Source organism: Paenirhizobium cremeum (assembly GCF_047553425.1).
Classification (GTDB): domain Bacteria; phylum Pseudomonadota; class Alphaproteobacteria; order Rhizobiales; family Rhizobiaceae; genus Allorhizobium; species Allorhizobium cremeum.
Window position 1 is genome coordinate 2910711 of sequence record NZ_CP180217.1, and the last position, 112534, is coordinate 3023244.

A 112534-nucleotide genomic window follows, 5' to 3' on the forward strand; every position below is an offset into this window, starting at 1 on the left:
TCGGCCAGGGTTTCGCTTCCGGCACCATCGCGGTCAATCTCGACTGGCCTGGCTGGGCATCCTTCTTCAACGACCCGAAGTCGTCCAAGGTCGCCGGCAATGTCGGCGTGAAGGTGCAGCCGGCGGGCTCTTCCGGCAAGCGCACCGGCTGGTCCGGCCACCATGGTTTCTCGGTCACCGAGAGTTGCGCCAACAAGGAAGCCGCCGCTTCGCTCGTCTGGTTCCTCACCAACGAGGACAGCCAGAAGCTCGAGGCCGCCGCAGGCCCGCTGCCGACGCGCACCGCCGTCTGGGATTGGGACATCAAACAGGCCGAGAGCGACCCATACAAGAAGGAGGTTCTGAGCGCCTTCCAGGAAGCGGCCAAGCATGCCTTCGCCGTTCCGCAGACGCCGTCCTGGATCGAGATCTCCAACGCCGTCTATCCGGAACTGCAGGCCGCCATCCTCGGCGACAAGTCCTCCAAGGACGCCCTCGACGCAGCCGCGAAGAAGGCGACCGAAATCCTTGAGGACGCCGGCGCGCTGTAAGGCTCGCACGCGGGATGGAATTGCCCCTCGCCCTGCCCCTCTCCCCGCAAGCGGGGAGAGGAAACGGACAGGTCGCAGCCTGTTCCTTCTCCCCGCCTGCGGGGGAGAAGGTGCTGGCAGGCGGATGAGGGGCAAGGCCCAATCAACAGGCAGTCGGAACACAGCGGGGATCCCGCACGATGCAAAGCTCCGCCGCGCCGTCATCCGGACCACGTCTATTAAAGCATACAGGAGAGGCATTTCATGAAAGGCTGGAGACCACCGGCACCCGTCCTGCTTCTGCTGCCCGCATTCATCGTCCTGGCAGCCGTCGTCGTCATCCCTCTTCTGCTGTCGCTGTATTCGAGCTTTACCGCTTTCCGGCTCACCCAGCCGGCATCGCTCTACACGCTGGTCGGCTTCCGCAATTATCAGCGCATCCTGACCGATCTGGAGTTCTGGAGCGCCTTCGGCCGCACCGTCCTCCTGCTCACCGTCGCGCTTAACCTCGAAATGCTGCTCGGCCTCGGCCTCGCCATGCTGGTCGAGAAGGCGACGCAGGGTCAGCGCATCCTCAGAACCGTCATGATGTTTCCGATGATGTTCTCGCCGATCCTCGTCGGCTTCCAGTTCAAGTTCATGTTCAACGACAATATCGGCCTGATTAACAATGCGCTGCAGTCGCTCGGCCTCACCGATCAGGCGATCCCGTGGCTGATCGACGGACAACTCGCCTTCTGGGCGATCCTGACCGCCGAAATCTGGTCGTCCACCTCGGTCTTCGCCATCCTGATCCTCGCCGGCCTGCTCGCCATGCCGAAGGAACCGATCGAGGCCGCCCGGGTCGATGGCTGCACGCCATTCCAGACCTTCCGCTACGTCACCTGGCCCTTCATCATGCCCTTTGCCTATATCGCCATGACGATCCGCTCGCTGGACGTCGCCCGTGCCTACGATATCGTCAAGATCATGACCGATGGCGGCCCGGCCAAGCGCACGGAACTGCTCTGGACGCTCGTCGCCCGCACCGCCTATTCCGACGCCCGCATGGGGCTCGCCAATGCCATGGCCTATTTCGCCATCCTGCTGTCGATCCTCTTCACCGTCTATTTTTACCGGAAGCTGGCGGCGGCCCGCACCCAGATCGCTGCGGAGTGGTGAGATGAACGAGAACGCACAACACCGTTTCAAGGCCACGCTGCTTTCCATCGCCCACAAGGTCACCCTGTTTGTGGCGATGACCATCATCTGCCTTCCCGGCCTCTGGATCGTGCTCGCCTCTTTCCGCCCGACGGTGGAAATCATGGCGAAGCCCCCGGTTTGGGTCCCCCAGGATCTTTCCCTCGATGCCTATATCGCCATGTTCTCCGGCATCGGCCAGGGCGGCATTCCGGTCATCGAATACTTCCGCAACTCTCTGATTGTCTCGATCACCTCGACGGTCGTCTCGCTCGCCATCGGCATGGCCGGCGGCTATGCCTTCGCGCGCTACCGCTTCAAGGGCAAGTCCGGCATCTTCCTCGGCCTGATGCTGACCCGCACAGTGCCCGGCATCGCGCTCTCCCTGCCGCTCTTCTTCGTCTATTCGAAACTCGGCATCATCGACAGCCATTTCGGCCTGATCCTCGCCTATGTCGCGCTGAACGTGCCCTTCACCATCTGGCTGATCGACGGCTTCTTCCGTCAGGTGCCGAAGGATCTCGCCGAAGCCGCACAGATCGACGGCTGCACCCGCTGGCAGGCCTTCTGGCAGGTGGAATTCCCCCTTGCCGGCCCCGGCATCGCGTCCGCCGGCATCTTCGCCTTCCTCACCTCGTGGAACGAGTTCGCGCTTGCCTCGCAGCTCACCCGTTCCGTCACCTCCAAGACCCTGCCCGTCGGCCTGCTCGACTACACCGCGGAATTCACCATCGACTGGCGCGGCATGTGCGCGCTCGCCGTCGTGATGATTATCCCGGCGCTCGTGCTGACGTTCATCGTGCAGAAACACCTCGTATCCGGCCTTACCTCCGGCGCAGTCAAAGGATAGACCATGGCAACCGTTTCCCTTGAAAAGCTGGTCAAGCGCTATGGAGCGCTCGAAGTGGTGCATGGCATCGACCTCGAAGTGGCGGACCGCGAATTCATCGCGCTCGTCGGCCCCTCCGGCTGCGGCAAGTCGACGACGCTGCGCATGATCGCCGGCCTGGAGCCGATCTCCGGCGGCAACCTCAAGATCGGCGGCCGCGTGGTCAACGACCTGCCGCCGCGCGCCCGCAATCTCGCCATGGTGTTCCAGTCCTATGCCCTCTACCCGCACATGACCGTGCGCGAAAACATGGGTTTCTCGCTGAAAATCGCCGGCATGAAGCCGGAGGAAATCGCCCCCCGTGTCGAGGAAGCGGCCCGCACCCTGGACCTGACCGCCCTTCTCGACCGTCGTCCATCGCAACTGTCCGGTGGCCAGCGCCAGCGGGTCGCCATGGGCCGCGCCATCGTGCGCGATCCGGACGTCTTCCTGTTCGACGAACCGCTGTCGAACCTCGACGCCAAGCTCAGAACCCAGATGCGCACCGAGATCAAGAAGCTGCACGCCAAGGTGCAATCGACGGTGATCTACGTCACCCATGACCAGGTCGAGGCGATGACGCTTGCCGACCGCATCGTCATCATGCGTGACGGTTATATCGAACAGGTCGGCACACCGGAGGAAGTGTTCCAGCGCCCGAATTCGAAGTTCGTTGCCGGCTTCATCGGTTCGCCGCCGATGAACCTCAAGGACGCCGAAATCGCCGACGGCCGCGTCGTCTTCGCCAATGGCGACAGCCTGCCTCTGCCGCAGCAGTTCGCCTCGCGTGTCAGCGCCGGCCGGAAGGTCACCTTCGGCCTTCGCCCCGACGACATCTATCCCACGGGTCACGGCATCCATTCCGGGGAGGAAACCGACGTCCACAGGGCGGAGCTCAAGGTGACGATCACCGAACCGCTCGGCAACGAGACGCTGGTTTTCGCCGAACTCGGCGCCAGTGAATGGGTGAGCCGCATGCTGAACCCGCGCGCGCTGAAGAGCGGCGAAAGCCTCTCCTTCTCGCTCGACCTTTCTCAGGCCCACATGTTCGACCGGGAAACCGGCAGGACCCTGAGAGGCTGACATGGCACGGATCGAACGTATAGAGTTGAAAATGGTCGACCTTCGCCCGAAGGTCGAGCGCACGGATGCGATCCAGAGTTTCGTCAGCCAGGAAACCCCGCTCGTCACCATCACCGACAGCGATGGCGCCATGGGCACCGGCTACAGCTACACCATCGGCACCGGCGGCTCCTCCGTCATGCGGCTTCTCGCCGATCATCTTAGCCCCCGCCTGATCGGCCGCGATGCCGACCGGATCGAGGCGATCTGGCATGAGCTGGAATTCGCCACCCATGCGACCACCATCGGCGCGATCACCTCGATTGCGCTTGCGGCCATCGACACGGCTCTCTGGGATCTTCGCGCCCGCAAGCAGGGGCTGCCGCTGTGGAAGCTCGCAGGCGGAGCAAAGGACCGCTGCCCGCTCTACACCACCGAAGGCGGCTGGCTGCATATTCCGACCGAGGCGCTGGTCGAGGACGCGCTGGACGCGAAATCGAGGGGTTTCAGCGGCTCCAAGGTGAAGATCGGCAAGCCCAGCGGTTCCGAAGACTTCGCCCGTTTGTCGGCCGTTCGCAAGGCCGTCGGCGATGCCTATGAGATCATGACCGATGCCAATCAGGGCTTCGCCGTCGACGAGGCGATCCGCCGCGCCGAACGGTTGAGGGAACTCGATCTCGCCTGGCTGGAGGAACCGCTCCCGGCCGACGATATCCACGGTCACGTCAGGCTCAATCGCGCGACCGCCACGCCGGTCGCGGTCGGCGAGTCTCTCTATTCGATCCGTCACTTCCGCGAATACATGCAGAAAGGGGCATGCTCCATCGTGCAGGTGGATGCCGGCCGCATTGGCGGCATCACCCCCTGGCTCAAGGTGGCGCATGCGGCCGAAGCCTTCGACATGCCGGTCTGCCCGCACTTTCTGATGGAACTGCATGTCAGCCTGACCTGCGCCGTGCCGAACGGCAAATATGTCGAATACATCCCCCAGCTCGACGACATCACCACCTCGCGCCTGAGGATCGAAGACGGCATGGCGCTTGCGCCCGAGACGCCCGGCCTCGGCATCGCGTGGGACTGGGACGCCATCGACGGCCGCCGGATCACCGAATTCGACCGCGAGATCCGATAAGGAGGAAACGACTATGCAGCGCATCGGCATGGTGATCGGCGTGAGGCCGGAAAAGCTCGAGGAATACAAGCGCCTGCACGCGGCCGTCTGGCCCGAGGTGCTGGCGATGATTTCCGCCTGCAACATCAAGAACTATTCGATCTTTCTGAAGGAGCCGGAGAACCTGCTCTTCTCCTTCTTCGAATATCACGGCACCGACTACCAAGCCGACATGGCGAAGATGGCCGCCGACCCGAAGACCCAGGAATGGTGGGCCGTCTGCATGCCCTGCCAGCAGCCCCTTGATAGCCGCAAGGATGATGAGTGGTGGGCGTCGATGGAGGAGGTATTCTTTCATGCGTAACGCTGTGCCGGCTTGGGGAAAAAGCACATGACCTTTGACCCGAAATCCCTTTCCCAGTCCTGGCCGCGGCCGGCAAAGCCGCGCCCGATCGTCACCTTCGGCGCCGGCTCCATCGTCAGCGACGCGCATTTTCCCGCCTATGCCAAGGGCGGGTTCCCCGTCGCCGGGCTCTACGATCCGGATTACGAAAAGGCGAAGGCGCTTGCCGACAAATGGGGTGTCACGGCCTATGCCTCCGTCGAGGAAGCGGCGGCAGTGGAGAACGCCATCTTCGATCTCGCCACCCCGCCGGCAGCCCATGCAAAAGTGCTGTCCGCCCTGCCGGATGGCGCACCGGTGCTGATCCAGAAGCCGATGGGTTCGGATCTTGCGGCCGCGACCGAAATCCTGAAGATCTGCCGGGCCAAAAACCTTAAGGCGGCCGTGAACTTCCAGCTCCGCTTCGCGCCGATGATGCTGGCGCTGAAGGATGCCATCGCCAAGGGATTGCTCGGCGAGGTCGTCGATTTCGACGTCTATCTGGCGCTCGATACACCATGGCAGCTCTGGGCCTTCCTCGAGGGACTGCCGCGCATCGAGATCGCCATGCACTCGATCCATTATCTCGACCTGATCCGGCAGATACTCGGCGATCCGGAGGGTGTGCATGCAAAGTCGATCGGCCACCCGAACCACAAGATGGCGCAGACCCGCACCACCGCGATCCTCGACTATGGCGACCGGGTACGCTGCGCCGTCTCGATCAACCACGACCATAAGTTCGGCCGCAGGCATCAGGCCTGCGAATTCCGTGTGTGCGGCACAGAAGGTGCAGCTTATGTCCAGCTCGGCGTCAATCTCGATTATCCGCGCGGCGAGCCTGATATCCTGGAGATTTACCCGAAGGGCGGCAGCGACTGGGTAACCGTGCCGCTGGAAGGCACTTGGTTCCCCGATGCCTTCGTCGGCCGCATGGCCAACCTGCAGCGCTACGCCTCCGGCGAGGATGCCGAACTCGTCTCGTCGGTCGAGGACGCCTGGAAGACCATGGCGCTCGTCGAGGCGCTCTACCAGTCGAACGCGGCACCTGCGACCGCGCTCGAGACACTACCGCAGTAAGGACGATCGCGATGGAACAGCTGAGATATTTTGAGGACTACGAAGTCGGCGCACAGCGCCTGACGACGGGTCGCACCATCACCGAGACGGATTTCATCGTCCATGCCGGCCATACCGGCGATTTCTTCCCGCATCACATGGATGCCGAATTCGCCAAGACCACCCCGTTCGGCCAACGCATCGCCCATGGCACGATGGTCTTTTCCATCGGCATCGGCCTGACCGCCAGCGTCATCAACCCGGCTGCCTTCTCCTATGGCTACGACCGCCTGCGGTTCATTCGCCCTGTGTTCATCGGCGACACCATCCACACCCGGGTCACCATTCATTTGAAGGAAGACGATCCGAAGCGTGCCGAAGTCGGCCGCGTCGTCGAGCGCACCGAAGTCATCAACCAGAAGGGCGAGGTCGTGCTCGCCGCCGACCATATCCACATCGTCGAGCGCCGGCCTAGGGCCGCCTGATCCGCCGACTTAAGGAAAGGAAGAAACCCCATGCCCCTCCCACTCGAAAACAAGCGCGTGCTGGTCACTGCTGCCGGCCAGGGCATCGGCCGGGCGAGCGCGCTCGCCTTCGCCCGCGCAGGTGCGACCGTCGTCGCCACCGACATCAATGCCGATGCGCTGAAGAGCCTTGCCAGTGAGATAAACATCGAAACCCGCCTGCTCGACGTGCTGAAGGACGAAGCGGTTACCGCCGTCGTCGCCGAGACCGGCCCCTTCGACGTGCTGTTCAACTGCGCCGGCTTCGTGCATTCCGGCTCGGTGCTCGAAATGGCCGACAAGGATCTCGACTTCGCCTTCGACCTCAACGTCCGCGCCATGGTGCGCACCATCCGCGCCGTGCTTCCTTCCATGCTGGAGCGTGGCGGCGGGGCGATCATCAACATGGCGTCGGTCGCTTCCTCCATCAAGGGCGTTCCGAACCGCTGTGCCTATTCCGTCACCAAGGCCGCCGTCATCGGCCTCACCAAGTCGGTCGCCGCCGATTATGTGGCACAGGGCATCCGCTGCAACGCCATCTGCCCCGGCACGGTGGAAAGCCCCTCGCTGCAGGACCGCATGAAGGCCCAGGGCGATTATGAAGCCGCCCGCGCCGCCTTCATCGCCCGCCAGCCCATGGGCCGCCTCGGCACGCCTGAGGAAATCGCCGATCTGGCGGTGCATCTCGCCACCGCGACCTATACCACTGGTCAGGCCTACGCCATCGACGGCGGCTGGACCATCTAATCTCATCTGAAAGGAATTCCCCGATGAAACTCATGCGCGTCGGCCCCCTTGGCCAGGAAAAACCTGCCCTTCTCGACAAGGACGGCAAGATCCGTGACCTTTCCGCCCATGTCGCCGATATCGGCGGCGCGGCCATCGGCCCGGAAGGCCTTGCAAAGATCGCGGCCATCGACCCCGCCTCGCTGCCGGAACTCGCGCCGGGCCGCATCGGCGCCTGCGTTGCCGGTACCGGCAAGTTCATCTGCATCGGCCTCAACTATTCCGACCACGCGGCGGAAACCGGCGCTGAGGTCCCGCCGGAACCGGTCATTTTCATGAAGGCGACCTCGGCCATTGTCGGCCCGAACGATGACGTGCTGATCCCGCGCGGTTCGGAAAAGACCGACTGGGAGGTCGAACTCGGCGTCGTCATCGGAAAGACCGCGAAATACGTCTCGGAAGCCGAAGCCATGGACTATGTCGCCGGCTACTGCGTCTCCCACGACGTTTCCGAACGCGCCTTCCAGACGGAACGGGCGGGACAGTGGACCAAGGGCAAGTCCTGCGACACCTTCGGTCCCATCGGCCCCTGGCTGGTGACGAAGGACGAGATCGCCGATCCCCAGAACCTCTCGATGTGGCTGACTGTCAACGGCGAAAAAATGCAGAACGGCTCGTCGAAGACCATGGTCTACGGCGTCGCCCATCTCGTTTCCTATCTCAGCCAGTTCATGTCGCTCCACCCCGGTGACGTCATTTCCACCGGCACGCCGCCCGGCGTCGGCCTCGGCATGAAGCCGCAGCGCTTCCTGAAGGCCGGCGATGTCGTCGAACTCGGCATCGAAAGCCTCGGCACCCAGAAGCAGACCTTCAAGGCCGACTCCTGACCCCCTCACCCTGATCCCTCCCTCAAGCCCCAGGGCCTTGACCTATGACCAAGATCACCAGCCTGCGCTCGATTGACCTGCGCTTTCCCACCTCCCGGAGCCTCGACGGCTCGGACGCGATGAATCCGGACCCGGATTACTCGGCTGCCTATGTCGTGCTGGGTACCGACCAGCCCGGCCTTGAAGGCCATGGCCTGACCTTCACGATCGGCCGCGGCAACGAGATCTGCTGCGCCGCGATCGACGCCATGAAGCATCTGGTGGTGGGGCTGGATCTCGATTGGGTCAAGGCCAATCCCGGCCGCTTCTGGCGGCATGTGACGAGCGACAGCCAGTTGCGCTGGATCGGTCCGGACAAGGGCGCCATGCATCTTGCCACCGGCGCCGTGGTCAACGCCGTCTGGGATATCCTCGCCAAGCAGGCCGGCAAGCCGGTCTGGCGCCTTGTCGCGGACATGACGCCCGAGGAAATCCTCTCCATCGTCGACTTCCGCTACCTGACGGACGCCATCACGCCGGACGAGGCGCTGGCGATCCTGAAGAAGGCCGAGGAAGGCAAGGCCGAGCGCATCGCCCTCCTCGAGAAGGAAGGCTATCCCTGCTACACCACGTCTGCCGGCTGGCTCGGCTATTCCGACGAGAAGCTGCGCCGACTCTGCCAGGAGGCCGTCGATCAGGGCTTCACCCACATCAAGATGAAGGTCGGCCGCGATCTGGAAGACGACAAGCGCCGCCTGAAGATCGCCCGCGAAGTCATCGGCGACGACCGCTACATGATGATCGACGCCAACCAGGTCTGGGAAGTCGGCGAGGCCATCGACTGGGTGAAGGAACTTTCGGTCTACAAGCCGTTCTTCATCGAGGAGCCGACCAGCCCCGACGATGTCGCCGGCCACAAGGCGATCCGTAAGGCCGTGGCGCCGGTCAAGGTCGCGACCGGCGAGATGTGCCAGAACCGCATCGTCTTCAAGCAGATGATCGCCGGCGGCGCGATCGACATCGTGCAGATCGACTCGTGCCGCATGGGCGGCCTGAACGAAGTGCTTGCCGTGCTGCTGATGGCTGCAAAGTACAATCTGCCCGTCTGGCCCCATGCCGGCGGCGTCGGACTTTGCGAATATGTCCAGCACCTCTCGATGATCGACTACATCGCCGTCTCCGGCACCAGGGAAGGCCGCGTCATCGAGTTCGTCGACCATCTGCACGAACACTTCATCGATCCCTGCCGAATCGAGAACGCGGCCTACATGCCCCCGTCGCTGCCGGGCTTCTCCATCGAGATGAAGCCGCAATCGATTGCGGACTATACGTTCAAGGGATAAGCAAGACGGCAATGGCGCGCGTCCGCAACACTGCGGACGCGCGCCATTGCGTCACGAATGTCGTCCTCAGTCGATGGTGACGACCAGCTTTCCGTCTGCCGCCCGTGTTTCGATCAGTTCGTGCGCCTCGGTCGCGGTCGAAAAATCGAACTGTCGCCGGTCCAGCCTCGGCACGATCTTTCCGGCCTCGGCAAGTCTTGTGGCTTCCCGCATGATCTCGCCGTGATGTTCGCGGCCTTCGCCGGTCAGGAGCGGCAGGAGCGTGAAGACGCCAGAATAGGTCGCGGCCTTGAAGGAAAGGGGCGCAAGGGCATGGGTGCCCCAGCCCAGACTGCTCGCCACATGGCCGAAACGCTTGACGGCCCTGAAGGCCGTGTCGAGCGAAGCGCCGCCGACCGTATCATAGACGACATCGAAGCCCTTCCCGCCGGTGTATTTCTGCACATAGGCCTCGACATCCTCGGAAGCATAGTCGATCGGCACGGCTCCAAGGCTGCGAAGGTAATCGGCCTTGCCGGCGCTATCGACACCGTAGACCTCGGCGCCGAACGCCTTGGCGATCTGCACGGCGATGTGACCGACCCCACCGCCCGCCCCCAGAACGAGCACGGTCTGGCCGGGCTTCACGCCCACGCGGTCGACGAGACCTTCCCAGGCGGTGATGAAGACTAAGGGAAGCGCCGCAGCCTCCCGCATGCTCAATGTGGCCGGCTTGATGGCAAGAAGCCTCGCATCGACAGCCGCAAATTCGGCAAGCGATCCCTGATTGCCACCCACGCCACCCGTCATCCCGTAGACCTCGTCGCCGCGCCGGAAACCGGTCACGCCGGGGCCGACCTCCTCCACCGTCCCCGCAAGGTCGATGCCGAGAATGGCGGGTAGCGACTGGCGAGCATGCGCGCCGTTGCCGGCTCGGATCTTCGTGTCGAGCGGATTCACACCGCTTGCCTTGATGCGGACAAGGACTTGTCCCTCGCCGGCAACCGGCCGGGCAATATGCGCGAGGCGGAACGGCGCGCCATAGGTTTCGAGAACAAGCGCTTTCATATTGGTCATCTCCATCACTCCTTGAGTTGCGATGGGCAGAGATTGCGCTCACGTAAATTGAATGGAAATTATAGATATCGCATGATATCCATTCATTTTTGAATGAGAGTCCATATGACGCCGGAATGGAGCGATTTTCGCATTTTCCTCGCGGTCGCCCGCGAAGGCACATTGGGCGCGGGTGCCCGACGGCTCGGCCTCACCCAGCCGACCATGGGTCGGCGGCTGAAAGCCCTGGAGGCAGCGCTCGGCACCGTGCTGTTCCAGAGAACGACCGACGGTTTTGTCCTGACCGACGAGGGCAGGTTGCTGCTGCCCCATGCCGAACGCATGGAGGAGGAGGCGATTGCCGTCGAGCGCGGCCTCGCGGGAAGCCGAAACGAACTCGACGGGCTCATCAGGATCTCCAGTTCGGACTGGTTCGGGGTGCATGTCCTGTCGCCCCTGCTTGCCGAGTTCTCCCGGCGGCATCCGAAGGTCGTGATCGAACTGCTGACGGATTCGCGGCTGCTCAACCTCTCCCGCCGCGAGGCCGATCTGGTGTTTCGCATCCGGCCCTTCACCGAGGTCGACGTCATCTCCCGCAAGTTCACGCATGTCGAGTACGGGCTTTACGTACCGGAGGGCTTCCCCGACCCGGTGATTGGCGACGGCGAGGGCTTGAGCGTGGTGACGATGGACGAGGCGTTCGGCAGCATGCCGGACGTGGCCTGGCTCCGCGAGAGCTTTCCCGGCGCATTCGTTGCCATGCGCAGCAACAACCGGGATGTCCAGGCCCGCCTATGCGCTGGCGGAGCGGGCATGGCGGTTCTCCCGGTGCCGCTCGGCAACAGGACATCGGGCATTCGCCGCGTCGAACTCCAGGCACCTCCGCCGGGACGGGACACATGGCTGGGCTACCACCGTGACATGCGCCGTCTGCCGAGGCTGCGCGCTCTCCTCGACTTCCTGATCGCCGCCATATGATGCTGAAGCGGTCATCGCCGGAGACAAAAAAGCCGGGCGTCTCCACCCGGCTTTCGATGTCGCGTAACGCCCGGTCCTACTTTATCATCGGCAGGAGTTCGGAAACCGATTTCTTGGCGTCGCCATAGAACATCCGCGTGTTCTCCTTGTAGAACAGCGGGTTCTCGATACCGGAATAGCCGGTGCCCTGACCGCGCTTGGACACGAAGACCTGCTTGGCCTTCCACACTTCGAGAACCGGCATGCCTGCGATCGGCGAGTTCGGGTCTTCCTGCGCGGCCGGATTGACGATGTCGTTCGAGCCGATGACGATGACCACGTCCGTGTTCGGGAAATCGTCGTTGATCTCGTCCATTTCCAGAACGATGTCGTAGGGCACCTTGGCCTCGGCGAGCAGCACGTTCATGTGGCCCGGCAGACGGCCGGCGACCGGATGGATGGCGAAACGCACTTCCTTGCCGGCGGCGCGCAGCTTGCGGGTCAGTTCCGAAACCGCCTGCTGCGCCTGCGCGACGGCCATGCCGTAGCCCGGCACGATGATGACCGAGTCCGCTTCGTTGAGTGCGGCGGCAACGCCCTCGGCGTCGATCGCCACCTGCTCGCCGGTGATCTCCATCGCCGGCCCCGTCGTCGTGCCGAAGCCGCCGAGAATGACGGAGACGAAGGAGCGGTTCATCGCCTTGCACATGATGTAGGAGAGGATCGCACCCGAGGAGCCGACCAGCGCGCCGGTGACGATCAGAAGATCGTTGCCGAGCGTGAAGCCGATGGCCGCCGCAGCCCAGCCGGAATAGCTGTTCAGCATCGACACCACCACCGGCATGTCGGCGCCGCCGATGCCCATGATGAGGTGGTAGCCGATGAAGAAGGCGAGCAGCGTCATCAGGATCAGCGTCCAGACGCCCGCGCCGTTGAAATACATCACCAGCATTATGAACGACAGGATCGCCGCGCCAGCGTTGAGCATGTGGCCGCCCGGCAGCTTCTTGGCCTTGCCGTCCACCTTGCCGGCAAGCTTGCCGAAGGCGATGACCGAACCGGTGAAGGTGACGGCTCCGATGAAGACGCCGAGGAAAACCTCGACCTTCATGATGGCGAGTTCGACAGGCTCCTTGTGGGCAAGGATCGCCGCAAAGCCCGTAAGCGCCGCGCGACCCGCCTCGTCCATGGTCGCCACGCGCCATGCTTCGATATGCGCGTTATAGCCGATGAAGACGGCGGCAAGACCGACGAAGGAGTGAAGTGCAGCAACGAGCTGCGGCATCTCGGTCATCTGCACGCGGCTTGCCACGTAGTGGCCGAGCACGGCGCCGCCGGCGATCATCAGCAGGATGATGAACCAGTTGCCGACACCCGGACCGAAGACCGTGGCGACGACGGCAAGCCCCATGCCGATAATGCCGTACCAGACGGCGCGCTTGGCGCTTTCCTGGCCGGAAAGACCGCCGAGGGAAAGGATGAAAAGAACGGCCGCGGCGATGTAGGCGGCGGAAACGATACCGATCGTCATGATTATATCCCCTCCCCGATCAGGACTTCTGGAACATGGCGAGCATGCGCCGGGTGACGAGGAAGCCACCGACGATGTTGATCGTGGCGATCAACACCGACAATGCGGCAAGGATCACCACCAGCCAGTTGCCCGAGCCGATCTGCAGGAGAGCGCCGAGGATGACGATACCGGAAATTGCGTTCGTCACCGCCATCAGTGGCGTGTGCAGCGAGTGGCTGACATTCCAGATGACCTGGAAGCCGATGAAGCAGGCGAGCACGAAAACGATGAAATGGCTCATGAAGCTGGCCGGCGCATAGGCGCCGACAATCAGCAGCAGCGCCGTGCCGATGGCGAGCAGACCGGCCTGGTTGCGGGTCTGCGCCTTGAAGGCGGCGACTTCCTGAGCGCGCTTTTCCTCCGGCGTCAGTTCCTTCGGCTTTTCCTTCGGCTTCTGCGCGGCGATCGCCTGCACCTTCGGCGGCGGCGGCGGGAAGGTGATCTCGCCCTGATAGGTCACGGTCGCGCCGCGGATGACGTCGTCTTCCATGTTGTGGACGAGGACGCCGTCCTTGGCGGGCGTCAGATCCGTCATCATGTGGCGGATATTGGTGGAATAAAGGGTCGAGGACTGGGCGGCCATGCGGCTCGGGAAATCCGTGTAGCCGATGACGATCACGCCGTTATCGGAAACGATCCTCTGGTCTGCGACCGTGAGGTCGCAGTTGCCGCCGCGCTCGGCCGCAAGGTCGATCACGACCGAACCCGGCTTCATCGCAGCCACCATGTCGGCCAGCCACAGCTTCGGCGCATCGCGGCCCGGAATGAGAGCCGTGGTGATGACGATATCCATGTCGGGAGCGAGTTCGCGGAACTTCTCGAGCTGCTTCTCGCGGAATTCCGGCGATGACGGCGCGGCATAGCCGCCGGTTGCGGCACCGTCCTGCTGCTGATCGGCAAAGTCGAGGAAGACGAACTCGGCGCCCATCGATTCGATCTGCTCGGCCACTTCCGGACGCACGTCGAAGGCGTAGGTGATCGCGCCAAGCGAGGTCGCCGTCCCGATCGCGGCGAGGCCTGCGACACCCGCACCTATGACCAGCACCTTGGCCGGTGGAACCTTGCCCGCTGCCGTCACCTGACCGGTGAAGAAGCGGCCGAAATTGTTGCCCGCCTCGATGACGGCGCGATAGCCCGCAATATTCGCCATGGAGGAAAGCGCGTCCATCTTCTGGGCGCGGCTGATGCGCGGCACCATGTCCATGGCGACGACGTTTGCACCCTTCTCCTTGCAGAGCTCGAGAAGGTCCTTGTTCTGGGCGGGGTAGAAGAACGAGATCAGCGTCTTGCCGGCTGTCAGCCGCTCGGCCTCGGCCGTTTCCGGCGGACGCACCTTGGCGATCACGTCGGCGCCTGCGTAAAGCGCCTCGGCTCCGTCGACCACCGTCACGCCGGCGGCGCGATAAGCCTCGTCGGAAAAGCCCGCGGACTTCCCCGCACCGGCTTCTATCAGGCATTCATAGCCGAGCTTCTGCAGTTGGACCGCGCTGTCCGGCGTCATCGCCACGCGCGCCTCGCCTGCAAAAATCTCCTTTGGCGAACCGATCTTCAAACCCATCTCCTCAATCCCTAGCCAAAAGTCGAAACTCCCAGTCGGCGGACACGAGCAGAACCGAAGCCTCATGTCCAGCCCCAATGAGCCCCAATCCGTTCGGTTTTGTCCCTCGACGATTGGGCATCACCGAATATTTGCCGCGACCCGGCCTCGACCCGTCGAATGACCCCGATCGAACCGGCCGTCCGCCATGGAACAAATCGCCTGCTCCACTGTTAACCGGCGGTTCCGCCGATGCAGGGAGACGATCATGTTGCGATGGATCCTGATTTTTCTTCTGATTGCCGCCGTTGCCAGCCTGCTCGGCTTTCGCGGCGTCGCCGGTGTGTCCGCCGGCATCGCCAAGATCCTCATATTCATCGTTCTGGTCATTCTTATCATTGCTCTTTTCACCGGCGTAATCATTGTTGCCTGACGCGGCGAAATGAAGCGGCGCCCGCCGGGGCAAAGCCCGCGGGCGAAGCAGGCTGCCGATTTCCTCCTCCACTAATCTGGGGATACCGTCAGATGAAGGGCCGGACGAGTGCATCGTCCGGCCGCCAGTTGGCGACTTCGCACAGGGCTTCGACGTCGAGCACGTCGCAGCCGCGATCCAGCCATCGGATCATGCCGCGGTCGCCCAGACGCCGCAGCGTCTTGTTGGTATGAACGATCGACAGGCCGAGCGTATCGGCGACATGCGTTTGGGTTACCGGAACATATCGCCTGGTTTCGTCGAGCAATCCGGTAAGCCGGCCGCGCTCGTGGAGAAAGGCCAGGAGATAAGCTGCCCTTTCGAGCGCGGTGCGCCGCCCGATGCTGAGCAGATGCTCATCCAGGATCGATTCCTCGCGCGCGGCAAGCCAGGTGAGGTCATAGGCGAGGCTCGCATGCTTCTCGAAAAGCGTGAACAGCCGGCTTCGTTCGAACATGCAGAGCGTCATCGGCGTAAGAGCCTCGACCGAGTGCTGCATTTCCGCCATCAGCGCGCCCTGCAGCCCCACAAGGTCGCCCGGCACCACATAGTTGAGGATCTGCCTGCGGCCATCCTCCAGGATCTTGTAGCGAAACCCCCACCCCTCGAGAACGGTGTAGAGATGCGCGCTGTTGGTGCCCTCCACCACCACGGTCGCGCCCGCATCCGTGCTCAGTTCGCCTCTTTTGAACCGGGCGACGAAATCGAGTTCGTCCTCTGAAAACCGCCTAAAATGCGACATGGAACGAAGCGGGCAGGAATAGCAGCTCAGCCGAACGGAACTCTGACGAAAGTCGTTTGCCATGCAATGTCCTCTTTTTTACCGCAAAAGGGTTCCTTCAAGAAAATGTTCCATTCGGAACCCTCGTTGCCCAGGACATGTCTTTTTTAAATGACGGGCCGGTCAGTTCACGCCAAGGTCGCGGCGAACCAGAAGGAAAAGCCATGAACAACCCGTCGCTTCGTGTTCTCGTTGTCGAGAGCCAAGGTCTGATCGCGGTGGAGATAGAAGATATCCTCACGGAAAAACTCGGATGCAGCGTAACGATCACCGCGCATGCGGAATTCGGCGACGCTCTCGCCAACGGTCGCTATGACGTGGTTCTCGTGGATGCGGCTCCTTCGAAGGCGGAAAACCTTGCCCGTGCAGAGCAGATCGAGGCGTCCGGCGCCGCCACCGTCTTTCTGTCCGCCTATGAGGATTTTTCGCCGAATGCTCGGTCCTCGCACGGCTTCCCGATCATCGACAAGCCTTTCGATCCGTTCCATCTCGTGGAAACCGTCAAGGCGGCGGCCGCTCATCGCTACGATTCCGCCCCGGACGCACAAGGCTAGCCGTTCCGGCAAAGCCGAAACCGGCGTTCCGTCTGAAGTTCCTGGAAACCGGGACGTTGCAGCATCCTTGCGCATATGGATGCGGAGCGTCTTCGATCAGAAGACGCTCCGCGACGACCTTTCGTCAATATGACCGGAGCTACCCGGCAAAGGCACGCTTGGTGACGGCGGAACTGTCGGCGTCGGGGCCGTAATCGCCCTGGCCGCTGACGGCGAGAATTTCCTGCAGCTTGGTGCGGGCGCGGTTGATACGGCTTTTGATCGTGCCGACGGCACAGCCGCAGATTTCGGCCGCTTCCTCATAAGCGAAGCCGGAGGCGCCGACGAGAATGATCGCTTCGCGCTGGTCGCTCGGAAGCTGGTCCAGCGCGCGCTTGAAATCCTGGAAGTCGAGCGCGCCGTATTGCTGCGGATGCGTCGCAAGCTGTGCCGTGAAGATGCCGTCGCTGTCGGAAACCTCGCGGCCGCGCTTGCGCATCTGCGAGTAGAACTCGTTGCGCAGAATGGTGAAGAGCCAGGCCTTCATGTTGGTGCCGGGTTCGAAGTGATCCTGCTTGGCCCAGGCTTTCATGATCGTTTCCTGGACCAGATCGTCAGCCATGTGATGGCGACCGGTCAGGGAAACGGCGAAGGCACGCAGGTTGGGTAAGGCCGCAAGCAGCTCCCGCTTGAAAGAGCGATCGTTCGTCAGGTTTTCTGCGGTCATTATGCGGTGTCCCTGATGCCGTAACTGTTATCGACCTGCTTCTCCGCCATGTCCAGTTTCTCGAGCAGGCTGAGAAAGCGATCGGGGATCCCTTCCTCCTCCACGGAGCGATAATAGGCGCGAAGCTGGGCTGAAATTCCGGCATGCACACCCGCCGGGCTTTGCCCGTTACCAGCGGCCGATGTTTGATTGGGTGACTTGGTCATTCTCGTCCAGTTGGCTGTTTGCGTTCGTGCCGGTAAACGATGAACTATTCCTAAGGTTCCATGAGTTTCCGATTTTTCCGACGGCTCCGAAATGGAACAATTGGAGAAGGCCGACGTTTTCCTGCCATCATCCAAGGAGGATCTCATGCTTTACTATGCTCTTGTTTTCCTGATCGTGGCCCTGATTGCCGGCGTGCTTGGCTTCGGTGGCATTGCCGGCGCATCGGCAGGCATCGCCAAGATTCTGTTCCTCGTCTTCATTGTTCTGTTCCTTGTCTCCCTGGCCAGCCGCCTGTTCCGCAGGGTCTGAACGATCCCGCAAACAAAACACCCGGACGTCGTCCGGGTGTTTTGCGTTTCAGGATAGGCGGAGCGCGCGGTAGGCATCGGCACGCTTTCGTCATCGACGGGAACCGTTCTTCTCGCCCGAAAGGGGAAGGTTTTATGAGCCGCCGGGCATCAGCGCGTCTTCGCCACAAGGGCAAACGGCCCTTCCGCTTTTGCCGTATTCGCCAGCGCCTGGGCCTCGACGGCAGGCAGTCCGCGCTTCGACAAGCCGGCCAGTCTCGCCGGGTCGATGGTCCGGTTTATCTGCGGCCGGCCGGCGAGAAGGGCCGGATCGACGGGAATGCAATTGCCGTAGATGATCCGGGCGAGCTTTTCCGCTTTCGCGGTTTCGCCCGGCAGGGCCAATCGACATTCCTGGGTCGAATGGTAGGACACGACAGCGATCGGCTCCTCCAGACAGCGAGCCGTATCCGGGGGGCATGCAATGAGAACCATCAGAGCTGCAAGCGTGTCCATTGGCGTTCTCCTCAAGTGGAAGATTAACGCAAAACAACGCCGGATGTTCCTTAAAGTATTAGTATAACACCAAAGTGATTTTCGCCCGCTGCCGGGGCGTCAACTCCTCGATTGTAATTAGCCCTTATGAATAAGGTCATGAATATATTGCAGCTTCGCGAACACCGGAACGGAGAGCACAAAGGGATAGAGATCCCGTTGTCCCATGCTGCGGTTGATGCTGTTGATCGCGATCGTCAGCGGTACCCACGCATCGACCAGAACCTGCGCGTTGACCGCGCGGTAACTGTCGAAGGTCGTGGTGAGCGCAAGTCCGTCGGCGTCCGTTTCGGGGCTGGTCCGCAAGCCGAAGGCATCGGCGGTGTCGAGCGCATCGACGATGTGGAAGTAATGCGCCCAGGTCTCGGCAAAATCCTCCCACGGATGGCTTGCCGCATAGGCGCTGATGAAATTCTGCTCCCAGCCCTGCGGCGGTCCTTCGGCATAGTGTCGCCGCAGCGCCTCGCCGTAATCCGCGCGCTCATCGCCGAAAACGGCACGGAAGTCGTCTGTCGCTCCGCGGTCACGCACCAGTTTTTCCCAGTAGTAATGCCCCACTTCATGGCGGAAATGGCCGATCAGCGTGCGGAAGGGTTCCCCCAGCGAAACCCGCCGCGCTTCGCGTTCGGCGTCGGACGCCTCGGCGACATTGAGCACGATCAGGCCGTCGGCATGCCCGGTCATGACCGGAGAGCCGGTGGCCCCATTGCCTCCGTCGGAAAGAAACTCGAATCCGAGACCGCCCTGAGGATCTGCCGCCCGGGTGACGAGGGGAAGACCGAAGCGCATCAGGGAATAAAACAGATAGCGCTTGGCGAGTTCGATCCTCTGCCAGTTCTCCACATTTTCAGGGATATCGAGGTCGGGGATCGTCAGGTTATGCCGGCAGGCGAGGCAGAAACCGGAAGGGTCGCCATCCTCGACCAGCCAGTTGCATCCGCCCGTCTGCGCATTGGCGCAAAGCTGAAGCGGCGTGGCGGGGGCGGCCGGGTCGACGGCACCGCCATCCCCAGGCTGAACCGCGACCATGTCGAAACGGCTCGGCCGATAGGCGAGCCCCATGCCGCAGGTCACACAGGCATTGTTGTCGAAATGCACGACATTGGCGCAGTTGCTGCAGGAAAAGAGCCGCATCGGTATCCCGTGACGTCAGGAGGAAAAAGATCGGACCCGCATCTTTCGACAACGGGAAACCCTCGGTCAATGCGGCGGAACGAGCTTGGTTCCCCTTCAGTCCTCGATCTCGAGCGGGAACCGCAGTTCATAGAGCACTTCGCCAGCCTCCATCGTGTGCACCGCACTGCCGTTGACGGATGTCGGCACGACTCGCTCCAGCACCGTGCTGCCGAACCGCGACGTCCTCAAGGCATCTTCGGCCTCGCTGTCGGCCTTGCCGAGAGGCTCCCTCCACAGGATCACGATTTCGGGACCCTTTTCGCCCTCGACCCGCATGCAGCTCACTTCGATCGGCTTTCGCCGGGCGATGAAGTCTCCGTGGCTGACGGCATTGACGATCAGTTCGTGCAGCGCCAGACCGATATGCAGCGAGGCATTCGGCGACAGCAGGATGTTTTCGCCGGTCGCGCGAACGAGGTCGACATTGTCCTGTACGTAGCGATCGACCTGCTGCTGGACGAGGTCGCGGAAATAGGCCCCGCGCCAGCTGGAATCGGTGATGAGATCCTGCGACTGGGAAAGAGCATGCAGCCTTCCGCGAAACTTCGCGAGAAACATTTCCAGCGTCCCGGAATAGCGCGCGGTCTGCGAAGCGATGCTCTGAATGATTGCCAGCAGGTTCTTCGACCGGTGGCTGACCTCCCGCAACAGGGCCCGCAGCAGGCGTTCACGGCGCCGGTCCTCGGTGCGGTCCATGACGATCGTCACGAGGTGAAGTTTTCCGTTGGACATCTCGATCAGCCGACACCGGAATTCGAAAAAGGTATCGTCTCCCGGCTCGATCTCGAGTTCGGCACGCTCCCCAGCTTTGCTCAGCCCTGCCTTGAGTTCCGCCAGTCTTGCTCCGATATCGGGGCCGAAGATCGTCTCGTCCGTCGGAACCGCCCCGGCGGGCAGAAACCAGCGGGGCGGCAGCGTCGTGATGCAGATATATTTTCCCTGGCAATCCTGCAGCGTGAGGCTGGCGCTCATATCGATCAGGGCGGTTATGAAAAACTCGCGCAATAGCTCGTCGCCGCGCTGAGGTTCAAACCATGTCAATCGATGTACCAACTTCTCACTCCGCCGCTCTGGGCAATCCGCTTCCGTCAGGGTCTCCCTCACCCGCCGCGGGGGCGGATTCCCCCCGTGGCCGCGAGCTTAAAACACGGCTGCAATCAGGCTTGTTCCGCCACCCGTTCGTTGAAGAACAGCGCCTGGCTAATCAAAGCCTTGACCATGTCGGGATTGAACGGCTTCGTGACCAGGAAGGCCGGTTCCGGGCGCTCGCCCGTCAGCAGCCGCTCCGGAAATGCCGTGATGAAGATCACCGGCACCGTATCGACCTTGAGAATATCGTTGACCGCATCGATGCCGGAACTGCCGTCGGCAAGCTGGATATCGGCGAGCACCATCTTCGGATTGGTGCGGTTGTAGAGTTCGACGGCCTCGCCATGCGTGCGCGCAATGCCGGTGACGCGGTGGCCGAGGTCTTCCACCATCTGCTCGATGTCGAGCGCGATCAGCGGCTCGTCCTCGATAATCATGACATCGGTCGCGACCTGCCTGGAAATCTCGTGGGAGGCTTCGTTGAAGAGAGCGGTGAACTCGTCTTCGCCGACCCCCAGGATTTCCGCGGCCTCGACAGGGGTGAAGCCCTCGACCGTTATCAGCAGGAAGGCGTGACGCGCCCGCGTCGGCACGGCGGCAAGATTGGCGGCGGCGCGCTTTTCCCAGGCGAATGGTGAGGTGACCTCGGGAATTTCCACATCCGTTGAATCGAAGATGGTGACGAACAGTCTATAAAGTGCGACGCGGTCGTCGCCAGACTTCGGAAAGATCGATATATCCTCGATCAGCGCCTCCAGGACCGCTGCCACATAGGCATCGCCTGATGTCTGCGATCCCGTGACCGCACGGGCATAACGTCGGAGATAGGGCAGATGGGCAGCAACGCGGGCAGTCAGCGACATTCAATTTCTCCAATAGAGATAAGGTATGGTTATGCTTCGGCAGGGAACGCGGCCTGATAAAAATAGTTCCGCGCCCGAGGAACTTTTTTTATTTGACCCGCTTAAGGCAATAATCTCATCTTCGCGACACGCTCAATCGGACTTCATGACCATGGCAGGCAAGCAATCGGACCGCAAGGACGGGCCAAAGACCGCAGAGACCAAAAGGCAGAATGCCAACGCCATGATTGCCTCCCGGCTTCGCAGCTATTACGACAGCATCATCGAGGAAGGCACGCCCCCGCAATTTCTCGATCTTCTCGAGCGGCTGGATCAGGCCGAGCGCAATAGCAAGGGATAGGCGGTCACTCCGCCGGCGGCCTTCCGAAGCCGCGGCTCTTCGCCAGCACGTAGACGAAACCTGCCACCAGCGCCGTCGTCGCAATCGGGTTTTGCCGCACCATTTCCGGCAGTTCCCGCATCAGTCCGCTGGCAAGCGGATCGACCTGGCTGCGCATGCCAAGCTGGCGGGCGATCCGCGCCTGCTCCGTTTGCCGGTTGAGGACGGCCACGACCGCAAGCGTCACCACGGCAGCGGCAAAAGCGGCGGCGGCAACCACCAGGGCGGCGGCAACAGCTCCCGCCTCCGCGGAAACCCAGAGCGCCAGCGCCGTAACCAGCGCCCCGTAGGCCGTGAGCAGGAACAGCCCGACCAGCACTCCGCCGATGGCGGAGCGTTTCGTCTCGACGATCGTCGAGCGCATGTCGACCTGGCCAAGCGCGAGGGCCAGTATCTGTGCGATCACTCCGTTCATGCTCACCGCCGCGTCAGAAGGGCGGCGACGAAACCGATACCGGCGGCAATCGCAACCGACTGCAGGGGACGGCTGCGGATATGCGCTTCCAGATCCTGTTCGGCGGCGGCAAGGCTGGTGCGGGCGGTATCGACATACTGGGCTGATGCTTCCGCGACATCGGCGCCGAGCTGGCTTGCGCGGTCTCCCGCTTCCTTCAGCTTGCCGTTACCGAAAGAGGCCAGCGTCTGGGTAAGCGCCGCGAGATCGTTTCTGAGCTTTTCCAGTTCGGCCTGAATGTCTTCGGCCGTGGCGTCGCTATTGCCTTTGCTACGACCTTCTGCGGCAAGCCCGTTTGCCTTTTCCGTGCCCGATATTGAAGCCATCTGACATCTCCTTTGATTTTCTCGTTCCGCTCCATAGAACACGCACCGGCGCGGATCGGTTCCAGAAAGATCCGCTTTTTCCGAGATGGCAAGAGACAAATGAGACGCAGGCGGGTCAGTCCATGTTTCAGGGCTGCGCTTCGTGACCGTGTCTTCTGGAGCGGAACCTCAACCGGCCTGAGGCGTTCACCACCGGAGATCGCGACCTCTGAATGTGAACAAACCTCAAGGAGATTGAAGATGAACTGGAATCAGATCGAAGGCAATTGGGAGCAGTTCAAGGGCAAGGCCCAGGCCCAGTGGGGCAAGCTCACGGGCGACGACCTCGACGTGATCGCCGGCAACCGCAAGCAGCTCGCAGGCAAGATCCAGGAGGCCTATGGCAAATCGCAGGAAGAAGCCGAACGCGAAATCGACGTCTGGATGAACAGGCACTGATCGTGATCGCGGCGTGACGGTGGCGGCCTTTCCCAAACCGGGAAGGGCCGCTTTCGTATGCAATCATTCCCGGCCCGCGACATCTCCGTCCACCCATACGGTCGTGATGTTCGCCTTCGAGGCCGTGAAGACGATTTTCTGCAGAATGCCCTCGCCGCTGTCGAACTCGCCCCAGAGGCGGATCGAACCGGCCTTCGCCCGGGTATCGATGACGATCGCGTCGAAGCGGTATCCCGGTGAAAACTGCCCGACCGGAAGATCGAGCGCCTTTGCGCCACCCGCCGTCGCGACATGGAAGGCGTGACGGAAATCGATCCGCGCCGGCTGGCCGCCCGCCCTGTCCGTCGCGCCCGCCGCCGGGTCGACACCCGTCTCCAGCATCCGCGATACCGTCACTGCGGCGCGGCAGTTCTCCAGCATGGAAGCGCTCGGCCCGCCGGAAATATCGGTTCCAAGGCCGACATGCAGCCCCTTTTCCAGCGCCGCCCGGAGCGGAAAGACCGCGCCGGCGAAATAGGCGTTCGAAAGCGGGCAATGGGCGACGGCCGCCTCTCGCACCCTGATCTTCTCCATGTCGCTTGCCGTCAGGAGATTGGAATGGGCAAGCATCGTATGCCGTCCGAGCAGGCCGAAACGGTCGAGGCTTTCCGTGTCCGTCACGCCATGCCGGGAAAGAACGTAGCCGTGTTCCCAGTCGCTCTCCGAGCAATGGGTCTGCACATGGCAGCCGCATTCCCGTGCGATCGCGCCAAGCCCTTCCAGCGCCGCATCGGTGCAGGAGGGAATGAAACGCGGCGTGACCACCGGCTTCACCCGTCCCTCGCCGTTTTCCGGATGCATCCGGACATAGTCGATCAGCGCCCGCGTGCCTTCGAGCGCCGCATCGACGGACACATCCCGGTAATAATCCGGGCAGCTCTCGGCATTGTCCATGGCGACCTTGCCGATCAGGGCGCGCTGGCCCTTTTCGAGGCAGATATCGACGAGCGCCCGTGTCGCATCCTGATGCACTGTGGCGAAATAGAGCGCTGTCGTCGTGCCGTTGGCGATCAGGTCCTCGACCAGCAGCGAATAGGCCCGCTTGGCAAAGGCGAGATCGGCATAACGCGCCTCCAGCGGAAACGTATATGTCTGCAGCCAGACCTCGAGCGGCACGTCGAGCGCGCCGCCGAGCTGCGGATATTGCGGCGCATGCACATGGCAATCGACAAAGCCCGGCAGGAGATACGACCCTTCCGGCAGCCTCTCGAGCGTGCCAGACGCGATGGCCGCCTGTTTCGCCGCCTCGTAGCCCTCCTCCGCCGGCTTCAGCACGGAACGGATCGCCCCCTCCCCGTCGACCGCGATCAGGACGTCCGTCAGCACATCGATCTCGCCCGGAACCGGGGCATGGAAGCCGGAGGCGAGCAGGGTTTTGTTGCGAAGGGTGGAGATGGACATGGTGCCTGCTTTATCTGGGTGGGAGCTCGCGACATGCGCCCTTCTCCCCGTGAACGGGGAGAGGTGGCGGCGACCGGGCGAGGAACATCCCATGTCATTGCCTTGCGGAGGTCGCCAGAGCAAGGGGAGAATAAGGTCACCAAACGTGGCTATCGTTCGGTCATGCGGCCCTTACGCCGCCATCGCGGACGTGCCGTAGGTGACGCCCTTTTCCTTCAGCCAGCGGCGATAGGCAATCGAGCTTGCATCCGCTCGCGTCGGGATTTCCGAGCGCGGTTCCATCGGCAGGAGCACCGGGCGCTGGTTTTCGAGAATGATGCGGTCCTGCAGGAAGATGAGCTGCTGGAAGTGGATGAGTTCGGTCGTGGTCGACACGTCGTCGATGAGATACATCACCGGATGCGCGCGGCAGCGGTCGGGATCGAGCGGCTGCACGAACAGGCAGATGACGTCCCAGCGATTGGTCGAGTTCGGGCAGGTCTTGTAGAGCAGCGTCGTGAACGGCGTCATCACCCGGTAGATATACTGGGTCATGATCCCGTCCTTGGCCGAGAGCGCCGCCTGCGGCTGGAAGAACTGGCAATTGGTCGCCCAGACCTCATCGACATCGCGACGGATCTCGACATTGTAGTGCATGACCTCCGTATTCGGCTCCGCCCCAAGGATATCGGTGTGCACGAAGGGGAAATGCGCCATGTCGAGGAAGTTCTCGACGATCCTGAGCCCCGACGCCCTCACCGAGACTGCACCGCAGGGCACGTAGCGGCGATCGGGCTCGTCGGCTTCCGGCACCGGGAAGATGTCCTTCTCCGGCTCGCCGAGCGTCGTCCAGATGAAGCCGAACCGGCGCTTGATCGGCAGCGCCTCCTCACGCCCCTCAGCCTTCACGGTGATTTCGCCGTCTGCCGCGCGGGTCACCGTCAGATCCGTTCCGAGCAGGCGGTTTGCCGATGTCCCGAACGGGATCTCCTTTTCCGTGTCGATGGGATACCACTGGTCGATAGAAGCCCTGTCCGTCGCCTTCATTGTACCCTTCCTTCCTATTGCTGATAGATCCGCTCCATCACAGCTTCATGCTTTTCCAGCAGGCTGTCGATGTCAGCGGAGACGAATTCGCCGTTTTCGATGATGGCACGACCGTTGATGAACGAGTGATCGACCTTGAACGGTCCGCACATGACGAGTGCGGCCAGCGGGTCCCGCTGCGTACCGGAAAGCCCGAGCTGGCGCAATTTGATCGCGATGAAATCGGCACTCATGCCAGGAGCGAGATAACCGACATCGTCGCGTCCGAGGATCGTCGCCCCGCCGCGCGTTGCCATGGTCAGCGCCTCGCGGGCGGAAAGCGCGGACGGAGTGCCGCCAAACCCGCCACGCCCGCCGGGCGCTTCGGAGAGATATTTGTTCGGCGCCACCCGCTGCAGCATCATGGCAAGCCGCGCTTCCATGAACATGTTGGAGGTGTCGTTGGACGCCGACCCATCGACCCCGAGGCCGACATTCACGCCCTTGTCCAGCATTTCGCGGATCTTGGCGATCCCCTGCCCGCAACGCATGTTGGCCGAGGGACAATGGGCAACGCCGGTCCCCGTCGAGGCAAAGAGGTCTATTTCCTCCGATGTCATGAAGATCGAATGGGCGAACCAGACATCGGGTCCCAGCCAGCCGACCGATTCCGCAAAGCCGACCGAGCGCATCTTGTAGACGTCGTGGCAATAGATCTCCTCGAACAGGTCCTCGGCCAGATGAGAGTGCAAATGCACGCCGCTGTGGGAGCGGGCAAGCGCGGCCGCATCCTTCATCAGCGCCGGCGTCACCGAAAACGGCGAGCACGGCGCAAGGATGATTCGGCTCATCGAGTGCCGCGAATTGTCGTGATAGGTCGAGATCAGCCGTTCGGCATCCTTGAGGATGTCCTCTTCCTTCTCGACGCAATTGTCCGGCGGCAGGCCGCCCTGGCTCTGCCCGCGCGACATCGCGCCCCGCGCCGCATGGAAGCGAAGGCCCATGTCCTTCGCCGCATCGATGGTCGCATCCAGCGTGCAGTTGTTCGGCAGGATGTAGAGATGGTCAGATGACGTAGTGCAACCGGAGGCGATCAGTTCCGCCATGGCGACCCGCGCCGAAGTACCGATCGCGTCGTCATCGAGGTTCGACCAGATCGGATAAAGCGTCTTCAGCCAGACCAGCAGCTCATCGTCCTGCACCATCACCCGCGTCAGGTTCTGGTACATGTGGTGATGGATGTTCACCATGCCCGGCATGACGATATGGCCGGAAAGGTCGATCACCTCGTCCGCCGTCTCGCCGGCAAGTGTCGCCGTCGTCCCGACCTTCTCGATCACGTTGTCGCGGATGAAGAGCGCTCCGTCCTCGATCTCGCGGGCCGCGTCGTCGAAGGTCGCGAGATAGGTGATGTTCCTGACAAGCTTGGTGCTCACGCGAGCCTCCGGCTTTCGGCGATCACGGCGACGACCATCGGGCAGTCCGTCATGCATAGGTCCTTGCGTACATTTCCCGGAGATGGCCCTCGACCGTTGTCGGCTTGTATTTCGGCTCTTCGCCGGGCTTCAGGCAGGTCGGAATGCAGACCACCTTGTAGTTTGGCGCTCCGTCGTAGAAGAAGGGGATGGAATAGCGTTGCCGGCCCGAGGTGTTGATGACCCGGTGAAGGGTCGATTTGTAGAGATCGTTGGTCCAGCGGGCCATGGCATCGCCGAGATTGACGACGAAGGTGCCCGGCACCGGCTCGGCATGAATCCAGACTTCCTCGTTCTTGTCGAAGACCTGCAGGCCGCCGACATCGTCCTGCATCAGAAGCGTGATCGCGCCCCAGTCGGTATGGGCGCCCGCGCCGCGTTCGTTCTTCGGGGCATCAGGTGCCTGCGGCGGATAATGCAGGAGACGCAGCGTCGACACCGGCTCGATGTTGTAGCCCTTGAAATAATCCTCATCGAGATCGAGCGACAGCGCGATACCCTGCATCAGCCGGTTGCCGAGTTCCTGCATCGCCGCCTGATAGGCAAGCATCGTCGGGCGGAAGCCCGGCAGGCCGACCGGCCAGACATTCGGCCCGCAATTGAACAGGCCGCCCGTCACATAGGGGTGATCCTCCGCAAGTTCGAGGCCGATGTAATAGCCTTCCTTGCGGTCGGGCGGCGCACCGGCCTCCAGCGTCTGGCCGCCGAGCACCTCATAGCCGCGATTGCACTTGGACCGCCTGGATTTCTCCAGCTCCATCTTGGCTTCCGGGGACTGGGCGAAAAACCGCTTGGTTTCCTCGAAGACAGCGTCGATCAGCCCCTGCGAAATGCCGTGACCGGCGCAGTAGAAGAAGCCCTTGTCGATACAGGCGGCCCTGAGTTCTGCGGCGACCGCCCTGCGTTCCGTCTCGTCCGCCGAGGAAAGGCCGCCGATATCGATGACCGGCAGCGAGGCCCTGTCGATATGTTTTGCCGTAACCGTGTCCATGGCTTTCGCTCCGTTTCCAGGATGAACCGTTCGTCAAGACCCTCTGCGCCCTCAGCGGACGCTGCGGTAATAAGGCTCGCCAAGCGCGGCAGGCGCGGCCATCAGCCGGCGCATGCGCTGCCAGGCGATAACCGGCACGATGATGAAGGCGATGGTGCCGAGATAGGGCAGCATCGACAGGAAGGGCGGCGCGATCGGCCAGCCGCGCGCCTGGCCGACGAAGCCGAGCGCGGTGATGAAGCCGAACAGCAGGCCGGACAGCACAGCCGGGACCGGCCGGTAGCCGGCGAAGATGACCAGCGCCACCGCGATCCAGCCACGCCCCGCGACCACGCCGTCCGACCAGGCCGGCACGAAGGCCAGCACCAGATAGGCGCCGGCGCCGGCGGCGAGCGCCGAACCGGCCGCGACATAGCCGAAGCGGATGAGGTTGACGGGAATGCCCGCCGCGTCGGCGGCGGCCGGGTTTTCGCCGACCGCCCGCAGATTGAGCCCGTGCCGGGTCTTGAACATCAGGTAGCTGAAGCCGAACGGCAGGACGATGTAGATCAGGTAGACGAGGATGTTCTGGCTGAAGAAGGCCTGGCCGAACACCGGGATCGACGACAGCAGCGGAACGGCCACGCCCTCGAAGGTGACCGGCACCGGCATGCCGGAATAGCTCTTGCCGATCGTCTGGGCGAGGCCGGTTCCGATCAGCGTCAGCGCCAGCCCGCACAGCACCTGATTGGCCCGGATGGTGACGGTGGCGATGGCAAAGACACAGCCGAACAGGGCGCCGACCACCAGTGCCGCGAGGAAGCCCAGCAAGGGCGAGGGAAAGGCGGTGACGGTGGCGACGGCCGTGACGGCACCCATGGCCATCAGCCCCTCGGCGCCGAGATTGACGACGCCGACCCGTTCGGCCAGCACTTCGCCGAGCGCCGCCAGGGCCAGCACGCCGCCGGCAAGAAAGGCCGTGGTGAAAAGTCCGGTCAGGAGATCCATGGGTCGATCCTTTTCACGCCTTGTCGCGCACGATGCGGTAGTGGGAAAGTTCGTCGCCGATCGCCGTCAGGAACAGGATGAGGCCGGTAATGGCGAGAACGGTGGACGTGGTCAGCCCCTGCGTCTGCAGGATGATGCCGGAATTGAGGATGAAGGCCATCAGCGCGCCCGCGAAGATCACGCCGACGCTCGATCCGCGCGCCAGCACCGCCACCATGATGCCGAGATAGCCATAGCTGTTGGAAATGCCGCCCTGCAGGCGATGCACCGTGCCGGCGATTTCCAGCATGCCGGCGACGCCCGCTATCGCGCCCGACAGCAGCATGACCGTGATGAGATGCCTGCGCGCGGCGATCCCGGCATATTTGCCGGCGGACGGGTTGGAGCCGATCAGCCGCACTTCGTAGCCCCAGCGGGAGAAGGTCAGGAGCGCCGCCATGGCGACACACATGACCACCGCGATCGGCAGGCCCCAGTGCACCAGACCCCAGAATTCCGGCATTTCGGCGGGAATGCGCGGTGTCGCCGAATTGGCGATGCCGCCGCGCTCGCGCCAAAGATCGGTCGAGACATAGTAGACCAGCAGGATGGCGACGAAGTTCAGAAGAAGGGTCGTGATAAGCTCGTTGACATTGGCATAGGCGCGCGCCAGCGTCGGCACCAGGATCCAGACCAACCCGCCGAAGGCGCCGGCGAGGAACATGGCGACGAGGCTGAGGCCATCCGGCAGCGGCACGAACAGGCCGACCGCGGTCGCGGCAAAGGCGCCGGCATAGAACTGACCTTCGGCGCCGATATTCCAGGCGCCGATCTGCTGGGCCACCGTCACCGAAAGGCCGGTCAGGATCAGCGGTATGACGAGCAGGCCGAGATCCTCCATGCCGAAGGACGAGCCGAACGACGAGGACACGACCTGCGCGCCGAGTTCGAGCGGATTTCGTCCGGTGGCGGCGAGGATCAGGCCGGACACGACCAGCGCCAGCGCGATCGCGGCGATGCGCGCGCCGAGCGCCGTGCTGGGCTGCGCCGAGGGAAGCCGCTGGAGACGCAGGTTAGCCATTGGCGGCCTCCCCGGACTGGCGCACGCGCCCGCCCATCAAGAGGCCGATTTCCTCAATGTCGACATTGTCGTTCTCGACGATGCCCATGATCTTCCCTTCGTAGAGGACGGCGATACGGTCGGAGAGGTTCAGCAATTCCTCCAGCTCTTCCGAGATCAGCACGATCCCGGCGCCGGCATTCCTGAGCTCCACGATGTAGCGCAGCATGGTGTTGATCGCACCGACATCGAGCCCCCGGCTCGGATAGGCCGCGACGAGGATCTTGGAGGCGACCCGCATTTCCCGGCGCGCGACGAGACGCTGCTGGTTGCCGCCGGAAAGGTTGCGGATCGGCATGCCGAAATCCGGAATGGCGACCTCGGCGACGGACGCGATTTCGCGGGCGAGCGCATGGGCCGCCCTCGGCTTGTAGAGGCCGCCCGATGTCACCGGCGGCTTGCGGTATTCGCGCATGACCGCGTTGACGGTGATCGAAAGCCCCGGCGCCAGGCCGCTGTGCAGCCGGTCTTCCGGAATATGGCCGATGCCGCGGTCGACGAATTCGGCGGCATTGGCCTTGCCGATCGGCTGGCCGTCGAGCAGGATCGTGCCGGCCGAAACGCCGCGCGTCCCGGTTAAAACCTGCGACAGCTCGCGCTGGCCGTTGCCCGCCACCCCGGCGATGCCGACGATCTCGCCGGCGCGGATATCGAGGTTGATGCCCGCAAGCGCCTCGCCCCCGGCATCGTTGAGCGCAAAGACATTCTGCAGGCTCATCACCGGCTTCTCGGAAATCGGGGAGGCCCCTTCCGGCCGTCCCCGCATGTCGGCCAGGACGATATCGCGGCCGACCATCAGCCGTGCGAGCTTTGCCGGCGTGCAGTCGGCCGAAAACTCCGTGCCGATCTTGCGGCCGCCGCGCAGGATGGAGATGCGGTCGGAGATTTCCAGTACCTCGTCCAGCTTGTGGGAAATGAAGATCACCGCATTGCCGGAGGCCACGAACTCGCGGAGCGCCTTGAACAGTTCCCGCGCCTCGGCCGGCGTCAGCACGGCGGTCGGCTCGTCGAGGATCAGCACCCGCGCCTGCCGAGCCAGAACGCGCAGGATTTCCACGCGCTGCTGCTCGCCGGTGGAAAGCTCGGTAATCCGCGACGACGGCCGAACCTGAAGATTGTATTTCTCGGCAAGCGCTGCGGTGCGCGCTTCGAGAACGGCAGCGGACGCACGGCGCGGCGTCTCGCTCCAGCCGAGATGGATGTTTTCCGCGACGGTGAAGGCATTCACCAGCTTGAAGTGCTGGTGCACCATGCCGATACCGGCGGCAATCGCCTGCACGGGCGAGGAGAACTGCTGTGCATAGCCGTCGATGATGATTTCACCGGCATCCGGCTGGTAGATCCCCGTGAGGATGTTCATCAGCGTCGATTTGCCGGCGCCGTTTTCGCCCAGAAGCGCATGGATCTCGCCGGGCATGACTTCGATGTCGACATCCTGGTTGGCGATCACGCCGGGGAAATACTTGGCGATCCCCTTCAGTTGCACCAGCGGGGCCGTGCCGGGCGGCACCACGTATTTGCTGCGTTGTTCAGTCATTCGCCACTACCGGAGGACAGGATGTTTGTGCAGTCGTGAGGCGACGGACCGGACGACGAGCGCCCGGTCCGTTTTGAAAGGAATGCTTCCCGATCAGAGCCCGGTGACGCCCTCGACGGACCAATCCCAGTTGTAGAGCTCGAGTTCGGTCATGCGCTGGCCCTTGGCGACCTTGACATTGCCCTTGGCATCCTTGAGCTCGCCCTCGAACGGCGACCATCCGCCCATGATCTTGGCGCGAACCTCGTCGGCGGCCTTGCCGACCTCGGCCGGGACCTTTTCGCCCCAGACGTCGCGGTCGACGCCCTTGCCCATTTCGAACAGGTTTTCCGACGGCGCCCATTCGCCGGCCAGACGCTTGCGCACCTGCTCGACATAGAAATCCTTGAAGTCGATGATGATCGACGAGACGTAGGAATTCGGGCCGTAGCGACGGATGTCGGTGTTCCACATGGCGGCCCAGACGCCGCGCTTCTCGGCGACCTGCAGATAGCCGGCCTCGTCCATGATGCCGAACAGGAAGTCACAGCCATTGTCGATCAGCGCCGTGCCGGCCTGGGTGGCGGCCTGCGGGTCGAACCAGGAATTGATGACGATGGTCTGCAGCGTGGCGTTCGGATTGACGGTGCGCGCACCCATCAGGAAGGCGTTGGTCGAGGCGTAGACCGAGGCGACCGGGAAGGAGGCGACATAGCCGAGCTTGCCGGTCTTCGACAGGTGGCCGGCAGCAACGCCGAGCACATAGGTCGGATACCAGTGCGCCAGATAATACCAGCCGAGATTGTCCATGGTCACATGGCCGTTGCACTCCATGAAGGCGACGTCCGGCGCACGGCGCACGACTTCATGCAGGAAGTCGCCGTTCGACGAGGTGTCGAAGATCATGTTGGCGCCTTCCGCCACGAACTGGCGGTAGGTGCGGGTCGCATCGGCGGAATAGGGAATGTTCTCGACCTCGAGGATCTTCTTCAACTTCGGGAATTTCTCCTTCACCGCAAGCAGGCCCTGGTGGTGGCTCCAGGTCCAGCCTTCGTCCGTGATCGGGCCGACATGGCCGAAGCCGATGACGGCGTCTTCCTCCTTGACGGCCGCCAGCGGAGCGGCAGCCATGGCCGGGCGCACGAGGCCGGCGGGAAGCATCAGCGAGGCACTGCCGGCGGCGGCCATATTGAGAAAGCCGCGACGGGAAAGATTACGCAAGTCGATCATGTGAACCCCTTAGTTCTGGTTATAACGCGCCTATGACGAAAAGCGGGTTTCCATTCGCTCACCGGGACGCCATCCGTTCAGAAACGCAACAACCGTGCCAGTCTGAACCCGCATTCGCCAAACGGCCTGCAATGCGCAATGCCGGAAAAAGCCCACCCTCGGACACCTTGACGATCGTCAACCGGAACCGCCGCGCCAACCCCGGAGCAGACATCGGCCAACTCCCGGAAAAAGCCCGGAAAACCTTCTGCCCGAGCGAAGAAACCGCCTTCTGCTCCCGACCTTTCCAAATTGCCGATGTTCCGAATAGTCGTAAAAACGGGGAGGCCGTGGTGCGCCAAAGGCAACATCTGCGGCGAAAAAACCGCTTGAAACCTGATCGCGCCCAAGGCTAGATTGATGAAATACAAGGCATGCACATATTTTGTGCATAAGCGCAAAAGATAACCAGAGGACAGGGCAGCTTGCGCAACAGACACCAAACCGACGCCGGCACGGCGGCATGTCCCGCGATGCTGAGTGCGGTCAGGAGAAGGGCATGACTTGCGCCGTGGATTTCGTGTTCAGGGGCAGGCTCGACTGTGACAGCTTCGTTGGCTTCGCGCGCCATCGCGCCGGCCGACTCGATCTCGACATGCGCGTGGATAATTGCAGCGAAAGCGCCGTTTCGGTCCATGTCGCCGGACAGGAGGCGCTGGTCGACATGTTCGAGATGGCCTGCAGCCTCGGGCCTTACGATTGCATCGTGCTGGATGTCAGCCGCTCCGAAAGCAGGTTGGCATCGGCTCGACAGGACTGATTTTTGAAGGGGATTTGAAGATGAGCAAGGAAACGGCCGGGGAAACAGCCAAGGAGCCGGTATGGATGCCGGTGGCGCTCTCCGCATCGATCGAGCCGGGCACCTCCGCCGGCGCGGTGATAAACGGCGCGGAAATCGTCGTATGGCGCGACAGCAAGGGCGCCGCCCATGTCTGGGAAGACCGCTGTCCCCATCGTGGCATGCGCATGAGCTTCGGCTTCGTGCGCGGCGATCACATCGCCTGTCTCTATCACGGCTGGGCCTATGACACCGCCGGCCAGTGCCAGTACATCCCCGCCCATCCCGATCTCGAAGTGCCGAAGACCATCAAGATCCCGACCTATGCCGTGGAAGAACGAAGCGGCCTCATCTGGACGGCGCTAGCCGACGATGCCGATGTCGCCGGCGTTCCGGATCTCGGTGCCGTCGTGCCGGTCCGCAGCCTCTATGCCGACTGCTCCCTCGAACACGCTCTCGCGGTTCTGGGGAAGGCCGAGCTCCCCGAAGCCGGGTCCGCATCAGCCCCGGCTTCGCTTGAAAAGCTCACTGCCAATTGCTGGGCGCTGACTGCCGGAACTACCCGGCTTCTCGTCGCCGCACAGACCGTCGGCGCGGCGAAGACGGCGCTTCACATCCTGATCGACGACACCGGCGGCAAGGCTGCGGCACTTCGCGCACCCGTCGCCCGCTGGGCCGAAGCCCTGCGCGGCACGCTGGAGACAGCGGCTCCCGGCGCCCTCATGGCGGAGGTCGCCTGATGTCCGCCATCACGCTCTACAACTACGAACTCGATGACAGCTGCTACCGCGTTCGCCTGCTGCTTTCCATGCTCGGCAAGGACTATACGACCTATGCCGTCGACATGGTTCCCGGTCATGAGGAAAAGAGCCCGGCCATGCTGGCGCTCAATCCGCTTGGGTCCCTGCCGATCCTGACGGACGGCGATCTCACGCTTTACGGCACGGAGGCAATCCTTGCTCATCTCGCAAAGGCCTATGACACGACGGGAGCCTGGCTCCCGGCGGATACCGCAGCCTTTGCCGCCACCATGCAATGGCTGACCTTCTCGGCCTCGGTCCTGCCGGATGCGATCGCCGCCCGCAAGGTTGCGCTGTTCGGCCTGCCGGGCGATTTCGAAGCCCTGAAAGCCGCCGCCCGCCGCGCCTTCCGCATCATGGACGACCACATGACGCTCCGTCACTTCGATGGCATCGAGTGGTTCGCCGGCAGCACGCCGACGCTCGCCGACCTGACGCTCTTCCCGATCTTCGCGCTTTCCCGCGACTTCGGCATCGATCACGACGAATTTCCCGCACTTCGCCGCTGGGTCCGCCGCTTCCGCACCCTGCCCGGCTTCAAAACCATGCCGGGCATTCCGGATTATCATTGAGGGGAGATGCCCGGCAGGGCAGAGGGAGGGGTGCTACCGCATGACAAGCGCCCGCAATAGGCGCCAGAGCATAATCCGACCGGAGTGAAGCGAGGATCGGCAAGATTATGCTTCAAAAGGAAGGATTTAGAGCCCCAACCTGATGAATTCAGGCCGAAAAACGCTCTCGACAAGAAACCGCAGCGAGGAGACACGTATGCCACCTATCACCCGCTTTTCCGTCGCCCCGCTTGCGACGATGACCCGCAAGCTTGCCGACGTCGCCTCAGGCCGCGTTTCACCCGATCTCGTCATCACCGGCGCCCGGGTGCTCTCCACCTATTCCGAGCGCATCCTGCCCAACCGCGAGGTCTGGATTTCCGGCGGCCGCATCGCAGCCGTCAAGCCGGCCGGCACTTACCGCAACGGCTCCGCGAAACTCTATGACGCCAAGGGCGGCATCATCGCTCCCGGCCTCGTCGACCCGCATATCCATATCGAATCGAGCATGGTGACAGCCTGCGCCTATGCGGAAGCGGCACTCCTGAACGGCACCACCACCATCTTCTGCGACAGCCACGAAATCGGCAACGTCATGGATGTCGCCGGCGTCGAGGCCATGCTGGAAGACGCCCGCCACGCGCCGCTTTCCATCTTCCTCACGGTGCCCTCGACCGTTCCGGCCACCTCCCCGGACCTCGAAACCGCCGGCGGCGACCTGACGCCGGAGAAGATCGCGGCCCTCTTCGACAAGTGGCCGGAAGCCGTGGCGCTTGGCGAGAAGATGGACTTCGTGCCGGTCACCATGGGCGACGAGCGCTCCCACGCCATTCTGGCGGCCGCCCTTTCGCGCGGACGGCCCGTCTCCGGCCATGTCTACGGACGCGAATTCGTCTCCGCCTATGCCGCATCGGGCGTGACCGATACCCATGAGGCCATCGACCGCGACATCGCCGACGACATGCTGGAAGCGGGCATCTGGCTCTTCCTGCGCGGCGGCCCGCCGACCACGCCCTGGCACTCGCTGCCGGAAGCGATCAAGACGGTGACCGAACTCGGTGCCTCCCACAAGCGGATCGCGGTCTGCACCGACGACCGCGACGCCGACGACCTCCTGAACTTCGGCCTCGACTGGGTGGTGCGCGAAGCCCGCAGAGCCGGCATGACGCCGGAACAGGCCTGGGCCATGGGCTCGCTGCATGGCGCCACCCGCTTCGGCATGGAAGGCGAGATCGGCGGCATGGGCGGCAGCCGCCGCGCCGACCTCGTCATGCTCGACGACGACCTGAAGCCGGTCAGCACCTGGTATGGCGGCGAACTCGTCGTCGACCAGAAAAAGATCACGCCGCTGCTCGACGAAACCCTGTCGAAGCCGTGGCGCTATCCGGACGCGGCCTACCACACGGTCAAGCTGCCGAAGGCGCTGAAGCTGACGCCGGAACTGCCGACCGAAAAGGTCGTCGCCAACACGATCAGGACCGAACTGCCGGGCATCATTCTCGGCCATGTGAAGGTCGCGCTGGAACCGGCCAACGACTGGCAGACCCATTTCGAACGCCATGGCCTCTGCTTCGTCACCGTCATCGAGCGGCACGGCAAGTCGGCCGGAAACGTCGCCTACGGCCTGCTCTCCAACTTCGCCTTGAAAAGCGGCGCGGTTGCCTCTTCCGTTGGCCATGACAGCCACAACATCATCATCGCCGGCACCAACGAGGCGGACATGCAGGTGGCGCTGCGCGCCATCGAGGAGCATCAGGGCGGCGCCTGCGTCGTGCAGGACGGCAAGGTCACGGCCATCGTGCCGCTGCCGATCGCCGGCCTCCTCTCCGACAAGCGCGTGCATGAGGTGGCCAGGCAAGTGCAGGCGCTCAAGGTCGAATGGGAAAAGGCCGGCTGCACCATCCCCTATATGGGCTTCAACCTGATCCCGCTCTCGGTCATCCCGGAAATCCGCATCACCGACATGGGCCTCGTCACCGTGCCGCAGATGGAGATCGTGCCGCTCTTCGAGAGCCCGGAGGCCTGAGGACCATGGACCCCTACCGCCTCGGGCTGGTCGCCACCCGCATCCACTATTTCCAGCTCGTGGCGCGGCTTGGATCGATCCGCCAGGCGGCCTTGGCGCTGAATGTCGCCCCCTCCTCCGTCAGCCGCATTCTCCGGCAGCTGGAAGATGAACTCGGCACGCCGCTCTTCGAGCGCGTTCGCCAGCGCCTCAAGCTGACAAGCGCGGGCGAACTTCTTCTCTACCATGCCCGCATCTCGCTCTCCGAACTCAACCGCGCCTGCAACGAGATCAACGATCTCCACGGCCTGCATCGCGGCACGGTGTCCGTCGCCATCGTCGAAAGCGTGGCCCGCGGCCTGATGCCGGCGGCGCTCGAGGCTTTCTGGAACCGCCATCCGGCGATCACCGTCGACATCAAGGTCATGGGATCGCAGCAGGCCGCCAATGCCGTATCCGACGGCGAGTGCGACCTTGCTGTCGTCTTCGACATCCGCGTGCCCCGCACCGTGCGCCGCATTGCAACCGCATTGCTTCCGCTCGGCGTCCTCGCACTCCCCGGCGGCGCGATGGCGAAGCGCAACGAACTCAAGCTGTTCGACCTCGCCAACGAACGCGTCATCCTGTCGGACTCCAGCCTGACGCTCGGCTCCTCCGTGGAAGAGGCCTTCAACCGCTCGCTGGTCGATCTTTCCCGCCGCTCGCGCACCAATTCCATCGGCCTGATGGTCGACCTCGCCAAGCGCAATCTCGGCACGGTGTTGCAGACCCGCGTCGGCGTCGAGCAGGAACTTGGCGAGGGAACCCTGAAATTCGTGCCGCTGGTCGATAGCCGCCTGCCGCCGCGCAAGCTGATGCTGCTCTCCCGCTCGGAAAAGGAAATGTCGGATGCGGCGTCCGCGCTTGGCAAGCTCCTGGAACAGGCAATCGACCGCATGACCCATTCCCCGGCGCCCGCCCCGGCACCGTAGATGTTGCATATGACGCAACGAGATCGTCAGGAATTGTCGTCTATTCGGAACATCTCGGTTTTGCGAACCTCGCCGCGCAATGAGGGCAAGCCATGAAACAATCATCCGTTGACGCCGTGATCCGCGGCCTCAAGAAAGCAGGCGTCAGCATCGTCTGCTATCTCCCCGATTCCCTGTTCAAGGAACTCTATCCGGCGCTCGACACCGATCCCGATATCCGCACCATCCGCGTGACCAACGAGGGCGAGGGAGCCGCGATCTGCGGCGGCGTCTTCCTGTCCGGCAAGCGCGCGGCGCTCATCATGGAAAATTCCGGCCTCAGGGCCTCCGTGGAACCGCTCGCCCGCATGGGCCTCGGCGCCGGCATTCCGGTCGTCATGCTGATGAGCTATCGCGGCGAACTCGGCGAGAACAACTGGTGGGCCATTCCTCACGGCATCACCATGGAGCCGGTGCTGAACGCGCTGCGCATCCCCTACCGGATCGTACGCGAGGAGGATCAGATCGAGCAGTCGATCGCCGACGCCTACAACTGGTCCTACAACGCCTATTACCACTCGGCCATCGCGCTCGGGGGGAGCATCGTCCGATGAAACGTTTCGACTGCATGCAGCGTCTCGCTGAACGCCTGAAGGACGAACTGGTCATCCTTTCCCTCGGCGCCTCCGTCGATGAATGGTACAATGCGGCACCCCACATGCGCGAGGCGAGCCTGTTCCAGCAGCAGCTCGGCTGCGTCACGCCGCAAGCCTTTGGCCTTGCAGCCGGCCTTCCCCATCGCCGCATCGTCTCGCTCGATACGGATGGCGGCATGATGTTCAATCTCGGCATCCTCGCCACCCTCGGCAACGAGCAGCCGAAGAACCTCTTCGTCGTCGTCTGGGACAACGAGTGCTACCAGTCGATCGGCGGCCCGCCGACCCACACCGCGTCAGGCCGCGTCGATATCGCCGCGATCGCCCGCGGTGCCGGCGTCGACAATGCCTATACCGCCCGCACGCTCGAGGAATTCGAGGCCTATTGCGAGGCCGGCCTGAAAGCCGACGTTCCCTACATCGTCGTCGCCAAGGTCGCCGGCACCGTCCAGCCCGATATCAAGCGCAAGCATTCGGACGGCCGCGAGGACAAGTACATCTTCGTCCGCCATGTCGAAGCCACCGAAGGCATCGTCATCATGGGACCGAGCGAGCACAACTAAAGGACATCGCATGTTCGAGCAGGCGAAAACCCCTCCCCAACCCCTCCCCACAAGGGGGAGGGGCTTAATTCGTGGCACGACAGGCGGGATCGACAGGAACGTTGCCACGAGTCTTCTCCCCCCTTGTGGGGGAGATGGCCGGCAGGCCAGAGGGGGTTTTCACAAACGCATCTTCCGGTCGGTCCCATGAGGCCACCCATTATCCCCACCCGCCCCCTCGCTAGATCCTATGACTACGTCGTCATAGGTTCCGGTTCGGGCGGCTTGCCGGTGGTGCGCCGCCTGATCGACGGCACGGACGCCACCGTGCTTCTGATCGAAGCCGGCGAACCCGGCATCGGTGTTGCAGAGATCGACGATCCGCGCGAATGGGTGCCGCTCGGCCGGAGCCGCTGGGACTGGGGCTACAGCTACTCTCCGACGCCGCGCGTCAACGGCCGGACCATCGGCATCCCCCGCGGCAAGGCGCTCGGCGGCTCCTCCGCCATCAATGCGCTGATGTGGTATCGCGGCAATCCGCTCGATTACGACGCCTGGCAACAGGCCGGCTGCGACGGCTGGTCCTTCGCCGACTGCCTGCCCTACTTCCGGAAGGCCGAGGACTGGGAAGGCGGCGAGACCGCCCTTCGGGGCGCCGGCGGTCCGCTCAGGATCACCACCAGTCGGAAACTGCATCCCGTCGCCCGGGCCATGCTCGACGGCTCGAGCGAAATCGGCATTCCCGTGATCGCCGATCCGAATGGCGAGACCAACGAGGGCGCCTGCCCCTCCAACTTCAACATTTTTGACGGCAGGCGCTGGAGTTCGGCGAACGGCTATCTCCTGCCCGTTCTGGACAACGAGCGGCTGACCGTGCTCACCGGCTCCCACGCCATCGGCCTCATCGTCGAAGCCGGTCGCTGCACCGGCGTGCGCCATCTCATCGATGGCAAGCCCGTCGAAACCCGCGCCACGACGCAGGTCGTGCTGGCAGCAGGCGCGATTGGCACGCCGCGCCTGCTGATGCTCTCCGGCATCGGCGATCCGGCCGAGCTGAAACGCCTCGGCATCCCGCTCGTCCATGCCCTGCCCGGCGTCGGCCGAAACCTGCAGGATCACCCGCTGGTACAGGCCTGCGTCTTCCGCTCCAAGGTGCCCATGGGCGAAAAGCTCGACAATGGCGGCGGCACCATGCTGAACTGGAAATCGCGGCCGGATCTCGTCCAGCCCGACGTCCATTCCTTTCCCGTCCAGGGCAACAGCGCCGAGCCGCGCCTGCGCGAACTCTACGACATGTCGGGAGACGTCTTCTCGCTCGGTGCCGGCCTGATGCACTCGAAAAGCGTCGGCTACCTGAAGATGCTCTCCGCCGATCCCTTCGGCCCGCTGGACATCCAGCCCAATTATCTCGCCGAAGCTTCAGACCTCGAAGCGCTCGTCTCGGCGGTCTACACCATCATGGACCTCGCCCAGACCTCGGCCTTTGCCGATCTCTTCGCCGGCTTTGCCGCCCCGGACCGCAAGCTTTCCCGCAAAGAAGCCGTCGAGTTCGTCCGCAATGGCTGCTCGACCTTCTTCCACACATCGGGAACGGCGAAGATGGGCAAGGACGACATGGCCGTCGTCGATGCCCGCCTGAAGGTCCACGGACTGGAAGGCCTGACGATCTCGGATGCCTCGGTGATCCCGGTGATCCCGACCTGCAACACCCATGCCCCCGTCACCATGATCGGTGAAAGAGCCGCCGCCTTCCTCATGGAAGCGGCCTGAAACTTGCTTTCATTCCGCGATGGTGCGGAAGAAACGGAGATGACATGACTTCGAGCGGAATGATCCTGGCAGGTGACTATCTTCTGACCATGGATGACAAGAACAGCGTCATACCCAAGGGGGCCGTAGCGATCGAGGATGGCCGCATCCTCGCCGTCGGCCGGCTGGACGAGATCTGCGCCGCCTATCCCGCCTATGCGCTGAAGCGGCTGGACAACGCCGTCCTGATGCCCGGCCTCGTCAACGCCCATGCCCATTCCGGCTTCCTGCGGGGCACCGCCGAGCATCTGCCGGTCTGGGACTGGCTGACCATGCACATCAATCCGATGCACCGGGTTCTGGAACCGCATGAGGCGGAGGCGGCCTCCTTCCTCTGCTACGCCGAATCCGCATTGGCCGGCACCACGACGGTCGTCGACATGTGGCGCTACATGGATGGCAGCGCCCACGCCGCCGAAGCCATCGGCACGCGCCTCGTCGCTGTCCCCTATGTCGGCGAACATCTCGACTATGACTATTTCGACACGCTCGACATGAACGAGGCTATGATCGAGAAGTGGCATCGCAAGGCCAATGGCCGCATCAATGTCTGGGTCGGTCTGGAGCATCTCTTCTACGCCGACGAGGACGGCCAGGAACGGGCCATCGAAATGGCGAACCGCCACAACACGGGTTTCCACACCCATTGCTCGGAAGCGGAAATCGAGGTCGCGGAATTCATCGAGCGATATGGCAAACGCCCGATGTTCGCCCTGAAGGATCTCGGCTTCTTCGAGACACCGCGCACCATGCTCGCCCATGCCGTCTGGCTCGATCCGTCCGAGGTCGAACTGATCGCCAAGCATCGCGTGTCCATCGCCCACAATCCGGTGTCCAACATGAAGCTCGCCTCGGGCATCGCGCCCATCGCCGACATGCTGGCGCTTGGCGTACCTGTCGGGCTCGGCACCGATGGCGAGAAGGAAAACAACAATTTCGACATGTTCGAGGAAATGAAGACCGCCTCGCTGCTCGGCAAGCTCCGTCATCGCGACGCGGCCGCCATGGACAGTTGGCAGTGCCTGCGCATGGCCACCATCCTCGGCGCGAAGGCCATCGGCCTCGATCACGAGATCGGCTCCCTCGAGGCAGGCAAGCGGGCCGATATCATCGCCGTCCGCACCGACACGCCGCGCATGACGCCGCTCTTCGGCGAAGGCCCCTACTTCAACCTGCAGCACAATCTCGTCCATGCCGTGCGCGGCGGCGATGTCACCATGACCATGGTCGATGGCGAGATCATCGTGGAAGACGGCGAACTCGAAACCGCCGACATCCACACCATCATCCGCGACATCCACCGCATGGCGCCGGGGCACTTTGCCCGCCGCGCCGAATGGCTTGCCGAAAACCAGGGCGGCACCATGCAATGGACCAAGAAAGAGGAAACAGCGGCATGAAGACCACCGATCGGGTCGCGCTCAACGACTGGTATGCCATTGCGACCGCAAGCGAAGTAACGGCGCAACCTGTCACGACGCGCCTGCTCGGGCAGGATATCGAATACCGGCTCTCGGAAAGCGGCGCCCCGCTCGTGCGTGAGATCCTCGATGACGGCGCGCGCGGCCCGGTCCTTCCCGTGCAGGTTCGCTACGGCTGCCTCTTCACCTCGCTCGGCACACCGGTGAAGGACATTGTCCACATCGAGGAAGCGGAGGAGGAAGACCGTCGCTTCGTCCCCTGCGGCTGGGTCACCATGCGCGCGTCCGGCCTGCGCGTGGTGGAAAATTTCCTCGACATGGCGCACTTTCCCTTCGTTCATACCGATATCCTCGGTTCAGAACCCCATACCGAGGTGCCGACCTACCAGAGCGAAATCCGCCGCGATGTTGACGAGGTTTGGGCCACCAACTGCACCTTCTTCCAGCCGCGTATCGCCGCGACAGAAGACAAGGGCGACTTCGTGCATCTGACCTACCGGGTGCCCTCCCCCTTCGTCGTCATGCTCTACCGCGTCTGCCCGACCTCGCCGAACCGGCTGGACGCCATCGCCCTCTTCATCCAGCCCATGGAGGAAGGCCTCTGCCGGGCGCAGCCGGTCATGTATCTGGTCGACAGCATTTCCACCCACAAGGCGCTCCTCAATTTCGAACAGGTCATTTTCCTGCAGGACCGCATCATCGTCGAAAACCAGCGCCCCCTGCTGCTTCCGCTCGAACCGCGCGCCGAAATCCCGACCCGCGCCGATTCATCCTCCATCGCCTATCGCCGCTGGCTGAAGGAAAAAGGCGTCCGCTTCGGAACCACCGCCGGGGCGGCGTGATGGGCACAGAGTCGGGATGGCGTATGCCGCCTTTTCCCCCCTTCAAAGAGGGAGAGAGCCTATGGAAGGAGTGGCGGTGCGGCATTTTTAACCCTCCCCCTTGGGGGGAGGGTGGCCGGCAGGCGGGAGGGGTTTTTATGTGTGGCCAAGACCCCTCCCCAACCCCTCCCCACAAGGGGGAGGGGCTCCACGGCGCCGTCCCATGCTTTCTATGCGATAGCTCTGCCATCAAGGGGGGTGAGTGGCGATCCACGCAGCGGAGTAATCGATCCAGTGAGTCGATTACAGCCGCGAACGCCGGCAGGACTGACGAAGATAGCACCACCCTCCCCAGAGAGGACGCAGCATGCGCATCCTGACACCCGCCTCTCCCGAACAAGCCCTCGCCCTCGCCGCTTCTCATCCCGGCGCCTTCCGTTTCGTCGCCGGCGGCACGGCACTCCAGCTCGAATGGGCAAAGGGCCTGCCGAAACCGGAAGTGATGATAAACCTCGCCCGCCTTTCCGGCATGAACGGGATCGAACCCACCCCGCAAGGCCTCCGCATCGGCGCGCTAACCAACCTGAACAGCCTGATCGCCACCCGCGAGATCGCCTCCGGCCTCCCGCTGCTGCATGCAGCCCTCAAGGTCGTCGCCGGCCCCTCGGTGCGCAATCTCGCCACCATCGGCGGCAACATCGCCGGCCGCACCGGATGCCTGCTGCCCGCCCTTCTTGCACTCGATGCCGGACTGGAAATCGCCACGCCCTCGGGCCTGACGACGCTTCCCCTTGAAGACTGGCTGGCCCGCCCCGCCGACCCGCTTGCCTTATTCACCGCCGTGCATATCGCCCCGCAGGATGCCGCCGACCGCCACCTCTTCCGCAAGACCGGCCTGCGCGCCGCCTTCACGCCGAGCGTCGTCAATGCCGCCGCCCGGCTGACCGTTGCAAACGGCATTGTCTCGCAGGCACGCCTTGCAGTCGGCGGCGGTGTCGTTCCGCCAGTCCGTCTGAAAAACGCCGAGACCCTGCTGACCGGTCAACCGCTCGCCGATATCGACTGGACCGCCCTGCACGCCTGCCTTCTCGACACGATCATCGCGCCCGATGACGACTTCCGCACCGGCGCCTATCGCCGTCGCGTCGCCGCCAACGCCATCGTTCACGGCCTTGGCGGCCGACTGCCCGGACGCAGTCTGTTTCCCGCCGCCCGCCCCCCCGAACCCGCTGAAGGTCTTGCCGACGAAACGGAACTCTCCCGCACTCTTGTGCCGTCCCGCTGGCATGTCCGCCCCGATGCGCGGCCGAAGATCCGCGGCGAGATGGCCTATCTCACCGACCGACGGCAAGACGACATGCTCATCGGCCGCATCCTGCGCGCCGGCATTCCCCATGCGAAGATCCTGTCCATCGACACCCGTGCCGCGGAAGCCCTGCCCGGTGTGGCCGCCGTCGTCACCCATCGGGACGTGAAAGGCCTCAACGCCTTCGGCATCGTCGTGCAGGACCAGCCTGCCATGTGCCACGACAAGGTGCGCCATCGTGGCGACACGGTCGCAGCCGTCGCGGCAATCGACGCCGAAACCGCCGAAAAGGCACTCGCCCTGATCCGCGTCGAATACGAACCGCTGCCGCCGGTCGACGACATGGAAAAGGCGCTCGCCGCCGACACGCCGCTGGTCCACGAACAGGGCAACCTCCAGCGCGAACTGTTCTTCCATCGCGGCGACATCGGACAGGGCTTCGCCAAAGCCGCCCACATCGTCGAAGACACCTACGTCACCCCCCGCCAGATGCACGGTTTCATGGAGACCGAAGGGGGCTATGCCTTCCTGGAAGGCGACGGCACGTTGAACGTCTTTGCCGGCGGCCAGCATGGCGGCCGCGACCGGCTGCAACTCTCCCGCATCCTTGATCTTCCCGAAGAGAAGATCCGCGTCGTCACCTCTCCGACCGGCGGCGCCTTCGGCGGCAAGGACGAGCTTTCCGTCCAGCCGGCGCTGGCGCTCCTTGCGTTGAAGACCGGAAAGCCCGTCCGCCTGCAGCTTTCCCGCGCCGAGTCCGTTCTTGCCGGCCAGAAGCGCAATCCGATGACGATCCGCATGAAGACCGCCTGCGACGCCGAGGGCATGCTGCTCGCGCAGGAAGTCGAAGTGCTGGCCGATGCGGGCGCCTATGCCTCGCTCGGCCCCGGCGTCTTGGAAACCGCGCTGGAACACGCGACCGGCCCCTATGAAGCGCCGCATATTTCCACCCATGGCCGCCTCGTCTATACCAATAACGGCATCTGCGGCGCCTTCCGCGGTTTCGGCGCCAACCAGATGACCTATGCCGTGGAATGCCAGATGGATCGGCTGGCGAAGCTCTGCGGCCTCTCGCCTTTCGAGATCCGCGCCCGTAACCTCCGCGTGCCCGGAACCCCGGGCTATCTCGGTCAGGAAGTGTCGAAATCCGAGCGCGTCGTCGAAATGCTCGCCGCCGCCCGCGCCTCCGATATCTGGACGAAACCGCAGGGCATCTCCGATGACGGCGAATGGATCGTCGGCACCGGCATGGCGATGAACTATCAGGGCAACGGCCTCGGCTCCGTCGTCCCCGACCCGGCCGGCGGCCGCCTCGCGCTGACAAAGGACGGCTTCATCGAAGGCGCCTACGGCCTGGACGAGATGGGACAGGGCCTTCTTCCGCTCATTCAGGCAACCGTCTCGGCCGAGCTCGGCTGCGCCCGCATGGATGTGAAGCCGCTGATCGGTGACACAAGGCTCGCGCCCGAATCCGGCTCGACCACGGCCTCGCGCGGCACCTATGTCGTCTGGGCCTCGGCGAAGAAGGCCGCCCCCGAATTTTCCGCAAGGGTCCGCGCCGCCGCCGGTAAAATCCTGGGCCGCGATCCCGAAACCCTCGTCTTCGCCCCCGGTGGCCTTGCCGAACGCGGCTCGAACAGCGGCGAAATCCTGATCTCCTATCGCGACCTTGCGGACAACATTCCCGAAGCTGACCTGCCGAGCGTCACCGTTACCTACGAGTTCCCGAAGACCGATTACCCCACCGCCAATGCCCGTTACATCTTCGCCTTCGGCGCAGCGCTTGCCCGCGTGGCGGTGAGCCGCGTCACCGGCGAGATCCGCGTACTCGACCTCCACCAGCATTCCGCCGCGGGTCCCGTGATGGACCTTGCCGCCTATCTCGGCCAGCTTGAAGGCGGCGCGGTGCAGGGCCTCGGCTTCACCCTCACCGAGGATGCGCCGATGCGGGACTGCTCCTATCTCACCGCCAATCTCGATACCTACATGCTGCCCGGCATACAGGATGCGCCGAAGACCATGCGGGCCTTCGCACTGGAAGACCTCGATCCCGGCGACGATCTCGGCCCCCGCGGCTCGGGCGAACTTGGCATCGGCGCGGTCACCCCGGCCATCGCCAATGCGGTCGCCGCCGCCATCGGCCACTGGCCGGTCACGACCCCCGTTCCGCCCGCCGCGATCCTCGCGGTCATGGAGTTGCCCGCATGACCGTCACCTTCACTCTCAACGGAAAGCCGGTCACCGTCGATTGTGAGCCCGAGACCCGTCTCGCCGATATCCTGCGCGACCGGCTGGCACTCACCGGCACCAAGATCGCCTGTTCCGTCGGCCGCTGCGGCGCCTGCACCGTGCTCGTCGGCGGCAAGGCCGTGAACGGCTGCCTCCTCATGGCCTGGCAGATCGAGGACGCCGATATCGTCACCGTCGAAGGCCTCGACGCCCATCCCCTCGGCCCAGCCATCCGCGCCGGGCTGGAGGAGGAAAGCGCCTTCCAGTGCGGCTATTGCGCGCCGGGCTTCTCCATTGCGCTGACCGCCCTGCTCACGGAAAATCCCGATGCAGGCGAAGAGGAAATCCGGGCCGGACTGGAAGGCAATATCTGTCGTTGCACCGGCTATCATTCGATCATTCGCGGCGCGCTCAATGCCGCCCGCCGCATCCGCGAGCAGTCGCTCGCCATCGGAGACTGACATGACCATCACCATCAAGACACCGGAGCCCCGCAGCGAAGGCGCGAGGGCCTTCCTCGCCCGCCGGCAAAAGCAGATCCTCATCGACGGCGTCTGGCGGGATGCCGGCTCCGGCCAGCGCTTCGAAACCTTCGATCCGGCGTCAGGCAGGCTGCTCGCCGAACTCGCCGAAGCCACAGCATCGGATGTCGATGAAGCCGTCGCCAGCGCCAGCGCCGCGCTGACCTCGAAGGAATGGAAAGGCATGACGCCATCGGCGCGCGGCAAGCTTCTGTGGAAGATCGCCGAACTGATCGACGCGCATGTCGAGGAACTGGCCGAGCTGGAAACGCTCGATCAGGGCAAGAGTTTCAGGACGGGACGTTTCGGGGAGATCCCGGCATCCGCCGAACAGTTCCGCTATTTCGCCGGCTTCTGCACCAAGATCCTCGGCACCACCATTCCCACATCGATCGCCTACCAGCCGGAAGGCAGAGAGATCTTCGCCTACACCACGCGCGAACCGGTCGGCGTCGTCGCCGCAATCACGCCGTGGAATTCGCCCATGCTGATGGCAGCGATGAAGCTCGCGCCAGCGCTGGCCGCCGGCTGCACCGTCGTCCTCAAACCGGCCGAAGAAACCTCGCTCACCGCCATCCGCCTCGTCGAGCTGATGCTGGAGGCGGGCCTCCCGAAGGGTGTCGTCAACCTCGTCACCGGTTTCGGCGAAGTGGTCGGGGCAGCCCTCACCGCCCATCCCGATGTCGACAAGGTCGCCTTCACCGGCTCGACCGAGGTCGGCAAGCTGATCGTCTCGGCTGCCCAGGGCAACCTCAAGAAACTGACGCTCGAACTCGGCGGCAAGTCACCCGCCATCGTCATGCCGGATGCCGACATGGCGCTCGCCATCCCCGGCATCGCCCGCGGCATCTTCTCCAATTCCGGACAGGTCTGCGTCGCCGGTTCCCGCGTCTATGCCCACCGCGCCGTCTATGAAGAAGTCGTCGACGGCCTGTCGAAGGCCGCAGCCGCCCTCACTCTCGGCCACGGCCTCGATACCGGCACCGATCTCGGCCCGCTGGTCAACCGCAAGCAGGCCGATCGCGTGGCGGGCTTTATTGCGGAAGGCCGGTCGGAAGGCGCAGAGATTACCTCCGGAGGCAACCAGACCGGCGAATTCGGTACCTTCTTCGAGCCGACCGTCGTCACCTCGGTCCGCCCTGATATGCGCATGATGCGCGAAGAAATCTTCGGCCCCGTCGTCGCCGTCACCCCCTTCGACCATCCGGAAGAGGCCATCGCCTATGCCAATGACAGCCCCTACGGCCTCGCCGGCAGCGTTTGGACACAAGACCTGTCATCTGCCCACCGGCTCGCCGCCCGTGTGAAGGCCGGCACCATCTGGATCAACTGCCATTCCTATTTCTCCCCCGAACTGCCGAAGGGCGGCCACAAGCAATCCGGCTGGGGCTATGAAAACGGCGCCCCCGGCCTCGAAAACTATCTGGAGACGAAAACCGTCTGCGCGGTGATCTGAGGATGTCGGGAAGCTGCCCGACGTCTTTCCGCGCCGTCCGGTTTCATTGACTTCTCGAACTCTTGACAAAATGTGTAAAACTCGCATTTTACACAAAAAGGAGATTGGCAGCCATGGCTCAGGTTCTGAGAGTGCCGGCGACCGAGTTCGCCCGTAAATTCACGACATACAGGGAACGGGTACAGTCGGCGGGTGTGATTGAGATTACGGCTCATGACCGCACGATTGGAGGTTTCCTGTCTGCCGCCGAACTCAGCCATTATCATGACATGAAAAGGCGTGAGCGCGAGGTAATCCGTGTCAGCGAAATGGATGACGAAACCATGGCGTTGATCGTGAACTCTGAATACGGCAAAGTCTCCGAGTGAGTTACCCGACTCCGGTCCCAGGTCTCGTCATTCGGTACAACTACTTATGGGACAAGGAAAAAAGCGAAGGATTTTCCTTGGGAAGCAAGGACAGGCCTTGTGCTATTGTCGTATACCATTCCCGCACCAACGATACGATCGTCGTGCCGATCACGCACTCTCCGCCCGAACTTGGCGAAGAAGACCTCTCGATCGAGGTTCCGGCAGAACTGAGTAATCAGCTCGGCTTGGACGATAATGCCAACTGGATTCGAGTGAGCGAGGTCAATAGATTCGAGTGGCCCGGTATCCATCTTAGGGCGTTGCCGTCTGATCCGAACCGTTATGATTATGGAATGGTTCCGCCTGAGCTCTTCGAACGGATCAAAGCCAAACTTCATGAGACGATGAAAAACGGCCGGGTGGCCTTGGCTAAACGTTAGAATATTCCAGCTGAAGTGAGAACCGGTTTTGCCTCCGGAATTGCGAAAAACCAAAGAGATAGAGAATTTTCGCGGTTCAAGGAAAAGCGAAAATTCTCTAGTTGATGTGTAGCCTGCGAGCTTGCGCCGCGCCACCCGCCTCCGACTTTCGACCGGGGTGATTGCCTCGGCAAACCCATGCTAAGCCTTTGAGCGAATGCCGTTCGGGAGAAACGGCGGAATGCGGAGGAGTAGGCATGGATTTCACCCTGAGCGATCAGCAACAGGCCTTCGTCGACATGGCGACGGAATTCGCCGACGACGAACTGGCGCCTTTCTCGCTGGAATGGGACCAGAAGAAGCACTTCCCCATCGACACGCTGAAGAAGGCGGGAAGCCTCGGACTCGGCGCGATCTGCGTGGCCGACGATGTCGGTGGCTCCGGTCTCGGGCGGCTCGACACCGCCCTCATCATCGAGGCGCTCGCCACCGGCTGCCCGACGGTCGCCGCCTATATCTCGATCCACAACATGTGCGCGACGATGATCGACCGCTACGGCACGCCCGAGCAGCGCGAGGAACATTTGCCGGCCCTTGCGACCATGGACGCGCTGGCAAGCTACTGCCTGACGGAACCCGGCTGCGGTTCGGATGCGGCGGCGCTCAAAACCCGCGCCGTGCGCGACGGCGACGACTACGTGCTGACCGGCCAGAAGCAGTTCATCTCCGGCGCCGGCGCAAGTGCGCTCTACATCGTCATGGCCCGCACCGGCGAGGAGGGTCCGAAGGGCATTTCCGCCTTTCTCGTGCCGGGCAATGCAAAGGGCCTCACCTTCGGCGCCAACGAGAAGAAGATGGGCTGGAACGCCCAGCCCACCCGCGCCGTCATGCTCGACGGCGTGCGCGTGCCGGAAAGCCAGCGGCTCGGCGCCGAGGGCGAAGGCTTCCGCATCGCCATGTCCGGCCTCGATGGCGGCCGCCTCAACATTGCCGCCGCCTCGCTCGGTGGAGCGCGCGCGGCGTTCAAAAAAGCGACGGCCTATGTTCAGGAACGCAAGGCTTTCGGCCAGCCGCTTGCCGATTTCCAGTCCCTGCAGTTCACGCTTGCCGACATGGCGATAGACCTGGAAGCGGCCCGCACCTTCCTCTGGCGCGCGGCAACCGCTCTCGACGACAAGGCGTCCGACGCGACCGTTCTCTGCGCCATGGCCAAGCGGCTGGTGACCGATCGCTGCTTTGCCGTCGCCAACCAGGCCTTGCAGCTACATGGCGGCTATGGCTATCTCGCTGAATACGGCGTTGAAAAGATCGTCAGGGATCTGCGTGTGCACCAGATCCTGGAAGGGACCAACGAGATCATGCGGGTGATCGTCGCCCGCTCGATCCTGGGGCGCTAGGGGGAGACGGGACATGCGCTATCTTTCGGCGGAAATGACGGGCGGGGATGTGCTGACGGGCAGGCAGGGCAGCCTCGGCCTGATCCTGCTCAACCGTCCGCGGGTGCTGAACAGCCTCTCGCTCGACATGGTGAAGGCAATCGAGGAAGCACTCGACCGCTTCGAAAAGGACCCCGCAATTGCCGCCGTGCTGATGACGGGCGAAGGAGAACGCGGCCTGTGCGCTGGCGGCGACATCCGCACTTTCTACGAAAGCGGCAAGGCAGGCGACGGACGCGCGGCCGATTTCCTGCGGGCGGAATACCGCATGAATGCCCGCATCGCTGCCTATCCGAAACCCTATGTGGTCTTCATGGAAGGCATCACCATGGGCGGCGGCGTCGGGGTATCGAGCCATGGCAGCCACCGCGTCGTGACCGATACGACCAAACTCGCCATGCCGGAAACCGGCATCGGCTTCTTTCCCGATATCGGAGCCACCTGGCTGCTGGCGAAGGCGCCCGGAGAACTCGGCACCCTCATGGGCCTGACGGGCGAGGCCGTCGGCGCTGCGGATGCCATCGAGGCCGGTCTCGCCGACTGGTTCGTCCCGGCGGACGCCCTGGCTGATCTTGCGGAAAAGCTGACAATCCTGCTGCCCGGCACGACGCACAAGGACGTCTCCCTGCTGGTCGACGCCGCAGCGACCACGCTGCCCGGAGGCGACTTCGCCGACAATCGGGCGCTCATCGATCGCTGCTTCGGCTTCGATGCGGTCGAGGAGATCGAGGCTGCGCTCGCGGCGGAGGCGAATCCGTTTGCGGCCAAGGTCCGCTCCGCCATGATGGCGAAATCGCCGACCAGCTTGAAGGTCACGCTGGCGCTCCTGAGGGCGGCCAGAAAATCGCCCGACCTCAGGACCTGTCTCGAACGGGAATTCGCCGCGACGGCCCAGATCCTGCACACGCCGGATTTCTACGAGGGCATCCGCGCCGCCATCATCGACAAGGACCGCAATCCGAAATGGTCGCCCGCGAGCCTCGACGCCATCGGCGCCGAGATCGTCGAACCCTTCTTCAGGCCGCATCCGCAGCCGCTGTTCGGCTGAGATCAGGACGGCAGGCGCACCACCATCTCCATTTCCATCTGGAGATCCGGCCCGGCGAGCGCGGCGACGCCGATGCCGGTCAGGCTCGGCTTCGCGCCGTCGAGAAAGGCGAGCACGGCGGGCATCGCCTCTCCTATCCGTTCCGGGGTGAGGTCCGTCAGATAGAGCCGCACCATGACAATGTCGTGTGGCGTCGCCCCGACTGCATCGAGCGCCGACTTCGCATTGGCGACCACGAGTAGCGCCTGTCCGGCAAGATCGTCAGGCGCCCGTCCGCCGCCCGGCTGCCACGCCACCTGCCCGGAGATGAAGGCAAGCCGCCCCGGCTCCACGGTGGTGATCTGCGAATAGCCGAGCGCGCCCGCATCGGGCAGCGTCGGCGGGTTCAAACGGCCAAGCGTTTGTGTCATGTCTCTGTTCCTTCCTGTCGTCGTCGACCGGTCCGCACGCCGATCCGCGCCGGACGGGATTGCTATAGCCGGTCGATTGACGAATGGACGTCGACACAGAAGCGAACCGCCGGAGTGTTCATGCAGCGTGCCAATCTGAGCGATATCCAGGTCTTCATGGCCGTTGTCGATGCCGGGAGCTTCGTTGCCGGCGGCAAGGCCATGGGCCTGTCGCGCTCGGCGGCCGGAAAGGCCGTTCTCCGGCTTGAGGAACGTCTCGGTACACGCCTCCTGAACCGCACGACGCGCACGCTCAGCCTCACCGACGAAGGCCGGACCTTCTACCGGCACGGCCTGCAGATCTTCGCCACGATCGACGAAGCCGAAGCGAGCGTGGCCGGAACCACCGGCACGCCCCGCGGCGTGCTGCGGCTGACGGTTCCCGACGCCTTCGGAAGGCTGGTCATGCTGCCGCTTATCGGCAAATATCTGGAAGCCTGGCCCGAGATGCAGGTGGAGGTGAGTTTCACCGATCGCATCGAGGACATCGTCGACGAAGGCTTCGACCTCGCGATCCGGATCGGCGTCACGACCTCCGATTCCCGGCTGGTGTCCCGTGTCGTCGCCCGCTTCAAGGCCTTGCTCTGTGCCGCTCCCGCCTATCTCGCCGAACGCGGCGAACCCGAAACCGTCGATGATCTTGCCACCTATGACTGCCTGATCTTCACCAGCCGCAACCAGCGGCAGGCCTGGCGTTTTCCCGCAGAAGACGGCGGCTGGATTAGGGCGCAGGGACGAAGCCGCCTGCGGCTGGACAGCGGCGAGGCACTAAGGGATGCCGCCGTCGCGGGGCTCGGAATTGCCCTCCTCCCCGATTTTCTCGCCGCGCCCGATCTCGCCGCCGGACGCCTGCGACAGGTCCTGCCCGACCGTCAGGCAGCGGACGTCAACATCGTCGCGCTTTATCCGGACAAGCGCCTGCTGGAGCCCCGCGTCAGGCGTTTCATCGATCTCATGACGGACGAGTTGCGAAGCTGACGGGCCGGTCTTTCGCCAGCCCGTCCCTCACTCGATCTCGTAAGGGTTGGCATTCCTGACGGTGTGGTCGACCACCAGCCTGTGCTTGAGCGGCGGCACGGCGCGGCTCGTGCATTTCACCCGCTCGCAGATCCGGCAGGAAATGCCGATCGGATCGAAGGCCGCCCGGTTGGAAAGATCGAGATCGTCGGCATAGACGAACTGGTCGGCATAGGAAATCTCGCAGCCGAGCGCCAGCGCATAGCGGGGCTGCGCCGCGCGGAAGCCGAGCGTGCCCTTGTTCACCTGCGTCGCCAGACAGAGGTAGCGCACGCCATCGGGCGTTTCGGCAAGCTGGCGGATGATGCGGCCCGGAGCCTCGAAGGCCTGATGCGCGTTCCACAGCGGACAGGCCGCGCCGAAGCGGGCGAACTGCAGGCGGGCGGCGCTGTGCCGCTTGGTGATGTTGCCCGCCCGGTCGATACGGGCGAAGAAGACCGGCACACCCTTCTGCCCCGGACGCTGCAATGTCGACAGCCTGTGGCAGACCTGCTCCAGCGACGCGCCAAAGCGGGCGGCCAGCAATTCGAGATCGTGGCGCAGTTCCCGCGCCGCCTGCAGGAAGCTGCGATAGGGCAGGATCAGCGCGCCGGCGAAATAATTGTGCAGGCCGATGCGACAGATTTCCGCCGCCTCCTCCGTGCGGAAGCCCGCCGACTTCACGACCTGGTCGATCTTCGCCTCGGCGTGAAGCTGGGCGATCTGGGTGGCGATCTGGAAGTCGCGCGTCGGCGCCGAGGCATAGCGGGAAAGCGTCAGGATGCGCGATTTCGGATCGTAGCGGCGGATCGCCTCGTCGCCGGCCTCGCCGCGCACTACGCGCACCCCATGACGGCTTTCGAGAAAACCGGTCATGGCCGCGTAGTTTTCGCCCTCGCCGAGCTTCAGGTCCGCCGCCAGCCCCTCCGCCATCGCATCGATATCGTGGATGTAATTGTCGACGAAATGGAAGAAGTCCCGCACCTCGTCATAGGAGGTCGTCTCGTTGGCGGTCGCACCGCCCGCGCGGTCGGCATAGCTCGCAAGCTGCTCGCCGTTGCGCCGATAGGCCTGGTGGCAGGTGATGAGGGCATGAGCAAGGCCCGGCGCGTTCTGGGTGACGAGCTTCAGTTCCTGCAGGCTCGGCGTATAGGTCTCGAACAGCGGGTCCGACAGCGCCTCGGAAAGCGCCGACAGCAACCGGTCGTTCTGGCCGGAAGAAAGCTCGGTGATGTCGATCCCGAACTTTTCCGCAAGCGCCAGAAGCACGGACGCCGAAACGGGCCGCTGATTGTTCTCGATCTGGTTGAGATAGCTGGTGGAGATGCCGATCATGTCGGCGAACTGGGCCTGCGTGCCGCCGCTCGCCTGCCTGATTTCGCGCACCTTGCGGCCGATGAAGAGCTTGCCGATCGCCATTTGCAATTTCGCATTTTTCAGTTTGCAAATTTATAAATCCACAATTGCACCTCTTCAATCATTTTCTTTGCCTCGCCTGCCGTTTAAGGGCACAAATCATCCTGAAAAGCTTCATGAAAATGTCGGGAGGAAGCATGCGAATGGTATTGGACCAGCTCGAGGCGCGTCGCGCCGAGGCTCATCTCGGCGGTGGCCAGCGCCGCATCGACGCCCAGCACGCCAAGGGCAAGCTGACGGCGCGCGAGCGTATCGAAGTCCTGCTTGATGAGGGCTCCTTCGAAGAATACGACATGTATGTCACCCATCGCTGCACCGACTTCGGCATGGAAAACCAGAAGGTCGCCGGCGACGGCGTCGTCACCGGCTGGGGCACGATCAACGGCCGCCAGGTCTATGTCTTCTCGCAGGACTTCACCGTGCTTGGCGGTTCGCTTTCCGAGACCCATGCCCAGAAGATCTGCAAGATCATGGACATGGCGATGAAGAACGGCGCACCGGTGATCGGCCTCAACGATTCCGGCGGCGCCCGCATCCAGGAAGGCGTCGCCTCGCTCGCCGGTTATGCCGACGTGTTCAAGCGCAATGTCGATGCCTCCGGCGTCGTGCCGCAGATCTCGGTCATCATGGGCCCCTGCGCCGGCGGCGCGGTCTATTCGCCCGCCATGACCGATTTCATCTTCATGGTGCGCGACAGCTCCTACATGTTCGTCACCGGCCCCGACGTCGTGAAGACGGTGACGAACGAGATCGTCACGGCCGAAGAACTCGGCGGTGCCTCGACCCACACGAAAAAGTCTTCGGTCGCCGACGGCGCCTATGAGAACGACATCGAGGCCTTGGAACAGGTCCGCCTGCTCTTCGACTTCCTGCCGCTCAACAACCGCGAAAAGCCGCCGGTCCGCCCCTTCCACGACGATCCGGCCCGCGTCGAGAACCGTCTCGACACGCTGATCCCGGACAGTTCCAACAAGCCCTACGACATGAAGGAGCTGATCTACGCTCTGGCCGACGAGGGCGATTTCTTCGAGATCCAGGAAGCCTTCGCCAGGAACATCATCACCGGCTTCATCCGCATGGAAGGCCAGACGGTCGGCGTCGTCGCCAACCAGCCGATGGTGCTCGCCGGCTGCCTCGATATCGATAGTTCGCGCAAGGCCGCCCGTTTCGTCCGCTTTTGCGACGCCTTCAACATTCCGCTCCTGACGCTGGTCGACGTTCCCGGCTTCCTTCCCGGAACCAGCCAGGAATATGGCGGCGTCATCAAGCATGGCGCGAAGCTGCTCTTCGCCTATAGCCAGGCCACGGTTCCGATGGTGACGCTCATCACCCGCAAGGCCTATGGCGGCGCCTACGACGTCATGGCCTCCAAGCATATCGGCGCGGATATCAACTATGCATGGCCGACCGCCGAGATCGCCGTCATGGGCGCCAAGGGCGCGACCGAAATCCTCTATCGTTCCGAGCTCAACGATCCCGAAAAGATCGCCGCCCGCACGAAGGAATACGAGGAGCGCTTCGCCAACCCCTTCGTCGCCGCCGAACGCGGTTTCATCGACGAAGTCATCATGCCGCATTCCTCGCGCCGCCGCATCGCCCGTGCCTTCGCCTCGCTGCGCAACAAGCAGCTCGGCACGCACTGGAAGAAGCACGACACGATCCCGTTGTAAGGGGGTAGCTGATGGCCGATCTTCCTGACATGACCAAACACAAGGGCTTCCCGTCCGGGATGCCCGGCACCGGCGTGCAGTTCACCATCCGCCGCGCCAATCCGAAGGGCGTGACGCCGCTGAAAGCCCTGCCCCGCAAGGCCCGCCCCGGCACCAAGGAACACCGCATCGACGCGGCCTTCCTGCATGCCCTCTGGCACCATTTCGGCGACGAGCCCTTCGAGCGCGGCAACCTTGATGCCGCCCGGCTGAACCTTCTTTTCGGCCGCGAAGTCATCGCGGCGGACAAGGATTTCGATCCGCTTTCCTACGAAGCCATGCTGGTGATTAACGAAAAACTCGCCCGGCAGAACTTCCCGGAATCATTTGACGACGTATTCGAGGTGTGACGGTGACCATCAAGAAAATCCTCATTGCCGATCCCATCGCCTCGCGGCACAGCAAGCAGTTTGGTTCGGCTCGATGAAACACGACGCGAGCCGGCTTTAAGCGGCATCACGGTCAACCCTGACGGAGGACGGGATGTCGACGCAGACGAGTAAATTTCTGAGCTATGTCCTGCGCCACGCGCCGGAGAGCATAGGCCTTTCTCTCGACCGGCAAGGCTGGGCAGAGATCGGAGAACTGCTCGAGAAGGCCCGTATCGAGGGACACGTTCTGGACCTCGCCGGCCTTCAGCGCATCGTGGCCGAAAGCGACAAGAAGCGGTTCACGATTTCCGAGGATGGGAAGCGTATCCGCGCCGCTCAGGGCCATTCGGTCAACGTCGATCTCGGACTTCAGCCCAGTCAGCCACCGGATACCCTTTACCATGGAACTGCGACACGCTTTGTCGAAAGCATCAAGACGCAAGGCCTTGTCGCGGGAAGCCGCCAGCAGGTTCATCTTTCGAACGACGTCGCCACCGCCCAGAACGTTGGCCAGAGGCACGGCAAGCCGGTGGTACTGACCATAAACACCGGCCGAATGTTTGCCGACGGCCAGAAGTTCTACTTCACCGACAACAGCGTTTGGCTGACCGATGCCGTTCCGGCCAGCTACATCTCTTTCCCGTCTGACGGAGAACAAGCATGATCAAGAAAATCCTCATCGCCAACCGTGGCGAAATCGCCTGCCGGGTCATCAAGACCGCGAAGAAGATGGGCATCGCCACCGTCGCCGTCTATTCCGACGCCGACCGGGACGCGCTGCATGTGAAGATGGCTGACGAGGCCGTCCATATCGGTCCGGCTCCGTCCAACCAGTCCTATATCGTCATCGAGAAGATCCTCGAGGCGATCCGCAAGACCGGCGCAGACGCCGTTCATCCGGGTTATGGGTTCCTGTCGGAAAACGCCGTCTTCGCCGATGCGCTCGCCAATGAAGGCATTACCTTTGTCGGCCCGCCGGTCGGCGCGATCCAGGCCATGGGCGACAAGATCACCTCCAAGAAGCTTGCGGCCGAAGCCGGCGTCTCCACGGTTCCGGGCCATATGGGCCTGATCGAGGATGCCGACGAGGCTGTGAAGATCTCCGACCAGATCGGTTATCCCGTGATGATTAAGGCCTCTGCCGGCGGCGGCGGCAAGGGCATGCGCATTGCCTGGAACGCCGAAGAAGCCCGCGAAGGCTTCCAGTCCTCGCGTAACGAGGCGAAGAACTCCTTCGGCGACGACCGCATCTTCATCGAGAAGTTCGTCACCGAGCCGCGCCACATCGAAATCCAGGTGCTCGGCGACAAGCACGGCAACGTGCTCTATCTCGGCGAACGCGAATGCTCGATCCAGCGCCGCAACCAGAAGGTCATCGAGGAGGCCCCCTCGCCCTTCCTCGACGAAGCGACCCGCAAGGCCATGGGCGAACAGGCCGTGGCGCTCGCCAAGGCCGTGGGATACCACTCCGCCGGCACGGTCGAGTTCATCGTCGACGGCAAGCAGAACAAGTTCTACTTCCTCGAAATGAACACCCGCCTGCAGGTGGAACACCCGGTCACCGAACTCATCACCGGCCTCGACCTCGTCGAGCAGATGATCCGCGTCGCCTCCGGCGAGAAGCTTTCCTTCGGCCAGGCGGACGTCAAGCTCAACGGCTGGGCGATCGAAAGCCGCCTTTATGCCGAAGACCCCTACCGCAACTTCCTGCCCTCCATCGGCCGCCTGACGCGTTACCGCCCGCCGGTCGAAGGCAAGGAGGATGACGGCACCGTCGTCCGCAACGATACCGGCGTCTACGAAGGCGGCGAGATCTCGATGTATTACGACCCGATGATCGCCAAGCTCTGCACCTGGGCGCCTGACCGCCTGACCGCAATCGACGCCATGTCGAAGGCACTCGACAATTTCGAGGTCGAGGGCATCGGCCACAACCTGCCCTTCCTCTCCGCCGTCATGCAGCAGGAGCGCTTCCGCTCCGGCAAGCTGACCACCGCCTACATCGCCGAGGAATTCAAGGACGGCTTCACTGGCGTGGCACCGGACGAAAAGGCCGCCCGCAAGCTGGCCGCCATCGCCGCCGTCATCAACCAGACGCTTCAGGAGCGCGCCGTCGCCATTTCCGGCACCATCGGCAATCATCCGCGCAAGGTCGGCAAGGACTGGGTGGTTACGCTTGCCGGCCATTCCTTCCCGCTGACGGTTGAAACCGGCACGGACGGCACCGCCATCGCCTTTGCCGATGACGGCAAGTGCTCCGTCACCGGCGGCTGGCTTCCGGGCCAGAGCCACACGGTCTTCCATGTCGATGGCGAAGCCGTCGGCGTGAAAGTGGACCTGAAGGGCGCCGCGATCCGCCTGCGCTGGCGTGGCATGGACGTCACCGCCCGCGTCCGCTCGCCCCGCATCGCCGCACTCGCCAGGCTGATGCCGGAAAAGCTGCCGCCGGATACCTCGAAGATGCTGCTCTGCCCGATGCCGGGTGTCATCACCTCGGTTGCCGTCAAGGAAGGCGATCAGGTGGAAGCCGGTCAGGCGCTCGCCACTGTCGAAGCCATGAAGATGGAAAACATCCTCAAGGCGGAAAAGCGCAGCGTGGTGAAGAAGGTCGCCGTCAACGCCGGCCAGAGCCTCGCCGTAGACGAACTGATTATGGAGTTCGAATAAGGAACAGGGCAGAGGGGGTGGATACGGGGAAGACGAAATCGATTTTCCCTTTGTTTTCAATCTCGCTTCCCGCCATTCGTCCCCGGCCGATGGCATCATGTCACCATGGCGTCGTTGCTTCATCGGATACACTGCGAGGCGTCGCGGCGAGAGGCAACCGGCGCCCGGTGCGGGGAAGAGACGCAAGAGCCGTGTCGGGGGTTCGTGGAATTGGGTCCTCTCGCTGAAAAAGCGACGTGCCGTTACGGCAGAGAGGCGGACGGCAGCCGGTGAAACCCCGGCGCCCTTTGAAACCCGGCAAGAAGGCTGCAAACCGTGGCCTTGACTGCCGGACGCGAAATCGGGACGAGCCGATTTCTGTTCGTGCGAGGAACCCGGACCGCGGGCAAAAACCGCTGAACGGGGTGCCGGAAGGTGCCACTTTTTATACACTAAACGAGGCAGCTCCGGCGCCCCGTCCGATCGAGAGCATGTCGCGCAAAAGTGTTGAGCGGTTTTGCGGCAACGACATGCGACAAGACAAAGTATTCAAGCCACGGCCCCGCGCGCGTGGTTAAAGGCGCAGGAGGAAAATGGATGTCGAGCGAAAAGACCATCAAGGACTGGGAAGCGCTGGCCGAGAAGGAGCTGAAGCGTCCGGCCGAAACGCTGACCTGGCATACGCCCGAGGGCATCGACGTCAAGCCGCTCTACACGGCCGAAGACCTTGAGGGCATCGACCACCTGAAATCCCTGCCGGGCTTTGCGCCTTTTGTCCGCGGCCCGCGCGCCACCATGTATGCCGGTCGTCCCTGGACGATCCGCCAGTATGCCGGCTTCTCGACGGCGGAAGAGTCCAACGCCTTCTACCGCAAGGCGCTTGCCGCAGGCCAGCAGGGCGTCTCCGTCGCCTTCGACCTCGCCACCCATCGCGGCTACGACTCGAACCATCCCCGCGTCGAAGGCGATGTCGGCAAGGCAGGCGTGGCGATCGACAGCGTCGAGGACATGAAGATCCTGTTCGACGGCATTCCGCTCGAAAACATCTCCGTTTCCATGACCATGAACGGCGCGGTCATCCCGATCCTCGCCAATTTCATCGTCACCGGCGAGGAACAGGGCGTTTCCCGCGACAAGCTTTCCGGCACCATCCAGAACGACATCCTGAAGGAGTTCATGGTCCGCAACACCTACATCTACCCGCCGGAACCCTCGATGCGCATCATTGCCGATATCATCGAGTACACGGCAAAGGAGATGCCGAAATTCAACTCCATCTCGATTTCCGGCTACCACATGCAGGAAGCCGGCGCGACGCTGGTGCAGGAACTGGCCTTCACGCTGGCGGACGGTCGCGAATACGTTCGCGCCGCGCTGAAGAAGGGCCTGAACGTCGATGATTTCGCCGGTCGGCTGTCCTTCTTCTTCGCCATCGGCATGAACTTCTTCATGGAGGCCGCCAAGCTGCGCGCCGCCCGCCTGCTCTGGACCCGCATCATGCAGGAATTCGAGCCGAAGAAGGCTTCCTCCCTGATGCTGCGCACCCATTGTCAGACCTCCGGCGTCTCGCTGCAGGAACAGGACCCCTACAACAACGTCATCCGGACGGCCTATGAGGCGCTGTCGGCGGCACTCGGCGGCACCCAGTCGCTGCACACCAACGCGCTCGATGAAGCCATCGCGCTGCCGACCGAGTTCTCGGCCCGCATCGCCCGCAACACCCAGCTCATCCTGCAGAACGAGACAGGCGTCACGAAGGTCGTCGATCCGCTCGCCGGTTCCTACTATGTCGAAAGCCTGACCAACGAACTGGCGGAGAAGGCCTGGGCGCTGATCGAGGAAGTGGAAGCCATGGGCGGCATGACCAAGGCCGTCGATGCCGGCCTGCCCAAGCGCCTGATCGAGGAAGCCGCGACCCGCCGCCAGGCGGCGATCGACAAGGGCGAGGAAGTCATCGTCGGCGTCAACAAATTCCGCCTGGAGAACGAGGAGCCCATCGACATTCTGGAGATCGACAACTCCGCCGTCCGCGCCTCCCAGATCAGGCGCATCGAGGAAACCAAGCGCCGCCGCGACACGAAAAAGGTCGAAAAAGCGCTGGCCCGCCTGACCGAAGTCGCCCGCACCGGCGAGGGCAACATTCTCGAGGCAGCCGTCGACGCTGCCCGCGAGCGCGCCACCGTCGGCGAAATCTCGGACGCCATGCGCGCCGTCTTCGGCGACCATGCCGCAGTCCCGAAGGTCGTGCGCAACATCTACGGCAAGGCCTATCAGGGCGATCCGGAACTCTCGATCCTCTCCGACCGCCTCGAAGGCTACAGGAAGGCCAAGGGCGCTGCCCCCCGCATTCTCGTCGCCAAGCTCGGCCAGGACGGCCACGACCGCGGCGCCAAGGTGATCGCATCCGCCTTCGGCGACATCGGCTTCGACGTCGTCGCCGGCCCGCTCTTCCAGACACCGGACGAGGCCGCCGATCTTGCGGTCAGGGAAAAGGTCCAGGTCGTCGGAATGTCTTCGCTCGCAGCCGGCCACAAGACGCTGGCGCCGCAACTGGTCGAAGCCCTGAAGGCCAAGGGCGCCGAAAACGTCGTCGTCGTCGTCGGCGGCGTCATCCCCCGGCAGGACTACGACTACCTCATGGACCACGGCGTCGCCGCCGTCTTCGGCCCCGGCACCAACGTCATGGACGCCGCCCGCTCCGTCCTCGACCTCGTCGAGGGCCGCCTGCGCAACGACTGACGACGAGAGTTCCGGGGATCACCTCAGGTGTTTCCCGGAAGCGCCGGGAAGCGAGGGACACGGAGCTTCGGCGGTTGTACCCAGGATGCCGTTACATAAGTCTGGCACTTGTGGCTCACCCCCGCGACACTAGCCCAACCTTCGCCCCCGAATTCCCGATGAACCCGCGGACATTGGCCTGAACCGATTCCCGCAGGAATTCGATCACGGTACGGATGCGCGCCACCTGCCTCAGATCGTGATGGCAGGCGATCCAGTAGTGGCGCAGCAGGTCCACCTCGTCCTCCAGCACCACCTGCAGCTCCGGATAGCGCTGGGCGATGAAGAGCGGCAGCACGCAAAGCCCGAGCCCGCTGCGCGTGGCGGTCAGCTGCGAGAAGATGCTGGAGCTCTGGAAATTCGGCCGGATCTTCGGATGGATGTCGCCGAGATAGTCGAGTCCCGGCGCGAAGATCATGTCCTGCACATAGCCGATGAAGGAATGCTCCAGCAGGTCGTCGCGGGTCTTCGGCACGCCCCGCGCCTCCAGATAACCGCGCGTCCCATAGATCTGCAGATGGTAGTCGGTGAGCTTCTCGGAAAAATACGGACCGGCCTTCGGCGGATCGAGAACGACCGCGAGATCGGCCTCCTTACGCGACAGCGCCATGATCTGCTGGATCGTCACCAGCTCCAGCGAGATGTTCGGATGACGGACGGAAAAGTCGGTCAACGTGTGGCTGAAGAAGAAGTTGGAAAAACCCTCCGGCGCGGAAAGCCTGACGACGCCGCGCTGGGCGGTCGCGCCACCGGCAAGCTCGGCCTGCAGCCGCTCCGTCTCCTGCTCGATCTTCTCCGCCGTCTCGACGAAACGCTGCCCCATGCCGGTCAGCACGTAGCCGCGTGGATTGCGCTCGAAGAGCTTCACCTTCAGCGCGAATTCCAGCCGGTCGATCCGCCGCGACACCGTCGCATGGCTGGTCCTGAGCTGCCGGGCGGCGGTCGAAAGCTGGCCTGTACGGGCAACCGCGAGGAAGAACTGCAGGTCGTCCCAGGTGAAATGTCCGCTGCCCATTGCCCTCCCCTTCTGTTCAAAAACGAACAGACCCTGTTTGCAATTAGTTAAACCGGGCGCTTGCGTCAACAAGCGCTTTCCCGGATCATGCCCGCCATGATCCGCCGTTTTGAGGAGAAGGGCTGGTCAATTTTGAACAGGTTCGCGACCTGCACTCTGGGAGGAGATCAAATGCGAAACAAGCTCATTGCGTCCATGGCTATTCTTTTGGCAAGCAGCACGGCAGCCCTTGCCGATGCATCGGACGGCAAGGTGAAGATCGGCATCCTGAACGACCAGTCCGGCGTTTATGCCGACTTCGGCGGCAAGTCCTCGGTCGAGGCCGCGAAGATGGCGGTCGAGGATTACGGCGGCAAGGTCCTCGGCGTGCCGGTCGAAATCGTCGACGCCGACCACCAGAACAAGGCCGACATCGCCTCCAACATCGCCCGCCAGTGGTTCGACACCGACCAGGTCGACGCGATCATGGAACTGACCACCTCTTCCGTTGCGCTCGCCGTCCAGGCCATCGCCAAGGAAAAGAAGAAGATCGACATCGTCACCGGCGCTGCGACCACCGAACTCACCGGCAAGCAGTGCAGCCCCTACGGCTTCCACTGGGCCTATGACACCCACGCGCTTGCGGTCGGCACCGGCGGCGCGCTCGTGAAGCAGGGCGGCGACAGCTGGTTCTTCCTGACCGCCGACTACGCCTTCGGCTATTCGCTCGAACAGCAGACCAGCGATTTCGTGAAGTCGTCAGGCGGTAACGTGGTGGGATCGGTTCGCCACCCGCTTGCCACCACCGACTTCTCCTCCTTCCTGCTGCAGGCCCAGTCCTCCGGCGCCAAGGTCATCGGCCTTGCCAATGCCGGCGCCGACACCCAGAACGCCATCAAGCAGGCCGCCGAATTCGGCATCACCCAGGGCGGCCAGCGCCTTGCGGCCCTTCTCTTCACCCTTGCGGAAGTACACGGCCTCGGCCTTGAAGCCGCGCAGGGCCTGACGCTGACGGAAGGCTTCTACTGGAACCGCGACGAGGAGAGCCAGAAGTTCGGCAAGCGCTTCTTCGAGCGCACCGGCAAGATGCCGAACATGGTTCATACCGGCACCTATTCCGCCGTGATGCAGTATCTGAAGGCGATCGACAAGGCCGGCACCGACGAGACGGAAGCCGTCGCCAAGCTGCTTCACGAAATGCCGGTGGACGACGTCTTCGCCAAGGGCGGCAGCGTCGGCCCGAACGGCCGCATGTTCCACGACATGTACCTGCTCGAAGTGAAGAAGCCCGGCGACAGCACGGAGCCCTGGGATTACTTCAACGTGCTTGCCACCATTCCGGGCAAGGAAGCCTATATCGATCCCGCCAAGAGCGGTTGCGAGCTGGTCAAGTAAGCCCGGCCGGTCGCAATGACGAACGCTTCGGCACATCTCAACGGGGAGTCGCGGGTGGTCTTGTCCGCCCGCGGTCTCCGCCGCGATTTCGGCGGCTTCACCGCCGTGCGCAACGTCGATCTCGACGTCCATCACGCGCGGGTCCACGCTCTGATCGGCCCGAACGGGGCCGGCAAGACGACAGTGTTCAACCTGCTGACCAAGTTCCTGCAGCCCTCGGCCGGAACGATCAACCTGCTCGGCACCGACATCACCCAGACGCCGCCGGACAAGGTTGCGCGCATGGGGCTCGTCCGCTCCTTCCAGATTTCGGCGGTCTTCCCGCACCTCACCGTGCTCGACAATGTCCGCGTGGCGTTGCAGCGGCCGAACGGGCTTGCCCATCAGTTCTGGCGGCCTCTCTCGGCCCTCGACACGTTGAACGAACGCGCCGAGCAACTGCTGTCCACCGTCGGCCTTTCCAAGGAGCGCGACGTCGTCGCGGCGGACCTCTCCTACGGCCGCAAGCGCGTCCTCGAGATTGCGACCACGCTCGCGCTCGATCCGAAGGTCCTGCTGCTGGACGAGCCGATGGCCGGCATGGGGCAGGAAGACGTCGGCGTCATCGCCGATCTCATCCGTGAAGTCGCGAGAACCCGCGCCGTCCTGATGGTCGAGCACAACCTCTCGGTCGTCGCCAACATCTGCCATCACGTAACCGTGCTGCAGCGGGGCGAGATCCTCGCCGAAGGCAATTACGAGACGGTGAGCAACGATCCGCGCGTCCGCGTGGCCTATATGGGCACGGAGGAGGCCTGACATGACGGCACTTCTGGAAGTCCGAAACCTCAATTCCTGGTACGGCGAAAGCCATATCCTGCATGGCGTCGACATGAATGTCGGCGAAGGCGAGACCGTCACCATTCTCGGCCGCAACGGCGTCGGCAAGACCACGACGCTGCGCACCGTCACCGGCATCGTCCGGGCACGCAAGGGCGAAATCCGTTTCGCCGGCAAGGACATGATGCAGGTGCCCCTGCACCGCACCGCCCATCACGGCATCGGCTTCGTGCCGGAGGAACGCGGCATCTTCTCGACGCTCAACGTGCTCGAAAACCTGATGCTGCCGCCGGAAGTCGCCAAGGGCGGCATGACGCTGGACGAGATCTTCGAGCTCTTCCCCAATCTCCACGAACGCAGGAACAGCCCGGGCACGCGCCTTTCCGGCGGCGAACAGCAGATGCTCGCCATCGCCCGCATCCTGCGCACAGGCACCCGCCTGCTGCTGCTCGACGAACCGACGGAAGGCCTTGCCCCCGTCATCGTGCAGCGCATCGGCGAGGTGCTGAAGACACTCAAGCAGAGAGGCATGACCGTGCTTCTGGTCGAACAGAATTTCCGCTTCGCAAGCCGCGTCGCCGACCGCTTCTACCTGATGGAGCACGGCCAGATGGTGGCCGAGTTCAAGGTGGGCGAACTGCCCGAACGCATGGACATGCTTCACAAGGTTCTGGGGGTCTGATGCCATGACGATGATATTCGGCGTTCCCCTCCAGGCGCTTCTCGGGCAATTGCTGATCGGTCTCATCAACGGCTCCTTCTATGCGCTCCTGTCGCTCGGGCTGGCGATCATCTTCGGCCTGCTCCGGATGATTAACTTCGCCCACGGCGCGCAATACATGCTCGGCGCCTTCGTGGCCTACCTGCTGCTCACCTTCCTCGGCATCGGCTACTGGCCGGCGCTCATTCTTGCGCCGCTGATCGTCGGCATCCTCGGCGCGATTGTCGAACGCCTGTTCCTGCGGCGTCTCTACGATCTCGATCCGCTCTACGGCCTGCTCTTCACCTTCGGCCTGGCGCTGACCATCGAGGGCACCTTCCGTTACCTCTACGGCTCGTCCGGCCAGCCCTATGCGACGCCATCGGCCCTTTCCGGCGGCACCAATCTCGGCTTCATGTTCATGCCGATCTATCGCGGCTGGGTGGTCGTCGTCTCGCTCGTCGTCTGCATCGGCACATGGCTGCTGATCGAGAAGACCAAGCTCGGCGCCTACCTTCGCGCCGCAACGGAAAACTCGACGCTGGTGCAGGCCTTCGGCGTCAACGTGCCGGTGCTCTTGACCTTCACCTACGGTCTCGGCGTCGCGCTCGCCGCCTTTGCCGGCGTGCTCGCCGCGCCCGTCTACCAGGTGTCGCCGCTGATGGGATCGAACATCATCATCGTCGTCTTCGCGGTGGTCGTGGTCGGCGGCATGGGCTCGATCATGGGCGCCATCCTCACCGGCTACATGCTGGGTATCGCGGAAGGCCTGACCAAGGTATTCTATCCGGAAGCCTCCAATATCGTGATCTTCGTCATCATGGCGATCGTTCTTCTCATCCGGCCCGCGGGCCTCTTCGGTCGGGATGCGTGACATGGCTCATTCGACAACAACGACAACCACCTCGCCGCATTCGGCGTCTCCGGCGACCGGCAACGCTTCCGCCGCGCGCACGATCCTGCTCGGCATCGGACTCATCCTGCTGATTGCAGCCCCCTTCTTCCTCTACCCGGTCTTCCTGATGAAGATCCTGTGCTTCGCGCTGTTTGCCTGCGCGTTCAACCTGCTGCTCGGCTATACCGGCCTCCTCTCCTTCGGCCATGCCACCTTCTTCGGCGGCGCGGCCTATTTCACCGCCCATGCGGTGAAGGAATGGGGTTTCTCGCCGGAACTCGGCATTCTCGCGGGCGTGCTGGGTGCTGCCGTTCTCGGCCTCATCATGGGTTTCTTCGCCATCCGCCGGCAGGGCATCTACTTCGCCATGATTACGCTCGCGCTCTCGCAGATGTTCTTCTTCTTCTGCCTGCAGGCCGAGTTCACCCATGGCGAGGACGGCATCCAGTCGGTGCCGCGCGGCCATCTCTTCGGCTTCATCGATCTCTCGCAACCGCTCAACATGTACTATCTGGTGCTGGCGATCTTCGTCATCGGCCTCTTCGTCATCTGGCGCTTCATCAACTCGCCCTTCGGCATGATCCTGAAGTCGATCCGCGAAAACGAGGCGCGCGCCGTCTCGCTCGGCTATTCCGTCGCCCGCTACAAGCTCGGCGCCTTCGTGATGTCCGCGGCGTTGGCCGGCCTTGCCGGCGCGGTAAAGGCGCTGGTCTTCCAGTTCGCCACGCTGACCGACGTCACCTGGCAGATGTCGGGCGAGGTGATCCTGATGACATTGCTCGGCGGGATCGGCACGCTGATCGGGCCGGTGGTCGGCGCCGGCCTCGTGGTGACGCTCGGCAACTACCTCGCAACCACCGGCTTCCCGGTGACCATCATCACCGGCATCGTCTTCATGGTCTGCGTGCTGCTCTTCCGGCGCGGTATCGTCGGCGAGTTCTATGCGTCCCGGATCGGCCGCAAACTCGGCTTCGAATACCGGCGATAGGCCTGGGCCGGCATCCCGCCGGCTCCGGCACATTGACACAACATATCGGATTGCAGCCGCGCCGACAGCCGTTCGCGCGACGGTACCCTGCGGAGTAAAACATGGAGAGTTACGACTACATCGTCATCGGAGCCGGTTCGGCGGGATGCGTCCTGGCGAACCGCCTGTCCGCCGCCCGGAACAGCCGCGTCCTGCTGCTGGAAGCCGGCGGTTCCGACAATTACCACTGGATCCATATTCCCGTCGGATATCTCTACTGCATCAACAATCCGCGAACCGACTGGTGCTTCACCACGGCGAAGGAAGAGGGCCTGAACGGCCGTTCGCTCAGCTATCCACGTGGCAAGGTGCTTGGTGGCTGCTCGTCGATCAACGGCATGATCTACATGCGCGGCCAGGCCCACGACTACGACCAGTGGCGACAGATGGGCTGCGAAGGCTGGGGCTGGGACGACGTCCTGCCCCTCTTCCGCAAATCCGAGGATTTCTACAAGGGTGCAGACGAGATGCATGGCGCCGGCGGCGAATGGCGCGTCGAAAAGGCCCGTGTCCGCTGGGCGGTGCTCGAAGCCTTCCAGCAGGCGGCGAAGGAAGCCGGCATTCCCGAGACTGCCGATTTCAACCGCGGCACCAACGAGGGTTCAGGCTATTTCGACGTCAACCAGCGATCCGGCATCCGCTGGAACACCGCCAAGGCCTTCCTGCGTCCGGCCGTCAAGCGCGGCAACCTGACGGTTCTCACCAAGGCCCATGTCATGCGCCTGCTGATCGAGGACGGTGCGGTGACCGGCGTCGAGGCGTATCATGACGGCGTGGCGAAGCGCTTTACGGCCCGCCGCGAGACCGTGCTTTCGGCCGGCGCCATCGGCTCGCCGCATATCCTCGAACTCTCCGGCATCGGCCGGGGCGATGTGTTGCAACAGGCAGGGATCGACGTGGTGAAAGAGGTTCGCGACGTCGGCGAAAACCTGCAGGACCATCTGCAACTCCGCATGGCCTTCAAGGTCACCGGTGTTCCGACACTCAACGAAAAGGCGTCGAGCCTCTATGGCAAGGCCGCGATCGGTCTCGAATACCTGCTGAAGCGATCCGGTCCCATGGCCATGGCCCCGAGCCAGCTTGGCATCTTCACCCGCTCCGGCCCGGACAAGGAAACCCCGGACCTGCAATATCACGTCCAGCCGGTGACGCTGGAAAAATTCGGCGAGCCCGTCCACCCCTTCCCGGCGATCACCGCAAGCGTCTGCAACCTTCGCCCTGAAAGCCGCGGCTCGGTGCATCTCAGCGCTCCCGATTTTGCCGCCAAGCCGGTGATCGCGCCGCATTATCTTTCGACCCCGGCGGACCGGGACATCGCGGTCAAGGCCATAAGGCTGACGCGCCGGATTGCCGAACAACCCTCGTTCGCCCGCTATCGTCCGGAGGAATTCAAGCCCGGCCCGCGTTTCGAAACCGATGAGGAACTGGTCCATGCCGCGGGCGACATCGGCACGACCATCTTCCATCCGGTCGGCACCTGCCGCATGGGCGCCGACGAGCAAAGCGTGGTCGACCCGCGCCTCAGGATGCGGGCGCTGAAGCGCCTCAGGATCGCGGACGCCTCGATCATGCCGACCATCACCTCCGGCAACACCAATTCCCCGACAATCATGATCGCCGAAAAGGCGGCCGAAATGATCCTGGCGGACAACCGCTGATCCCGCGAAGGAAGGAAACACGAAATGACGAACATCGCATTCATCGGTCTCGGCAACATGGGTGGCCCGATGGCCGCAAACCTCGTCAAGGCAGGGCACAAGGTGAAGGGCTTCGACCTGTCGTCGGAAATTCTTCAGGCGGCGGCAGGCCATGGCGTTGCCCCCGCAACATCGCTCGAGGAGGCGACCGCCGATGCGGACGCCGTCGTCACCATGCTGCCGAAGGGCGTTCACGTACTCTCGGTCTGGTCCGACCTCGTCAAGGCGGTGAAGCCCGGCACCCTGCTGATCGACTGCTCAACCATCGACGTGGACAGTGCCCGCCGCGCCCATGAACTGGCGGCCGCCGCCGACTGCATCTCGCTCGATGCGCCGGTCTCCGGCGGCACTGGCGGAGCGGCGGCCGGAACGCTGACCTTCATGGCCGGCGGCAGCGACGGCGCCTTCGCTGAGGCCTCTCCCCTGCTTGAGGCCATGGGTCGGAAAATCGTCCATTGCGGCGGCAACGGCGCCGGACAGGCCGCCAAGATCTGCAACAACATGATCCTCGGCATTTCGATGATCGGGGTCTGCGAAGCCTTCGCGCTCGGCGAGAAGCTCGGCCTCTCCCACCAGGCATTGTTCGATGTTGCCTCGACATCGTCGGGCCAGTGCTGGTCGATCAACACCTATTGCCCGGTCCCCGGTCCCGTTCCGACCTCTCCCGCCAACAACGAATACAGGCCGGGCTTTGCGGCAGCCCTGATGTTGAAGGACCTGAAGCTCGCGCAGGAAGCAGCGCTTGGCTGCGGCGCAGCCACCCCGCTCGGGGCCGAAGCGGCGCAGCTGTTCGATCTCTTCGCCAAGCAGGGAAATGGCGGCAGGGATTTCTCCGCCATCATCGAGATGCTGCGCGACTGAACCTCCACCTGCCGACCGGATACGGCCGGCCGAGAGCTCCCAGACCGGCCATACCGTCGAAAAAAGGATGGGAGGAACATAACTTGGGGGGGACATCACGCACAACGTCTTCCAGGGTCGTTCGGACACTGATTGCGACCGCAGCGGGGGACTTGATCGCAAGCGCCTGTTGGTAGGGTATCGGACGTTGGCCTGGAGAATCGCGCGTTCGGAATGCTAGAGCGTTTCATGTTTTGACGGAGACATGAAACGCTCTAAGTCGTGGTGAAAGCCGAGTCGGCGCGCCAGCGAGGTGTCTCCATGGAAATGCCAAGGGTTGTCCAACGGCTCGGTGGCGGACTCCAGCTTTTCGCCGACCAACGCTGCGAGCCAATAGACTGAACTCGGCGCCTCATCGGAAATGCTGACGATTCATCCGTCGGGCACGCCGTCCAAGGCAAGTTTCCTTGCCTTGGCGATGTCGCGATGATGGATCGTGCCGATCCGCTTTGCCGAATGCCACTTGCCGGCGACCGCATATTTAGGCAGATCTCCCAGGCCTCGACCTGGGATTAAAGACTGCTAATGTTCCGAAGGCGAAAGCGGCAGGAGGAAGCCTTCGAAGAACCGTGCAAGCTCGTTATGCGCGTTAAACGGCAGGACGTGCGCGACATGCTGATCGGGGCGGACAAGCACGAGGCATCCCTGTTCGCGATCGATCGCCCGCAGATCGAAGATGTCGCGCCCTTCTTTCGAGCAGGCACAGAAGATCTTTTCGTAGTCGACCAGCCCGAGCTTGCCTTTTCGCGGCAGGAGGAAATTCGGCAGCGTTTCCAGCGCCAGGTCGCGACTATGCTGCTGGAAGACCACCCGCAGATCGATTGCCGAGTCGATGTCCTCGCCAAATCGTGTGTATTTGCGTATCGGCGAATTGGGAGAACTGTCGAGGAAAGCACAAAGCCCACGAACGGCAGAGCCCTCTGCGGCAGGATCGCCTGAGGGGCTGAAGGCGAAAAGCCGCCAGCGCGCATCCGCCTTCACCACATGGCCGAGCTCGATCTGCTTGGCATCCGCAAGCCGGACGACCGGAGCGGAATGGAACCGGGCGCCGATTTCGAAGCCGGCCGCCAGCGACTGCCAGGACTTTTCTCCCGTCAACACCGAAGGCGAGTAGACGACGGACATGCCCGCCGTGTAGCGGCCGTGCTGGATGAAGTAGCGCTGGAATTTCGGTTCGTCGCCGTCCTGGCCCGGTTCCGGTCGTTCGCTCATGATCCGCGACCATTCGCGATCGAACTCGATCAGGTCCTTGGCCACGGCCTGGCGCTCGGCGGAATAGCTGTGCAGGATCTCGGGCGGGCAGCGCCCCTTTAGGACGGAGATGAGCTTCCAACCGAGATTGAAGGCGTCGCCCATCGAGACATTCATTCCCTGGCCCGCCTTCGGACTGTGGGTATGACAGGCATCGCCAGTGATGAAGACATGCGGGAGGCGCGTGCCGACGGCCGCTTGCGGGACGTCGTCGAACTTGTCCGTCAGCCGCTGGCCGATCTCGTAGACCGACCACCAGACGACCTCTCTGACGTCGAAGGAGAACGGCTTGAAGATACGCTGCGCCGCGGCGATCAGATGATCGACCGTGATGTTGCGGTTGGCGACCCGTTCACCCGCATTGAGCTTGTCGAGCTCGATATAGAGACGGACGAGATAGCCGCCCTCCCGCGGGATGATGATGATGTTGCCCTCTTTCGCCGACTGGATCAGCGTCTTGCAGCGGATATCCGGAAAGTCGGTGACCACGAGAACGTCCATCACGCCCCAGGCCTGGTTTGCGGAATCGCCGACCAGTTCGCGCCCGATCGACCGACGCACGGCGCTTCTCGCCCCGTCGCAGCCCACCACATAGCGGGCCCTGACCGTGCGCGCCTGCTCCCCGTCCACGCCTTCCGCCCGCTCGAGCGACACGGTGACGGGATAATCGGCGGCGTCGGGGTCGACCGTCAGATCGACGAGTTGCCAGGCATAGTCCGGCTCGAGCCGCGAGGGAGACTTGCGCATGACGTCGAGATACATGTCGTGCACACGCGCCTGGTTGAGGATCATGTGCGGCATCTCCGACAGGCCATCCTCGACGTCCTGGATGCGCCCGTTGCGGCTGATATGTTCGGGCCTGGCCGCGTCCGGCTTCCAGAACGTGGTCTCGTTCACCCAATAACCCTGCTTGAGGATCTTCTCGGCAAACCCGAAAGCATTGAACATTTCCATGGAACGGCAGGAAATTCCGTCTGCCTGTCCCTTTTCCATCGGACCCGGCCGGCGTTCGACAATGCGCGTGGATATTTCCGGAAAGGCGGAAAGCTGGGCCGCAAGCGTCAGCCCGGCGGGACCGGCACCGATGATGAGAACATCGACCGTCTCGGGCAGGTCGGCTTGCGGAACATCCCGGCCTGCCGCAGCCGCGCTGAGTTCCGGATCGCCGGGGCGAAATCCATTGAGGTGATACTGCATCCATAGTCCTCCCTATGATGTGATTTAGTATGTCGACTTATCATTTCGCAACACCTTCGGCAGATCAAATAAAAAAGTATGTCAGCGTATCATTTTTTGCTATGAAGACGAAAATCGACGAGGAACGGTCATGATCGAAGTAAGCGACGGCGCCGTCAGTGCCATGATGCCCGGACATCTGATCCGGCGTTTGCACCAGATATCGACCCAGGTCTTTGCCCGGCGGATTCGCGAGGCGGGATCGGATCTGACGCCCGTCCAGTTCGCCGCCCTCGATGCCATCAATCAACAGCCGGGTGTCGACCAGGCCAGCCTCGCCCATTCCATCGCCAAGGACCGCGCGACCGTGGGCGCGGTCGTCGACCGCATGGAGCAGAAGGGCCTTCTGACGCGGGTCGTCAGCGATCAGGACAAGCGCGCCCGCGAACTGACGCTGACCGACAAGGGTCGCCGGGTGCTTGCTGCGCTGATGCCGGTCGTCGCCGATCTGCAGAAGGAGATTCTCGGAGGGCTGAGCGAGGACGAGTACCGCCAGTTCATCGCGCTCGCGGCCAAGGCCGCGCGATCCGGCGATCCGGCGAACGAGAACTGACGTCGGGCCGAGACGACAATGGCCCGCCCGGCTATCCGGGCGGGCCATCTTTTTGTCGACGGTGCGCCCGCGGGGTCCCCGCGACCCCGCGGCGCGACGCCTGTCTCAATTGCCCTTCAGGGCCTTGACGAAGGCGCTTGCCTCGAGCCCCTGGGCATCGGCGTCGGCGATGATCTTGTCGACGGCCGCGCTGCTTGCGGCGTTGAACTTGGCGGCTTCCTCCGGCGCCAGCGTGATCACTTCCTTGCCATCGGTGCCCGCGAAGTCCGAGAGTGCTTTCGCAGCAACCGAGAGCCATGCCTTGTTGCCGTTGATGGCGGCGGTACGGCCCGCATCCAGCACAATCTTCTGCTGGTCTTCGTTCAGATCGCCGAAGCTGTCGCGGTTCATGACAAGGAAGAAGTCCGACATCGTGGTGTCCATGCCCTGCGTGATGTACTTCGTGACTTCGGCAAGCTTGAACGCCTTGAGCGTCGTCGCATCGGTCATCGCGCCGTCGATGACGCCGGTCTGTATCGCATTATAGATTTCCGACGCCGGCATCGAGACCGGTGTCGCACCCCAGGCCTCGACGACGAGGCCTGCATTGCGCGACGGCACGCGGATTTTCAGCCCCTTCAGGTCATCCAGGCTGCGGATCGGTTTCGCACCCGTGAACAGCAGGTTCGGCGCGTTGTTCCAAAGTCCGAGCAGAACCACGCGCTTGTACTCGTCCGACAGCTTGTCGAGATTGGCAAGTATGCGCTCCGTGCCATTCTCGGCGGTGATCACGCCCGGCAGTTCGGCCAGAAGCGTCTTCGGGAAATTCGCAGCCGTGTAGCCCGGCAGACCGAAGGCGATGTCGGCGACACCTTCGAGCGCCCGGTTATACTGCTCGACCGGCCCCGGACCGATCTCGCCGCCCATGTAGAGCGTGACCGTCACCGCACCGCCGGTCTTGTCGGCGATGGTGGCCGCGAAGGGCTTGTAGGTGGAATCGACCACGAAATGGGTCGGTGGCTGGAAGTCGGCAAGCTTGAGGTCTTCGGCGGATGCAAAGGATGCAGCCAGCGTGAACGTCGCTGCAAGGGCGGCCGTGAGTGTCTTCAGTTTCATCCTGTGTTCCTCCCACTTTTGGATGATTGAATGCAGCCAGACCGGCGCGACCGGTACTGGCCATTGGCCTGGCGTGTCCGCCCGGCCGGCATGCGAAATATTGAGCGAACCGTCTGTCATGCGGTTCACCCGAACATCGTATTGGGCAGAAACAGCGCAATCCCAGGTATCGCGATAATCAGCAGCAGGCCGACGATCATGGCGAGAAGGAACGGCGCGACGCCGCGAAAAATGGTGGTCAAAGGCACATCCCCGGCCACCGCACGGACGACGAAAACGTTCAGTCCGACGGGCGGCGTGATCATGCCCATTTCGATGACGATCACCGCCACGACGCCGAACCAGATCGGATCGAAGCCGAGCGCCGTAATGACCGGAAAGACGATCGGGATCGTGATGACCAGCATGGACAGCCCGTCCATGAACATGCCCAGCACGATATAGGCGAGGATGATGACGAAGAGCGTGCCGTAGGCTCCGAGACCCAGTGCGCCGAGACCATCGCCAAGCGTTGCCGGGATGCGGGTGACCGCAAAGAACGGATTGAGCACGTTCGCGCCGATCACGATGGCATACAGCATGGCCGACGTGCTGAGCGTGCTCATCACGGCGTCGCGGAAATCGCCGAACGACAGGCGCCGCTTGACGACGGCCAGCAGGATGACCAGCGCCGCGCCGACGCCGGAGGCTTCGACGGGGGTGAAGACGCCGATATAGATGCCGCCGATGGACAGGACGATCACAAGAAGGAGCGGAGCGGCCCGACCCAGGATCCGAAAACGGTCGGCAAGCGCGACGGGTTCGCCGCGTGGGCCTGCATTGGGATCGAAGTACGAGATCAGCCAGACCACCACCATGAACAGCGCCGTCAACAGCAGTCCGGGCATCACGCCGGCCATGAACAGGCGACCGATCGATTCCTCGGTGAGGATCGCGTAAAGAACGAATCCGGTCGACGGCGGTATAAGAAAGCCGAGCGTGCCGCCGGCGGCGATCGCGCCGGTGGACAGACCAGGAGCGTAGCCAAGCCGGCGCATTTCCGGCAGCGCCACCTTGCCGAGTGTCACGGCGGTGGCGACCGAGGAGCCCGAAACGGCGGCAAAGACCGCGCAACCCAGCACCGAGGCGGAGGCGAGCCCCCCGCGGAACCGGCCAACCCAAGCGAAGGCGGCGTCATAAAGGCCGCGGCTGAAGCCCGCGGCCGACGAGATGTTGCCCAACAGCACGAACATCGGCACGACGATGAGATTGTAGTTGGATATGGCCGAGTAGCTTTCCGTCAGCAGGACGCCTCCGGCACTCCGCGGTCCTTCCAGAACCCAATAGCCGCCGAAGCCGACGAGGAGCATGGAAAATGCCACGGGGACACGCACGGTGAGGAGGGCAAACAGGCAGGCAATGCCCACAAAGCCGGCAACGAAGGGCGTCATCACTTCTCCCCCTTCAACAGGAGCACGACAAGCTGCACAGCAAAGGTCAACACGCAAAGCGCTGCCCCGGCCGCAAGGATCGCGTAGAACGGCCAGATCGGCATGCGCAGCATGTTGGTTGCGTCGCCCCATTGCCAGGCATCGAGCGCCTTCAGGACGGCGCGCTGCGCCAGGATGGACATCACGAACCCAGACAGGCAGTAGGCGACGACATCGCCGATAAACCGGCCCCAGCGGCCGAGAATGCGCTCGAAGACATCGACGGCGACATGCTCCCGCCTTGCGGTGCAGAACGGCAGGGACGCCATGATGAGCGCGACGGCGGTCAATTCCACGAATTCGTTGACGCCCAGGATCGGAATGCCGAGGACATAGCGCATGACAACCCCCAGCGTGACGATGGCGACGATTGCCAGCAGGCAGATTGCGCCGATCAGGGCCAGATAGAAGGTCGCCTTCTCAAATCGCGCAGACCAGATATCAATTGCGTCACGCATGGCTTACCAAAGCTCCTGCGCAACTGATTTCGCGGTGGCGACGATCGGCCAAGCCGGCCGGGGTCACCTCAATGCAGACGGTCCATCCCTCCGTCAGCAGGTTCATATTTACCGGCACCATGCAACCTCCCATTCAAATTGCGTTCGAACCTCATTCGACTTTTCGAGATGAGACTATTGGGAATATCGGCGCATTAGCCAATTCAAAGGCGGCGACCCTGGATTAGTTCAGGCTATAGCGTTTCGTCTTCGACACTTTCGCGCAGCAACGCCAGGAACAGTTCCTGCGCCTTGGTTGGCGCCCAGGTGGCGCGATAGGTCAGGCCAATCTGCCGCGACTGCCAACCGACCTTGACCTTGACTTCCGTGACCAGCCCCTTGGATATTTCCGCGCGCGCCTGCGCACTGGAAATGCAGCCGAGATGATCGCTGTTGTCGAGGACTTCTCGCATGAACAGGATTGAACCGGCCTCCGTGATGCTGTCCGGCTGACCGAGCCCGGCAAAGAATGCGTTGAACTGGTCGCGGGCGGGCGTCCCCTGACGGGGAACCACCCAGGCGTATTCCCTGAGCTCCGCAAGGCTTACATCCTCCCGGCCGGCCAGCGGATGGTGATTGCCGGCCAGCACCGTGAGCTTGTCTGAAAACAGAGGCTCCTGGACGATGTCTCCGATCGGCGCCGGCACCCTCAGCGCCCCGACGATCATGTCTATTTCGCCCCGCCTGAGCCCGCCCAGCAACTCGTCATAGAGCCCGTCCATAATCAGGACGGGATGGTGGGGACGCTGCTGACGGAAGCGCACCAGGGTCCGAGGCAACAGCACGGATCGCGACAGCGGCAGTGCGCCGATGACGATGCGGCCGGCCTCGCTGCCATCGAGTTCCGCAAGGTCCGCCTCAAGCTGATCCAGTTCCCGAAAGGCCAGCATCACCGCCTGCACCAGCGTGCGCGTGGCGCGCCCGGCGATCATGCCGAACGAAGTGCGCTCGAACAGGTTGCGGCCCGCTTCCTGTTCGAGTTGCGAGATCGCCCGATGTACGGTGGGCTGCGCGAGCCCCAGCCGGCGGGCGGCGAGCGTGAAATTCTCGGTTTCGTGCACGGCGACCAGAGCCTGCAATTGCGCCGTGGTTGCGGTCAGCCGCAGACGCGGCGAGATATCGGAGAGTGCCGGATCGAGGAGAGCGAAGGCGCGCTTCACCCGGTTGGCAAGAACCTCGCCGCGCAGCGTGGCGAAAAACCCCTGCCGGGTCCGGTCGAAAAGCGGACCGCCGGCCTCATTCTCCAACTTGCCGAGCGCTTGCGTCACCGCAGGCTGCGACACATGGCAGACCTCCGCCGACTGCGTCAGCGACCCGGTCTTCACGACCGACAGATACAGGCGAAGATGGCGGAGGTTGCGTGAAATCACATTCGATCCAACAATGTCTTGAGACGGTCCTTGAGATCGGCGGTTCCGGGATCGGCATGCAGCGCGCCGATGCGCTCCTGCCATTGTGCAGTCGCTGAACTCATGGCTCCGGAAAAGCCAAGTTCCTGGATCGTCAGCGCGACTTCCCGCATTTCCGCCGCCCGGCGCATGCCGTGCACCATCATGCGCTCCAGATTGTAGGCGCCGCGGCGGCGCCATTCGAACGCCGGGTCGGATGCCTCGAGCGAGGCAATGACGCTCTCCTCCACGCCGGCCCGCTGCGCGGCAAGGAAACATTCCGCAGTCAGCGCCTCGATGCCCTTGACCATCACCGAGCGGATCATCTTGATCGACGAAGCCTGCCCCACCTCGCTTCCGGCGATCTGCGGGCACATGTCGAGCGATTGCAGCGCGGCGGCGGCGTCTTCGGCATGCGGTCCGGACACCAGCATCGGCACGCGATGGCGCTTGGGGTAGACCGGCGCCATGACCGCCACATCGACGTAGCGCCCGCCGGCCTTCTCGATGACCTCCGCCGCCCGGCGTTTCGTCCCTGGCGCGCAGGAGTTGCAGTCGAACCAGAACGCCCCAGGCGCAATACCGTCGGCAGCAGCGCTGGCGGCTATCAACGCCTGATCGGCCGTCACCACGCTGAAGACCGCATCCACGCCGGCAAGCGCTTGCTGGGCCGTCTCGCAGCCTGCAACGTCATGCTCCGCGTATCGCGCCTGCATCACCGCGCCGCCATCGATATCGAAGGCGGTCAGCCTCAGGGGTCGCCCTGCCCCCCAACCACTGACGAATGCCGCTGCGGCCTCGCCGAAACCGATGAAGGCGAGCCGCTCAACTTTGCCGGAATTACTTTTCATGTCGATCTCCAAATATGTCCGAAGACTGGCAAACGGCATCCGGCTTCACCAGCGTTCATAGCATGAACTTATGCCACGGCACAGGCTTTCGAATTGTCGGCACACGGGGCGGTATGGAATGTCTCCTGCAACGAAACCCAAGGAGAGCAAACATGTCTGCCAAAAAAACCGCCCTCGTTATTTCTGCACACGCCGCGGATTTCGTCTGGCGCTGCGGCGGTGCCATCGCTCTTCATGCATCCATGGGTTATAAGGTGACGGTCGCCTGCCTGTCCTTCGGCGAGCGCGGTGAATCCGCGAAGCTCTGGAAGCAGCCGGGCATGACCCTGGATGTCGTCAAGAAGGCCCGCCGCACCGAAGCCGAGAAGGCCGCGGAAGCGCTCGGCGTCCACGATCTCGTCTGCCTCGATCTCGGCGACTATCCGCTGGAGCTTTCCCGCGACGACAAGAACCGGCTGGTCGACGTGATCCGCAAGGTGCAGCCGTCCTTCATGCTGTCGCATTCGCAATACGACCCTTACAACACCGATCATATGTACGCGACACAGGTGGCGCTGGAATGCCGGATGATAGCCCAGGCCTGGGGCCACAACCCCGGAGAAAAGGTGCTGGGCGCGCCGCAGCTCTACCTGTTCGAGCCGCACCAGACCGAGCAGATGAGTTGGAAGCCCGACACCTTCCTCGACATCACCCCGGTCTGGGAGAAGAAGCGGGCTGCGATCGAATGCATGGAAGGCCAGGAGCATCTGTGGGAATACTACACCCGCGTAGCCATCAATCGCGCCAATCACTTCAAGCGCAATTCAGGCGGCCAGTCGGGCGGGCGCGACTGCAAATATGCCGAGGGATTCCAGTCCATCTTCCCGCGCACGGTCGACGAACTCTAATCGGAATTCCCGGAGGATAGCATGACGGAACCCTGCTTTGACCTTGCCCATCTCGCGCATGTCGAGATGTACACCGACCGGTTCGAGGAAAGTCTCGATTTCTTCACGCGCATCTACGGCCTGAAGCTATCCGGGATGGACGAGAATTCCGCCTATCTGCGCGCCTGGGACGACTACGAATTCCACTCGCTGAAGCTGACACGCCACCACACCACCGGCGTCGGCCACATCGCCTATCGCGCCTCGTCGCAAGCGGCTCTCATGCGCCGGGTCAAGGCGATCGAGGAAAGCCGGTACAAGGTGATCGGCTGGGTCGATGGCGACCGTGGCCATGGCAAGGCCTTCCGTTTCGAGGATCCGTTCGGCCATGTCTTCGAGATCTACTGGGATACCGTCTGGTACGAGGCACAGGAAGAAGCAGAGAAGGCCGCGCTGAAGAACACCGCCTCCGCCTTCACGGGGGCTGCGCCGCGCAGGCTCGACCACCTCAATCTCCTGTCCGAGAACGTCACGGATTTCCGCGCCTTCATGGAGACCTGCCTCGGTAGCCGAGTGACGGAAATGATCCAGCTCGACAATGGCCGGCTCGGCGGTTGCTGGTTCACGGTCAACAACAAGACCTATGATCTCGCCTGCACCGAAGAGCATGGCGGCGGTCAGGGGCGGCTGCACCACGTCACCTATGCGACCGACCAGCGCGAGGACATATTGCGCGCCGCCGACATCTTTCTGCAAAACGGCGTCCACATCGAGACGGGCCCGCACAAGCACGCGGTTCAGGGCACCTTCTTCCTCTATGTCTGGGAGCCGGCGGGAAACCGGGTAGAGCTCGCCAATTCCGGCGCGCGCCTCATTCTCGCACCGGACTGGCAACCGGTCGTCTGGACCGAAAAGGACCGCAAGAAGGGCCAGGCCTGGGGCCTGAAGACCATTGAGACTTTCCACACCCACGGCACCCCGCCGGTTGAAACGAAGGGACACTGACATGGCCGTCGTCATCCAGAATATTGTGCGCGCCGATCAGGCGATCATCGATCGGCTGGCTGCAGCAGGCGTCGCCACCGTCCATGAGGCCCAGGGCCGCAAGGGCATGCTGTCAAGCTGCATGCGGCCGATCTACGCCGGCGCGCAGATCGCCGGTTCCGCCGTCACCATTTCCGCTCCCCCCGGCGACAACTGGATGCTGCACGTGGCGATCGAACAGCTAAAGCCCGGTGACATCCTCGTGCTGGCGCCGACATCGCCCTGCGACAACGGCTACTTCGGCGACCTGCTCGCCACATCCGCCATGGCGCGCGGCTGCCGCGGCCTCATCATCGACGCTGGCGTGCGCGACATCCGCGACCTCACGGCGATGGGTTTCCCCGTCTGGTCGAAGGCGATCTCGGCGCAGGGCACCGTCAAGGAAACACTCGGTTCGGTCAACGTGCCGATCGTCTGCGCCGGCGCGCAGGTCGATGCCGGTGACATCATCGTCGCCGACGATGACGGTGTGTGCGTCGTCAGGCGCGAGGAGGCCGAAACGGTGCTCGCGGCTGCCGAAAAGCGTCTTTCCGCAGAGGAAGCCAAGCGCAGGCGGCTTGCCGCAGGTGAACTCGGTCTCGACATTTACGACATGCGGCCGCGACTGGCCGAAAAGGGTCTGAAATATGTATGAGGACGGTATTCCCTGCCTTTGGATGCGTGGCGGGACATCGAAGGGTGCATATTTTCTGGCGAGCGACCTGCCCTCCGAGCCCGAGGCCCGCAATGCGCTGCTTCTGAGGATCATGGGATCGCCCGACCCGCGGCAGATCGATGGTATCGGCGGCGGCGATCCACTGACCTCCAAGGTCGCGATCCTCTCTCCCTCTACCCGGGACGATGCCGATGTCGATTACCTGTTCCTGCAGGTCTTCGTCGACCAGGAGCTCGTCAGCGATGCGCAGGGCTGCGGTAATATCCTGGCCGGCGTCGGACCGGCCGCGATCGAACGCGGACTTGTCGCGGCGACCGGCAACCAAACGCAGGTGCGCATTCACATGGTCAACAGTGGCGAGATCGCGCTTGCGCGCATCCAGACGCCGGGCGGCCGCGTCAGTTATGCCGGCGCCACAGGGATTGCCGGCGTGCCCGGGGTCCATGCCGCGGTGCCCCTGCTCTTCCTCAACATCGCCGGCTCGATGTGCGGCTCGCTCCTGCCGACCGGCAACGCCGTCGACGTTATCGACGGCATCGACTGCACGCTGATCGACAACGGCATGCCGTGCGTCATCATGCGCGCCGCCGACTTCGGGCTGTCCGGCAAGGAAGACCGCGAAGAGATCGAGGCCATGAACGAGCTCAAGGCGCGCATCGAGGCCATCCGCCTGAAGGCCGGTCCAATGATGAACCTCGGCGATGTCGAAAAGGCGTCGGTGCCGAAGATGACGCTTGTCTCCGCGCCGGACCAGGGCGGCGCGATAGCAACCCGAAGTCTCATTCCGCATCGCGTCCATGCCTCGGTCGGTGTGTTTGCCGCCATCACCGTGGCAACGGCGACACGACTCGCCGGAAGCCCGGCGGCCGCGCTTTGCAAGCCTCCCGCCGACGGACGCTATCGCATCGAACACCCGACCGGCGATATGGAGGTCTTTCTCGATATCGCGGAAGACGGGTCGATAAGGGGAGCAGGAAACGTCCGCACGGCTCGCAAGCTCTTTGACGGCAGGGTTTTTGTATAGCCAGCGGGATTGGCTCTGTTGAAAATATTCCGCCTGGCTGTAATGAGGCCCTCCTACACGTCATTCAAGCGGTTTTGGCTTCGAGAGTCTGTCCGAGCCTCTCCACGAATGTCGCCGGTTAGATTGAAAATTGCAGCCTGTCCCTTGCGTAAATCGGGCATGACCTCGAATCCCTTGATCGTCGCGCATGCCGTTTTCAGCTTCTGACCGGCTTGATGAGCTGTTCCAACTCGCCATGGTCAGCCTCAACAACGTTGTTCAGATATTTGACCCGCCGGTGCACAAGCTCTTTCGGGCCTTTGTCATCAGCCTTCAATCCCGAGATCGCGATGCCGTAGGTCGGCGCCTTGTCGGTTTTGATGACTGTTGGCTTTTTCCAATCCTTCAAGCCATTCAGAGCCTTGCCGAGAAATCACTTGGCTGCTTTGGCATTGCGCGTCGGCGACAGATAGAAATCGATCGTGTTGCCGTACCGGCAAAGGATGAACCGTGGGGAGAGGGTAGTCGCCCTCTCCCGGCGATCGATCCTAAAACTTGGTGGCAAAATTGACCCAGACAGCGTTACCTTGAGCTCGGTTCTCTGCGAAAACGTCGTGTTGCCACGACGCGCTGACCTGCATCCCTGGATTGAAACTGTAGCTGATCGACGGACCGATGGCGAAACCCTTGCCGCGATGTCCGTCTGCGGCAACCCCGGGTCCGGAGTCGTCAGAGATCTGCTGGAGATAATAGCCGACCGCGCCAACACGCCATTTATCGAAGTTCCAACCGACCGCATAGTCCAGGACGAATTCCGTACCGGACGTGTAGTCCGTGTCAGTATTCTCCGTGTTGAATATCAGGCGAGCCGTCGCGCCGACCTCCAGACCCTGCGGATCCAAATAGTGATAGCCGAGGGTCGGCTGAACGGACCAGTGGTTGACGCCGATGTTGGCGATGTCGGAGGCGTCGTACTGGCCGGTTGGCAATGCCACGTCGACACCCACGACGAACGTATTGTTGCGATCCGGGTGCCAGGCGAGTCCCACGGAGGTGGTGACGTCGGCGAGGCCGAGCGTGGTGTCGTCACCGAATGGCAGCGACATGTCGAGATGGACGACCGGAACGACGAGTTGTCCCCAGAGCTGGGCGCCCCCGATTTCGATGTCACTGACGTAGAGGAAGCGGAAGGTTTCCGCCAGCGCCTTGACCTCGAAGTCGATCGGCACCCTGTCGCCGTTCGAGTCGTTGGTCCGGTCGGCGGTGAAATAGTTGGTCTGGGAAAGAAAATAGAGACCGGGATAGGGTGGAATGCTCGCAGCGAAGAATTGCGCCGAACCTGGCGAATACTGCGTGTTGCCGTTCTCGGCAGCCTGCACCTGACAGAGCGCTGTTGCCGATAGTGCCGCGGCAAGCCCGAATTTCCTGAATTTCATTATTCATCCTCCTCACATGAACAACGACGACGATACCCGCGAGAAGGGCTCCGGGTTGCAAACGCGCGCATGACGTCATTCTCGCGGTAAGCGAGTCTGGTCATCCAGATTGCCTGCTGTCCTCCCCCTCGGCGGCCACCTCGCCACCGGCGCATCGAGATTCCCTAATCTAGGGAAATTCGATACGACCTGAAATCCGAACTAAGTCGGCACTTGACGAATGTAAAATGGTCATTGGCAATACGAGCTATTCGCAGAATAAATACCCGGCTCGGATATATTCATCACGTCGCGGGATATATGCCTTTGACCGTGCCATCCTCAGCGATCGAGTGCACCGCCTCATGAATCTGCTCGCGGATCCACGAAAGGGCCGGATCACGTGTCCGGTAACTGTGCCACTGAAGCGACTGCTGCAGCGCGGGCAGCGGAAACGGCGGCTCCACGATCTTGACGCCGCCGAGCTTCGACAGGACCTCTGCCAGGCTCCGCTGCACCAGACCGACCCTTCGGCTTCCGCGAACAAGTAGCGGTAGCGACGTGAAGAAATAGGTGGTCACCTCGATCCTGAGCTTGATACCAACGCGATCGAAGGCCCGTTGGGCGAAGCTTTCCCCGCCATTGGGCGGTTGCATCACGACGTGACCGGCGGACAGAAAGTCGGCCTCCGACATCACACCGGAGGAGAACGGCCCGTCCGCATCGACGACACAGCAAAGCCTATCCTCAAGCAGCGTTTCCATCGGATGATTGGTTGAACAGAAGACGGTGGGCGCGATCAGCAGGTCGGCCTCGCCACGTTCCAGCAGAAGGTGCGGATAGTTCTGCTGTGGCTTGAATTCGATCTGGATGGCGGGCGCCAGTTTCTCCAGACGCTGGAGAAACGCCGGCATGATTGTAAGGACGGTATAGTCCGACACGATGAAGCTGAAGCTCCGGCTCGAGTCCCCGGGAGAGAACGACGGGGTTGAAACGACGGCTGCCTCGATCCGGACGATGATGTCGCGCACTGGCTGTTCGAGCGATGCGGCTAATGGTGACAGTTCCATGGATCGCCCGACCTGAATAAGAAGCGGATCGTCGAAATAATCCCGCAACCGCCCGAGCGCATTGCTCATCGCTGACTGTGTGATGAACATTTCCTCGGCCGCACGGCTGACGTTGCGGACACGGATCAGCGTATCGAGCGCCGCCAGCAGGTTCAGATCGAGGTTCTTGAAACGCATGAGTCCCCCTCCCAGATATTCATGGCGTAAATATAAATCATTTATCAAAGCAATTTTGTAAACAGATTGATTTTCGTTAAGTCTCCCCTCGGGAGGAAATGATTGTCATGTGGCCGGCCGAGCCATGCCGTCAGTCGAATCTCCTCCCGATGAAATTTGCGCCGCCAGCGGCGATCTCGAGGAGACCCAATGTTCAAGTATTTTCCGACCAACTACGTCTGGAACCTCTCGGTCAATCTGTCGATCGAGATGGGCGCCCGGATGGGAGAGATCGAGGAAATGTGCGCCCCGCTGCAGGACGCGGCCAAGGCGCCGGATGCGGCCGGAACGCAGGCATTCCGCGAAACCTGGATTCATATGGCGGACAAGCTGGTTTCCCTTGCGGACGAGGACGAAGCCAAGGGTCGGCTGATTTCGGCCGGCGACAAGCTGATCCGTGCCGCCAACTACATGCTGACCGCCGAACGTTTGCTGGCGCATGGTTCGGAGGGGCGCGTCGCTCTTTACCAACGCTTTCTTTCCACCTTCGAGAAAGGTCTGGCGCTGTCCGGCTCGCCCTGCCGCCGGGTGGAGATTCCCTACGAGGGAACGCATCTTTCGGCGATCTATGTGCCCGCCGAAGGCGTCGAGGGCCCCGCACCGCTGCTGGTCCAGGTCAACGGCCTCGACAGCACGAAGGAGATGAAACTTCTCGTCGGCCTGCCGGGCTGGCTCGCCAAGCGCGGCGTGGCCTCGCTGATCGTCGACCAGCCGGGCACGGGCGAAGCGCTTCGCCTTCAGGGGCTCACCGCCCGCTTCGACAGCGAGCATTGGGCCAGCCGCGTCGTCGATTGGCTGGAGGGCCGGCCGGCCGTCGATCCCAGGCGCATCGGCATGGAAGGCGTGTCGCTCGGCGGCTACTACTGTCCGCGCGCGGTCGCCTTCGAGCCGCGGTTTGCCTGCGGCGTCGTCTGGGGTGCCAATCACGACTGGCGGGACGTGCAGAAGAAGCGCCTTGCCCGCGAGGGTAATTTCCCCGTCCCCCACTACTGGAGCCACGTCATGTGGGTCTGGGGCGCCAAGGACATGGACGAGTTCATGCAGATCGCCGAAAACATTCATCTGAACGGCATCCTCGACCGGATCCGCGTGCCCTTCCTCGTGACCCATGGCGAGAAGGACAGCCAGATCCCCCTTCGGTGGGCGCATGCCACCTACGATCAGCTGGTCAACAGCCCGAGGCGCGAACTGAAGATCTTCGACGAGCGCACCGGCGGCGTGCAGCATTCGAGCTTCGACAATTCCGCCAATGCCGGCGCCTATATCGCCGACTGGGTCGCGGAAACCCTTGGCGGACGCACGGTCGCGGAGCAAGCAGCATGACGATCAAGACAATGATCTGCGGTCGGCGGCGTCTCGGGCAGACGCTTGGCGAAAACCGTGCGCACATGAAGGACCATCACGGCAGGCTGGTGCTGGACTACATCGCCCGCGAGCCGTCCCAGGCGCCGCGCCGCTACGTCCAGAACCATGTCTTCGACGGCATTTATTTCGGCGGTGACGGGCAGCCCAAGGCCCTCTCGCTCGGTCTGGATTTTGTCACCGAAGTCTGGTTTCCGGACATGGCGGCGGCGAAATCCTCGCGCGAGACGCCCTTTTATCTCGAGCAACTGCAGCCGGACGAACCCAAGATGGTGGATGAATCCTCCGTACTCGGCCTTCCGGTCACCGAAGAGTTGATCCTGCCGCCGGGCGTGCGGGACGGCGCCGTGAAAGTCTTCCTGTTCTGGTTCAACAATGCACCGGACGCCAAGACAGTGCCCGAAGCCGTAAAGGGCCCGGGCTACGGCATGTTCGGCCAGTGTCGCAACCTGCCGCTGTTTCCGGGACCGATCGAGGCCGTCGACGAATTCTGGCTGCCGGACGAGGCCGCCGGGCTTGCCTTCGCGCAGGCCTGCCGCGATGCCGCCGGGGCATTCGTTCCCTCCGACACACGTTACTGCCTGGCGATCGCCCGCGAACATGTTCTCCACGCAGGCTAATCAAGACATCGGAATAGAAAGGAATGTCCCATGAACATCATAGGGCCTGATTATCTCGTCTTCGGCGTTGACGATGTCGCCGCCTGTTGTGAGTACCTGGATGCCTTCGGCCTGAAGCCGACGGACGTTACCGCTGCCGGCGGCCTGTTCGAGGCGCTGGACGGCACAGGCATCATCATCCGCCACAAGTCCGATCCGTCGCTGCCTCCGCCGTTGCCAACGTCGAACATGCTGCGCCAGCAGGTCTATGGCGTGCGCTCCGCCGAGGATCTCGACGCGATCGAAGCGGAGCTTTCCAGGGACCGTCGGGTGGCGCGCCTGTCCGACGGCTCGATCGAACTGAAGGATGACCATGGCTTCGAGCTCAAGTTCCAGGTCACGATCCGCCGCGAACTCGTCATGCCCGCGGAAAAGATCAATGCGCCGGGCGCGCCGGCGCAACGCAGGCCGAACGAAATCGGCGTCTGGGAAGAAATGCCGGCGCTGCCGCGCACGCTCAGCCATGTCGTGCTGTTCGTTCCCGACATCGACATCGCCACCCGCTTCTACTGCGACCGCCTCGGCTTCGTGATCACCGACACGCTGACGGGGGCCGGCCCCTTCCTGCGGCCGAAGGCGAACGACGACCACCACACTCTCTTCTTCATCCGCACGCCTGAATACATGAAGGGGTGCGAGCACCTCGCCTTCCACATGGGCGGCCCGACCGAGCTGATGGTTGCCGGCACGCGCTTCGTGAAGAAGGGCTATCAGAGTTTCTGGGGTCCCGGCCGGCACAAGTTCGGTTCGAACTGGTTCTGGTACTTCAACAGCCCGCTCGGCTGTCATTTCGAATATGACGCCGACATGGACAAGCACGACGATAGCTGGATCGCGCGTGAAGCGCCGATGGGCGCCGAGGCCTCGCAGATCGTGTTGTTCGAAATGCGCGAGAAGTGGGCTCCCACCGGAGGTCCGCCGCCCGGCGCGAAGCGTTGACATATGCAGAGCGCCGCGCGAAAACTCCACTATCTGTGCCGGTCCGACGAGATCGGCGAGGCCGAGGCGAAAGGCTTCGGCCCCTTTGACGGAGCGCGCCGGAAGATCGTCCTGATCCGGCGCCAGGGCGTTCTCTACGCCTGGCTCGATGCCTGCCCGCACTATTCCACCGGCACGCCGATGGCATGGAAGACAGACGCCTACCTGAATGGCGAGAAGACCCATCTGACGTGCCACTCGCATGGCGCGCTTTTCGAAATCGATACCGGCCAATGCGTTCTTGGACCTTGCCTGGGACAAAAACTGACAGCCGTAGACATTGCCGTGAGCGACGAGGGGGAGATTTTCGTCGCCGCACCCCCAGAGGAGGAAACCACATGAATTCAAATTCCAAAGTGCTTGTCATCGGCGGCGGCTTCGCCGGCATGACCGCGGCGCTGCAACTGTCCCGCAAGGGCTTCGAGGTGGATCTCGTCGAGATCGACGCCGGGTGGCGCTCCTATGGCGCCGGCATCAGTCTGCACGGCTCGACGCTTCGGGTATTGCGGGATCTCGGCCTGATCGACCGGTTTCTCGAGGAAGGCTTCGCCAGCGACGGCGTGCAACTGCGCGGGCCGGACGACTCCGTGCTTGTCACGCTGCCGACCCCGCGCGTGGCCGGCGCCGACATCCCCGGCGACGGCGGCATCATGCGTCCGGCGCTCGCCAAGATCCTTTCCGAAGCCGTACGCTCTTCCACCACCAAGGTTCGCTTGGGGCTCACCTTCACCGACATCGTCCAAGGCGACGATGGAGTGCATGTTACCTTCGGCGACGGCAGTTCGGATACCTACGACCTCGTCGTCGGCGCGGACGGCCTCAATTCCGCCGTCCGTGCCAAGATCTTTCCAGAGGCCCCCAAACCGCGCTTCATCGGCCAGTCGGTCTGGCGCGCCGTGCTGCCAAGGCCCGAGGGCATCGATACCGTCACCATGTGGATGGGCCCGAAGCTCAAGGTGGGTTTGAACGGCGTCAACAAGAACCAGGCCTACCTGTTCCTAACTGAAGATCGCCCGACCAACGACTTCGTTCCGCCGGAGGTGCTGGTTGAAACCTTGCGGGGCCTGCTGGAGCGCTTCCCCTCCCCAATCATCCGCAGGATTGCGTCGGAACTGTCCTCCGAGCACCAGATCATCTACCGCCCGCTCGAGCAGATGCTTTTGCCACGGCCCTGGTTCAAGGGCCGCGTGGTGCTGATCGGCGATGCCGTGCATGCCACGACGCCGCATCTGGCGGCCGGCGCCTGCATCGGCATCGAGGACGCCATGGTGCTGGCCGAAGAATTGGGCCAAGGGGCCGATGTCGGCTCCGCCCTTGCCGCATTCGAAGCAAGACGCTGGGAGCGCTGCCGGATGGTGGTCGAGAATTCCGGCCAACTGGCCGACATCGAGATCCATGGCGGCAGCCGCGAGGCGCATGCCGCGATCATGCAGGCTTCCATGAAAACGCTGGCGGAAGCCATCTGAGACAAGTTGCGGTGGTGCTGGGATTTGGGAGATCGCGCACCGTTTGCCGCCGTTCAAAACGCTGGAGGAACAAGAATGTCAGGACAGAAATTCGGTGTGGCCGGGGTCATTGCCCTCGTCGTCGGCCACTTCTCGGGCATGCTCGATCTCATCGCGCTGCCCGTCTGGGTCGGCGCACTGGTCGAGCGTTTCGGCTTCAGCCCGCAGCAGGCGGGCGCGCTGGCAACCCTGTTCCTCGTCGGCGCGGTACTCGCAAGCACCTTGGTCGCGCCGCGCTTCGACAGGATGAACCAGAGACTGGCCGCGACCTTGGGCTTCGGCGTGGCCGCGGCAGCCTTCCTGCTAGCATCGACCCAAGCCGGCTTCATGCCGCTCGCCCTGCTCCATCTCGTCGCAGGCACCTCCGTCGGCGTCGCGCTCTCCATGGTGCACGGGACAATGGGACACGCGGCCAATCCGCATCGCCTCATCGCGCTGGCCGGCATTGCGCTGGGCCTGCTCGCCATCATTCTGCTGGCCGTCATTCCGCAACTGCTGATCGCCTATGGCGGCCCGATCCTGTTTCAGGTTTTCGCCGGCATCATGGCGGTCGCCACAATCAGCTCGGCGCTGCTCTTCCGCAACCCCGTGAGCAGTGTCGAACATCAGAGGCGGCCCTTCAGCCGCGCGGTCTGGCTCACGATCTTCGGCATCAGCATCATGACCTTCAACCAGGCGATGGTGTTTTCGTTCGTCGAGGTGATCGGCAAGGCGCGCGGCTTCTCACCCGATAGCGTTCTCGCCGTCCTGATCGCGCTGGGCTTCGTCAACTTCGTCCTGCCATCGCCATCGGCGGCGTTCCTTCAAACGCGCGTCTCGGCGACGCTGGTCACCCAGATCGGGCCCGCGGTTCAGGCCGTTCTCGCGGTCATCGTCACATCGGCGACGACCTTCACCCTCTGGGCGCCCGCCGCTGCGGTGTTCGTGTCCATCCAGATATTCACCCATACCTTCGCCTTCGGGCGACTGGCCAAGCTCGATCCGACGGGTCGCGCCGTTGCCGCCACCCCTGCCATGCTGATGGTTGGTGCCGCTCTTGGCCCCGTCGTAGGTGGCGCACTTGGCGAAAACCTTGGCTTTGCCGCACTTGGCGTCGCGGCCGTGCTTGTCGGTGCGACTTCTATTGCCCTCTTCACCAAGGCGAAGTCCGCCGACGCCTTTACCAAGGTAAGAACCGCATGACAAACTTTCCCCCCATCACCCGCGTCGTGACCGGACACAGCCCGGACGGGCGCTCCATTCTGACCGAGGTCGGACCGCTACCGACCGTCGTGGAGATCACCGCCATTCCGGGCACCGTATTCCACGAGGTCTGGTCGACGGCGGGAAGCCCCGCGCGCGTCGCCGACGACGGCGACCCGACGCTTGGGGCCCTCGTGCTGCCCCCGCCGCCCGGCGGCACCCGCATTCGCTTCGTCGACATTCCGCCGGACACCGAGGATTTCCTGAAGGCGGGGGCTAGGCGGATGGGCGAAGCGTTCGAGCAGATCGGCGACAAGGCCGCCTCGACGGCCAAAGAGAGCTCACCGCATCCGCTGATGCACCGGACGGAGTCGATCGACTACGGCATCGTCATCGAGGGCGAAATGACCCTGGTGCTGGATGATGGCGAGGCACTGCTGAAACCCGGTTCCGTGGTCATCCAGCGCGGCACCAACCACGCCTGGGCCAATCGGTCCGGCAAGATGTGCCGAATGCTCTTCGTGCTCGTCTCCGGCACTTACGATCCCACGCTTGCCGCGAGCCTCGCCGAGCGATGACGCGCAATTTCCCGAAGGCCTAGCAGGCCTCGAACAGCATCAATGAGGTCCCCATGAAGCTCGCAACCTACCATGACGGAAGCCGCGACGGCCAATTGTGGGTCGTCTCGCGCGATCTGACGCTGGCATTACCGGCAACCGGCATTGCTCCCTCCCTGCTCTCAGCCATCGAAGACTGGGATGCCCTTTCTCCGCGCCTCGCCAGCCTCTACGACCGGCTGAACACGGGCGAGGAACCGTTCGCGACCCGTTTCGAGCCAAGACGTTGCCTGGCACCGCTCCCGCGGGCGCCGCAATGGCTGGATGCGTCGGCGTTTCTCAATCACGGGCGGCTGATGGACAAGGCCTTCGACAATCCGCCCAATCCGGACTTCGAGACGATCCCGCTGATCTATCAGGGCGCCAGTGACGATTTTCGTGGTCCGCTTGCCGATGTCGAATTCCCAGACGACGGGCTGTTGATCGACATGGAAGGCGAGTTCGGCGTCGTGCTCTCGGATGTGCCGATGGGGACGACGCCTGAGCAGGCGGAAGCCCATATACGCCTGCTGGTGCAGATCAACGATTGGTCGCTGCGCGCGCTTGGTCCGCGCGAAATGCGCGCCGGGTTCGGCTTCCTGCAGGCAAAGCCCTCCACCGCCTTTGCGCCCGTCGCGATCACGCCGGATGAGCTTGGCCCGCAATGGGCGAAGGGACGCGTCAACCTCCCCTTGCATGTGGAAATCAACGGCCGTGAAGTCGGACGCGCCCGTGGCGACGAGATGCATTTCTCCTTCGGCCAACTGATCGCCCATTGCGCCCGCACCCGCAGGCTATCCGCAGGGACGATCGTCGGCTCGGGCACTGTCTCCAATGCGGATCGGAACGCCGGCTCGTCCTGCATATCGGAAATCCGCGTGATCGAACTTCTCGACGAAGGCGCCGCGCGCACGCCCTTCCTCACCTGGGGCGACCGCGTGCGGATGGAGGCGCGTCTGCCGGATGGTTCCGCCCCCTTCGGGGTGATCGACCAGAGCGTGGTGCGGACCTGATGCGTATTCTGGTCACCGGCGCCGACGGCTTTCTGGGACGGGGTCTGGCCGCCGCTTTCCCCGAGGTCTATCCCGATGCGCAAAGGATTGTCCTGACGGACCGGGCCTTTTCCGGGCCGGCTCCGTCCGGTTCGGAAGCGATCGCCGGCGATCTCGGCGACCAGGATTTTCTCACGGATCTGCTGGAGCCGGGTTTCGATCTTGTCTTTCATCTGGCAAGCGTTCCGGGCGGCCTGGCCGAGCGGGAACAGGATCGTGGCCACCACGTCAATCTGCTGGCGCCCCTGGCTCTCGCGCGCGCGGTAGCGGCAAATCACCCCGGCGCCCGCTTCGTGTTTGCCTCCTCAATCGCCGTATACGGCGACCTGGATGAATACCCCGTGACGGCGGAAACGCGGCCGGCGCCGCTTATCACCTACGGCGCTCACAAGCTGATGATGGAGATCCTGCTCACCGACATGACACGACGCGGGGCGCTGTCGGCCATAAGCCTGCGCTTTCCCGGCATCGTCGCCCGACCGGTCGGCGAAAGCGGACACGGATCGGCGTTCATGAGCCAGATCTTCCACAGCATCGCCGCTGGCGAGACCTATGACTGTCCCATTCCCGCGGCCAGCACCTGCTGGTGGATGTCGAGGAAAGCGGCTGTCTCCACCCTGTTGCACGCCGCAAGGCTCGCCGACTCCGTCCAAACCGTCGTCCAGCCTCCGGTCCTGCATGCCGATCTGAACGAGGTCTGTGACGCGGTCTGCCGCGTCACCGGCAAACAGGCCCATATCCGCTGGGGCGATGACGACAACCTGCGACGCATCTTCGGCGCCATGCCGCCGCTCGACGCCACACCGGCGCTCGCCCTCGGCTTCCGCGCCGACGCCAATCTCGACACGCTGGCGAAAGCCGCACTTTCAGGAGACTGACCCATGAAGATCATCGACCTCTCGGTGGCCATCGAGAACGACATTCCCGCCGACCCGCCAGGGCTCGGTCCGAGGATCAGCTACACCAACCATGCGGAGGGCGCGGAAGAAGTGCTTCGCTTCTTCCCCGGCCTCGATATCGCCGAGGTTCCGGGCGGCGAGGGCTGGGCTGTCGAACAACTGCACCTGACAGCCCATGCCGGCACGCATCTGGATGCACCCTGGCACTTCGCCTCCACCATGAACAATGGCGAGCGTGCCTGGACCATCGACGAGGTGCCGCTGGACTGGTGCATCCGACCGGGCGTGAAGCTCGATCTGCGCGGGCTTCCCGATGGCCATGTGGCGACAGCCGCAGACATCGAGGCTGCCGTGAAGGCCACGGGCCGCGCGCTGCAACCCTTCGACATCGTGTTGGTCAACACCGCCGCAGGCGCCGCCTATGGCCGCCCGGACTTCCTTGGCCGCGGCTGCGGCATCGGTCGCGAAGCGACGCTCTGGCTGATGGCGCAGGGTATCCACATCGCCGGCACGGACGCCTGGTCGTGGGACGCCCCCTTCCCTGTCACGGCAAAACGCTTCGCCGAAACCGGCGATGCAGGTCTTATCTGGGAAGGTCACAAGGCTGGTCGTGAAGGCATTTTCATGCACATGGAGAAGCTGACGCGGCTCGACGAACTGCCGCCCCACGGGTTCACCGTGTCCTGCCTGCCGGTCAAGATCAAGGGCGGATCAGCGGGTTGGTGCCGGGCGGTGGCAATTCTTTGATCTGAAGTGCCTCCCTAAGCGATTTTGCGAGGAAGCTTGCGCCGTTGAACTCCACTCTATGCATCGGATAGGCCCGGAGTCCAACCGATTTCCGGCGCCCAGAGGTCCGCGCGTCGGACGAATCCCCCAAGGTGGTCGACTGGCTCTGTTGCAGAAATTTTGTCGCTGCTGCGTGAAAGAGCGCCGAATATTCTCAACGAGATTGTCTATGAGCGATTTCAAGTGGCGGAATAAACAGTACGAACCGAAGAGCCCGTGGCATCTTATTGCGCGGCGAAGCACGGTCAGTCGATGGGGATCGGTTCGAGCGCAGAATTTCAGGGCCAGCGGTCATATCAAACCGCGCTTACAAGCGGGAGACATGACTGCGCACCGACCCGCCAAGCTCTAGCATCGACTGAAGCTCCTTGCCGGGCGGGCGCCATCCAGACATTGCGATAGTGCCTGCATTCCCTTTTTCCCGGCGCCAGTTTCTTGCGGCAATCAGGCAATTGCGCCCGTTACGGCTTTCCAATGCGCTGTTGCGCGGATGCGGTGAACGTGAGTGGCAAGGGCGGATCGTTTGTGGTGTGGGGCGACGAAGAGATTTCGGAGCATCGAGAAGATCGAGATGAACCGCTGCAAGCTGGTGGCTGATCGGAAACCCTCATCGTCCGTTCCCGCTTTCGCAGCGGCAGATGAGAATTTTCCGCTCGATTGTTGAGACCCTTGTGGGACCTGTGTCCGACAGCCGGCATAACGTCAAGAACGGGTTGCAAAGCAGCAAAGGCGTGTTACACATTACGCAACCGGTTTACTCAACCGGTTCACTACGAGCTCGAATTGATCTCCGATTTTCGTGCTCCTCGATATTCAAAAAAGCGCGATCTCAAGGTCGGCCAAAAAAGGGGTTCAGCAATGTCGCAGTCAAAATTTAGACAAGACGCTCTTTCGATTGCTTTGAACGGCTTCAAGAATGGGCAGATCGATCGTCGATCGTTCCTGGTTGCCATGGGTGCTTTGGGCCTGACCGTTGCGGTAAAACCGGGCAAGGCTGCCGCAGATGCAAACGAAATCGTCATCTGCAACTGGGGCGGCGCTGCCGTTGACGCGCACCAGGAAGCGTTTGGAAAGCCGTTCACGGCGAAGACGGGCATTAAAGTCGTCGTAGACGGCGCAGGTCCCGATACCGCTGCAATCCGCGCGCAGGTCGAAGCCAACGCCGTTATCTGGGATGTTACGGACGGCGGCATGACCGATGCGGCAACACTTGGAAAGGGTGGATATGTGCGGCCGATCGACTATTCCGTTGTCGACAAGAATAAAGTCGGCCCGGAAATGGCGGCGGAATTCGGAATTGCCAACTATGTCTTTGCCAATGTTCTTGCCTACAATTCCGAAATGACCAAGGGCGTTGCGCCGTCCGGATGGGCGGACTTCTTCGACCTTGAAAAATTCCCTGGCAAGCGGACGATGTGCAAATATGTGCAGGGTCAGCTTGAGGCGGTGTTGCTTGCAGACGGTGTGGCCCCGAAAGACATTTACCCGCTCGACCTGGACCGCGCCTTCAAAAAGCTGAAGCCGCTCCTTCCGCACCTGATTTTCTGGGATAGCGGCGCACAAAGCCAGCAACTGTTCCGCGACGGCGAGGTGGTCATGGGCAATATCTGGCACTCGCGTGCGAATTTGCTCAGCAAGGAAACCAAGGGACGCCTGACCTGGAGCTGGGACCAGAACCTCCTCTTCCTCAGTGCCTGGTCAGTCCCGAAGGGAAATCCGGCTGGCGACAAAGTGTTCGAGTTCATCAATTCCAGCCTCGATCCTGAAGGACAACTGTTGCTGTTGCGCAGCATGGGTGGTGGACCGACCAACCCGAAAGCCATCGCCATGATGACCGACGAAGACAAGAAGGTCAGCCCTTCGACTCCCGAAAACGCAGTGACACAATTCAGGGTCGATCCCGCCTATTACGCGGAGAACGAAGCTGAAATTCAGAATAAGTACCTGGATTTCATTTCCTGATCCTGATGGACGCTGTCAATCGCTATGGTCGCAAAATTTAATCGTCTGGCTTTTGCGTTAACGGTGCCTGCCAGCGCCGTTACGCTGCTTGTCTATATTGCGCCTATCCTGCAGGTCCTTGCATTGAGTTTTACCGACCCGAAGCCGGGTTTGCAAAATTATCAGGGACTTGCATCGAGCAATGCCGTCTGGAAAGTGGCGACGACGACGCTGAACGTTTCGTTGCTAACGATGGTGCTGACCGTCATTGCCGGCTATATCGTCGCCTTCGGCCTGCTGCACATGACGCTGAAAGCGCGAAACATCGCGCTTTTTTTTGTGCTCGTGCCCTTCTGGATTTCCGTCCTGGTCAGGGCCTTTGCCTGGGTCACAGTGCTTCGGCGTGAAGGCGTAATCAATTCCCTGCTGATGGATGTCGGGCTCATCCACCAGCCGCTCGATCTCGTCTACAATCGTCTGGGTGCCATAATCGGTATGGTTCATTACATGATGCCATTTGCGACGCTTCTTCTTTTCGCAAACCTTTCAGGGATCGACCACCGTATCATTCAGGCTGCCCGTTCCCTTGGAGCGCGACCGGCGACGATCTTTCTTCGTATATGGATACCGCTCAGCATGCCGGCGATCGTGGTTTCATGTGTATTTGTCTTCATCTATTCGCTGGGATTTCTGATAACGCCCCAGATTCTCGGTGCCGGGCGAACCGTCATGTTGGCTGAATTCATTGCCACCCAGATGTCGACGCTCAGATGGGGGGTAGCAACGGCGCTTGCAGTCGTTCTTCTGGTGATCTGCTCCGGCTCCGTCTTCCTGCTGATGAGGCGTCCGGCGCTGCGCGCGGCATTCGAGGGGAGGGATCTGCGATGACAGCGCGCCGTAGGTCTGCCTCTGCCCTCAACCGCATTCTCGTCGGTCTTATGCTGGCATTCCTGATCCTGCCGGTTCTCGTCGTCATTCCGGTCGCGTTGACGGATAGGGATTATCTCTCCCTTCCGGAGCATGGTCTGTCGCTCAGGCATTTCCTTTCCGTATTTGACTGGGACGCGGGCTGGCTTCCCAGCATGTTGACAAGTCTTGCAATCGGCCTTGTTGCAAGTTTCTTTGCCACTGTGCTCGGGACTGCTTACGCTGTCGGCGCATGGTCTCTGAACGGATGGTGGCCCTCCACCACGCGAATGCTGATCCTGTCGCCGATCATCATTCCACCGATCATTTATGCGGTAGGGATTTTCAAGCTCTGGGCCAGGCTCCACATGCTCGATACGGTTATCGGTGTCGTCATCGTCCATATCATCCTGTGCTTGCCCTTTGTGATCCTTGCGATGGGCTCGACCCTGTCCAACCTCGATCCGCGCATGGTGCAGGCCGCCCGGAGTCTCGGCGCTCGGCCGGGAACCGTCTTCTTCAGAATTGTGGCTCCCCATATCTGGCCGGGGGTTCTCTCTGCGGCGATCTTTGCCTTCATCACCTCCTGGGACGAGATAACGGTCACGCTCTTTATCACCAGTCGCACCGTCATCACTTTGCCCCGGCGTATCTGGACGAGCATCGCCGATAATGTCGACCCCGCCCTTGCCGCCGTCGCAAGCCTGATGCTGATCGTCGTCAGCCTCGGCATCATCGCCCATACGTGGCTCGCCAACCGGCAGTTGCCACCGAAAACCTGATTTTTCATATCACTTCCTGGAGTTACATAATGAGTCATACACCTGCCATGAGCGAACACGAGTTCCGCGAGAACGAGTTCTTTCGTATATTCGCCTCGGTTCCCGAACCCGCCTTTCACGAACCGGATGAACAGACGCAGGTCTGGGGGCAGCCATGGGGATGCAACAGCGACGTTGGCCGCTTGCGCGCGGTGTTGATGCATCGGCCGGGGCGTGAACTCGATGTGATCAAGAACGTACCGATGCCGGAAGTCGGTGGCTATGGCGACCCTGAGGAGGGCTGGTACTGGATCGGCAAGGACATGCCGGATCTGGAAGCCATGCAACTCGCCCATGATCGCCTGACGGCGGCCCTGATGGCGGAGGGCGTCAAGATCCATTATGTCGGCGAAGCTGCGCCGGGCCGTCTAAACCAGGTCTACACACGTGACAACGTCATCGCGGTCAAGGGTGGAGCCATCATCACCCGCATGGCGCGCAAGGTGCGTCGCGGCGAGGAACTCCCCGTCATGCGGGCGCTGGCAAAGGCCGGATGCCCCATTCTCGGGACTGTACACGGGGCGGGTGTGTTCGAAGGTGGTGGCTTTGCACTGATCGACGACAAGACGGCGGTCTGCGCCCTCTCCATCGCCTGCAACGAGGAAGGCGTCGCCCAGGTCGAATCCTATCTACGGTCGGTGGGGGTGACGCTGATTAAGCTGCCGATGCCCGGCTACCGGATCCATATCGATGGCAGTTTCATGATGGTCGACGTGGAAACGGCTATCGTCAACACCAATGAACTGCCTTATTTCTTCATCGACTACCTGAAAAAGCGCGGCATGCGGCTGATTGATCTGCCGCCCGAGGACAATGCCTATTCGCTCAATTGCCTTGCCGTGTCGCCCGGCCGGGTAATCATGCACAGCACCGTTTCACCGCGCCTTGCCGAACGGGTCGATGCTGCCGGGATTACCGTCATACCGGTGGAATATGATGCAATCGAATCGGGCGGCGGCGGCATCCATTGCACTACGGCACCCCTGGCCCGCGACTCCATCTAGAAACAGGGAGTCTCAGGATCGCCCGCCGGGAACAACGAACATGTGCCAGAGTGTTTGGATGAACGCTCTGGCACGTTGCGTTGGGCAATGTCCCGCATTTAAAACGATCTCATCCAGGCAAAGCGACACATCATGAACCGACAGCGGATTTCAGAAATTCTTCCCGAGCTCGTTTCGATCCGGCATCATTTGCACGAGATTGCCGAGATTGGCCTCTCTGAATTCCAGACGACACGCTATATCGGTGACATTCTCGAAAGCTGGGGCTTTGTGCTTGATCGCGACTACGCCACAACGGCCATTGTTGCGACCCTTCAGCGCGGAAACAGACCGACAACCGTCGCCCTGCGTGCCGATATGGATGCATTGCCCATTCTCGAGGAAACCGACGTTCCCTATAAAAGCACCACTCCCGGGATCATGCATGCCTGCGGTCACGATGGCCACAGTGCCATGTTGCTGGGTGCGGCCTACGCACTGTCGAAGAGCGAGGATTTCGACGGCCGGGTGGTTTTCATATTCCAGCCCGCCGAGGAGAATTTCGGCGGCGCCCAAATCATGATCGAACAGGGTTTCTTGCGGCGCTACGCCATCGATTATCTGTTTGCGCTTCACAATCTGCCCGCGCTCGAGGCGGGTAGATTTTCCCTTCGTCGCGGCGCGATGATGGCATCGATCGATGTCGTCGCCGTGACCATCGCCGGACGTGGCGGCCATGGCGCATTGCCGGAAGAGACCGCAGACCCCATCGTTGCCGCCGCAACCGTCATTGTCGCGCTGCAATCGATCTTGTCGCGCAACGTCTCCCCGCACGAAGCGGCGGTGGTTACGATCGGCCAGATCCACGCCGGCTCCGCCGCAACCATCATTCCAGACAGGGTGGAGCTTGAAATCAGCCTGCGTGCGGTTCGTCCCGAGGTCCATGCGCTGCTCCGCCGCCGGATCGAAGAGATTGTCGTTGCACAGGCGGAGAGTTTCGGCACAACCGCGTCCTTCGACTGGAAGGTCGGCTATCCGGCCACGATCAATGACGATCGCGCCGTGGAAATCGCCCGCACCGCCATTCGCGAAACGTTCGGAAGCGAGCGACTGGAAGAGCGTCCCTGTGCGCTCATGGCCAGCGAGGACTGTGCGTTCTTTCTCGAAAAGATACCGGGCGCCTATGTTTTCATAGGAAACGGCGACAGCAAGCCGCTCCACAATGCGCAGTATGACTTCAACGATGACATATTGCTGGATGGCGCCCTGTTTTTCTGCTCCGTTGTCGAGCAAGCTCTGCCGAAATAGCAAAGCGGAGGCCTCAGATGCACTGTCGCAAACGCCGCACAGTGCATCTGAGGACCGATCAGGCCTTTGCGATCAGCATGCCGGAGTTCAGCCAGAAGGGCGGCAGGCAGAGCGGGATCGCCGACAGAAGCAGGATATTGTCCTTGACCTCGACCCCCAATGTATCCCGGACGAAGCTCCGGCGGGCGTCGAATCTTGCCGATATGTCGGGATATTTCGTGCGGATTTCGGCGCGCAGAGCCTCGTCGGCAAATGTGACCGGATCTTCGCAATTCAGGGTCCAGCCATTCGGCATCGGCACCGGAATGACGTCGATCTGAAACGGCATGCCGGAGACTATCCGCTCGCCGCTGCCCGGCCTGATCGGCGAATGCATCCACTCGTCATGGCCGGTCAGATGTCCGGGATTGAGAGCGGATTTCAGACTGCCTCGCGCGAGCGTCGAGACCACCGCCTCGTGGATTGCCCCGCCTTCGACACCAATATCGGCGGTTTCATACCAGGCGAGCAAGCCTGCGAAATAATCCATCGAGACCTTCAGGAAGGCCTCGTCATGGTCGGAGATCAGGCCGGCACGCGCGGTAAGGCCTCCCCAGTAGCTGACTGCGGTCGTGATGCCGTCGCCACGCGCCGGAACCCGCGCCGTCGGACTGCGCAGCCCGATGACGGGTGCGGATGGACCGTTTGTGGCAAGCATCGGATGGCAGTTCATCGGTTCGCCCGCATAGCCCATGCGGCTTGCGGCCATGAGTTCGTTATCGCCAAGCTCAAAACCCCGGATGATCCGCCATACGGCGGCGGCCGAACGGGTGGCGGCCCATTCTGCCTCGGCGATCTGGTCGACATCGACCACTGCCCGCAATCCCTCCGTCGGATGCATCAGCACCCGTGTGGCATCGCTGACCTCGCCCGAAGGGCCTGTGACGAGCGAGAGCGAATCGACAATATAGGCGGGAACGAAGAATGACGGACGATCCTGATCCCATTCAGCGGTTTCGAGATATTTCCAGCCGGCAAGACCGATCCGGACACCTGCGCCGATGCCCGCCTCACGCAGCACAGCGACCAGATTCGGTTTCTGAGTGCGATCCTGCGCCATCAGGCTCAGGGACTGGCACAGCAGGGTCTGCACGTTCTTGAGGGGAGAGATCGGCGTATAGCTCTGGTTCTCATTGCCCGTCACGATGATCTTGACGTCGTCAGGGCCAAGCAGCAGCAGGGCTTCCTCGAAGCGTGGGTCGAATCCGGTCAGGAACGACATGTTGGCGAAGTGCTCGCGGTCGCCATAGACGACAAGCCAGTCGGCACCCGAGGCCGAGAGCGCCCGCTTGCAGCGCGCCTCATAGGTGGCGGCGGGAATGCCGGGGCGTTCCACCGGAATTCCGAAATCCGAGACCGTGATTGTCTTCAATGTAAAGGACATTTTTCCTCCCTGGTTTTTACCGGATGCTGTGCTTGCGTCAGCGTCCATGTCTCGTGTTGCGTCCTGGCAGGTGATTGCCGAAAGTTGTTTAGTCGCTCGCCAGAAACCCGATCGCGCCGGGGTTGAAGCTGCACCGAATCTGCTGGCCGATTTGCAGTCCCGCGGCAGATTCCGAGGACGCCTGGATCATCAGGTCCTGCCCGTCGACGGTGCCGACCACCACCCGCTCGGACGAGCCGGTGAAGGAAATATCGAGCACGGTGACGGGGAAGCTGTAGCCGCCGCCGGCTTCGGAAAAGCTCAGATTTTCTGGCCGAACCCACAGTGTCACTTCGCCATTGCCATGCTGGGCGGGATCGAACTGCGGTGGAGCTGGCAAATAATCGCCAAAAAGCTTCAATTTGTGCTCTGCCGACAGATAGCGCGCGGTGACGATATTATTGCCACCTAGGAAGCCGGCCACAAACAGCGATGCCGGTTTCCGATAGATGTCGCGCGGCGCCCCCATTTGCACGATACGTCCATTGTGAAAGACCGCGATACGATCAGACATGGCATAAGCTTCTTCCTGATCGTGGGTGACGAAAATGAATGTGACGCCGGTTTCCTTATGCAGACGCTTCAACTCACGTTGCATGATTTCGCGAAGGCTGCGATCCAGTGCCGAGAGCGGCTCGTCGAGGAGCAGTATTCGCGGGCCGAACGATAGAGCGCGGGCCAGTGCCGCTCGCTGCTGCTGGCCCCCGGAGAGTTCCCGCGGCTTGCGCCCGGCAAGCTTATCCAGTCCCACGAGGGAAAGCATTTCCTCGACCTTTGCCGAAATGTCTGCCTTGGCCCATTTCCGAACCTTCAGCGGAAAGGCGATATTGTCGGCGACCGTCATATGCGGAAACAGAGCGTAGCCCTGGAAGACAACGCCGAAGTCACGATCCTCCGGGTCAACGTCGGTCACATCGACGCCATCGATCACGATACCGCCGTCGTCCGGTTGAGTGAAACCGGCAATCGACATGAGAAGCGTGGTCTTTCCCGAGCCTGAGGGCCCGAGAAGCGTGACGAATTCACCCGCATTGACCGAAAGATCGACACCGTCGAGAGCGACGGTCGAACCGTAGTTCTTGCTGAGCTTCCGGATGTCGAGAAATGCCATCTCAGAGCGGATCCCTGGCCAGGGGTCCGGTCGAGCAATGGATACCGCCACCGCCCATCTCGACGCATTCGTAGTCGATCGAAAGAACCTCTATGCCGGCAGCATCAAGCCGATCGGCAAGCCTTGGTGTCCGACTGGCATGCATAATGACGCGGCCTGGTGCGACTGCCAGGCAGTTCAGAGAAAAGGCATTGTCCTCGGGGGGGAGCTCGATCAGCCGCATACCGCGCTTGTTCAAATATTCGATAAAGAAAAAGGGCAGTTCATTGATATTGATGATCGCGGTATCGTGATCGATCATGTTGAAGCTGCCATCGATGTGGATACGGTAGCCGGGCATGGGCAATTTGATCAGTTCGATGCCGAGTCCGTTCAAGATCGACTCCACCTGCCGCACGCCTTCCGCATTGCAGGCCACCGACAACGCGCAGACTGCGGTCTTGTCGTCGATCAGGGCAAACCCGCCTCCTTCGAACACGGCCTCGCCGTGCAACGTGCCGAGAATGGGGCAGCCGGCCTTGGCGATCGCCTGCGTGACTGGCAGTTCCTCGCCACGCCGGACCTTGCGGGCAAGACGCGTGACGATTGCACCGCCTTTGACCGATATGACGCTGTCGCGGCAATAAATCTGCTTCATGGCGCCGGGGGCGGCCTTGTCGATCAGCACGACGTCCACGCCTTCGGCGCGAAGCAGTGCGGTGAACCTGTCATGGGCATCCTGCATCGCCGGTAGATCGGGCAGCGTGTTGCCCATCCAGTACCAACCCTTTTCCGGATCGCCATAGCCACCGATCTCCGGCATGGGCTTGTTCTCGACGATATTCACCTCTTCGCCTGGACGATGCATGAGTACCGCGCGCAGTCTGCCGACATCGCTCGAGCAGCCCCAGGGACGGCCCCAGACACGGGTCTGCTCATCCGGATCGGCAAAGCCGGGCGTCGGAATGGAGCCGAATGTCTGGAAGAATTTGGCTTCCTTATATTCGTGCTCGCTCATCGCAGGAGTGTGCCCCGTCATCGAATCCCCTCAAAAGTTGTTTCGGATTAAAATCTGTAAAGGTCGACCTGTTGCTTACTAAACCGCTTTATGAATCTTTATAAACCGTTTTACTAACCAGTCAAACAAATGTTTCAGCTCGTTGCCTGGCATTCACAACGAAGTCTTGCCTGCCTGATCGTCCGGAGGATGCGCCGTCCGAGATTGGCTATTAGTTTCTTGGAGGGCCGACCGAGTTGCGGACGACAAGTTCGACCGCCAACCTTTCCTTATAGCTTGCCGGCGTTTTGTCGGCGATGAAATCCAGCAGAATATTCACGCCGCGGCGCCCGAATTCGCCGGCGGGCTGTCGAACCGTGGTCAATGCGGGTTCCAGCAGGTCCGCATTCGCGATGTCGTCGAAGCTGACCAACGAAACATCTTTGGGAATGCTGATGTTAGCACTTCGTGCCGCGCGCAGAACTCCCAGCGCCTGCGTGTCGGCAAAGGTGAAGATTGCCGTTGGCGGACTTTCCAGGGCCATCAGCCTTTCGAAAGACTGAAATCCTTCCCTGTCGCTATATTCGTTAAACATCATGTAATCGTCTCGGGATTGAAGCCCGGCTTCGCGCATCGCCTTCTCGAAACCGCTGAGGCGCTCCTCGGTGCTCAACAGCCCGCGCGGGCCGCCAATCACGGCAATTTTCCGATGTCCCATTTCAATCAGGTACCGCGTCGCCAGCAAAGCGCCCCTTTCGCTGTCGGCAAAAAGGCGCGGCGCTATTGCGCCGGGCACGTCTTCGTCAAGCAAGATCACGCCGTGACTCTGATTGATCTTCTTCATCAAACGACCATCGTCGCGGTGGTTCGTCAGGAGAAGAATGCCATCGACCTGCCGGTCGTCGAGCCTCGAGAGGAAGGCAACCTCGTTTTCGAGGATGTTGCGGCTGTTGAACATGACGAGGCTATAGCCATGCCGCGTCGCTTCCTCTTCACAAGCGCTGGCGATGGATGCAAACAGTGGATAGGCAATATCCGACACGATGAGGCCAAGGGCTTCGCTGCGGCCGTTGGTCAGGCGCCGCGCCAAAGCGTTCGGGCGGTATTTTAACTCAGCGGCGGCTTTTTCAATCCTCAGCGCAGTGAGAGGAGGAAGCGAGATCTGTCCGTTCAGATGGCGAGATACGGATGTCACGGACACGCCGGCGGCCGCGGCAACATCCCTGATTGTGATTTTTCGCTTTTGCAAGAGAAGACCGCCCGCGTACAGACGCTGATAAAACGGTTTCATAGATGTTCTAACCCGGTTTGGCAATGGGCTTCCGAAATGAAGCCAAGGTGGCCGAGTGAAAGGCGCGTGACAAAGTGTTCGGCGCTGGCGCATGGTCCATCGGGACTCGCGGCCGCGCGGACGGGCATCCGGGCAGCTCAGCTGGCGGCACGACCATCTCAGCAGCGGCGACAGCAAGCAAATCCATGCCAGCAAAGCTCCATCATTCGTGCACGTTACGCCATCTGCATTAAGGAACCCGCATTGCTCGCCTCGATCCTATAATGACGGATAGTTGCATCATCAGTCATCCGGTCAGGGACCATCCAATGACTTCCGGGCTCCTATTTTGCGAACTCGTGCGATTTTGGGATCGAGATCTGGACCACCAACCCTCCGGAAGCCGAGTTCGTCGCGCCGATGCGGCCGCCGTGCCGCTCCACGGCCTGCTTGGCAATTGCCAAGCCCAATCCGTAGCCTTCCTGACCGTTGGCATTGTCGCCGCGGGAAAACGGCTGGAAGATGCCTTCAAGCTTGTCGGCCGGAACGCCCGGCCCCGTATCGGCGACGGTGATGGTCAGCACATCGTCGGCAACGCTCGAACGCACGGTCACGACAGATCCTTCGGATGCGTATTTGACGGCGTTGCGGATCACGTTTTCGAGACCGCGATAGATCAGCTCCCCGTTGACCGGCGCGACAAAGGTCTGCGCGCCCTCGTAATTCACCGTAATTCTCCGCGCATGCCCCTCGAAGGTCGCGTCGTCCACGATGTCGGTGAGAAGATCGACCACGTCGAGTGTCTGGACTGACAGAACGGTGGCGTTACGATCGGCAAGCCGTGCGAAGGTCAGGATCTCGCCGACGAGCCCGTCAATTCGCTCGATCTCGCGCAACATTCTCTCCATCATCGAGTGCAGCTTCCCCGGATTTTGCTGCAGGACACCCATGGCGGCCTGCAGGCGGGACAAGGGCGATCGAAGCTCATGCGACACATCGTGGAAGAGACGCTGCTGCAGGTTTTGAAATTCTTCAAGGCGGGCAGCGCTGGTGTTGAAGTCGTGGGCGAGCGCCGCCACCTCATCCTTTCGCCCGGCGATTTCGCGACCGATCCGCACGTCGAAACGGCCGCTGGCAAGCGCGCTCAGTCCACGTCGAATTTCATCGACCGGCCGGACAAGATAGCGGGCCAGCCAATAAGCCGCGATTGCGGCCGCTACCAGTGCCGTCAGCCACGGCATGATCCTCGGCCAGACGAGCGAAAACAGGCTCGAGGGCTCCGCTCTCGCATCGACGAAAAAACAGTCCTCGCCCCTTTGGACGTATAGTCCGCCGCCCATCTGACGGTTTGCGCAGTCAGCGCCCCGCTCGACCTGCGTTATGTCGATCGTTACCGGCTCGGCAGCCTTCTCAGCCTGCCGGGCAAACCGGTCGGCGGCCTCCTTGCCGTCCGCCTTCAGGATTTGCGAGGCGACCTCGACAACGACGGATTGACGGGCCTGTTGCAGCTCGCTGGACAAGGGAACGATCTGCAACACCGCCAGGGTGACGACCACGACCGCAACGCATGCCGTCATCGTCACCCAGATCGTCAGGAAGAACTTCCAAAAGAGGCGACGCATCAGCGATCCTGCAACAACTGATAGCCTTGGCCACGAACCGACTGTATCCAGGACTGGCCGTCGTCCCTCGTTCCCAGCTTCTGCCGGACACTGCTGATATGGACATCGATGCGCCGGTCGAAGGGGGTTAGTGCCCTGCCGAAGGCACGCCTGGAAATTTCCTGCTTGGACACCAGCTGGCCGACTTTGCGGGCCAGTATCTCCAACAGGATGAATTCAGTTCCGGTGAGGTCGATTTGCTTTCCCTGCCACTCGGCGATCCGACTGGCGGGATGCATGGTGAGCGCGCCGGCGCGCACCACTTCCGTGGCGGCCGACGGCTGCCCTGAACGGCGCAGGATCGCTCTCAACCGCGCAGCGAGTTCTCCCGGCGAGCAGGGCTTCGACACGTAGTCGTCCGCCCCGAGATTGAGGCCGGCGATACGATCCGAATCGTCGCCCTTGGCCGTCAGCATGACAATCGGAATGGCACCGTTGCGCCGAATGCGCTGCAGCAGTTCGATGCCATTCATCCGCGGCATCATGACATCGAGAACAAGGATATCCACGGACTTCGCAGCCGCCGCAGCGATTGCAGCAGGAGCTTCCGTCGCCGTCTCGACGTCGAAGCCTTCCTCCACGAGGTACTCCTTTAGCAGCCGCGTAAGTTCCTCGTCGTCGTCTACCAGAAGAACCTTTGCCATCCCGTCACCCTATGTCCAATCAAGGACTGGCATATACGCCAGCATTCCGCCAAGCACTGGATTTTACATATCTTAACACAAGATTGACCGCACTTTACGTTCACTCGTCTAAACGGTCCTTGATGTGCAAGCGGATAATCAAAGGACTACAATGAATGTCTCGGGGCGTAATTTTCTCGGCTGCTCGGCAATTTTGTCATGTTTAGTCATTTCCGGATGCGCGACATTTGAACAATTGCAGGCGCCTGACGCCAAGATCCCCGACTCTTGGCACGCAACACTGCCGCATGATGGACGAACCGACGATCTCCTCTCCTGGTGGTCGGGCTTCAACGATCCGTCCTTGACCGCGCTGATCGGCTATGCGGAGGCGGAAAGCCCCACCCTCGCCTCATCAGCGGCCGACATCCGAAAGGCCAGAGCGACGCTCGCCTCCTCGCAGGCCAACCTGATTCCGCAGCTTGATGGTTCCGCCTCCGTTCTGCGCTCGGGCACCGAGGGCGATTCCCAAAATCGCGTCGCGGCCTCCACGACCTCCAGCGGCGCGCTTGACGCATCGTGGGAAATCGACCTGTTCGGCAAGGACCGGCTCACAAGCAAGGCAGACCGCATCCGCATACAGGAGCAGATCGCCAACTGGCATGACGCCCGCGTCTCTCTCGCTGCGGAGGTGGCCGACTACTACGTCCAGTACAGGGCGTGCCGACTTCTTGAAGAGGCCTATGCGGTCGAGCTCACATCGCAGCATGAAACCATTCGTGCAACGCAGACTTCGACCAACTCCGGCTTCACCTCCAATGCAGATCTGGCCCTCGCGAAAGCGAGTGCTGCGTCCTCGTCGTCGACGCTGACCGGACAAAAGGCCGAATGTGAAATCCTCATCAAGTCCCTGGCCCAGGTGACCGGCGGCGATGAGGAGCGAGTTCGCGGCCTGCTGTCGCGCAGCAAGAACAGAATTCCAAAGCCCGAGACCTTCTCGGTCAACTCCGTCCCCGCCGACGCATTGCGTCAGCGTCCGGACATTGACGCATTGGAACTGGAACTGGCCGCCGCCATCGCCGATGTGGGCGCCGCGAAAGCGGATCTCTATCCGAGCCTCAGCATGAGCGGATCGATCACCATCAGCCAGTCGAGCCTGACCGGGAAGTCGCTGCCATGGTCTTTCGGACCGGCCCTGTCAATCCCGCTGTTTGACGGGGGATCGCGGCGCGCGGCGGTCGAGAGCAAGATCGCTGATTACGACAGCGCCGTGGCCAGCTACAAGTCGGGCGTGCTGAGCGCGATCAACGACATCGAGACCGCCCTCGTGCGCCTCGACAGCACACGGCGGAAGATCAGTGACGCCGCCACCGCCGCTGCGAACTACCGGTCCTATTTCAAATCGATAGACAGCAACTGGAAAGCCGGTGGCGCCAGCCTGCTCGACCGCGAAGAGGCGAGAAGGTCCGCGCAGTCGGCAGAAATAACGCTTATCGAAACGCGACGCGACGCGGTTCGCTATTGGATTGCCCTCTACAAGGCTTTGGGCGGCGGCTGGAATGCCGACGCCGCGCCCCCGCAGTCCGCAAAATCAGAATAATGAGGATACCGTCCATGCGGCCCGCACGCTCCCTATCCATCCTGCTCACGATCGCCCTCCTGTCCGGTACCGCGGCGACCACCTTCGCCACGGCTGCCGAGACGCAGGAAAGCGAAAGCCCCTCCCTGACCGTCAATGTCGTCAAGCCTGCCAAGCGTGAATGGCCGGAAAGCGTTCCGGCAACCGGCTGGCTGAAGCCCTGGCATGAAGCAATAATCGCTTCCGAACTCGCCGGCCTCCGGATCACCGATGTGCTGGTCGATGTCGGGTCGGTGGTCAAGAAGGGTCAGCCGCTGGTGCAGCTTGCCAAGGATTCCCAGCTTGCCGAACTCGACAAGCAGAAGGCGTCCGTCGAGACTGCGGAGGCCGATCTCGCCAAGGCCAAGGCCAATGCCGACCGGGCCCGCAAGATCAAGGGCAGCGGCGCGCTTTCCGACGAGTCCGTAAACGACTACCTCATCTCGGAGCAGACCGCGACCGCAAGCCTGAAATCGGCCCGGGCCGATCTGGAAAGCCAGGAGATCAAGGTTGAACAGACGACCATAACGGCTGTCGACGACGGGCTCATCACCTCACGCTCGGCCCAGCTCGGCAGCGTCGTTTCCTCAGGCACGGAGCTTTTCCGGCTGTTGCGGCAGCAGCGCGTCGAGTGGCAGGCGGAGGTCTCCGCCCAATATCTTCCGCGCATCAAGGACGGACTCGAAGCGGTAATCAAGGGGCCGGACGGCAGCGATGTAAAGGGCAGCGTCAGGCTTGTCGGCCCGACCGTCAGCACCAGCACCGGCCGGGCAATCGTCTATGTCGCCCTGCCGACCACCGATCATCCGCCCGAAGGTCTATACGCCAGCGGGCAGATCAACCTCCAGACGACTGCTGCGCTGACCGTGCCGGAGGCGGCGATCGTCTATCGTGACGGCATCAACTACGTCTTCACCGTCAACGACAAGAGCCGGGTAACACGCGTTCGGGTCGAAACAGGCCGCCGCAACAATGCAGAAGTCGAGATCGTATCCGGTCTAGAGGGAGCCGAAAGCATCGTGAAATCCGGCGGTGCCTTCCTCTCTGACAATGCCCTCGTCAGGGTTGAAGGAGACAGCAAGTGAACATATCCGCCTGGTCGATCCGCAATCCCGTCCCAGCCCTGCTTCTGTTCATCCTTTTGACGGTGATGGGCCTCCTCTCTTTCGGCAAGCTGGCGGTCCAGAACTTTCCCGATATGGATTTGCCTACCATCAAGATCAGTGCATCGCTTGAAGGAGCGGCACCCGAGCAGCTTGAAACTGAAGTGGCGCGCAAGATCGAGGACAACCTCGCCTCCCTCAGCTTGCTGGATCACATCACCACGACGATCACCGATGGCTCGGTCTCCATCAGCGTGTCCTTCCAGCTGGAAAAGGACAGCGAAGAGGCGCTGAACGAAGTCCGCAACGCCGTCGATAGCACGACAGACCTTCCTTCTGAGATGGACAGTCCCAGCATCACGAAAGTCACCGTGCAGAGCTCGCCGCTGCTAACCTTCGCGGTCCGCTCGCAGCGTCTCAATGAGACGGAACTCTCCTGGTTTGTCGACAACGACATGAAAAAGGCTCTGCTGGCAGTTTCCGGCGTCGGTGATGTCAGCCGTATCGGTGGCATCGACCGCGAAGTGCATGTGGACCTCAACCCCTCGGTCATGGCATCGATGGGCGTCACGGCCGAAACCGTCTCCTCCACCCTCAAATCCGTTCAGGGAGACACCTCGGGCGGACGCGGTGAAGTCGGCGACCGCAGGCAGAACATCCGTACCCTCGGCGCCGTCGATTCCGTCGAGGCCCTGAAGGATATCGCCATCCCTCTGTCGGACGGTCAGCTTGTCCGCATCGGCGACGTCGGCACCGTGACGGACAGTTTTTCCGAACGCTCCTCTTTCGGTCATCTGGACGGCGAACAGGTCATTGGCGTGCAGGTCAAGCGTACCAGCGGCTTCTCCGACACAGGCGTTGCATCCGACATCCGCACGGCGATGACGTCGTTCGCAGCCCAGCATCCCGACGTCGAGATCACCGAGGCCTACACCACGGTCGAGCCGATCATCGAGAACTATGACGGCTCGATGGAGATGCTCTACGAAGGCGCGCTACTCGCCGTCGTCGTCGTCTGGTTATTCTTGCGGGACTGGCGGGCCACAATCCTGTCGGCGATTGCGCTGCCCCTGTCGGTCATTCCGACTTTCATCGTCATCCATTACGCCGATTTCAGCCTCAACACTATCACGCTTTTGGCCCTGTCGCTCGTGGTCGGCATCCTCGTCGATGACGCGATCGTGGAAGTTGAGAACATCGCCCGACATCTGCGAATGGGAAAGTCCCCGATGGATGCCGCGCTCGAGGCCGCGGATGAAATCGGACTGGCGGTTATCGCCACGACATTCACCCTTGTTGCCGTATTCCTGCCTACGGCTTTCATGAGCGGTATTCCGGGCCTCATTTTCCGGCAATTCGGCGTGACCGCGGCGGTCGCGGTTCTGGCGTCCCTACTGGTCGCCCGCCTGCTGACGCCGATGATGGCCGCCTATGTCATGAAGGCCGGCGTTGAAGAGAAGGAAGACGGAAGGATCATGCGCACCTATATGCGCGTGGTGAAATTCTGCCTGGGCCATCGCCTTCTGACCATGCTCGGGGTCGCCATTTTCGTTGGGCTTTCCCTGTCGGCGATACCATTCCTGAAATCGGGTTTCATGCCGGCATCGGACGATTCACAGACGCAGGTCACGCTGACCCTGCCGCCGGGCAGCACGCTCGATCAGACCAACGCAATCACGCAGCAGTCGGCCAAGATCATTGCCGGCGTGCCCAACGTCACGCACGTGTTCTCGGCGGTCGGCACGGCCTCGTCGGGCGGTGTCGACTCGACCACGACGACCGATGTGACAACCGCTACCATCGTTGTAGACCTGACGAACATCAACGACCGCGATGTCAAGCAAACCGAGATCGAAAACGATATCCGCAAGGCCTTGAGCGGAGTGGCCGGTACGCGGGTCGAAGTCGGAAGCGGCGGCAACGGCACAGAACTGGAAATCACGCTTGCCAGCGATGACAATGACGCCCTCGACAAGGCCAGTTCCTCACTGGAAGAACAGTTGCGCACCCTCAAGGGGATCGGTGCCGTCACCTCCAGCGCATCGTTGCAGGCGCCCGAGATCCAGATCGTTCCTGATCTGACGCGGGCCGCCGCACTCGGCGTCACATCCGATGCCATCGCCCTGGCAGTTCGCGTTGCCACCTATGGTGACTATTCCTCGTCCATGGCGAAGCTCGATCTGCCGCAGCGGCAGCTGTCCATACGCGTGCGCTTCAACTCCGACAGCCGTACATCGCTCGACAGTATCGCCAACCTTCAGGTCGCGGGCGCCAACGGTAACGTCAATCTGGGCGCTGTTGCCGATATCCGTATCGGCGGTAGCCCCTCGGAGATCGACCGCATCGACCGCTCGCGCAACGTAACGCTGACCGTGGAGCTGAACGGGCGTATCCTCAACGACGTTTATAGCGAAGCCAAGAACCTGCCGGCGCTCAAGAACCTGCCGGAGGGCG

The 112534-nt window shown here is 62.6% G+C and carries 107 protein-coding genes and 3 pseudogenes (2 of these 110 only partly in view); 70 read left to right on the top strand and 40 right to left on the bottom strand.

Translation table 11 applies throughout. From position 1 onward, the window contains the following. The 11 genes from ACLBKR_RS14295 to ACLBKR_RS14345 form a co-directional block, all read left to right on the top strand. Nucleotides 1-530, top strand: partial view of a sugar ABC transporter substrate-binding protein gene (locus ACLBKR_RS14295; protein ID WP_113340837.1) — the final stretch only. It extends 787 nt beyond the left edge of the window; 530 of the gene's 1317 nt are visible here — the last part of the coding sequence; the start codon falls outside the window, past its left edge; its stop codon occupies nt 528-530. A gap of 243 nt (nt 531-773) precedes the next feature. After that, the gene (locus tag ACLBKR_RS14300) at nt 774-1670 is read left to right on the top strand and encodes a carbohydrate ABC transporter permease (RefSeq protein WP_112829292.1); all 897 of its coding nucleotides are present in this window, start codon (nt 774-776) and stop codon (nt 1668-1670) included. A gap of 1 nt (nt 1671) precedes the next feature. Beyond that, on the top strand, nt 1672-2538 hold the full coding sequence (locus tag ACLBKR_RS14305) for a carbohydrate ABC transporter permease (RefSeq protein ID WP_414899454.1): 867 nt from the start codon (nt 1672-1674) through the stop codon (nt 2536-2538). A 3-nt stretch (nt 2539-2541) separates the two neighbouring features. Next, on the top strand, nt 2542-3639 hold the full coding sequence (locus tag ACLBKR_RS14310; protein ID WP_414899455.1) for an ABC transporter ATP-binding protein: 1098 nt from the start codon (nt 2542-2544) through the stop codon (nt 3637-3639). 1 nt (nt 3640) lies between these two features. Continuing rightward, nucleotides 3641-4750, top strand: a complete 1110-nt coding sequence (locus tag ACLBKR_RS14315; protein ID WP_414899456.1) for a mandelate racemase/muconate lactonizing enzyme family protein — start codon at nt 3641-3643, stop codon at nt 4748-4750. Nucleotides 4751-4763: 13 nt separating this feature from the next. Beyond that, nucleotides 4764-5093: an L-rhamnose mutarotase gene (locus ACLBKR_RS14320; RefSeq protein ID WP_112829288.1), complete on the top strand. Its 330-nt coding sequence runs from the start codon at nt 4764-4766 to the stop codon at nt 5091-5093. 27 nt (nt 5094-5120) lie between these two features. Then, nucleotides 5121-6191, top strand: a complete 1071-nt coding sequence (locus ACLBKR_RS14325; protein WP_112829287.1) for a Gfo/Idh/MocA family protein — start codon at nt 5121-5123, stop codon at nt 6189-6191. 11 nt (nt 6192-6202) lie between these two features. Further along, the gene (locus ACLBKR_RS14330; protein ID WP_414899457.1) at nt 6203-6655 is read left to right on the top strand and encodes a MaoC/PaaZ C-terminal domain-containing protein; all 453 of its coding nucleotides are present in this window, start codon (nt 6203-6205) and stop codon (nt 6653-6655) included. Between the two features lie 30 nt (nt 6656-6685). Then, nucleotides 6686-7420, top strand: a complete 735-nt coding sequence (locus ACLBKR_RS14335) for an SDR family oxidoreductase (RefSeq protein ID WP_113457325.1) — start codon at nt 6686-6688, stop codon at nt 7418-7420. A gap of 23 nt (nt 7421-7443) precedes the next feature. Further along, entirely contained in the window at nt 7444-8286 is an 843-nt protein-coding gene (locus ACLBKR_RS14340) for a fumarylacetoacetate hydrolase family protein (protein WP_113487136.1), read from the top strand. 44 nt (nt 8287-8330) lie between these two features. After that, nucleotides 8331-9608, top strand: coding sequence for an L-fuconate dehydratase (locus tag ACLBKR_RS14345; protein WP_113340841.1), 1278 nt, complete (start codon nt 8331-8333; stop codon nt 9606-9608). 66 nt (nt 9609-9674) lie between these two features. Here the strand turns inward: ACLBKR_RS14345 and ACLBKR_RS14350 are convergent, their stop codons facing one another. Then, complete coding sequence (locus tag ACLBKR_RS14350) at nt 9675-10664, bottom strand: zinc-dependent alcohol dehydrogenase family protein (RefSeq protein ID WP_414899458.1); 990 nt, start codon at nt 10662-10664, stop codon at nt 9675-9677. Between the two features lie 105 nt (nt 10665-10769). On the opposite strand from ACLBKR_RS14350, the gene ACLBKR_RS14355 reads away from it, so the two are divergent. Beyond that, nucleotides 10770-11621, top strand: coding sequence for a LysR family transcriptional regulator (locus ACLBKR_RS14355; protein WP_113447736.1), 852 nt, complete (start codon nt 10770-10772; stop codon nt 11619-11621). Between the two features lie 76 nt (nt 11622-11697). On the opposite strand, the gene ACLBKR_RS14360 is transcribed toward ACLBKR_RS14355, so the two are convergent. Beyond that, nucleotides 11698-13131, bottom strand: a complete 1434-nt coding sequence (locus ACLBKR_RS14360) for an NAD(P)(+) transhydrogenase (Re/Si-specific) subunit beta (RefSeq protein ID WP_113443323.1) — start codon at nt 13129-13131, stop codon at nt 11698-11700. A 19-nt stretch (nt 13132-13150) separates the two neighbouring features. Next, nucleotides 13151-14725, bottom strand: coding sequence for a Re/Si-specific NAD(P)(+) transhydrogenase subunit alpha (locus ACLBKR_RS14365; protein ID WP_112829377.1), 1575 nt, complete (start codon nt 14723-14725; stop codon nt 13151-13153). Nucleotides 14726-14978: 253 nt separating this feature from the next. Between ACLBKR_RS14365 and ACLBKR_RS14370 the strand changes: the two genes are divergently transcribed. Then, a complete protein-coding gene (locus tag ACLBKR_RS14370; protein ID WP_112829279.1) occupies nt 14979-15143 on the top strand; it encodes a DUF1328 domain-containing protein in 165 nt (54 codons plus the stop codon). An 88-nt stretch (nt 15144-15231) separates the two neighbouring features. Here the strand turns inward: ACLBKR_RS14370 and ACLBKR_RS14375 are convergent, their stop codons facing one another. Continuing rightward, nucleotides 15232-15987 (bottom strand): Crp/Fnr family transcriptional regulator, encoded by a 756-nt coding sequence (locus ACLBKR_RS14375; protein WP_113447738.1) that lies wholly within the window; start codon nt 15985-15987, stop codon nt 15232-15234. A gap of 140 nt (nt 15988-16127) precedes the next feature. Here ACLBKR_RS14375 and ACLBKR_RS14380 point away from each other — a divergent pair, with 140 nt between their 5' ends. Beyond that, nucleotides 16128-16517 carry a response regulator gene (locus tag ACLBKR_RS14380; RefSeq protein ID WP_113447739.1) on the top strand — a complete coding sequence of 130 codons (390 nt, stop codon included), beginning with the start codon at nt 16128-16130 and terminating at the stop codon, nt 16515-16517. 139 nt (nt 16518-16656) lie between these two features. Here ACLBKR_RS14380 and ACLBKR_RS14385 read toward each other — a convergent pair whose 3' ends face one another. Together ACLBKR_RS14385 and ACLBKR_RS14390 are read right to left on the bottom strand one after the other, a co-directional pair. Further along, nucleotides 16657-17223 (bottom strand): RNA polymerase sigma factor, encoded by a 567-nt coding sequence (locus ACLBKR_RS14385; RefSeq protein WP_112829276.1) that lies wholly within the window; start codon nt 17221-17223, stop codon nt 16657-16659. Next, nucleotides 17223-17429: a NepR family anti-sigma factor gene (locus ACLBKR_RS14390; RefSeq protein ID WP_112829275.1), complete on the bottom strand. Its 207-nt coding sequence runs from the start codon at nt 17427-17429 to the stop codon at nt 17223-17225. The genes ACLBKR_RS14385 and ACLBKR_RS14390 overlap by 1 nt, the downstream gene beginning before the upstream one ends. Before the next feature lie 145 nt (nt 17430-17574). Between ACLBKR_RS14390 and ACLBKR_RS14395 the strand changes: the two genes are divergently transcribed. Beyond that, a complete protein-coding gene (locus ACLBKR_RS14395) occupies nt 17575-17739 on the top strand; it encodes a DUF1328 domain-containing protein (protein ID WP_113424612.1) in 165 nt (54 codons plus the stop codon). A 149-nt stretch (nt 17740-17888) separates the two neighbouring features. Here the strand turns inward: ACLBKR_RS14395 and ACLBKR_RS14400 are convergent, their stop codons facing one another. From ACLBKR_RS14400 to ACLBKR_RS14415, 4 genes are all read right to left on the bottom strand, one after another. Beyond that, nucleotides 17889-18233 carry a hypothetical protein gene (locus ACLBKR_RS14400; RefSeq protein WP_113424397.1) on the bottom strand — a complete coding sequence of 115 codons (345 nt, stop codon included), beginning with the start codon at nt 18231-18233 and terminating at the stop codon, nt 17889-17891. A 117-nt stretch (nt 18234-18350) separates the two neighbouring features. Next, a complete protein-coding gene (locus ACLBKR_RS14405) occupies nt 18351-19406 on the bottom strand; it encodes a putative zinc-binding metallopeptidase (RefSeq protein WP_113447740.1) in 1056 nt (351 codons plus the stop codon). Between the two features lie 96 nt (nt 19407-19502). Next, nucleotides 19503-20501, bottom strand: a complete 999-nt coding sequence (locus tag ACLBKR_RS14410; protein ID WP_113447741.1) for a sensor histidine kinase — start codon at nt 20499-20501, stop codon at nt 19503-19505. Between the two features lie 104 nt (nt 20502-20605). After that, complete coding sequence (locus tag ACLBKR_RS14415) at nt 20606-21400, bottom strand: response regulator (protein WP_112829270.1); 795 nt, start codon at nt 21398-21400, stop codon at nt 20606-20608. 151 nt (nt 21401-21551) lie between these two features. Between ACLBKR_RS14415 and ACLBKR_RS14420 the strand changes: the two genes are divergently transcribed. Beyond that, a complete protein-coding gene (locus ACLBKR_RS14420) occupies nt 21552-21740 on the top strand; it encodes a NepR family anti-sigma factor (RefSeq protein ID WP_112829376.1) in 189 nt (62 codons plus the stop codon). 4 nt (nt 21741-21744) lie between these two features. Here ACLBKR_RS14420 and ACLBKR_RS14425 read toward each other — a convergent pair whose 3' ends face one another. Further along, a complete protein-coding gene (locus tag ACLBKR_RS14425) occupies nt 21745-22194 on the bottom strand; it encodes a hypothetical protein (protein ID WP_414899459.1) in 450 nt (149 codons plus the stop codon). Between the two features lie 2 nt (nt 22195-22196). After that, nucleotides 22197-22559 (bottom strand): glycine zipper domain-containing protein, encoded by a 363-nt coding sequence (locus ACLBKR_RS14430; RefSeq protein WP_113447742.1) that lies wholly within the window; start codon nt 22557-22559, stop codon nt 22197-22199. Between the two features lie 240 nt (nt 22560-22799). On the opposite strand from ACLBKR_RS14430, the gene ACLBKR_RS14435 reads away from it, so the two are divergent. After that, on the top strand, nt 22800-22997 hold the full coding sequence (locus ACLBKR_RS14435; protein ID WP_112829267.1) for a CsbD family protein: 198 nt from the start codon (nt 22800-22802) through the stop codon (nt 22995-22997). 63 nt (nt 22998-23060) lie between these two features. Here ACLBKR_RS14435 and guaD read toward each other — a convergent pair whose 3' ends face one another. From guaD to ACLBKR_RS14480, 9 genes are all read right to left on the bottom strand, one after another. Then, the gene (gene guaD / locus ACLBKR_RS14440) at nt 23061-24437 is read right to left on the bottom strand and encodes a guanine deaminase (protein ID WP_414899460.1); all 1377 of its coding nucleotides are present in this window, start codon (nt 24435-24437) and stop codon (nt 23061-23063) included. Between the two features lie 171 nt (nt 24438-24608). Next, nucleotides 24609-25463 carry an aromatic ring-hydroxylating dioxygenase subunit alpha gene (locus tag ACLBKR_RS14445; RefSeq protein ID WP_414899461.1) on the bottom strand — a complete coding sequence of 285 codons (855 nt, stop codon included), beginning with the start codon at nt 25461-25463 and terminating at the stop codon, nt 24609-24611. 14 nt (nt 25464-25477) lie between these two features. Beyond that, nucleotides 25478-26878, bottom strand: coding sequence for an 8-oxoguanine deaminase (locus ACLBKR_RS14450; RefSeq protein ID WP_414899462.1), 1401 nt, complete (start codon nt 26876-26878; stop codon nt 25478-25480). A 49-nt stretch (nt 26879-26927) separates the two neighbouring features. Then, the gene (locus ACLBKR_RS14455; RefSeq protein ID WP_113447744.1) at nt 26928-27908 is read right to left on the bottom strand and encodes an isopenicillin N synthase family dioxygenase; all 981 of its coding nucleotides are present in this window, start codon (nt 27906-27908) and stop codon (nt 26928-26930) included. A gap of 51 nt (nt 27909-27959) precedes the next feature. Continuing rightward, nucleotides 27960-28895 (bottom strand): ABC transporter permease, encoded by a 936-nt coding sequence (locus tag ACLBKR_RS14460; RefSeq protein ID WP_113447745.1) that lies wholly within the window; start codon nt 28893-28895, stop codon nt 27960-27962. 13 nt (nt 28896-28908) lie between these two features. Further along, on the bottom strand, nt 28909-29955 hold the full coding sequence (locus ACLBKR_RS14465; RefSeq protein WP_113447746.1) for an ABC transporter permease: 1047 nt from the start codon (nt 29953-29955) through the stop codon (nt 28909-28911). Continuing rightward, nucleotides 29948-31531 carry an ABC transporter ATP-binding protein gene (locus ACLBKR_RS14470; RefSeq protein ID WP_414899463.1) on the bottom strand — a complete coding sequence of 528 codons (1584 nt, stop codon included), beginning with the start codon at nt 31529-31531 and terminating at the stop codon, nt 29948-29950. The genes ACLBKR_RS14465 and ACLBKR_RS14470 overlap by 8 nt, the downstream gene beginning before the upstream one ends. A gap of 93 nt (nt 31532-31624) precedes the next feature. Continuing rightward, nucleotides 31625-32740 (bottom strand): BMP family ABC transporter substrate-binding protein, encoded by a 1116-nt coding sequence (locus ACLBKR_RS14475; RefSeq protein WP_112829260.1) that lies wholly within the window; start codon nt 32738-32740, stop codon nt 31625-31627. Nucleotides 32741-32817: 77 nt separating this feature from the next. Then, nucleotides 32818-33219, bottom strand: a complete 402-nt coding sequence (locus ACLBKR_RS14480) for a hypothetical protein (RefSeq protein ID WP_162708249.1) — start codon at nt 33217-33219, stop codon at nt 32818-32820. Nucleotides 33220-33278: 59 nt separating this feature from the next. On the opposite strand from ACLBKR_RS14480, the gene ACLBKR_RS14485 reads away from it, so the two are divergent. The 17 genes from ACLBKR_RS14485 (at nt 33279) to ACLBKR_RS14565 (ending at nt 51877) form a co-directional block, all read left to right on the top strand. Then, nucleotides 33279-33539: a hypothetical protein gene (locus ACLBKR_RS14485; RefSeq protein WP_112829259.1), complete on the top strand. Its 261-nt coding sequence runs from the start codon at nt 33279-33281 to the stop codon at nt 33537-33539. Between the two features lie 20 nt (nt 33540-33559). After that, nucleotides 33560-34297, top strand: coding sequence for a Rieske (2Fe-2S) protein (locus ACLBKR_RS14490; protein ID WP_113447837.1), 738 nt, complete (start codon nt 33560-33562; stop codon nt 34295-34297). Beyond that, nucleotides 34297-34929, top strand: coding sequence for a glutathione S-transferase family protein (locus tag ACLBKR_RS14495; protein ID WP_113438112.1), 633 nt, complete (start codon nt 34297-34299; stop codon nt 34927-34929). The genes ACLBKR_RS14490 and ACLBKR_RS14495 overlap by 1 nt, the downstream gene beginning before the upstream one ends. Before the next feature lie 196 nt (nt 34930-35125). Further along, nucleotides 35126-36934, top strand: a complete 1809-nt coding sequence (locus ACLBKR_RS14500; protein ID WP_113447749.1) for an adenine deaminase C-terminal domain-containing protein — start codon at nt 35126-35128, stop codon at nt 36932-36934. A 5-nt stretch (nt 36935-36939) separates the two neighbouring features. Next, complete coding sequence (locus ACLBKR_RS14505; RefSeq protein WP_113447750.1) at nt 36940-37884, top strand: LysR family transcriptional regulator; 945 nt, start codon at nt 36940-36942, stop codon at nt 37882-37884. Nucleotides 37885-37976: 92 nt separating this feature from the next. Beyond that, nucleotides 37977-38477 carry a thiamine pyrophosphate-binding protein gene (locus ACLBKR_RS14510; RefSeq protein ID WP_113447751.1) on the top strand — a complete coding sequence of 167 codons (501 nt, stop codon included), beginning with the start codon at nt 37977-37979 and terminating at the stop codon, nt 38475-38477. Further along, nucleotides 38474-39082 carry a thiamine pyrophosphate-dependent enzyme gene (locus ACLBKR_RS14515; RefSeq protein ID WP_113447752.1) on the top strand — a complete coding sequence of 203 codons (609 nt, stop codon included), beginning with the start codon at nt 38474-38476 and terminating at the stop codon, nt 39080-39082. The genes ACLBKR_RS14510 and ACLBKR_RS14515 overlap by 4 nt, the downstream gene beginning before the upstream one ends. A gap of 186 nt (nt 39083-39268) precedes the next feature. Then, entirely contained in the window at nt 39269-40831 is a 1563-nt protein-coding gene (locus tag ACLBKR_RS14520) for a GMC family oxidoreductase N-terminal domain-containing protein (RefSeq protein ID WP_113447753.1), read from the top strand. Nucleotides 40832-40875: 44 nt separating this feature from the next. Beyond that, complete coding sequence (locus tag ACLBKR_RS14525; protein WP_113447754.1) at nt 40876-42270, top strand: amidohydrolase; 1395 nt, start codon at nt 40876-40878, stop codon at nt 42268-42270. After that, nucleotides 42267-43133, top strand: coding sequence for an aromatic ring-hydroxylating oxygenase subunit alpha (locus tag ACLBKR_RS14530; RefSeq protein WP_112829250.1), 867 nt, complete (start codon nt 42267-42269; stop codon nt 43131-43133). Before ACLBKR_RS14525 ends, ACLBKR_RS14530 begins: the two co-directional genes overlap by 4 nt. Nucleotides 43134-43479: 346 nt before the next feature. Further along, the gene (locus ACLBKR_RS14535; protein WP_414899464.1) at nt 43480-46626 is read left to right on the top strand and encodes a molybdopterin cofactor-binding domain-containing protein; all 3147 of its coding nucleotides are present in this window, start codon (nt 43480-43482) and stop codon (nt 46624-46626) included. Next, a complete protein-coding gene (locus ACLBKR_RS14540) occupies nt 46623-47108 on the top strand; it encodes a (2Fe-2S)-binding protein (protein ID WP_414899465.1) in 486 nt (161 codons plus the stop codon). The genes ACLBKR_RS14535 and ACLBKR_RS14540 overlap by 4 nt, the downstream gene beginning before the upstream one ends. 1 nt (nt 47109) lies before the next feature. Beyond that, entirely contained in the window at nt 47110-48624 is a 1515-nt protein-coding gene (locus ACLBKR_RS14545; RefSeq protein WP_414899466.1) for an aldehyde dehydrogenase family protein, read from the top strand. A gap of 113 nt (nt 48625-48737) precedes the next feature. Beyond that, on the top strand, nt 48738-48992 hold the full coding sequence (locus ACLBKR_RS14550) for a hypothetical protein (protein ID WP_113340863.1): 255 nt from the start codon (nt 48738-48740) through the stop codon (nt 48990-48992). Between the two features lie 77 nt (nt 48993-49069). Further along, nucleotides 49070-49414 carry a type II toxin-antitoxin system PemK/MazF family toxin gene (locus tag ACLBKR_RS14555; protein ID WP_244709800.1) on the top strand — a complete coding sequence of 115 codons (345 nt, stop codon included), beginning with the start codon at nt 49070-49072 and terminating at the stop codon, nt 49412-49414. A 236-nt stretch (nt 49415-49650) separates the two neighbouring features. Then, nucleotides 49651-50790 (top strand): acyl-CoA dehydrogenase family protein, encoded by a 1140-nt coding sequence (locus ACLBKR_RS14560; RefSeq protein WP_113444306.1) that lies wholly within the window; start codon nt 49651-49653, stop codon nt 50788-50790. A 13-nt stretch (nt 50791-50803) separates the two neighbouring features. Next, nucleotides 50804-51877, top strand: a complete 1074-nt coding sequence (locus ACLBKR_RS14565; RefSeq protein ID WP_414899467.1) for an enoyl-CoA hydratase/isomerase family protein — start codon at nt 50804-50806, stop codon at nt 51875-51877. Between the two features lie 2 nt (nt 51878-51879). On the opposite strand, the gene ACLBKR_RS14570 is transcribed toward ACLBKR_RS14565, so the two are convergent. Further along, nucleotides 51880-52287 (bottom strand): RidA family protein, encoded by a 408-nt coding sequence (locus tag ACLBKR_RS14570; RefSeq protein ID WP_113438120.1) that lies wholly within the window; start codon nt 52285-52287, stop codon nt 51880-51882. Between the two features lie 120 nt (nt 52288-52407). Here ACLBKR_RS14570 and ACLBKR_RS14575 point away from each other — a divergent pair, with 120 nt between their 5' ends. Beyond that, nucleotides 52408-53304 (top strand): LysR family transcriptional regulator, encoded by an 897-nt coding sequence (locus ACLBKR_RS14575; protein WP_414899468.1) that lies wholly within the window; start codon nt 52408-52410, stop codon nt 53302-53304. A 27-nt stretch (nt 53305-53331) separates the two neighbouring features. Here the strand turns inward: ACLBKR_RS14575 and ACLBKR_RS14580 are convergent, their stop codons facing one another. Further along, the gene (locus ACLBKR_RS14580) at nt 53332-54741 is read right to left on the bottom strand and encodes a helix-turn-helix domain-containing protein (protein ID WP_112829244.1); all 1410 of its coding nucleotides are present in this window, start codon (nt 54739-54741) and stop codon (nt 53332-53334) included. 134 nt (nt 54742-54875) lie between these two features. Between ACLBKR_RS14580 and ACLBKR_RS14585 the strand changes: the two genes are divergently transcribed. From ACLBKR_RS14585 to scpA, 5 genes are all read left to right on the top strand, one after another. Further along, on the top strand, nt 54876-56408 hold the full coding sequence (locus ACLBKR_RS14585; RefSeq protein WP_112829372.1) for an acyl-CoA carboxylase subunit beta: 1533 nt from the start codon (nt 54876-54878) through the stop codon (nt 56406-56408). Between the two features lie 11 nt (nt 56409-56419). Then, nucleotides 56420-56797: a hypothetical protein gene (locus ACLBKR_RS14590; RefSeq protein WP_112829243.1), complete on the top strand. Its 378-nt coding sequence runs from the start codon at nt 56420-56422 to the stop codon at nt 56795-56797. Nucleotides 56798-56930: 133 nt separating this feature from the next. Continuing rightward, nucleotides 56931-57482, top strand: a complete 552-nt coding sequence (locus ACLBKR_RS14595) for an RNA 2'-phosphotransferase (protein WP_414899469.1) — start codon at nt 56931-56933, stop codon at nt 57480-57482. Further along, complete coding sequence (locus ACLBKR_RS14600; RefSeq protein ID WP_414899470.1) at nt 57479-59485, top strand: acetyl-CoA carboxylase biotin carboxylase subunit; 2007 nt, start codon at nt 57479-57481, stop codon at nt 59483-59485. Before ACLBKR_RS14595 ends, ACLBKR_RS14600 begins: the two co-directional genes overlap by 4 nt. A gap of 576 nt (nt 59486-60061) precedes the next feature. After that, complete coding sequence (gene scpA, locus ACLBKR_RS14605) at nt 60062-62203, top strand: methylmalonyl-CoA mutase (protein ID WP_113438874.1); 2142 nt, start codon at nt 60062-60064, stop codon at nt 62201-62203. 115 nt (nt 62204-62318) lie between these two features. On the opposite strand, the gene ACLBKR_RS14610 is transcribed toward scpA, so the two are convergent. After that, entirely contained in the window at nt 62319-63257 is a 939-nt protein-coding gene (locus ACLBKR_RS14610; protein WP_113447764.1) for a LysR family transcriptional regulator, read from the bottom strand. Between the two features lie 171 nt (nt 63258-63428). On the opposite strand from ACLBKR_RS14610, the gene ACLBKR_RS14615 reads away from it, so the two are divergent. The 7 genes and pseudogenes from ACLBKR_RS14615 (at nt 63429) to mmsB (ending at nt 70630) form a co-directional block, all read left to right on the top strand. Beyond that, a complete protein-coding gene (locus ACLBKR_RS14615) occupies nt 63429-64631 on the top strand; it encodes an ABC transporter substrate-binding protein (RefSeq protein WP_113447765.1) in 1203 nt (400 codons plus the stop codon). A gap of 15 nt (nt 64632-64646) precedes the next feature. Next, on the top strand, nt 64647-65429 hold the full coding sequence (locus ACLBKR_RS14620) for an ABC transporter ATP-binding protein (protein ID WP_113424376.1): 783 nt from the start codon (nt 64647-64649) through the stop codon (nt 65427-65429). Between the two features lies 1 nt (nt 65430). Next, entirely contained in the window at nt 65431-66132 is a 702-nt protein-coding gene (locus tag ACLBKR_RS14625; protein WP_113340873.1) for an ABC transporter ATP-binding protein, read from the top strand. Between the two features lie 4 nt (nt 66133-66136). Next, nucleotides 66137-67024, top strand: coding sequence for a branched-chain amino acid ABC transporter permease (locus tag ACLBKR_RS14630; RefSeq protein ID WP_112829236.1), 888 nt, complete (start codon nt 66137-66139; stop codon nt 67022-67024). Nucleotides 67025-67121: 97 nt separating this feature from the next. Continuing rightward, a pseudogene (locus ACLBKR_RS14635) lies at nt 67122-68033 on the top strand (branched-chain amino acid ABC transporter permease); the annotation flags it as partial. 101 nt (nt 68034-68134) lie between these two features. Further along, the gene (locus ACLBKR_RS14640; protein ID WP_113447766.1) at nt 68135-69730 is read left to right on the top strand and encodes a GMC family oxidoreductase N-terminal domain-containing protein; all 1596 of its coding nucleotides are present in this window, start codon (nt 68135-68137) and stop codon (nt 69728-69730) included. A 24-nt stretch (nt 69731-69754) separates the two neighbouring features. Then, nucleotides 69755-70630 carry a 3-hydroxyisobutyrate dehydrogenase gene (gene mmsB, locus ACLBKR_RS14645; RefSeq protein ID WP_113447767.1) on the top strand — a complete coding sequence of 292 codons (876 nt, stop codon included), beginning with the start codon at nt 69755-69757 and terminating at the stop codon, nt 70628-70630. Between the two features lie 561 nt (nt 70631-71191). Here mmsB and ACLBKR_RS14650 read toward each other — a convergent pair. Continuing rightward, nucleotides 71192-73117 carry an FAD-binding monooxygenase gene (locus ACLBKR_RS14650; RefSeq protein WP_414899471.1) on the bottom strand — a complete coding sequence of 642 codons (1926 nt, stop codon included), beginning with the start codon at nt 73115-73117 and terminating at the stop codon, nt 71192-71194. A 130-nt stretch (nt 73118-73247) separates the two neighbouring features. Between ACLBKR_RS14650 and ACLBKR_RS14655 the strand changes: the two genes are divergently transcribed. Further along, entirely contained in the window at nt 73248-73709 is a 462-nt protein-coding gene (locus ACLBKR_RS14655; protein ID WP_414899472.1) for a MarR family winged helix-turn-helix transcriptional regulator, read from the top strand. Between the two features lie 105 nt (nt 73710-73814). Here the strand turns inward: ACLBKR_RS14655 and ACLBKR_RS14660 are convergent, their stop codons facing one another. The 5 genes from ACLBKR_RS14660 to ACLBKR_RS14680 all read right to left on the bottom strand — a co-directional run bounded on the left by ACLBKR_RS14660 (nt 73815) and on the right by ACLBKR_RS14680 (nt 79009). Beyond that, nucleotides 73815-74804, bottom strand: a complete 990-nt coding sequence (locus ACLBKR_RS14660) for a TRAP transporter substrate-binding protein (RefSeq protein ID WP_112829231.1) — start codon at nt 74802-74804, stop codon at nt 73815-73817. A gap of 125 nt (nt 74805-74929) precedes the next feature. Beyond that, nucleotides 74930-76234 carry a TRAP transporter large permease gene (locus ACLBKR_RS14665; protein ID WP_112829230.1) on the bottom strand — a complete coding sequence of 435 codons (1305 nt, stop codon included), beginning with the start codon at nt 76232-76234 and terminating at the stop codon, nt 74930-74932. Beyond that, nucleotides 76234-76731, bottom strand: coding sequence for a TRAP transporter small permease (locus ACLBKR_RS14670; RefSeq protein ID WP_113437514.1), 498 nt, complete (start codon nt 76729-76731; stop codon nt 76234-76236). The genes ACLBKR_RS14665 and ACLBKR_RS14670 overlap by 1 nt, the downstream gene beginning before the upstream one ends. Nucleotides 76732-76964: 233 nt before the next feature. Then, nucleotides 76965-78140 carry a LysR family transcriptional regulator gene (locus tag ACLBKR_RS14675; RefSeq protein WP_244709790.1) on the bottom strand — a complete coding sequence of 392 codons (1176 nt, stop codon included), beginning with the start codon at nt 78138-78140 and terminating at the stop codon, nt 76965-76967. Then, entirely contained in the window at nt 78137-79009 is an 873-nt protein-coding gene (locus ACLBKR_RS14680) for an NAD(P)-dependent oxidoreductase (protein WP_113437516.1), read from the bottom strand. The genes ACLBKR_RS14675 and ACLBKR_RS14680 overlap by 4 nt, the downstream gene beginning before the upstream one ends. Nucleotides 79010-79161: 152 nt before the next feature. Between ACLBKR_RS14680 and ACLBKR_RS14685 the strand changes: the two genes are divergently transcribed. Genes ACLBKR_RS14685 through ACLBKR_RS14700 form a run of 4 tightly spaced genes read left to right on the top strand, consistent with a single transcriptional unit; the run spans nt 79162 to nt 82598 of the window. Then, nucleotides 79162-79896 carry a PIG-L deacetylase family protein gene (locus ACLBKR_RS14685; RefSeq protein WP_414899473.1) on the top strand — a complete coding sequence of 245 codons (735 nt, stop codon included), beginning with the start codon at nt 79162-79164 and terminating at the stop codon, nt 79894-79896. A 21-nt stretch (nt 79897-79917) separates the two neighbouring features. Then, nucleotides 79918-80880, top strand: a complete 963-nt coding sequence (locus tag ACLBKR_RS14690; protein WP_113487172.1) for a VOC family protein — start codon at nt 79918-79920, stop codon at nt 80878-80880. A 1-nt stretch (nt 80881) separates the two neighbouring features. Beyond that, entirely contained in the window at nt 80882-81553 is a 672-nt protein-coding gene (locus tag ACLBKR_RS14695; RefSeq protein ID WP_112829225.1) for a 4-carboxy-4-hydroxy-2-oxoadipate aldolase/oxaloacetate decarboxylase, read from the top strand. Continuing rightward, complete coding sequence (locus ACLBKR_RS14700; protein ID WP_113447769.1) at nt 81546-82598, top strand: 4-oxalomesaconate tautomerase; 1053 nt, start codon at nt 81546-81548, stop codon at nt 82596-82598. Before ACLBKR_RS14695 ends, ACLBKR_RS14700 begins: the two co-directional genes overlap by 8 nt. 53 nt (nt 82599-82651) lie before the next feature. On the opposite strand, the pseudogene ACLBKR_RS14705 reads toward ACLBKR_RS14700, so the two are convergent. From ACLBKR_RS14705 to ACLBKR_RS14715, 3 genes and pseudogenes are all read right to left on the bottom strand, one after another. Then, nucleotides 82652-83073: pseudogene (locus tag ACLBKR_RS14705) on the bottom strand (DDE-type integrase/transposase/recombinase); the annotation flags it as partial. Nucleotides 83074-83125: 52 nt separating this feature from the next. Then, complete coding sequence (locus tag ACLBKR_RS14710; protein WP_113447770.1) at nt 83126-84013, bottom strand: transporter; 888 nt, start codon at nt 84011-84013, stop codon at nt 83126-83128. Nucleotides 84014-84297: 284 nt separating this feature from the next. Further along, nucleotides 84298-85239, bottom strand: coding sequence for a LysR family transcriptional regulator (locus tag ACLBKR_RS14715; RefSeq protein WP_112829222.1), 942 nt, complete (start codon nt 85237-85239; stop codon nt 84298-84300). Between the two features lie 189 nt (nt 85240-85428). On the opposite strand from ACLBKR_RS14715, the gene ACLBKR_RS14720 reads away from it, so the two are divergent. The 10 genes from ACLBKR_RS14720 (at nt 85429) to ACLBKR_RS14765 (ending at nt 94258) form a co-directional block, all read left to right on the top strand. After that, a complete protein-coding gene (locus ACLBKR_RS14720) occupies nt 85429-86601 on the top strand; it encodes a prolyl oligopeptidase family serine peptidase (RefSeq protein ID WP_113447771.1) in 1173 nt (390 codons plus the stop codon). After that, the gene (locus ACLBKR_RS14725) at nt 86598-87260 is read left to right on the top strand and encodes an EthD domain-containing protein (protein ID WP_113447772.1); all 663 of its coding nucleotides are present in this window, start codon (nt 86598-86600) and stop codon (nt 87258-87260) included. The genes ACLBKR_RS14720 and ACLBKR_RS14725 overlap by 4 nt, the downstream gene beginning before the upstream one ends. Before the next feature lie 30 nt (nt 87261-87290). Further along, nucleotides 87291-88238 carry a VOC family protein gene (locus ACLBKR_RS14730; RefSeq protein WP_113447773.1) on the top strand — a complete coding sequence of 316 codons (948 nt, stop codon included), beginning with the start codon at nt 87291-87293 and terminating at the stop codon, nt 88236-88238. Nucleotides 88239-88241: 3 nt separating this feature from the next. Then, entirely contained in the window at nt 88242-88619 is a 378-nt protein-coding gene (locus ACLBKR_RS14735; protein ID WP_113447774.1) for a Rieske (2Fe-2S) protein, read from the top strand. Beyond that, the gene (locus ACLBKR_RS14740; protein ID WP_113447775.1) at nt 88616-89743 is read left to right on the top strand and encodes an FAD-dependent oxidoreductase; all 1128 of its coding nucleotides are present in this window, start codon (nt 88616-88618) and stop codon (nt 89741-89743) included. The genes ACLBKR_RS14735 and ACLBKR_RS14740 overlap by 4 nt, the downstream gene beginning before the upstream one ends. 75 nt (nt 89744-89818) lie before the next feature. Next, nucleotides 89819-90964 carry an MFS transporter gene (locus tag ACLBKR_RS14745; protein ID WP_113447776.1) on the top strand — a complete coding sequence of 382 codons (1146 nt, stop codon included), beginning with the start codon at nt 89819-89821 and terminating at the stop codon, nt 90962-90964. Beyond that, a complete protein-coding gene (locus tag ACLBKR_RS14750) occupies nt 90961-91542 on the top strand; it encodes a cupin domain-containing protein (RefSeq protein ID WP_113447777.1) in 582 nt (193 codons plus the stop codon). Before ACLBKR_RS14745 ends, ACLBKR_RS14750 begins: the two co-directional genes overlap by 4 nt. A gap of 53 nt (nt 91543-91595) precedes the next feature. Next, complete coding sequence (locus ACLBKR_RS14755; protein WP_113447778.1) at nt 91596-92573, top strand: fumarylacetoacetate hydrolase family protein; 978 nt, start codon at nt 91596-91598, stop codon at nt 92571-92573. Beyond that, a complete protein-coding gene (locus ACLBKR_RS14760) occupies nt 92573-93490 on the top strand; it encodes an NAD-dependent epimerase/dehydratase family protein (protein WP_113447779.1) in 918 nt (305 codons plus the stop codon). The genes ACLBKR_RS14755 and ACLBKR_RS14760 overlap by 1 nt, the downstream gene beginning before the upstream one ends. Before the next feature lie 3 nt (nt 93491-93493). After that, on the top strand, nt 93494-94258 hold the full coding sequence (locus ACLBKR_RS14765; RefSeq protein ID WP_113447780.1) for a cyclase family protein: 765 nt from the start codon (nt 93494-93496) through the stop codon (nt 94256-94258). Between the two features lie 483 nt (nt 94259-94741). Here the strand turns inward: ACLBKR_RS14765 and ACLBKR_RS14770 are convergent. Then, nucleotides 94742-95001, bottom strand: a pseudogene (locus tag ACLBKR_RS14770) (DDE-type integrase/transposase/recombinase); the annotation flags it as partial. A gap of 154 nt (nt 95002-95155) precedes the next feature. Between ACLBKR_RS14770 and ACLBKR_RS14775 the strand changes: the two are divergent. From ACLBKR_RS14775 to ACLBKR_RS14795, 5 genes are all read left to right on the top strand, one after another. Then, nucleotides 95156-96259, top strand: coding sequence for an ABC transporter substrate-binding protein (locus ACLBKR_RS14775; RefSeq protein ID WP_113426771.1), 1104 nt, complete (start codon nt 95156-95158; stop codon nt 96257-96259). A gap of 150 nt (nt 96260-96409) precedes the next feature. Further along, nucleotides 96410-97126 carry an ABC transporter permease gene (locus ACLBKR_RS14780; RefSeq protein WP_414899474.1) on the top strand — a complete coding sequence of 239 codons (717 nt, stop codon included), beginning with the start codon at nt 96410-96412 and terminating at the stop codon, nt 97124-97126. Next, nucleotides 97123-97926, top strand: coding sequence for an ABC transporter permease (locus tag ACLBKR_RS14785; protein ID WP_414899475.1), 804 nt, complete (start codon nt 97123-97125; stop codon nt 97924-97926). The genes ACLBKR_RS14780 and ACLBKR_RS14785 overlap by 4 nt, the downstream gene beginning before the upstream one ends. Nucleotides 97927-97955: 29 nt before the next feature. Further along, nucleotides 97956-98969, top strand: a complete 1014-nt coding sequence (locus tag ACLBKR_RS14790; protein ID WP_112829208.1) for a dimethylarginine dimethylaminohydrolase family protein — start codon at nt 97956-97958, stop codon at nt 98967-98969. Between the two features lie 132 nt (nt 98970-99101). Then, nucleotides 99102-100256 carry an amidohydrolase gene (locus ACLBKR_RS14795; RefSeq protein ID WP_414899478.1) on the top strand — a complete coding sequence of 385 codons (1155 nt, stop codon included), beginning with the start codon at nt 99102-99104 and terminating at the stop codon, nt 100254-100256. A gap of 58 nt (nt 100257-100314) precedes the next feature. Here the strand turns inward: ACLBKR_RS14795 and ACLBKR_RS14800 are convergent, their stop codons facing one another. The 6 genes from ACLBKR_RS14800 to ACLBKR_RS14825 all read right to left on the bottom strand — a co-directional run bounded on the left by ACLBKR_RS14800 (nt 100315) and on the right by ACLBKR_RS14825 (nt 107380). After that, nucleotides 100315-101679, bottom strand: a complete 1365-nt coding sequence (locus ACLBKR_RS14800; RefSeq protein ID WP_414899480.1) for a Xaa-Pro aminopeptidase — start codon at nt 101677-101679, stop codon at nt 100315-100317. A gap of 88 nt (nt 101680-101767) precedes the next feature. Next, nucleotides 101768-102829, bottom strand: coding sequence for an ABC transporter ATP-binding protein (locus ACLBKR_RS14805; RefSeq protein WP_112829205.1), 1062 nt, complete (start codon nt 102827-102829; stop codon nt 101768-101770). A gap of 1 nt (nt 102830) precedes the next feature. Next, a complete protein-coding gene (locus ACLBKR_RS14810) occupies nt 102831-103847 on the bottom strand; it encodes an arginine deiminase family protein (RefSeq protein ID WP_113340141.1) in 1017 nt (338 codons plus the stop codon). A 190-nt stretch (nt 103848-104037) separates the two neighbouring features. Continuing rightward, nucleotides 104038-105096 carry a LacI family DNA-binding transcriptional regulator gene (locus ACLBKR_RS14815; protein WP_162757842.1) on the bottom strand — a complete coding sequence of 353 codons (1059 nt, stop codon included), beginning with the start codon at nt 105094-105096 and terminating at the stop codon, nt 104038-104040. A 323-nt stretch (nt 105097-105419) separates the two neighbouring features. Continuing rightward, entirely contained in the window at nt 105420-106697 is a 1278-nt protein-coding gene (locus ACLBKR_RS14820; RefSeq protein ID WP_414899483.1) for a sensor histidine kinase, read from the bottom strand. After that, on the bottom strand, nt 106697-107380 hold the full coding sequence (locus ACLBKR_RS14825) for a response regulator transcription factor (protein WP_113340112.1): 684 nt from the start codon (nt 107378-107380) through the stop codon (nt 106697-106699). Before ACLBKR_RS14825 ends, ACLBKR_RS14820 begins: the two co-directional genes overlap by 1 nt. A gap of 151 nt (nt 107381-107531) precedes the next feature. Between ACLBKR_RS14825 and ACLBKR_RS14830 the strand changes: the two genes are divergently transcribed. The 3 genes in view from ACLBKR_RS14830 to ACLBKR_RS14840 are tightly spaced (at most 14 nt apart) and all read left to right on the top strand, a layout consistent with a single transcriptional unit that may run on beyond the window. After that, nucleotides 107532-108959, top strand: a complete 1428-nt coding sequence (locus ACLBKR_RS14830) for an efflux transporter outer membrane subunit (protein ID WP_113447784.1) — start codon at nt 107532-107534, stop codon at nt 108957-108959. Between the two features lie 14 nt (nt 108960-108973). Then, nucleotides 108974-110062 (top strand): efflux RND transporter periplasmic adaptor subunit, encoded by a 1089-nt coding sequence (locus tag ACLBKR_RS14835; protein WP_113447785.1) that lies wholly within the window; start codon nt 108974-108976, stop codon nt 110060-110062. Further along, on the top strand, nt 110059-112534 hold the 5' portion of the coding sequence (locus ACLBKR_RS14840; RefSeq protein ID WP_113487184.1) for an efflux RND transporter permease subunit. The gene runs 584 nt beyond the window's last position; only the first 2476 of its 3060 coding nucleotides appear in the window; the start codon lies at nt 110059-110061; its stop codon lies beyond the right edge, outside the window. The genes ACLBKR_RS14835 and ACLBKR_RS14840 overlap by 4 nt, the downstream gene beginning before the upstream one ends.

What these genes read in the sequence shown, in the direction of transcription:
- scpA (WP_113438874.1), top strand. Translation starts at nt 60,062, where the DNA reads ATGTCGAGCGAAAAGACCATCAAGGACTGGGAAGCGCTGGCCGAGAAG.
- ACLBKR_RS14755 (WP_113447778.1), top strand. Translation starts at nt 91,596, where the DNA reads ATGAAGCTCGCAACCTACCATGACGGAAGCCGCGACGGCCAATTGTGG.
- ACLBKR_RS14540 (WP_414899465.1), top strand. Translation starts at nt 46,623, where the DNA reads ATGACCGTCACCTTCACTCTCAACGGAAAGCCGGTCACCGTCGATTGT.
- ACLBKR_RS14330 (WP_414899457.1), top strand. Translation starts at nt 6,203, where the DNA reads ATGGAACAGCTGAGATATTTTGAGGACTACGAAGTCGGCGCACAGCGC.
- ACLBKR_RS14570 (WP_113438120.1), bottom strand. Translation starts at nt 52,287, where the DNA reads ATGACACAAACGCTTGGCCGTTTGAACCCGCCGACGCTGCCCGATGCG.
- ACLBKR_RS14370 (WP_112829279.1), top strand. Translation starts at nt 14,979, where the DNA reads ATGTTGCGATGGATCCTGATTTTTCTTCTGATTGCCGCCGTTGCCAGC.
- ACLBKR_RS14340 (WP_113487136.1), top strand. Translation starts at nt 7,444, where the DNA reads ATGAAACTCATGCGCGTCGGCCCCCTTGGCCAGGAAAAACCTGCCCTT.
- ACLBKR_RS14730 (WP_113447773.1), top strand. Translation starts at nt 87,291, where the DNA reads ATGAACATCATAGGGCCTGATTATCTCGTCTTCGGCGTTGACGATGTC.
- ACLBKR_RS14435 (WP_112829267.1), top strand. Translation starts at nt 22,800, where the DNA reads ATGAACTGGAATCAGATCGAAGGCAATTGGGAGCAGTTCAAGGGCAAG.
- ACLBKR_RS14455 (WP_113447744.1), bottom strand. Translation starts at nt 27,908, where the DNA reads ATGGACACGGTTACGGCAAAACATATCGACAGGGCCTCGCTGCCGGTC.
- ACLBKR_RS14550 (WP_113340863.1), top strand. Translation starts at nt 48,738, where the DNA reads ATGGCTCAGGTTCTGAGAGTGCCGGCGACCGAGTTCGCCCGTAAATTC.
- ACLBKR_RS14655 (WP_414899472.1), top strand. Translation starts at nt 73,248, where the DNA reads ATGATCGAAGTAAGCGACGGCGCCGTCAGTGCCATGATGCCCGGACAT.
- ACLBKR_RS14430 (WP_113447742.1), bottom strand. Translation starts at nt 22,559, where the DNA reads ATGGCTTCAATATCGGGCACGGAAAAGGCAAACGGGCTTGCCGCAGAA.
- ACLBKR_RS14515 (WP_113447752.1), top strand. Translation starts at nt 38,474, where the DNA reads ATGAAACGTTTCGACTGCATGCAGCGTCTCGCTGAACGCCTGAAGGAC.
- ACLBKR_RS14610 (WP_113447764.1), bottom strand. Translation starts at nt 63,257, where the DNA reads ATGGGCAGCGGACATTTCACCTGGGACGACCTGCAGTTCTTCCTCGCG.
- ACLBKR_RS14750 (WP_113447777.1), top strand. Translation starts at nt 90,961, where the DNA reads ATGACAAACTTTCCCCCCATCACCCGCGTCGTGACCGGACACAGCCCG.
- ACLBKR_RS14520 (WP_113447753.1), top strand. Translation starts at nt 39,269, where the DNA reads ATGAGGCCACCCATTATCCCCACCCGCCCCCTCGCTAGATCCTATGAC.
- ACLBKR_RS14360 (WP_113443323.1), bottom strand. Translation starts at nt 13,131, where the DNA reads ATGACGATCGGTATCGTTTCCGCCGCCTACATCGCCGCGGCCGTTCTT.
- ACLBKR_RS14585 (WP_112829372.1), top strand. Translation starts at nt 54,876, where the DNA reads ATGCGAATGGTATTGGACCAGCTCGAGGCGCGTCGCGCCGAGGCTCAT.
- ACLBKR_RS14620 (WP_113424376.1), top strand. Translation starts at nt 64,647, where the DNA reads ATGACGAACGCTTCGGCACATCTCAACGGGGAGTCGCGGGTGGTCTTG.
- ACLBKR_RS14650 (WP_414899471.1), bottom strand. Translation starts at nt 73,117, where the DNA reads ATGCAGTATCACCTCAATGGATTTCGCCCCGGCGATCCGGAACTCAGC.
- ACLBKR_RS14350 (WP_414899458.1), bottom strand. Translation starts at nt 10,664, where the DNA reads ATGACCAATATGAAAGCGCTTGTTCTCGAAACCTATGGCGCGCCGTTC.
- ACLBKR_RS14525 (WP_113447754.1), top strand. Translation starts at nt 40,876, where the DNA reads ATGACTTCGAGCGGAATGATCCTGGCAGGTGACTATCTTCTGACCATG.
- ACLBKR_RS14615 (WP_113447765.1), top strand. Translation starts at nt 63,429, where the DNA reads ATGCGAAACAAGCTCATTGCGTCCATGGCTATTCTTTTGGCAAGCAGC.
- ACLBKR_RS14745 (WP_113447776.1), top strand. Translation starts at nt 89,819, where the DNA reads ATGTCAGGACAGAAATTCGGTGTGGCCGGGGTCATTGCCCTCGTCGTC.
- ACLBKR_RS14375 (WP_113447738.1), bottom strand. Translation starts at nt 15,987, where the DNA reads ATGGCAAACGACTTTCGTCAGAGTTCCGTTCGGCTGAGCTGCTATTCC.
- ACLBKR_RS14630 (WP_112829236.1), top strand. Translation starts at nt 66,137, where the DNA reads ATGACGATGATATTCGGCGTTCCCCTCCAGGCGCTTCTCGGGCAATTG.
- ACLBKR_RS14485 (WP_112829259.1), top strand. Translation starts at nt 33,279, where the DNA reads ATGACTTGCGCCGTGGATTTCGTGTTCAGGGGCAGGCTCGACTGTGAC.
- mmsB (WP_113447767.1), top strand. Translation starts at nt 69,755, where the DNA reads ATGACGAACATCGCATTCATCGGTCTCGGCAACATGGGTGGCCCGATG.
- ACLBKR_RS14775 (WP_113426771.1), top strand. Translation starts at nt 95,156, where the DNA reads ATGTCGCAGTCAAAATTTAGACAAGACGCTCTTTCGATTGCTTTGAAC.
- ACLBKR_RS14710 (WP_113447770.1), bottom strand. Translation starts at nt 84,013, where the DNA reads ATGAAATTCAGGAAATTCGGGCTTGCCGCGGCACTATCGGCAACAGCG.
- ACLBKR_RS14660 (WP_112829231.1), bottom strand. Translation starts at nt 74,804, where the DNA reads ATGAAACTGAAGACACTCACGGCCGCCCTTGCAGCGACGTTCACGCTG.
- ACLBKR_RS14695 (WP_112829225.1), top strand. Translation starts at nt 80,882, where the DNA reads ATGGCCGTCGTCATCCAGAATATTGTGCGCGCCGATCAGGCGATCATC.
- ACLBKR_RS14335 (WP_113457325.1), top strand. Translation starts at nt 6,686, where the DNA reads ATGCCCCTCCCACTCGAAAACAAGCGCGTGCTGGTCACTGCTGCCGGC.
- ACLBKR_RS14325 (WP_112829287.1), top strand. Translation starts at nt 5,121, where the DNA reads ATGACCTTTGACCCGAAATCCCTTTCCCAGTCCTGGCCGCGGCCGGCA.
- ACLBKR_RS14385 (WP_112829276.1), bottom strand. Translation starts at nt 17,223, where the DNA reads ATGACCGCAGAAAACCTGACGAACGATCGCTCTTTCAAGCGGGAGCTG.
- ACLBKR_RS14315 (WP_414899456.1), top strand. Translation starts at nt 3,641, where the DNA reads ATGGCACGGATCGAACGTATAGAGTTGAAAATGGTCGACCTTCGCCCG.
- ACLBKR_RS14505 (WP_113447750.1), top strand. Translation starts at nt 36,940, where the DNA reads ATGGACCCCTACCGCCTCGGGCTGGTCGCCACCCGCATCCACTATTTC.
- ACLBKR_RS14395 (WP_113424612.1), top strand. Translation starts at nt 17,575, where the DNA reads ATGCTTTACTATGCTCTTGTTTTCCTGATCGTGGCCCTGATTGCCGGC.
- ACLBKR_RS14700 (WP_113447769.1), top strand. Translation starts at nt 81,546, where the DNA reads ATGTATGAGGACGGTATTCCCTGCCTTTGGATGCGTGGCGGGACATCG.
- ACLBKR_RS14545 (WP_414899466.1), top strand. Translation starts at nt 47,110, where the DNA reads ATGACCATCACCATCAAGACACCGGAGCCCCGCAGCGAAGGCGCGAGG.
- ACLBKR_RS14390 (WP_112829275.1), bottom strand. Translation starts at nt 17,429, where the DNA reads ATGACCAAGTCACCCAATCAAACATCGGCCGCTGGTAACGGGCAAAGC.
- ACLBKR_RS14580 (WP_112829244.1), bottom strand. Translation starts at nt 54,741, where the DNA reads ATGGCGATCGGCAAGCTCTTCATCGGCCGCAAGGTGCGCGAAATCAGG.
- ACLBKR_RS14405 (WP_113447740.1), bottom strand. Translation starts at nt 19,406, where the DNA reads ATGCGGCTCTTTTCCTGCAGCAACTGCGCCAATGTCGTGCATTTCGAC.
- ACLBKR_RS14420 (WP_112829376.1), top strand. Translation starts at nt 21,552, where the DNA reads ATGGCAGGCAAGCAATCGGACCGCAAGGACGGGCCAAAGACCGCAGAG.
- ACLBKR_RS14305 (WP_414899454.1), top strand. Translation starts at nt 1,672, where the DNA reads ATGAACGAGAACGCACAACACCGTTTCAAGGCCACGCTGCTTTCCATC.
- ACLBKR_RS14460 (WP_113447745.1), bottom strand. Translation starts at nt 28,895, where the DNA reads ATGGATCTCCTGACCGGACTTTTCACCACGGCCTTTCTTGCCGGCGGC.
- ACLBKR_RS14560 (WP_113444306.1), top strand. Translation starts at nt 49,651, where the DNA reads ATGGATTTCACCCTGAGCGATCAGCAACAGGCCTTCGTCGACATGGCG.
- ACLBKR_RS14595 (WP_414899469.1), top strand. Translation starts at nt 56,931, where the DNA reads ATGTCGACGCAGACGAGTAAATTTCTGAGCTATGTCCTGCGCCACGCG.
- ACLBKR_RS14530 (WP_112829250.1), top strand. Translation starts at nt 42,267, where the DNA reads ATGAAGACCACCGATCGGGTCGCGCTCAACGACTGGTATGCCATTGCG.
- ACLBKR_RS14810 (WP_113340141.1), bottom strand. Translation starts at nt 103,847, where the DNA reads ATGACGGGGCACACTCCTGCGATGAGCGAGCACGAATATAAGGAAGCC.
- ACLBKR_RS14765 (WP_113447780.1), top strand. Translation starts at nt 93,494, where the DNA reads ATGAAGATCATCGACCTCTCGGTGGCCATCGAGAACGACATTCCCGCC.
- ACLBKR_RS14590 (WP_112829243.1), top strand. Translation starts at nt 56,420, where the DNA reads ATGGCCGATCTTCCTGACATGACCAAACACAAGGGCTTCCCGTCCGGG.
- ACLBKR_RS14735 (WP_113447774.1), top strand. Translation starts at nt 88,242, where the DNA reads ATGCAGAGCGCCGCGCGAAAACTCCACTATCTGTGCCGGTCCGACGAG.
- guaD (WP_414899460.1), bottom strand. Translation starts at nt 24,437, where the DNA reads ATGTCCATCTCCACCCTTCGCAACAAAACCCTGCTCGCCTCCGGCTTC.
- ACLBKR_RS14345 (WP_113340841.1), top strand. Translation starts at nt 8,331, where the DNA reads ATGACCAAGATCACCAGCCTGCGCTCGATTGACCTGCGCTTTCCCACC.
- ACLBKR_RS14510 (WP_113447751.1), top strand. Translation starts at nt 37,977, where the DNA reads ATGAAACAATCATCCGTTGACGCCGTGATCCGCGGCCTCAAGAAAGCA.
- ACLBKR_RS14310 (WP_414899455.1), top strand. Translation starts at nt 2,542, where the DNA reads ATGGCAACCGTTTCCCTTGAAAAGCTGGTCAAGCGCTATGGAGCGCTC.
- ACLBKR_RS14725 (WP_113447772.1), top strand. Translation starts at nt 86,598, where the DNA reads ATGACGATCAAGACAATGATCTGCGGTCGGCGGCGTCTCGGGCAGACG.
- ACLBKR_RS14680 (WP_113437516.1), bottom strand. Translation starts at nt 79,009, where the DNA reads ATGAAAAGTAATTCCGGCAAAGTTGAGCGGCTCGCCTTCATCGGTTTC.
- ACLBKR_RS14820 (WP_414899483.1), bottom strand. Translation starts at nt 106,697, where the DNA reads ATGCGTCGCCTCTTTTGGAAGTTCTTCCTGACGATCTGGGTGACGATG.
- ACLBKR_RS14665 (WP_112829230.1), bottom strand. Translation starts at nt 76,234, where the DNA reads ATGACGCCCTTCGTTGCCGGCTTTGTGGGCATTGCCTGCCTGTTTGCC.
- ACLBKR_RS14760 (WP_113447779.1), top strand. Translation starts at nt 92,573, where the DNA reads ATGCGTATTCTGGTCACCGGCGCCGACGGCTTTCTGGGACGGGGTCTG.
- ACLBKR_RS14805 (WP_112829205.1), bottom strand. Translation starts at nt 102,829, where the DNA reads ATGGCATTTCTCGACATCCGGAAGCTCAGCAAGAACTACGGTTCGACC.
- ACLBKR_RS14380 (WP_113447739.1), top strand. Translation starts at nt 16,128, where the DNA reads ATGAACAACCCGTCGCTTCGTGTTCTCGTTGTCGAGAGCCAAGGTCTG.
- ACLBKR_RS14600 (WP_414899470.1), top strand. Translation starts at nt 57,479, where the DNA reads ATGATCAAGAAAATCCTCATCGCCAACCGTGGCGAAATCGCCTGCCGG.
- ACLBKR_RS14740 (WP_113447775.1), top strand. Translation starts at nt 88,616, where the DNA reads ATGAATTCAAATTCCAAAGTGCTTGTCATCGGCGGCGGCTTCGCCGGC.
- ACLBKR_RS14475 (WP_112829260.1), bottom strand. Translation starts at nt 32,740, where the DNA reads ATGATCGACTTGCGTAATCTTTCCCGTCGCGGCTTTCTCAATATGGCC.
- ACLBKR_RS14670 (WP_113437514.1), bottom strand. Translation starts at nt 76,731, where the DNA reads ATGCGTGACGCAATTGATATCTGGTCTGCGCGATTTGAGAAGGCGACC.
- ACLBKR_RS14640 (WP_113447766.1), top strand. Translation starts at nt 68,135, where the DNA reads ATGGAGAGTTACGACTACATCGTCATCGGAGCCGGTTCGGCGGGATGC.
- ACLBKR_RS14815 (WP_162757842.1), bottom strand. Translation starts at nt 105,096, where the DNA reads ATGAAACCGTTTTATCAGCGTCTGTACGCGGGCGGTCTTCTCTTGCAA.
- ACLBKR_RS14500 (WP_113447749.1), top strand. Translation starts at nt 35,126, where the DNA reads ATGCCACCTATCACCCGCTTTTCCGTCGCCCCGCTTGCGACGATGACC.
- ACLBKR_RS14835 (WP_113447785.1), top strand. Translation starts at nt 108,974, where the DNA reads ATGCGGCCCGCACGCTCCCTATCCATCCTGCTCACGATCGCCCTCCTG.
- ACLBKR_RS14425 (WP_414899459.1), bottom strand. Translation starts at nt 22,194, where the DNA reads ATGAACGGAGTGATCGCACAGATACTGGCCCTCGCGCTTGGCCAGGTC.
- ACLBKR_RS14795 (WP_414899478.1), top strand. Translation starts at nt 99,102, where the DNA reads ATGAACCGACAGCGGATTTCAGAAATTCTTCCCGAGCTCGTTTCGATC.
- ACLBKR_RS14825 (WP_113340112.1), bottom strand. Translation starts at nt 107,380, where the DNA reads ATGGCAAAGGTTCTTCTGGTAGACGACGACGAGGAACTTACGCGGCTG.
- ACLBKR_RS14685 (WP_414899473.1), top strand. Translation starts at nt 79,162, where the DNA reads ATGTCTGCCAAAAAAACCGCCCTCGTTATTTCTGCACACGCCGCGGAT.
- ACLBKR_RS14490 (WP_113447837.1), top strand. Translation starts at nt 33,560, where the DNA reads ATGAGCAAGGAAACGGCCGGGGAAACAGCCAAGGAGCCGGTATGGATG.
- ACLBKR_RS14445 (WP_414899461.1), bottom strand. Translation starts at nt 25,463, where the DNA reads ATGAAGGCGACGGACAGGGCTTCTATCGACCAGTGGTATCCCATCGAC.
- ACLBKR_RS14495 (WP_113438112.1), top strand. Translation starts at nt 34,297, where the DNA reads ATGTCCGCCATCACGCTCTACAACTACGAACTCGATGACAGCTGCTAC.
- ACLBKR_RS14400 (WP_113424397.1), bottom strand. Translation starts at nt 18,233, where the DNA reads ATGGACACGCTTGCAGCTCTGATGGTTCTCATTGCATGCCCCCCGGAT.
- ACLBKR_RS14830 (WP_113447784.1), top strand. Translation starts at nt 107,532, where the DNA reads ATGAATGTCTCGGGGCGTAATTTTCTCGGCTGCTCGGCAATTTTGTCA.
- ACLBKR_RS14470 (WP_414899463.1), bottom strand. Translation starts at nt 31,531, where the DNA reads ATGACTGAACAACGCAGCAAATACGTGGTGCCGCCCGGCACGGCCCCG.
- ACLBKR_RS14535 (WP_414899464.1), top strand. Translation starts at nt 43,480, where the DNA reads ATGCGCATCCTGACACCCGCCTCTCCCGAACAAGCCCTCGCCCTCGCC.
- ACLBKR_RS14715 (WP_112829222.1), bottom strand. Translation starts at nt 85,239, where the DNA reads ATGCGTTTCAAGAACCTCGATCTGAACCTGCTGGCGGCGCTCGATACG.
- ACLBKR_RS14575 (WP_414899468.1), top strand. Translation starts at nt 52,408, where the DNA reads ATGCAGCGTGCCAATCTGAGCGATATCCAGGTCTTCATGGCCGTTGTC.
- ACLBKR_RS14690 (WP_113487172.1), top strand. Translation starts at nt 79,918, where the DNA reads ATGACGGAACCCTGCTTTGACCTTGCCCATCTCGCGCATGTCGAGATG.
- ACLBKR_RS14785 (WP_414899475.1), top strand. Translation starts at nt 97,123, where the DNA reads ATGACAGCGCGCCGTAGGTCTGCCTCTGCCCTCAACCGCATTCTCGTC.
- ACLBKR_RS14355 (WP_113447736.1), top strand. Translation starts at nt 10,770, where the DNA reads ATGACGCCGGAATGGAGCGATTTTCGCATTTTCCTCGCGGTCGCCCGC.
- ACLBKR_RS14790 (WP_112829208.1), top strand. Translation starts at nt 97,956, where the DNA reads ATGAGTCATACACCTGCCATGAGCGAACACGAGTTCCGCGAGAACGAG.
- ACLBKR_RS14300 (WP_112829292.1), top strand. Translation starts at nt 774, where the DNA reads ATGAAAGGCTGGAGACCACCGGCACCCGTCCTGCTTCTGCTGCCCGCA.
- ACLBKR_RS14320 (WP_112829288.1), top strand. Translation starts at nt 4,764, where the DNA reads ATGCAGCGCATCGGCATGGTGATCGGCGTGAGGCCGGAAAAGCTCGAG.
- ACLBKR_RS14465 (WP_113447746.1), bottom strand. Translation starts at nt 29,955, where the DNA reads ATGGCTAACCTGCGTCTCCAGCGGCTTCCCTCGGCGCAGCCCAGCACG.
- ACLBKR_RS14800 (WP_414899480.1), bottom strand. Translation starts at nt 101,679, where the DNA reads ATGTCCTTTACATTGAAGACAATCACGGTCTCGGATTTCGGAATTCCG.
- ACLBKR_RS14720 (WP_113447771.1), top strand. Translation starts at nt 85,429, where the DNA reads ATGTTCAAGTATTTTCCGACCAACTACGTCTGGAACCTCTCGGTCAAT.
- ACLBKR_RS14625 (WP_113340873.1), top strand. Translation starts at nt 65,431, where the DNA reads ATGACGGCACTTCTGGAAGTCCGAAACCTCAATTCCTGGTACGGCGAA.
- ACLBKR_RS14565 (WP_414899467.1), top strand. Translation starts at nt 50,804, where the DNA reads ATGCGCTATCTTTCGGCGGAAATGACGGGCGGGGATGTGCTGACGGGC.
- ACLBKR_RS14415 (WP_112829270.1), bottom strand. Translation starts at nt 21,400, where the DNA reads ATGTCGCTGACTGCCCGCGTTGCTGCCCATCTGCCCTATCTCCGACGT.